Annotated in this window: 109 protein-coding genes, 2 tRNA genes and 1 riboswitch (1 of these 112 only partly in view); of the genes, 48 read left to right on the forward strand and 63 right to left on the reverse strand. The window is 60.3% G+C overall.

Annotated elements, in window-relative coordinates; genetic code table 11:
• Both RT21_RS10910 and RT21_RS10915 read right to left on the reverse strand, forming a co-directional pair.
• A protein-coding gene (locus RT21_RS10910; RefSeq protein ID WP_046162767.1) for an iron-sulfur-binding ferredoxin reductase crosses the window boundary here: on the reverse strand, positions 1 to 33 show its 5' portion. It extends 909 nt beyond the left edge of the window; 33 of the gene's 942 nt are visible here — the first part of the coding sequence; its start codon is at positions 31 to 33; the stop codon falls past the left edge of the window.
• Positions 26 to 1156 carry a GGDEF domain-containing protein gene (locus tag RT21_RS10915; protein WP_045429517.1) on the reverse strand — a complete coding sequence of 377 codons (1131 nt, stop codon included), beginning with the start codon at positions 1154 to 1156 and terminating at the stop codon, positions 26 to 28. Before RT21_RS10915 ends, RT21_RS10910 begins: the two co-directional genes overlap by 8 nt.
• Before the next feature lie 327 nt (positions 1157 to 1483).
• Between RT21_RS10915 and RT21_RS10925 the strand changes: the two genes are divergently transcribed.
• Entirely contained in the window at positions 1484 to 3007 is a 1524-nt protein-coding gene (locus RT21_RS10925; RefSeq protein WP_045429523.1) for a fumarate hydratase, read from the forward strand.
• Positions 3008 to 3086: 79 nt separating this feature from the next.
• Here RT21_RS10925 and RT21_RS10930 read toward each other — a convergent pair whose 3' ends face one another.
• The 4 genes from RT21_RS10930 to RT21_RS10945 form a co-directional block, all read right to left on the reverse strand.
• The gene (locus RT21_RS10930; RefSeq protein WP_045429526.1) at positions 3087 to 3311 is read right to left on the reverse strand and encodes a VF530 family protein; all 225 of its coding nucleotides are present in this window, start codon (positions 3309 to 3311) and stop codon (positions 3087 to 3089) included.
• Positions 3312 to 3393: 82 nt separating this feature from the next.
• Entirely contained in the window at positions 3394 to 3978 is a 585-nt protein-coding gene (locus RT21_RS10935; protein ID WP_177327086.1) for a DJ-1/PfpI family protein, read from the reverse strand.
• Between the two features lie 51 nt (positions 3979 to 4029).
• The gene (locus tag RT21_RS10940) at positions 4030 to 5190 is read right to left on the reverse strand and encodes a phospholipase D-like domain-containing protein (RefSeq protein WP_046162769.1); all 1161 of its coding nucleotides are present in this window, start codon (positions 5188 to 5190) and stop codon (positions 4030 to 4032) included.
• A 204-nt stretch (positions 5191 to 5394) separates the two neighbouring features.
• Positions 5395 to 6294 carry an acyl-CoA dehydrogenase gene (locus tag RT21_RS10945; protein WP_046162770.1) on the reverse strand — a complete coding sequence of 300 codons (900 nt, stop codon included), beginning with the start codon at positions 6292 to 6294 and terminating at the stop codon, positions 5395 to 5397.
• Between the two features lie 186 nt (positions 6295 to 6480).
• Here RT21_RS10945 and olsB point away from each other — a divergent pair, with 186 nt between their 5' ends.
• From olsB to RT21_RS10960, 3 genes are read left to right on the forward strand one after another with little or no spacing between them, the layout of a single operon-like run.
• Positions 6481 to 7227 carry an L-ornithine N(alpha)-acyltransferase gene (gene olsB / locus RT21_RS10950; protein ID WP_046162771.1) on the forward strand — a complete coding sequence of 249 codons (747 nt, stop codon included), beginning with the start codon at positions 6481 to 6483 and terminating at the stop codon, positions 7225 to 7227.
• The gene (locus RT21_RS10955; protein ID WP_046162772.1) at positions 7228 to 8004 is read left to right on the forward strand and encodes a lysophospholipid acyltransferase family protein; all 777 of its coding nucleotides are present in this window, start codon (positions 7228 to 7230) and stop codon (positions 8002 to 8004) included.
• A 39-nt stretch (positions 8005 to 8043) separates the two neighbouring features.
• Entirely contained in the window at positions 8044 to 8616 is a 573-nt protein-coding gene (locus RT21_RS10960; protein ID WP_046162773.1) for an acyl carrier protein phosphodiesterase, read from the forward strand.
• 34 nt (positions 8617 to 8650) lie between these two features.
• On the opposite strand, the gene RT21_RS10965 is transcribed toward RT21_RS10960, so the two are convergent.
• Positions 8651 to 9103 carry a flavodoxin gene (locus RT21_RS10965; RefSeq protein WP_046162774.1) on the reverse strand — a complete coding sequence of 151 codons (453 nt, stop codon included), beginning with the start codon at positions 9101 to 9103 and terminating at the stop codon, positions 8651 to 8653.
• A gap of 233 nt (positions 9104 to 9336) precedes the next feature.
• On the opposite strand from RT21_RS10965, the gene RT21_RS10970 reads away from it, so the two are divergent.
• The 3 genes from RT21_RS10970 (at position 9337) to folX (ending at position 11224) form a co-directional block, all read left to right on the forward strand.
• Positions 9337 to 9984, forward strand: a complete 648-nt coding sequence (locus tag RT21_RS10970; RefSeq protein WP_046162775.1) for a PilZ domain-containing protein — start codon at positions 9337 to 9339, stop codon at positions 9982 to 9984.
• Positions 9985 to 10122: 138 nt separating this feature from the next.
• Entirely contained in the window at positions 10123 to 10833 is a 711-nt protein-coding gene (gene folM / locus RT21_RS10975; RefSeq protein ID WP_046162776.1) for a dihydromonapterin reductase, read from the forward strand.
• 16 nt (positions 10834 to 10849) lie between these two features.
• Positions 10850 to 11224: a dihydroneopterin triphosphate 2'-epimerase gene (gene folX, locus RT21_RS10980; RefSeq protein ID WP_046162777.1), complete on the forward strand. Its 375-nt coding sequence runs from the start codon at positions 10850 to 10852 to the stop codon at positions 11222 to 11224.
• Positions 11225 to 11234: 10 nt separating this feature from the next.
• On the opposite strand, the gene RT21_RS10985 is transcribed toward folX, so the two are convergent.
• Positions 11235 to 11606 carry a sensory rhodopsin transducer gene (locus RT21_RS10985; protein WP_196766685.1) on the reverse strand — a complete coding sequence of 124 codons (372 nt, stop codon included), beginning with the start codon at positions 11604 to 11606 and terminating at the stop codon, positions 11235 to 11237.
• 148 nt (positions 11607 to 11754) lie between these two features.
• On the opposite strand from RT21_RS10985, the gene RT21_RS10990 reads away from it, so the two are divergent.
• From RT21_RS10990 to RT21_RS11005, 4 genes are all read left to right on the forward strand, one after another.
• A complete protein-coding gene (locus RT21_RS10990) occupies positions 11755 to 12048 on the forward strand; it encodes a DUF1244 domain-containing protein (protein WP_045432104.1) in 294 nt (97 codons plus the stop codon).
• Positions 12045 to 12404 carry a HopJ type III effector protein gene (locus RT21_RS10995; protein ID WP_045429560.1) on the forward strand — a complete coding sequence of 120 codons (360 nt, stop codon included), beginning with the start codon at positions 12045 to 12047 and terminating at the stop codon, positions 12402 to 12404. The genes RT21_RS10990 and RT21_RS10995 overlap by 4 nt, the downstream gene beginning before the upstream one ends.
• Before the next feature lie 211 nt (positions 12405 to 12615).
• Positions 12616 to 13374 (forward strand): sulfate transporter CysZ, encoded by a 759-nt coding sequence (gene cysZ / locus RT21_RS11000; RefSeq protein ID WP_046162779.1) that lies wholly within the window; start codon positions 12616 to 12618, stop codon positions 13372 to 13374.
• Between the two features lie 16 nt (positions 13375 to 13390).
• A complete protein-coding gene (locus RT21_RS11005) occupies positions 13391 to 13807 on the forward strand; it encodes a flavodoxin family protein (protein WP_256203887.1) in 417 nt (138 codons plus the stop codon).
• Positions 13808 to 13869: 62 nt separating this feature from the next.
• On the opposite strand, the gene RT21_RS11010 is transcribed toward RT21_RS11005, so the two are convergent.
• The 4 genes from RT21_RS11010 to RT21_RS11025 all read right to left on the reverse strand — a co-directional run bounded on the left by RT21_RS11010 (position 13870) and on the right by RT21_RS11025 (position 16841).
• Complete coding sequence (locus tag RT21_RS11010; RefSeq protein ID WP_046162781.1) at positions 13870 to 14979, reverse strand: NADH:flavin oxidoreductase; 1110 nt, start codon at positions 14977 to 14979, stop codon at positions 13870 to 13872.
• 60 nt (positions 14980 to 15039) lie between these two features.
• Positions 15040 to 15636 (reverse strand): TetR/AcrR family transcriptional regulator, encoded by a 597-nt coding sequence (locus RT21_RS11015; RefSeq protein ID WP_082082152.1) that lies wholly within the window; start codon positions 15634 to 15636, stop codon positions 15040 to 15042.
• 134 nt (positions 15637 to 15770) lie between these two features.
• Positions 15771 to 16253 (reverse strand): glutathione peroxidase, encoded by a 483-nt coding sequence (locus RT21_RS11020; RefSeq protein WP_046162783.1) that lies wholly within the window; start codon positions 16251 to 16253, stop codon positions 15771 to 15773.
• A gap of 102 nt (positions 16254 to 16355) precedes the next feature.
• A complete protein-coding gene (locus tag RT21_RS11025; protein WP_045429574.1) occupies positions 16356 to 16841 on the reverse strand; it encodes an FKBP-type peptidyl-prolyl cis-trans isomerase in 486 nt (161 codons plus the stop codon).
• Between the two features lie 240 nt (positions 16842 to 17081).
• Between RT21_RS11025 and RT21_RS11030 the strand changes: the two genes are divergently transcribed.
• The 3 genes from RT21_RS11030 to RT21_RS11040 all read left to right on the forward strand — a co-directional run bounded on the left by RT21_RS11030 (position 17082) and on the right by RT21_RS11040 (position 21512).
• Positions 17082 to 18269, forward strand: a complete 1188-nt coding sequence (locus RT21_RS11030) for an acetate kinase (RefSeq protein ID WP_046162784.1) — start codon at positions 17082 to 17084, stop codon at positions 18267 to 18269.
• 100 nt (positions 18270 to 18369) lie between these two features.
• Entirely contained in the window at positions 18370 to 20466 is a 2097-nt protein-coding gene (gene pta, locus RT21_RS11035) for a phosphate acetyltransferase (RefSeq protein ID WP_046162785.1), read from the forward strand.
• Positions 20467 to 20591: 125 nt separating this feature from the next.
• Complete coding sequence (locus RT21_RS11040) at positions 20592 to 21512, forward strand: acyltransferase (protein WP_046162786.1); 921 nt, start codon at positions 20592 to 20594, stop codon at positions 21510 to 21512.
• A 15-nt stretch (positions 21513 to 21527) separates the two neighbouring features.
• Here RT21_RS11040 and RT21_RS11045 read toward each other — a convergent pair whose 3' ends face one another.
• From RT21_RS11045 to RT21_RS11065, 5 genes are all read right to left on the reverse strand, one after another.
• Positions 21528 to 23669 (reverse strand): putative bifunctional diguanylate cyclase/phosphodiesterase, encoded by a 2142-nt coding sequence (locus RT21_RS11045; protein ID WP_046162787.1) that lies wholly within the window; start codon positions 23667 to 23669, stop codon positions 21528 to 21530.
• Positions 23670 to 23762: 93 nt separating this feature from the next.
• Positions 23763 to 27467: a CHASE domain-containing protein gene (locus RT21_RS11050; protein WP_046162788.1), complete on the reverse strand. Its 3705-nt coding sequence runs from the start codon at positions 27465 to 27467 to the stop codon at positions 23763 to 23765.
• A gap of 152 nt (positions 27468 to 27619) precedes the next feature.
• A complete protein-coding gene (locus RT21_RS11055) occupies positions 27620 to 28276 on the reverse strand; it encodes a YiaD family glycine zipper/OmpA-like lipoprotein (RefSeq protein WP_045429589.1) in 657 nt (218 codons plus the stop codon).
• A 187-nt stretch (positions 28277 to 28463) separates the two neighbouring features.
• Positions 28464 to 30146, reverse strand: a complete 1683-nt coding sequence (locus RT21_RS11060) for a fatty acid--CoA ligase (protein ID WP_046162789.1) — start codon at positions 30144 to 30146, stop codon at positions 28464 to 28466.
• 153 nt (positions 30147 to 30299) lie between these two features.
• A complete protein-coding gene (locus tag RT21_RS11065; protein WP_046162790.1) occupies positions 30300 to 30929 on the reverse strand; it encodes a LysE family transporter in 630 nt (209 codons plus the stop codon).
• Positions 30930 to 30990: 61 nt separating this feature from the next.
• Between RT21_RS11065 and RT21_RS11070 the strand changes: the two genes are divergently transcribed.
• From RT21_RS11070 to RT21_RS11085, 4 genes are all read left to right on the forward strand, one after another.
• Positions 30991 to 31953: a 2-hydroxyacid dehydrogenase gene (locus tag RT21_RS11070; RefSeq protein WP_046162791.1), complete on the forward strand. Its 963-nt coding sequence runs from the start codon at positions 30991 to 30993 to the stop codon at positions 31951 to 31953.
• A gap of 57 nt (positions 31954 to 32010) precedes the next feature.
• On the forward strand, positions 32011 to 33009 hold the full coding sequence (locus RT21_RS11075) for a class I SAM-dependent methyltransferase (RefSeq protein ID WP_046162792.1): 999 nt from the start codon (positions 32011 to 32013) through the stop codon (positions 33007 to 33009).
• 35 nt (positions 33010 to 33044) lie between these two features.
• A riboswitch (yybP-ykoY riboswitch) is annotated at positions 33045 to 33150 on the forward strand.
• A gap of 109 nt (positions 33151 to 33259) precedes the next feature.
• Positions 33260 to 33847, forward strand: a complete 588-nt coding sequence (locus RT21_RS11080) for a TMEM165/GDT1 family protein (RefSeq protein ID WP_046162793.1) — start codon at positions 33260 to 33262, stop codon at positions 33845 to 33847.
• Positions 33848 to 33931: 84 nt separating this feature from the next.
• The gene (locus tag RT21_RS11085; protein WP_045429605.1) at positions 33932 to 34375 is read left to right on the forward strand and encodes an ester cyclase; all 444 of its coding nucleotides are present in this window, start codon (positions 33932 to 33934) and stop codon (positions 34373 to 34375) included.
• Between the two features lie 20 nt (positions 34376 to 34395).
• On the opposite strand, the gene RT21_RS11090 is transcribed toward RT21_RS11085, so the two are convergent.
• From RT21_RS11090 to RT21_RS11105, 4 genes are all read right to left on the reverse strand, one after another.
• On the reverse strand, positions 34396 to 35205 hold the full coding sequence (locus tag RT21_RS11090) for a M48 family metallopeptidase (protein WP_046162794.1): 810 nt from the start codon (positions 35203 to 35205) through the stop codon (positions 34396 to 34398).
• Between the two features lie 171 nt (positions 35206 to 35376).
• Positions 35377 to 35997 carry an SOS response-associated peptidase gene (locus RT21_RS11095; RefSeq protein ID WP_046162795.1) on the reverse strand — a complete coding sequence of 207 codons (621 nt, stop codon included), beginning with the start codon at positions 35995 to 35997 and terminating at the stop codon, positions 35377 to 35379.
• A 62-nt stretch (positions 35998 to 36059) separates the two neighbouring features.
• The gene (locus tag RT21_RS11100) at positions 36060 to 36320 is read right to left on the reverse strand and encodes a putative signal transducing protein (protein ID WP_045429613.1); all 261 of its coding nucleotides are present in this window, start codon (positions 36318 to 36320) and stop codon (positions 36060 to 36062) included.
• Entirely contained in the window at positions 36321 to 36503 is a 183-nt protein-coding gene (locus tag RT21_RS11105) for a CPXCG motif-containing cysteine-rich protein (protein WP_045429615.1), read from the reverse strand. It lies immediately after the preceding gene.
• 198 nt (positions 36504 to 36701) lie between these two features.
• Between RT21_RS11105 and RT21_RS11110 the strand changes: the two genes are divergently transcribed.
• Positions 36702 to 37868, forward strand: coding sequence for a 1-acyl-sn-glycerol-3-phosphate acyltransferase (locus RT21_RS11110; protein WP_046162796.1), 1167 nt, complete (start codon positions 36702 to 36704; stop codon positions 37866 to 37868).
• A 25-nt stretch (positions 37869 to 37893) separates the two neighbouring features.
• Here the strand turns inward: RT21_RS11110 and RT21_RS11115 are convergent, their stop codons facing one another.
• The gene (locus tag RT21_RS11115) at positions 37894 to 38172 is read right to left on the reverse strand and encodes a hypothetical protein (protein ID WP_231107968.1); all 279 of its coding nucleotides are present in this window, start codon (positions 38170 to 38172) and stop codon (positions 37894 to 37896) included.
• Positions 38173 to 38601: 429 nt separating this feature from the next.
• On the opposite strand from RT21_RS11115, the gene RT21_RS11120 reads away from it, so the two are divergent.
• Positions 38602 to 39978: a DUF1329 domain-containing protein gene (locus tag RT21_RS11120; RefSeq protein ID WP_046162797.1), complete on the forward strand. Its 1377-nt coding sequence runs from the start codon at positions 38602 to 38604 to the stop codon at positions 39976 to 39978.
• Between the two features lie 293 nt (positions 39979 to 40271).
• Here the strand turns inward: RT21_RS11120 and RT21_RS11125 are convergent, their stop codons facing one another.
• Positions 40272 to 40856 (reverse strand): YajG family lipoprotein, encoded by a 585-nt coding sequence (locus RT21_RS11125; protein ID WP_045429625.1) that lies wholly within the window; start codon positions 40854 to 40856, stop codon positions 40272 to 40274.
• A 162-nt stretch (positions 40857 to 41018) separates the two neighbouring features.
• Here RT21_RS11125 and RT21_RS11130 point away from each other — a divergent pair, with 162 nt between their 5' ends.
• The gene (locus tag RT21_RS11130; RefSeq protein WP_046162798.1) at positions 41019 to 41231 is read left to right on the forward strand and encodes a hypothetical protein; all 213 of its coding nucleotides are present in this window, start codon (positions 41019 to 41021) and stop codon (positions 41229 to 41231) included.
• A gap of 54 nt (positions 41232 to 41285) precedes the next feature.
• On the opposite strand, the gene mqo is transcribed toward RT21_RS11130, so the two are convergent.
• Entirely contained in the window at positions 41286 to 42791 is a 1506-nt protein-coding gene (mqo, locus tag RT21_RS11135) for a malate dehydrogenase (quinone) (RefSeq protein ID WP_256203889.1), read from the reverse strand.
• Positions 42792 to 43090: 299 nt separating this feature from the next.
• A complete protein-coding gene (locus tag RT21_RS11140) occupies positions 43091 to 43378 on the reverse strand; it encodes a PA4642 family protein (protein ID WP_045429630.1) in 288 nt (95 codons plus the stop codon).
• Positions 43379 to 43572: 194 nt separating this feature from the next.
• Here RT21_RS11140 and dauA point away from each other — a divergent pair, with 194 nt between their 5' ends.
• Positions 43573 to 45306 carry a C4-dicarboxylic acid transporter DauA gene (gene dauA / locus RT21_RS11145; protein WP_046162800.1) on the forward strand — a complete coding sequence of 578 codons (1734 nt, stop codon included), beginning with the start codon at positions 43573 to 43575 and terminating at the stop codon, positions 45304 to 45306.
• Positions 45307 to 45381: 75 nt separating this feature from the next.
• Here the strand turns inward: dauA and RT21_RS11150 are convergent, their stop codons facing one another.
• From RT21_RS11150 to RT21_RS11200, 11 genes are all read right to left on the reverse strand, one after another.
• Positions 45382 to 46293 carry an SDR family oxidoreductase gene (locus RT21_RS11150; protein WP_046162801.1) on the reverse strand — a complete coding sequence of 304 codons (912 nt, stop codon included), beginning with the start codon at positions 46291 to 46293 and terminating at the stop codon, positions 45382 to 45384.
• 134 nt (positions 46294 to 46427) lie between these two features.
• Positions 46428 to 47378, reverse strand: coding sequence for an alpha/beta fold hydrolase (locus tag RT21_RS11155; protein ID WP_046162802.1), 951 nt, complete (start codon positions 47376 to 47378; stop codon positions 46428 to 46430).
• Between the two features lie 106 nt (positions 47379 to 47484).
• Positions 47485 to 48540: a protein-glutamate methylesterase/protein-glutamine glutaminase gene (locus RT21_RS11160; RefSeq protein ID WP_046162803.1), complete on the reverse strand. Its 1056-nt coding sequence runs from the start codon at positions 48538 to 48540 to the stop codon at positions 47485 to 47487.
• Positions 48537 to 49016, reverse strand: a complete 480-nt coding sequence (locus tag RT21_RS11165) for a chemotaxis protein CheD (RefSeq protein WP_046162804.1) — start codon at positions 49014 to 49016, stop codon at positions 48537 to 48539. Before RT21_RS11165 ends, RT21_RS11160 begins: the two co-directional genes overlap by 4 nt.
• A complete protein-coding gene (locus RT21_RS11170) occupies positions 49013 to 49819 on the reverse strand; it encodes a CheR family methyltransferase (protein ID WP_046162805.1) in 807 nt (268 codons plus the stop codon). Before RT21_RS11170 ends, RT21_RS11165 begins: the two co-directional genes overlap by 4 nt.
• Positions 49820 to 49821: 2 nt before the next feature.
• Positions 49822 to 50337 (reverse strand): chemotaxis protein CheW, encoded by a 516-nt coding sequence (locus RT21_RS11175; protein ID WP_046162806.1) that lies wholly within the window; start codon positions 50335 to 50337, stop codon positions 49822 to 49824.
• Between the two features lie 10 nt (positions 50338 to 50347).
• A complete protein-coding gene (locus RT21_RS11180; protein WP_046162807.1) occupies positions 50348 to 51997 on the reverse strand; it encodes a methyl-accepting chemotaxis protein in 1650 nt (549 codons plus the stop codon).
• A 12-nt stretch (positions 51998 to 52009) separates the two neighbouring features.
• Positions 52010 to 54238 (reverse strand): chemotaxis protein CheA, encoded by a 2229-nt coding sequence (locus RT21_RS11185; protein ID WP_046162808.1) that lies wholly within the window; start codon positions 54236 to 54238, stop codon positions 52010 to 52012.
• A 12-nt stretch (positions 54239 to 54250) separates the two neighbouring features.
• Entirely contained in the window at positions 54251 to 54574 is a 324-nt protein-coding gene (locus RT21_RS11190; RefSeq protein WP_046162809.1) for an STAS domain-containing protein, read from the reverse strand.
• A 1-nt stretch (position 54575) separates the two neighbouring features.
• On the reverse strand, positions 54576 to 54941 hold the full coding sequence (locus tag RT21_RS11195) for a response regulator (RefSeq protein ID WP_021205875.1): 366 nt from the start codon (positions 54939 to 54941) through the stop codon (positions 54576 to 54578).
• 21 nt (positions 54942 to 54962) lie between these two features.
• Complete coding sequence (locus RT21_RS11200) at positions 54963 to 56060, reverse strand: methyl-accepting chemotaxis protein (RefSeq protein WP_156155716.1); 1098 nt, start codon at positions 56058 to 56060, stop codon at positions 54963 to 54965.
• Between the two features lie 286 nt (positions 56061 to 56346).
• On the opposite strand from RT21_RS11200, the gene RT21_RS11205 reads away from it, so the two are divergent.
• From RT21_RS11205 to RT21_RS11230, 6 genes are all read left to right on the forward strand, one after another.
• Positions 56347 to 57708, forward strand: coding sequence for a PAS domain-containing sensor histidine kinase (locus tag RT21_RS11205; protein ID WP_177327083.1), 1362 nt, complete (start codon positions 56347 to 56349; stop codon positions 57706 to 57708).
• Entirely contained in the window at positions 57705 to 58355 is a 651-nt protein-coding gene (locus RT21_RS11210) for a response regulator (protein ID WP_045429649.1), read from the forward strand. Before RT21_RS11205 ends, RT21_RS11210 begins: the two co-directional genes overlap by 4 nt.
• A 1288-nt stretch (positions 58356 to 59643) precedes the next feature.
• A complete protein-coding gene (locus tag RT21_RS11215; RefSeq protein ID WP_046162861.1) occupies positions 59644 to 60138 on the forward strand; it encodes a DUF2726 domain-containing protein in 495 nt (164 codons plus the stop codon).
• Positions 60139 to 60272: 134 nt separating this feature from the next.
• Positions 60273 to 61295, forward strand: a complete 1023-nt coding sequence (locus RT21_RS11220) for a DUF5924 family protein (RefSeq protein WP_046162810.1) — start codon at positions 60273 to 60275, stop codon at positions 61293 to 61295.
• Between the two features lie 63 nt (positions 61296 to 61358).
• Positions 61359 to 61886: an MgtC/SapB family protein gene (locus RT21_RS11225; protein WP_045429653.1), complete on the forward strand. Its 528-nt coding sequence runs from the start codon at positions 61359 to 61361 to the stop codon at positions 61884 to 61886.
• A gap of 32 nt (positions 61887 to 61918) precedes the next feature.
• The gene (locus tag RT21_RS11230; protein WP_046162811.1) at positions 61919 to 63238 is read left to right on the forward strand and encodes a PQQ-dependent sugar dehydrogenase; all 1320 of its coding nucleotides are present in this window, start codon (positions 61919 to 61921) and stop codon (positions 63236 to 63238) included.
• A 47-nt stretch (positions 63239 to 63285) separates the two neighbouring features.
• Here the strand turns inward: RT21_RS11230 and sfsA are convergent, their stop codons facing one another.
• Positions 63286 to 63993: a DNA/RNA nuclease SfsA gene (gene sfsA / locus RT21_RS11235; RefSeq protein ID WP_046162812.1), complete on the reverse strand. Its 708-nt coding sequence runs from the start codon at positions 63991 to 63993 to the stop codon at positions 63286 to 63288.
• Positions 63993 to 65165, reverse strand: a complete 1173-nt coding sequence (locus RT21_RS11240) for a pyridoxal phosphate-dependent aminotransferase (RefSeq protein WP_046162813.1) — start codon at positions 65163 to 65165, stop codon at positions 63993 to 63995. The genes sfsA and RT21_RS11240 overlap by 1 nt, the downstream gene beginning before the upstream one ends.
• A gap of 192 nt (positions 65166 to 65357) precedes the next feature.
• On the opposite strand from RT21_RS11240, the gene dksA reads away from it, so the two are divergent.
• The 17 genes from dksA to RT21_RS11325 all read left to right on the forward strand — a co-directional run bounded on the left by dksA (position 65358) and on the right by RT21_RS11325 (position 85545).
• Positions 65358 to 65801: an RNA polymerase-binding protein DksA gene (gene dksA, locus RT21_RS11245; RefSeq protein ID WP_019342101.1), complete on the forward strand. Its 444-nt coding sequence runs from the start codon at positions 65358 to 65360 to the stop codon at positions 65799 to 65801.
• 92 nt (positions 65802 to 65893) lie between these two features.
• Positions 65894 to 66784, forward strand: a complete 891-nt coding sequence (gene gluQRS, locus RT21_RS11250) for a tRNA glutamyl-Q(34) synthetase GluQRS (RefSeq protein WP_046162814.1) — start codon at positions 65894 to 65896, stop codon at positions 66782 to 66784.
• A 120-nt stretch (positions 66785 to 66904) separates the two neighbouring features.
• A complete protein-coding gene (locus tag RT21_RS23580) occupies positions 66905 to 67081 on the forward strand; it encodes a hypothetical protein (protein WP_003095129.1) in 177 nt (58 codons plus the stop codon).
• Positions 67065 to 70019, forward strand: coding sequence for a sensor histidine kinase (locus tag RT21_RS11260; RefSeq protein WP_046162815.1), 2955 nt, complete (start codon positions 67065 to 67067; stop codon positions 70017 to 70019). The genes RT21_RS23580 and RT21_RS11260 overlap by 17 nt, the downstream gene beginning before the upstream one ends.
• A gap of 201 nt (positions 70020 to 70220) precedes the next feature.
• Positions 70221 to 71642 carry a sigma-54-dependent transcriptional regulator gene (locus RT21_RS11265; protein ID WP_046162816.1) on the forward strand — a complete coding sequence of 474 codons (1422 nt, stop codon included), beginning with the start codon at positions 70221 to 70223 and terminating at the stop codon, positions 71640 to 71642.
• Between the two features lie 657 nt (positions 71643 to 72299).
• Positions 72300 to 73697 (forward strand): polynucleotide adenylyltransferase PcnB, encoded by a 1398-nt coding sequence (locus RT21_RS11270; protein WP_046162817.1) that lies wholly within the window; start codon positions 72300 to 72302, stop codon positions 73695 to 73697.
• 1 nt (position 73698) lies between these two features.
• Positions 73699 to 74193, forward strand: a complete 495-nt coding sequence (folK, locus tag RT21_RS11275; protein ID WP_046162818.1) for a 2-amino-4-hydroxy-6-hydroxymethyldihydropteridine diphosphokinase — start codon at positions 73699 to 73701, stop codon at positions 74191 to 74193.
• A 161-nt stretch (positions 74194 to 74354) separates the two neighbouring features.
• Positions 74355 to 75155 (forward strand): 3-methyl-2-oxobutanoate hydroxymethyltransferase, encoded by an 801-nt coding sequence (panB, locus tag RT21_RS11280; protein WP_046162819.1) that lies wholly within the window; start codon positions 74355 to 74357, stop codon positions 75153 to 75155.
• The gene (panC, locus tag RT21_RS11285) at positions 75152 to 76015 is read left to right on the forward strand and encodes a pantoate--beta-alanine ligase (RefSeq protein ID WP_046162820.1); all 864 of its coding nucleotides are present in this window, start codon (positions 75152 to 75154) and stop codon (positions 76013 to 76015) included. The genes panB and panC overlap by 4 nt, the downstream gene beginning before the upstream one ends.
• Before the next feature lie 102 nt (positions 76016 to 76117).
• Complete coding sequence (gene panD / locus RT21_RS11290; RefSeq protein ID WP_019342093.1) at positions 76118 to 76498, forward strand: aspartate 1-decarboxylase; 381 nt, start codon at positions 76118 to 76120, stop codon at positions 76496 to 76498.
• 333 nt (positions 76499 to 76831) lie between these two features.
• A complete protein-coding gene (gene pgi, locus RT21_RS11295; protein WP_046162821.1) occupies positions 76832 to 78496 on the forward strand; it encodes a glucose-6-phosphate isomerase in 1665 nt (554 codons plus the stop codon).
• 158 nt (positions 78497 to 78654) lie between these two features.
• Positions 78655 to 79530, forward strand: a complete 876-nt coding sequence (locus RT21_RS11300) for an oxygenase MpaB family protein (protein ID WP_046162822.1) — start codon at positions 78655 to 78657, stop codon at positions 79528 to 79530.
• 93 nt (positions 79531 to 79623) lie between these two features.
• Positions 79624 to 80802 (forward strand): acetyl-CoA C-acetyltransferase, encoded by a 1179-nt coding sequence (locus RT21_RS11305; protein WP_046162823.1) that lies wholly within the window; start codon positions 79624 to 79626, stop codon positions 80800 to 80802.
• Positions 80803 to 80877: 75 nt separating this feature from the next.
• Positions 80878 to 81894, forward strand: a complete 1017-nt coding sequence (locus RT21_RS11310) for a class I SAM-dependent rRNA methyltransferase (RefSeq protein WP_046162824.1) — start codon at positions 80878 to 80880, stop codon at positions 81892 to 81894.
• An 84-nt stretch (positions 81895 to 81978) separates the two neighbouring features.
• Positions 81979 to 84924, forward strand: a complete 2946-nt coding sequence (locus RT21_RS11315; protein WP_046162825.1) for a DUF748 domain-containing protein — start codon at positions 81979 to 81981, stop codon at positions 84922 to 84924.
• Between the two features lie 23 nt (positions 84925 to 84947).
• Entirely contained in the window at positions 84948 to 85229 is a 282-nt protein-coding gene (locus tag RT21_RS11320) for a DUF2845 domain-containing protein (protein WP_101152978.1), read from the forward strand.
• 13 nt (positions 85230 to 85242) lie between these two features.
• Positions 85243 to 85545 carry a DUF2845 domain-containing protein gene (locus RT21_RS11325; protein ID WP_046162827.1) on the forward strand — a complete coding sequence of 101 codons (303 nt, stop codon included), beginning with the start codon at positions 85243 to 85245 and terminating at the stop codon, positions 85543 to 85545.
• 54 nt (positions 85546 to 85599) lie between these two features.
• Here the strand turns inward: RT21_RS11325 and RT21_RS11330 are convergent, their stop codons facing one another.
• From RT21_RS11330 to rlmE, 16 genes are all read right to left on the reverse strand, one after another.
• A complete protein-coding gene (locus RT21_RS11330) occupies positions 85600 to 85995 on the reverse strand; it encodes a BON domain-containing protein (protein WP_045429681.1) in 396 nt (131 codons plus the stop codon).
• 274 nt (positions 85996 to 86269) lie between these two features.
• The gene (gene pnp, locus RT21_RS11335; protein WP_046162828.1) at positions 86270 to 88375 is read right to left on the reverse strand and encodes a polyribonucleotide nucleotidyltransferase; all 2106 of its coding nucleotides are present in this window, start codon (positions 88373 to 88375) and stop codon (positions 86270 to 86272) included.
• Between the two features lie 205 nt (positions 88376 to 88580).
• Complete coding sequence (gene rpsO, locus RT21_RS11340; RefSeq protein ID WP_045429687.1) at positions 88581 to 88850, reverse strand: 30S ribosomal protein S15; 270 nt, start codon at positions 88848 to 88850, stop codon at positions 88581 to 88583.
• A 118-nt stretch (positions 88851 to 88968) separates the two neighbouring features.
• Positions 88969 to 89886 (reverse strand): tRNA pseudouridine(55) synthase TruB, encoded by a 918-nt coding sequence (truB, locus tag RT21_RS11345; protein ID WP_045429690.1) that lies wholly within the window; start codon positions 89884 to 89886, stop codon positions 88969 to 88971.
• A gap of 3 nt (positions 89887 to 89889) precedes the next feature.
• Positions 89890 to 90279, reverse strand: a complete 390-nt coding sequence (gene rbfA / locus RT21_RS11350) for a 30S ribosome-binding factor RbfA (protein WP_019342081.1) — start codon at positions 90277 to 90279, stop codon at positions 89890 to 89892.
• 118 nt (positions 90280 to 90397) lie between these two features.
• Entirely contained in the window at positions 90398 to 92893 is a 2496-nt protein-coding gene (gene infB, locus RT21_RS11355; protein WP_046162829.1) for a translation initiation factor IF-2, read from the reverse strand.
• Between the two features lie 28 nt (positions 92894 to 92921).
• The gene (nusA, locus tag RT21_RS11360) at positions 92922 to 94403 is read right to left on the reverse strand and encodes a transcription termination factor NusA (protein ID WP_046162830.1); all 1482 of its coding nucleotides are present in this window, start codon (positions 94401 to 94403) and stop codon (positions 92922 to 92924) included.
• Between the two features lie 48 nt (positions 94404 to 94451).
• On the reverse strand, positions 94452 to 94910 hold the full coding sequence (rimP, locus tag RT21_RS11365) for a ribosome maturation factor RimP (RefSeq protein ID WP_045429696.1): 459 nt from the start codon (positions 94908 to 94910) through the stop codon (positions 94452 to 94454).
• A 128-nt stretch (positions 94911 to 95038) separates the two neighbouring features.
• Positions 95039 to 95115: transfer RNA gene (locus RT21_RS11370), tRNA-Met, on the reverse strand.
• Positions 95116 to 95206: 91 nt separating this feature from the next.
• Positions 95207 to 95292, reverse strand: a tRNA-Leu gene (locus RT21_RS11375).
• A gap of 13 nt (positions 95293 to 95305) precedes the next feature.
• The gene (gene secG / locus RT21_RS11380) at positions 95306 to 95683 is read right to left on the reverse strand and encodes a preprotein translocase subunit SecG (protein ID WP_046162831.1); all 378 of its coding nucleotides are present in this window, start codon (positions 95681 to 95683) and stop codon (positions 95306 to 95308) included.
• 4 nt (positions 95684 to 95687) lie between these two features.
• On the reverse strand, positions 95688 to 96443 hold the full coding sequence (gene tpiA, locus RT21_RS11385) for a triose-phosphate isomerase (protein ID WP_046162832.1): 756 nt from the start codon (positions 96441 to 96443) through the stop codon (positions 95688 to 95690).
• 66 nt (positions 96444 to 96509) lie between these two features.
• Positions 96510 to 97847: a phosphoglucosamine mutase gene (gene glmM / locus RT21_RS11390; protein WP_046162833.1), complete on the reverse strand. Its 1338-nt coding sequence runs from the start codon at positions 97845 to 97847 to the stop codon at positions 96510 to 96512.
• Positions 97848 to 97857: 10 nt separating this feature from the next.
• Positions 97858 to 98709, reverse strand: a complete 852-nt coding sequence (folP, locus tag RT21_RS11395; RefSeq protein ID WP_046162834.1) for a dihydropteroate synthase — start codon at positions 98707 to 98709, stop codon at positions 97858 to 97860.
• Between the two features lie 16 nt (positions 98710 to 98725).
• Positions 98726 to 100636 carry an ATP-dependent zinc metalloprotease FtsH gene (gene ftsH / locus RT21_RS11400; RefSeq protein WP_045429712.1) on the reverse strand — a complete coding sequence of 637 codons (1911 nt, stop codon included), beginning with the start codon at positions 100634 to 100636 and terminating at the stop codon, positions 98726 to 98728.
• A 191-nt stretch (positions 100637 to 100827) separates the two neighbouring features.
• Entirely contained in the window at positions 100828 to 101478 is a 651-nt protein-coding gene (rlmE, locus tag RT21_RS11405) for a 23S rRNA (uridine(2552)-2'-O)-methyltransferase RlmE (protein ID WP_045429715.1), read from the reverse strand.
• An 81-nt stretch (positions 101479 to 101559) separates the two neighbouring features.
• On the opposite strand from rlmE, the gene RT21_RS11410 reads away from it, so the two are divergent.
• Positions 101560 to 101871 (forward strand): YhbY family RNA-binding protein, encoded by a 312-nt coding sequence (locus tag RT21_RS11410; RefSeq protein WP_045429718.1) that lies wholly within the window; start codon positions 101560 to 101562, stop codon positions 101869 to 101871.
• Between the two features lie 21 nt (positions 101872 to 101892).
• Here the strand turns inward: RT21_RS11410 and RT21_RS11415 are convergent, their stop codons facing one another.
• The 8 genes from RT21_RS11415 to grpE all read right to left on the reverse strand — a co-directional run bounded on the left by RT21_RS11415 (position 101893) and on the right by grpE (position 112121).
• Positions 101893 to 102294 (reverse strand): hypothetical protein, encoded by a 402-nt coding sequence (locus RT21_RS11415; RefSeq protein WP_045429721.1) that lies wholly within the window; start codon positions 102292 to 102294, stop codon positions 101893 to 101895.
• 10 nt (positions 102295 to 102304) lie between these two features.
• On the reverse strand, positions 102305 to 102781 hold the full coding sequence (gene greA / locus RT21_RS11420) for a transcription elongation factor GreA (RefSeq protein ID WP_046162835.1): 477 nt from the start codon (positions 102779 to 102781) through the stop codon (positions 102305 to 102307).
• Positions 102778 to 105999 carry a carbamoyl-phosphate synthase large subunit gene (carB, locus tag RT21_RS11425; protein WP_045429726.1) on the reverse strand — a complete coding sequence of 1074 codons (3222 nt, stop codon included), beginning with the start codon at positions 105997 to 105999 and terminating at the stop codon, positions 102778 to 102780. Before carB ends, greA begins: the two co-directional genes overlap by 4 nt.
• Before the next feature lie 30 nt (positions 106000 to 106029).
• Positions 106030 to 107166 (reverse strand): glutamine-hydrolyzing carbamoyl-phosphate synthase small subunit, encoded by a 1137-nt coding sequence (carA, locus tag RT21_RS11430; RefSeq protein ID WP_046162836.1) that lies wholly within the window; start codon positions 107164 to 107166, stop codon positions 106030 to 106032.
• Between the two features lie 192 nt (positions 107167 to 107358).
• Positions 107359 to 108165, reverse strand: a complete 807-nt coding sequence (gene dapB, locus RT21_RS11435; RefSeq protein ID WP_046162837.1) for a 4-hydroxy-tetrahydrodipicolinate reductase — start codon at positions 108163 to 108165, stop codon at positions 107359 to 107361.
• Positions 108166 to 108242: 77 nt separating this feature from the next.
• Entirely contained in the window at positions 108243 to 109370 is a 1128-nt protein-coding gene (dnaJ, locus tag RT21_RS11440) for a molecular chaperone DnaJ (RefSeq protein WP_045429735.1), read from the reverse strand.
• Positions 109371 to 109541: 171 nt separating this feature from the next.
• Positions 109542 to 111455 (reverse strand): molecular chaperone DnaK, encoded by a 1914-nt coding sequence (gene dnaK, locus RT21_RS11445; RefSeq protein ID WP_046162838.1) that lies wholly within the window; start codon positions 111453 to 111455, stop codon positions 109542 to 109544.
• A 96-nt stretch (positions 111456 to 111551) separates the two neighbouring features.
• On the reverse strand, positions 111552 to 112121 hold the full coding sequence (gene grpE / locus RT21_RS11450; RefSeq protein WP_046162839.1) for a nucleotide exchange factor GrpE: 570 nt from the start codon (positions 112119 to 112121) through the stop codon (positions 111552 to 111554).
• Positions 112122 to 112356: 235 nt separating this feature from the next.
• Between grpE and recN the strand changes: the two genes are divergently transcribed.
• Positions 112357 to 114033 carry a DNA repair protein RecN gene (recN, locus tag RT21_RS11455; RefSeq protein WP_046162840.1) on the forward strand — a complete coding sequence of 559 codons (1677 nt, stop codon included), beginning with the start codon at positions 112357 to 112359 and terminating at the stop codon, positions 114031 to 114033.
• 290 nt (positions 114034 to 114323) lie between these two features.
• Here recN and fur read toward each other — a convergent pair whose 3' ends face one another.
• On the reverse strand, positions 114324 to 114731 hold the full coding sequence (gene fur / locus RT21_RS11460; RefSeq protein WP_045429745.1) for a ferric iron uptake transcriptional regulator: 408 nt from the start codon (positions 114729 to 114731) through the stop codon (positions 114324 to 114326).
• A 93-nt stretch (positions 114732 to 114824) separates the two neighbouring features.
• On the opposite strand from fur, the gene RT21_RS11465 reads away from it, so the two are divergent.
• A complete protein-coding gene (locus tag RT21_RS11465) occupies positions 114825 to 115331 on the forward strand; it encodes an outer membrane protein assembly factor BamE (protein WP_046162841.1) in 507 nt (168 codons plus the stop codon).
• Positions 115332 to 115343: the final 12 nt, after the last annotated feature.

Genomic DNA, 115343 nt, shown 5'->3' on the forward strand with positions numbered 1-115343 from the left:
CCAGGTCCGCCCACCGTGGGTGATCTCAGGCATTCACCGTCGCCCAGCTGGTCTCGCACCGATTCCGACCGTTGCCCTTGGCCCGGTAAAGCGCGTCGTCGGCACGCTGCAGGGATTCGTCCAGATCATCGCCTTCATGAAGCAGAGTCAAACCAACGGAAAGGCTCAAATGACCGGCCTGCATATTTCCTTCCGGCGGCTGGGCATTGGCGAAGGCCTCGCGCAAGCGTTCGCAACAGGCGCGGAATTGCTCGGCATCGGTGTTCGGCAACAACAGAACGAACTCTTCGCCCCCGTAGCGGGCGAGTATGTCGTCGTCTCGCAGGCAGGAGCGCGCCACGGACGCAAAGGTTTGCAAAACACGATCGCCCACCGCGTGCCCGTGCAGATCGTTGATCCGTTTGAAGTAGTCGAGGTCGATCAGGGCCAGGCCAGACTGATGCCCCGCCCGCAGCCGGCTCAGCTCGGCTTCCGCCTTACGCAGGAAATGCCGACGGTTGTAGAGACCCGTCAGCTCATCGGTCGAGGCCAGGTCTTCCAGCTGTCGCATCATGCCGCGCAGCGTTTCTTGATGCGCCTGCAGCGCAAAGCGGCGCTGACGCATGCGTTGACGCAACCTGTAGACATAGCCGACGAACAAGCACATCCAGACCAGAGTCACCAGCAATACGCCGGTTTGCAGAAGTGCCGTCTGCGGGTCGTTCAGGTAGCCCATTTGCGCGTCGAAGAACACCATTCCGACGAAGCTGAACAGTGCCAACAGGGCGTAACGGAGGAAGTTTTTCGGTGGCAGAAACACCGCGAACATCAGCACCAGTACGTACAGCACCAGCAGCGATCCACGGTTGTCGCCGAGATTGAACAGAAAGAAGGTCAGCCAGACCAGGGCAACCAGCACCTGTGGCTCGGTCAGGCTGGGGTCGCGAAAGCGCAGGTTATGGCCTCGATAGAAGACCCAGAAAAAGGTCAACTGGCTGGCCGCAATCATCACTGACCCCGCGATTGCTGTCTCGACCGGCGCCTGATAGAAGCCGGCAGCCACAGTGATCCAGGTAAGCAGCAGCGCCAGACCGTAGGTGGCGGCCGCCATGCCGAAGCGCTTGGTCACCAATAACTGCAGCGCTTGCTGTTCGCTCTCGTCACGACTAGCGCGCATGGAATCCTTCCCATAGTGGCAATTCGTCACACTTTACGCCGGCCCTTGTAAAAAACCTATACGCAGTTGTGTCGGGCAAGCGAACTATCATCTTAAACAGGGCCGTCTTTAGTGCGCTCGCGCCAATGCGGAGCCGATGCCTCAGCCCTTCGCGCAACGCCAAGTCGCAGGCAGCTTCATACCAGTTACCCCTGTGCATCCCTTCACCTTTGGTCCGTCTGTGTTCGCTGCTCTACGGCAGGTTATACTGCCGCGCATTTTTTACCTGAGCGTGTCGGTCGTTGTTTCGATACGCGCTGTTTCCGCCCCGCCAAGAGGACGCGCTGCATGACCGTGATCAAGCAAGACGACCTGATACAAAGCGTTGCTGACGCTTTGCAGTTCATCTCCTACTACCACCCCGTCGACTTTATCCAGGCGATGCACGAGGCCTACCTGCGTGAAGAGTCACCGGCAGCCCGTGACTCCATGGCGCAGATCCTGATCAATTCGCGGATGTGCGCCACCGGACACCGCCCGATCTGCCAGGACACCGGCATCGTTACCGTATTCGTGCGCGTGGGTATGGACGTACGCTGGGACGACGCCAGCATGAGCCTGGACGACATGATCAATGAAGGCGTCCGCCGTGCTTACAACCTGCCGGAGAACGTTCTGCGGGCTTCGATCCTCGCCGACCCCGCAGGTTCCCGTAAGAACACGAAAGACAACACGCCGGCGGTCATCCACTACTCCATCGTTCCCGGCGACAAGGTCGAAGTAGACGTAGCGGCCAAGGGTGGCGGTTCGGAAAACAAGTCGAAGATGGCCATGCTCAACCCGTCCGACTCGATCGTCGACTGGGTGCTGAAGACCGTGCCGACCATGGGTGCCGGCTGGTGCCCGCCGGGCATGCTTGGCATTGGCATCGGCGGCACCGCGGAGAAAGCCGCAGTGATGGCCAAAGAAGTGCTGATGGAATCCATCGACATCCACGAACTGAAGGCCCGCGGCCCGCAGAACCGCATCGAAGAGCTGCGTCTGGAGCTGTTCGAGAAGGTCAACCAACTGGGTATCGGTGCGCAGGGCCTCGGCGGCCTGACTACCGTGCTCGACGTCAAGATCATGGATTACCCGACGCACGCGGCCTCACTACCGGTGTGCATGATCCCCAACTGCGCTGCCACACGCCACGCCCACTTCGTGCTCGACGGCTCCGGCCCGGCCGAACTGACCCCGCCACCGCTCGACGCCTATCCGGAAATCGTCTGGGAAGCCGGCCCGAGCGCGCGTCGCGTCAACCTCGACACCATCACACCGGAAGAAGTGCAGAGCTGGAAGCCAGGCGAAACCGTTCTGCTCAACGGCAAGATGCTCACCGGTCGCGACGCCGCGCACAAGCGCATGGTCGACATGCTGAACAAAGGCGAAGAGTTGCCGGTGGACCTCAAGGGCCGCTTCATCTATTACGTAGGTCCGGTCGATCCGGTCGGTGACGAAGTGGTTGGCCCAGCCGGCCCGACCACCGCAACGCGCATGGACAAGTTCACCCGTCAGATTCTGGAAAGCACCGGCCTGCTGGGCATGATCGGCAAGTCCGAGCGCGGCCCAATCGCCATCGAAGCGATCAAGGACAACAAGGCCGTCTACCTGATGGCCGTCGGCGGTGCGGCTTATCTGGTGGCGCAGGCGATCAAGAAGTCCAAGGTGCTGGCGTTCGCCGAACTGGGCATGGAAGCGATCTACGAGTTCGAAGTGAAAGACATGCCGGTCACCGTCGCGGTCGATACCAACGGCGAATCAGTGCACATCACCGGGCCGGCGATCTGGCAGAAGAAGATCGCGGAAAACCTGGCTGTAGAGGTGCAATAACCGATTACGCCAATAAAAAAGCCCGGCTCATTGCCGGGCTTTTTGCTTACAGGACGCCAGTTGCAGCGCAGATCATCAACTAATCACGCCGGCTCCGGCGCAGCTGAACGAACAACCCCTCCACCTTCGCCCGCGCCCATGGCGTCTTGCGCAGAAACGTCAAACTCGACTTGATACTGGGGTCGCTCTTGAAGCAGCGGATATCGACCCGCTCCGCCAGCCCTTCCCAGCCATAGTGAGCTTGCAGCTCGACGAGTATCGACTCCAGCGTCACGCCATGGAGCGGGTCTTGGGGTTGGGACATTGCGGCCTCGGAGCTTGAGCAGGCAGCGCCTGCGGGTGAATAAAAAGGCCCGCCGGAGCGGGCCTTCGAACGGAGCGGCATATTACAGGCTGATGCGGGTCCCGAGCAGCTCGAGGAATGCTGCCAGCCAAGCGGGGTGCGCCGGCCACGCCGGAGCGGTCACGAGATTGCCCTCGGTATGCGCCTCGTCGACACCGATATCAACGAATTCACCACCGGCCAGCCGAACCTCCGGCGCGCAGGCGGGATAAGCGCTACATGCACGCCCTCGCAGCACATCAGCGGCAGCCAGCAACTGAGCGCCGTGGCATACCGCGGCAATCGGCTTTTTCGCCTCACCAAATGCTTTCACCAGTTTTATCACCTGCTCGTTGAGCCGCAGGTACTCAGGCGAGCGGCCTCCCGGCACCACCAATGCGTCATAGTCCTCGGCGCGCACCTCGGCGAAATCGAAGTTCAGCGCAAAATTATGGCCGGGCTTTTCGCTATAGGTCTGGTCGCCTTCAAAATCGTGGATTGCTGTGCGCACGGTGTCGCCAGCCTTCTTGTCCGGGCAGACCGCATGCACGGTATGACCGACCATCTGCAGGGCCTGAAACGGCACCATGGTTTCGTAATCTTCGACGTAGTCACCGACCAGCATCAGAATTTTCTTCGCAGCCATCAGAACGCTCTCCCTTTTCAGTTGGACACTTTATAAACGGCTCGGCCTGTGCCGTCAGCCGCTTCGGTTGAAGATATTGATCACGAGCCGGTCGAGCAGGCCCCACAGTCGTTGGTACATCCGCAGGTAAAGGGGGCGTGCGTGCCACTGATCCAGGTCGATCTCGAGGCTCTGATTGAAGTCGTGCTCGAAGCTCTTGGCAACGTCGGCGCTTAGCTGCGAGTCGACTGCTTCCAGGTTCGCCTCAAGATTCCAGCGCAGATTCCAATGATCGAAATTGCACGAGCCGACACTCACCCAGTCATCGACCAACACGAGTTTCAGGTGCAGAAAGTGTGGCTGATATTCATGAATCCGCACGCCTGCGCGAAGCAATCTTGGATAGAAACGCTGCCCGGCATAGCGCACGGACGGATGGTCGGTGTTGCGGCTGGTCAGTAGCAGTCGAACCTCGACGCCGCGGCGAGCCGCGCGCATCAGCTCCCGCCGGACCTTGCCCGTCGGCAGAAAATACGGAGTGGCCAGCCAGATACGCCGCTCGGCCCTTCGCAGATTGCGCAATAGGCTGTGGAGAATGTCTCGATGCTGACGCGCAGCGGAATAGGCCACTCGCCCTGCTCCATCAAGCGCATCGGGCGCGGCGGGTATCTTCGGCAGCTGCCGAGGCAACGGCAGCTGCCAGATCCGGCGCTTGAGGCACAGGGTCCATTGCACATCGAACAGGCGCTGCCAGTCCTCCATCACCGGCCCGCTGATTTCCACCATCGCCTCGTGCCAATGCTCGTCCGGCTTGTCCGGGTTCCAGAACTCGTCAGTCGCACCGGCGCCGCCAACAAAACAGCACAGGTCATCAATCAGGATCAGCTTGCGGTGATCGCGATGAAGGTTGCGGAATTTGAGCTTTAGCTTGAGCGGGTTGTATTGGCGCAGGTCGACCCCTGCGTCGAGCAGCCGCTGACGCGTCTTCTGCCCGAGTTTCAAGCAACCGAAGCCATCGAACAGGCAGCGCACGCGTACACCACGACCGGCTGCGGCAATCAGCGTGTCGACGAGCCGATCCGTACAGAGCCCGTCCTCGACCAGATAAAGCTCGATATCCACACGCTGCTGCGCAGTATCGATACGCTGCAATATCTGTGGAAAAAATTGTGGTCCGTCGAGCAGCAACCGAAAACGATTACCTTCGCGCCATGGAAATACCTCGCCGGCGAGCATCACGCTTGCACGCCTCGGGCCGACCACGCGGGGAAGCAACTACCGATACAGCTGGAAGACATTGAAATCCTTGTCCGGTGAACGCTCAGGCACGGAATGTGCCTCGTCAGGATCAGCGGCTCCTGTCGTAAGCCGTGATGGCACGCCTGTTATAGGTTCGCGCCGCCGTGCAGAGTTCCCGCCTCGGTGGCTTTATCGCAGCGTTCAGTCCCGGTCACGCTGAGGCGTCAGTGCGAAAGCCGCTGCCTTGTCCAGCCGCTTGGCCTGTGCCTGGCGCGCCAACTGCAATATGCCGCGATCGCGCTGCCATAGCTTGGCCCAATGGCCCGGACCTTCATCGAGGGCCGTATCCAGGGCAGGTAAGGTTGCGGCCCATTGTGCATCGAGCGCAGCCAGCAACAGCTGTGTCGAAAGGTCAGCGGGCGGCAGACGCGATACTTCGGCTGCAGCCGCCAGCAGACCGATCAATCTGAGCTGCAGCGCCTGCGGCCATGCGCACTCCAAGGCGATTCCATACAACCAGCTGACCATGGCGACGAGCACGTACAGGTCTTCCAGCGTGCGAAACGGCTTGACGTAGTCGTCCCAGCCGTCACCCGCCAACCGCTGACATGGCACCCGCTCGAGGCGCAAGCGCCCATGCACGATATCCGGTACCAGCGGCAGCGGCGGCATGTCCTCGATAGTCACGCCCCGATCACCGCAACCCACCACGCACAGGCTGAGCCTTGCCGGCTCGCCTGGCGCCTCGTCTCGTGCCGGAACCAACAACCAGGCCGCCGCCGATCCAGCAATGACGAAGTCCTTGCTGCCGGTAAGCGTCAATCTATCCAGCCGAGTCTGCATATCCGCCGGACGCAGCTTGCGCTGCTCGGTCGCGCATAGCGCACCGATACCCGCTGGCGCCGACGGCCAGAGCCGCCGCAACGCGGCCTGATAGCCGACCAGAAACGCCAGACCAGGCGTGGCGGCTTGACGGCCGCCGCGCACCGCCAACTCGAACGGGTCACCGCCTCCATCGGCCTGTACCTCGCAAAACCAATCGTCCAGCGCCGCAGGCTGTGGCAAGCGTTCAATCGGACCAAGCACGGTGTGCCAAGACATCGGTTCTCTCCAGCAGATTCGCTTGGTTCTGGGGGCTTGAATGCCGTCATCCAAGCATCACGGATCCGTAACAACCGTGACACCGCCCCTGCCTAGCCTCTGGCATCACGGACTGACGGAACGCCAACCATAACAACCATGCGCTCCGGATGCATTGCCACTGCCAGGCTGACCAGGAGATCGAGCATGACCACCATTGCCTTCCCCCGCGTGACGCGACAACTGCAGGCGGTACGCCTGCTCGGCGACGATGCATTACGTGAGGCTCAGGCGCTGCGTTATCAGGTATTCAACGGCGAGTATGGCGCTCAGATGCAGGGCAGCGAGGCCGGTTTGGACAGCGATGAGTTTGACGCTTACTGCAGCCATATCGGTGTACGCGACTCAGGCAGCGGGGAGCTTGTCGCAACCACGCGCCTGCTCGATAACCAGACGGCGCGTGGATTGGGACGGTTCTACAGCGAAAACGAATTCAACCTACAAGGCCTGGCGAAACTTGAAGGGCCGATCCTGGAGATTGGCCGGACCTGCGTTCATCCGGCCTACCGCAACGGCGCGACCATCGCCGTGCTCTGGGCGGAACTGGCTGAAGTGCTCAACCAAGGTGGCTATCGATATCTCATGGGCTGCGCCAGCATTCCAATGCGCGACGGCGGCGTCCAGGCTCAGGCCATCATGCAGCGACTGCGCGAACGTCATCTTTCGACGGAGCTGCTACACGCATGCCCTAAAAACCCGCTACCAGCGCTCGCGTTGCCCGACAACGTCATCGCTGAGACTCCTGCGCTGCTCAAGGCCTACATGCGACTGGGCGCAAAGATCTGCGGTGAGCCTTGCTGGGATCCAGATTTTCAGGTCGCAGACCTCTTCATTCTCCTCAAGCGCGACGAGCTGTGCCCGCGTTACGCCCGGCACTTCAAGGCAGCGGTCTGAATGCGCAGGATCAGGCTGTATTTTCGTCTCATGAGATTGGCCATGGTGATTCTCTACGGCCTGCTACTAGCCTGCAGTCTGAAACTGCGCACGGTGCTGGGCTTTAATCCCGCTCAAGCTGCGCGTCAGCAGCTGTGCCGTTCGTTTCTGGGGCGGCTCGCAGCGGCATTGCCATTTCAGGTTCGTGTGACAGGCGATTTGCCAGATAAGCCGATGTTGTGGGTCGCCAACCACCTATCGTGGACCGACATCCCCCTGCTGGGCCTGCTGCAACCGATGACCTTCCTCGCCAAAGCCGAGATCCGTAATTGGCCGGTGATTGGCTGGCTAACAACCGAGGCTGGAACCCGCTTCATCCAGCGCGGCGGTAGCGACAGTACGTTGCTCAGCCAGCAGATGAGCGGGGAACTGGGGCAAGGAAGCAGCGTGCTGATTTTCCCCGAGGGCACCACAACCGATGGCACTTCGCTGCGCACATTCCACTCAAGACTGCTGGCCTGTGCGATCGATACGGGTGTGCCGGTACAGCCCGTTGCGATTCGATATCTGCGCAACGGCGCTATCGATCCGATAGCCCCCTTTATCGGCGACGATGATCTGCTTTCACATCTGTTTCGGCTACTGGCGGAAGATACAGCCGTGGTGGAAATCCAGCTGCTGGCCCCGCTATCCAGCCATGACACGCAACGTAACCCACTCGCCCGTCGTTGCCACAATGCGATCGCCGAAGCGCTGTACGGTCCTTCGCAGCTGATGCCGATCGCCAACGCAGCCTGATGCAAGCTGAGCGCAAGCAAGCGCTGCTAGACTCGCCTCATGAACTATCTTGCGCACCTTCATCTCGGCGGCGAGCGGCCCGGGCAGCTGCTCGGCAGTCTCTATGGCGACTTCGTCAAAGGGCCCTTACAGGACCGGTGGCCAGCCGATATCGAAGCGGGCATTCGCCTGCACCGACAGATCGATGTATTTACCGATAGCCACCCGATTGTCCTTCAAGCCAAGCAGCGCTTTCCCCGCGAGCGACGACGCTACGCAGGCATCTTGGTCGATCTTTTTTTCGATCATTGCCTGGCGGCGCATTGGCCCCACTACGCCGACGAGCCCCTTCAGCATTTCACCGCGCGGGTGTATCAGGTGTTGCTTGAGGAAGCCGAGCTCCCCGGCACGCTGGCGCTAATCGCGCCGCGCATGGCCGCTCAGGACTGGCTCGGCAGTTATCGGGAGTTTTCCGTGATGGAGCAGGTTGTGGCCGGCATGAGCCGGCGTTTGTCACGCCCCGAAGGGCTGCTCGGCGGTGTCGAGGAAATGGAACGGCTATATGAGCCGCTGCTGCAGGACTTCCAAGCGTTCTATCCGCACCTGCAAGCCTTCGCTCGCCGGGCAGACTGACCGCCGCCAGGCCACCGCCGGCCTTGCCTACCTATCAGCCACGCAGAGCTGCGGCAAAGCTTTCCAGCCAGGACTCGGCATCGGTCTCCGGCGTTACCGTTTCGCTGGCATCAAGGCGCAGCATTTCCTGTACTTCGCGTACGCCCAGCTCGGCGTACAACTCCCGAACCAACTCCCCGCCGCCGCAGAAGGTATCGCCATAGCTGGCGTCGCCCAGTGCGATCACCCCGCCTGGCAAGCCCTGCCAGGCCGGAAATTGATCACGAATCGCCGTGTAGAGCGGGACGAAACTGTCCGGTAGCTCGCCCATCCCAGTGGTGGCAGTCACCACCAGCAAGGCTTGCGGTCCGAAGTCCAGGACCTGCGCCAGCTGCGCGCGCGGATCATGCCAGGCGTCGAACCCCGCCGCCTTGAGTACCGTCGCAGCATGGCGGGCAACGTCTTCAGCTGTGCCATAGACGGTACCGGAGAGGATGGCCACTTTCATGATGAGCTCCGTTTTAGATTAAAGCCGAGCATTATGCCGCATCCGACACACTCATCCCGACCGAGCGGTTCTACACTTCAAAACGGTGCCGCCGCTAGGCGCAAGGGAATTACATCGGGCATGTGTTGTCGCAGTGCCGACGTGGTAAAGGATCTCGTAGAGATCTGTGCTGCACTCTGGAGCGATTAGGCATGGGCAGACGGGTCTGCCCTGACCTTGAGAGGGAAATCGGGATGCCTAGCAAAACTGATCTGACCAGTGCCGAACTGGCCTACATCAACGAACTTGTCAGTGGCTCGTCTGCAGAGCCGGGCGAAACGCGGGCGGGCTTTCGCGTAGACGGCGGAGAAAAGGCCAACGGCTTGCTCTTGCAACTGGCTGCGAAGGCCAACCTGACCCTCGAAGCGGAGCTCGAGGACTATTGCATGTCGTTCCCGCTGCAGCTGAAGCAGGATGAATTCCAGGCGGTGCAATTGCAGCTCGCGCCTCCGACCATCTATGAACGCGGACCGGTACTTCGCGCCTGGCGATTGCACTTGGACAAACCGCTGCCACTACTTTCCGACGATGGCAACGAAACCGCGCTGAGCGTGCATGAGTTGTCACCCAACGGCCTGCTGGTGGACGCCGGAGCCAAGCATCAGGCGCCCAAACATCTGCACATGCGCCTGGCATTGCCGGGCGAAGACTCGTTTCAGATCGACGCTCATCGGATCCGCCATGCCGAAGGTGGAATGACTGCCTACGAAGTCGAATATCCGCAGGACAAAGATGCCGAACGCATCCGCTCCTATCTGTACGAGCAGCATCAGCGTCTGCATCCCGAGCTGCAGCCAGAGCTTTCCACGCAGGCCACCTCCGACGCGCCCGAGACTCCTTAGCAGCACCGTAGATGCCCGCCCTTTCCACGCACGAAACGCCCGCAGAGTAGGGTCGTTGCGCACCCTGGTGTAAGCTGGCAAGGCACTGCTGCCTTGCACAGGCGGCGCGACTTTCCCCGCCCCACTCGGTATTCCAGCATGACCCAGCCGACGGCCCCGATACTGATTACCGGTGCCAGCCAGCGCATCGGCCTGCATTGCGCCGAACGCTTGCTTGATGAAGGCCAGCCGGTAATCGTGAGCTACCGCACCCCTCGCGCAAGTCTGGCTCGGCTTCGTGAGCGCGGCGCGGTGACTTTGCATGCCGATTTTTCCGCTGCAGCGGGCATCCACGCCTTTATCGCTGTACTCAAGGAGCACACCAGCGCCCTACGCGCGATCGTTCACAACGCATCGGACTGGCACCCAGAGACGCCGGGTGAAGAGGCTGAAACATTCCAGCGCATGTTCGAGGTGCACATGCTTGCGCCTTATCTGATCAACCTTCACTGCACTGAACTGCTGCAGCATGGCGGTCCGGCAGACATCATCCACATCGGTGATGACGTCACTCGCGTCGGCAGCAAAAAGCACATCGCTTATGCAGCCAGCAAAGCCGGTTTGGACAACCTCACGCTGTCGTTTGCAGCCAGACTGGCGCCGGCGATCAAGGTCAATGGCATCGCGCCTGCCTTGATACAGTTCAACGAAGGCGATGACGAGGTCTACCAGCGCAAGGCGCTTGCCAAATCCGCCCTTGGCATCGAGCCTGGCGCCGAGGTGATCTACCAGAGCCTGCGCTACCTGCTGGATAATCCCTATGTCACCGGCACCACGCTGAGCGTTAACGGTGGCCGCCACCTGATCTGATACGCGAAGGAACCCCATGCCCCGATTGGAACCTGCCATGGCGCGCATCCGCGTCAAAGACCTGCGCCTACGTACCTTCATCGGTATCAAGGAAGAGGAAATCCTCAACAAGCAGGATGTCCTGATCAATCTGACGATGCTTTATCCTGCGGCCGAGGCCGTGCGTGACAACGACATCGGCCATGCACTGAACTACCGAACCATCACCAAGGCGATCATCCAACACGTCGAGGACAACCGTTTCGCCCTGCTCGAACGGCTCACCCAGGAAATCCTTGACCTGGTAATGGCGCATCCGCAAGTTAGTTACGCCGAAGTCGAAGTGGACAAGCCACACGCTCTGCGCTTTGCCGAGTCAGTATCGATTACCCTCGCCGCGCATCGGGACTAATTTTCGCGCGTCAATCGCTGCCATAGGCCAGGGTCGTCATCAGCGCACGGTCACCACTGCGTGCGTCCAGCCGAGTGTGCTGAATGACCACCGGTACGTTGGAAATGAATACGCTGGCATAGTCAGTCTCACGCGGCACTGCCTGGGGCGTCTGCAGGTCATCGAAACGGAGATGCAAGGTTCGCCGCGCGGGGACCCGTATCGCGTACGGCCCGACCGGCTCACGGTCAGCGAAGTACAGCGTCAGCTCAATCACCGCCTCCAACGGGCCAGCGTTCAAAATGCACGCCGTCTCATGGCTGCGCAGCGCTGGCTCATCGGGTTTCGGCCCCAACGCCGGTAGGTACCCTTCGGCAATCACCCAGTGTTTTTTCCCAATCACATCCAGTCTCCTCGACAGCTGGATGACCGGCCGGCCATCCTGTTTAGCGGAGGCGGTCCAAGCCGCTAAAGTTCCCCGCCGCTATCTGGCCCACGGCCTGCGTCGAGGTTATGATCCCGCCGAAGTCTGCAACGCCGAGACCCTTGAAATGAATGAACAAGAACGCACCGAACTCGAAGCCGCCGCTTTCCGCCGCCTGGTCCAGCACCTGCGCAGCCGCCCGGACGCACAAAACATCGACCTGATGAACCTGGCTGGCTTCTGTCGTAACTGCCTGTCGAAATGGTACAAGGCCGCCGCAGATGACCTTGATATCGAAGTCAGCCTCGACGAGGCTCGCGAAGAGGTCTATGGCATGCCATACGCAGATTGGAAGAAACGCTATCAGAAGGACGCAACGCCAGAGCAACAGGCTGCGTTCGACAAGGCCCAGAAACCATGAGTAGCCTTAGGGACTTTCGCGCCAGTCTGCGCAACCGAAACCACCCATTCAGCGAGACGCTGGCATTCATCGCCAGCGCCTATGACTACCAGCCAACCCGCTTTTTCAATGGCAACGTTGAAAACGCTGCCGGGCAGAACGAGGGCTCGTGCAAGACGTTGGGGCTGGCCGTACTGGAAGGCTTCACCACAGAAGAAGCCTTGCTTGCGTTCGGGGAGCACTATCAGTCAGTGCTGGAGAACCCCAGTGGATCCGACCACTTGAACATCCGCGCCCTGATGGATACCGGACTCCCGGGGGTGCGCTTTGATCAGCAGCCGCTGAGGCGCAAACCGGTGAATTTCGAAGAGAAATAAAAAAGGGCCGGCCAGGCACTTGGGGAAGGCTTGAAGCGGACGGCCCTGAAAACCAAAAGGAGATTTCGGGGCTAGCCTAAAAGCCAAGCGCAACGCTGGCTATTGCATAAAGCCGATCGGCCTAATAGTCCAGACCTATCGATTGTGATGCCGCTTTTCCCACCCCAATAAAGCCGGTAAGGTCCGGACCGTCCTTTCCGGAGTATCGTCAATGCCCGTCGCTGCCCTATCCGGCCCCCAATACCTACGTGAAGGTCTGAAGCTTATTCTTAGTCCCGGCCTCAGACTGTTCGTCATTCTGCCGCTGACGGTCAATCTGTTGCTGTTCTGCGGCCTGATCTATCTGGCGGTGCGCCAGTTCGGCGGTTGGGTAGACGCCTTCATGCCTAACCTCCCCGAGTGGTTAATGTTCCTCGAATACATCATCTGGCCGCTGTTTGTAGTGCTGGTGGTGCTGATCGTGTTCTTCACCTTCACCATGCTCGCCAACATCGTTGCCGCCCCCTTCAATGGCTTTCTCGCCGAAAAGGTGGAAACCGTGGCACGCGGAGTCGATAGCGCCCCGCCGTTCAGCTGGAGCGAGCTGCTGGCCATGTTGCCGCGAACCATCGGACGTGAGGCACGCAAACTGGCGTACTTCGCACCCCGTGCGCTGGTGTTACTGATCCTGTCATTCATTCCGGTGGTCAATCTGGTCGCAGCGCCACTCTGGCTTCTGTTTGGCGTCTGGATGATGGCGGTGCAGTACATCGATTATCCAGCGGACAACAACAAGCTGAGCTGGGACGAAATGATGGTCTGGCTGCGCCAGCGCCGCTGGAAAAGCCTGAGTCTCGGCGCGGTGACCTACGCAGCATTGCTGATTCCTTTCGTCAATCTCCTGATCATGCCGGCAGCCGTGGCAGCCGCAACGCTGTTCTGGGTGCGCGAGGGCGGCAAATCGACAATGCCTACCGTGATCGATCCGTGAACTGCGAGACGTTGAGGTGTCTGAAAAGTTGCTTGCAGCGGACATCCTGATTCTCGGCACGCCGATCTGGCTTGGCCATCCATCCAGCGTTTGTCAGCGCGTGCTGGAGCGCCTGGACGCGTTCATTGGTGAAGTGGACGACGAGCAGCGGATGGTCTCGTACGGGCGCGTTGCTTGCGTCGCTGTGGTGGGTAACGAGGATGGCGCCCATCATGTGGTTGCCAGTCTCTATCAGGGGCTGAATGACGTAGGCTTCACCATCCCTGCCAACGGCTGCACCTATTGGGTCGGACCGGCGATGGGGTCGACGGATTACAAGGATGTGGAAGATCCGGGCGAGAAGATCAGCAAGACCAACGCGATGTTGGCGCGCAACGCCGTGCACCTGGCCAAGCTACTAAAGCAGGCCGGTTATCCTGGTGCCTCGCAATAACGATGCGCAAAAAGAAGCCATCCCAAGGATGGCTTCTCTGCAGCTAGAGATTGCGTCGCGCGTCAGGCCAGCGTTTTCAGCGCTTCACGACTAAAGGGCAGAATGTCCTGCATACGCCCTTCTTTCACCTTCAACGCCCAGTCCGGATCGCAAATCAGTGCGCGTCCTACCGCCACCAAATCGAACTCCTGCTTGTTCAGGCGCTCGAGTAACCCCTCGATGTTGGCTGGCTGCGCCACCTTGTCAGTCTTGACCATGAACTGCAGGAACTCTCCATCGAGCCCCACGCTGCCGACGGTAATGGTGGGCTTGCCAGTCAGCTGACGGGTCCAGCCAGCGAGGTTTAGGTCGGAACCTTCGAACTCCGGCTCCCAGAATCGGCGAGTCGAGCAATGGAAGATGTCCACACCCGCCGCAGAAAGCGGCTCGAGGAATTCGCCAAGCGCTTCCGGCGTGGTGACCAGGCGCGCTGAGTAGTCCTGCTGCTTCCACTGAGAAAAGCGGAAAATGATCGGAAAGTCCGGTCCTACCGCCGCGCGTACTGCCTCGATCAGCTCGATGGCGAAGCGGGAGCGATTGACCAGGCTCCCACCGTACTCGTCGGTGCGCTGGTTGCTGCCCTCCCAGAAGAACTGGTCAACCAAGTAGCCGTGCGCGCCGTGGATCTCGACACCATCCATGCCTATGGCCTGGGCATCCTTGGCAGCCTGGGCGAACGCTGCGATCACGTCCTGAATATCCTGTTTGGTCATGCCGTGCACCACGACTTGGCCATCTTTCACCTTCTCCATCGGACCGTAACCCGGCACTTCCGGCTCCGGCTCGATTCCCTTGTGACGAACATTGCCCACGTGCCACAACTGCGGAACGATCTTGCCACCGGCCGCGTGCACGGCCTCGACCACCGCTTTCCAGCCGGCCAGCGGGGCTTCGCCGTAGAAGCGCGGCACTTGCGGATAGCCATTGGAGGCCTTGTGGCCGACCGTGGTGCCCTCGGTGATGATCAACCCCACACCCGACGCGGCACGACGGCGGTAGTACTCGACGACGTCCGCGGTTGGCACACCGTTAGGAGAGAAGGAACGGGTCATCGGCGCCATCACGACACGCGTCGGCAGTTGCAAGCTACCGAGTTGGAAGGGTTGGAACAGGGCATTCACGGCTGCAGTCATTGCTGTCTCCTCTGGCTTGAAGCAAAAGCGACCGGTCGTCTCGCCGATCGCCACAAAAAATCAGCGGGGCGTCAGCAGACGCTCCAGCTGGGTCAGAAATATCTTCAACGGCGTGACACTGCGGCCAACCTTCATGCGCAACAAGGCGCCCTCCCAGGCATTGCCGATGAATTCAGCCAGCGCTAGGCAATCGGTATCGGCATCAAGCTCGCTGGCCGCGCAAGCCTGTTCGAGGCAGTCGGCGAGCACCCTGACCGAACGCAGCAAAATCGCCTCGACTTGCTGACCGATGGGCTGTGACAGTTCAGCCATCTCGAAGCTCAGGCTGCCGATGAAACAATGATATTCCGGGCATTCCTGCCGAGCGAAGTGCGCAATGAGGTCTGCGTAATAACCCAGAATGCGCGCCCGAGGGCTCAGCGGAGACTCGAGTAGCGCCGCCTGATAGCGCTCCAGCCGAGGCAGGTAGAGATGCTCCAGCGCCTGCAAGGCAAAGTCTTCTTTGCTGGCGAAGTAGTGATAGAAGGAGCCTTTGGGAATCCCGGCAGCCTGGACGATTTCCAGCACGCCGGTGCCGTGGTAGCCACGACGGGTCATCACCTGCGCCCCCTTGGCCAGGATCAGGTCACGCTTGTCGTTGCGGGCTTGATTGCTCATGGCGCCGAGGATATGACCGGTCGTCTAGACCGACCACCATCATCCACGACACTTATTGCAGAGCCATGCTGTCGCGATATCGACTTCGAGAAGCCGTCAGCAGCAACACACGGCTTTAATTGGAAATGGCCCGCTCAGGCGAGCGCGCTTTCGATGGCCTGGATCAGCGCAGGATCATCCGGAGCAGTGCGTGGCGAGAAGCGCGCCAGCACACGTCCGTCCTTGCCTACCAGAAACTTCTCGAAGTTCCAGCTGATGTCACCTGGGAAGTCAGCGCCCTCTCCTGCCAACAGGCGGTACAACGGGTGACGCTGCGAGCCGTTGACCTCGAGCTTGCTGCTGATCGGAAAGGTGATGCCGTAATTCTCGTCGCAAAACTGCAGGATTTCCGCATCGCTGCCTGGCTCCTGAGCAGCGAACTGATTGCAGGGGATGCCCAGTACGCCGAAACCACGATCCTGGTAACGCTCATGCAGCGCTTGCAAGCCTGCGTATTGAGGCGTGAGACCGCACTCGGAAGCCACATTGACTACCAGTGTGACCTGGGATTTCAACGGCGCTAGGGGAAGTTCCTGGCCCGCAAGGCCGGGCAGAAGCAACTCGTGAAACGCGCTCATGTGTTTCTACTCCAGAGTAAAAAAGCGCTCCGGCAGAACCGAAGCGCTTCCATGGCCCGTTCGATCCGGGCTTCTCGCTGACCAGCCGCTTGCGGGCGCCAATCAGTGTTGGTGACCACCTTCGCCATGCACATGACCATGAGCGATTTCTTCTTCGCTGGCTTCACGCACATCAACAATCTTGACTTCGAAGTTGAGGCGCTGTCCGGCCAGCGGATGATTACCGTCAACGATCACATCGTCGCCTTCAACATCACGAATGGTGACGATCTGCATCCCGCCGTCCGGGCCGGAGGCGTGAAACTGCATGCCGACTTCAAGCTCATCGACGCCTTCGAACATCGCACGATTGAGGGTGGCGACCAGCTCCGGGCTGTACTCACCGTAGGCATCCTGCGGTTCGATGGCGACCTTCACTTCGTCACCGCCTTGCTTGCCTTCCAGCGCCTTTTCAAGACCGGAAATGATGTTGCCCGAACCGTGCAAATAGACCAGCGGCGCGCCGCCGGCCGAGCTGTCGATCACTTCACCGGCATCATTGGTGAGTGTGTAGTCGATTGACACAGCCTTGTTAGCGGCAATCTGCATGAGGCAAAACCTTTGTTGGGGAATGTGTGTGAAAGTCTAACCGCGAGCTGCATTGATTGCGAACCGACGCACGATTTAGGGGACCATCGGCAGCAGATCCACCCCCCGCGACTTCATGCCCTAGGTGGTAACGAATACAACCTTTGGAGAGCATCGCGGCTCTCAAGGTTATGCAAGAATCCACGCCAGTAAATGTAGGCGACCTATTTCAACAATTAATTTCGCATCCAAGGAGCACCGATGTCAGCTCGTAACATCCTGGTGATTAACTGCGGCAGCTCGTCGATCAAATTCGCACTGGTCAACGAAGCCCAAGCCACTTTCCCCCTGCAGGGCCTGGCCGAACGTCTCGGCTCCCCCGAAGCCGTGGTGCACTGGCAGCTGGGGGACACCAAGCAGAGCCTGAACATTCCGGGTGCCGATCACCGTGCCGCGCTCGAAAAATTGCTGCCGGTGGCCCAGGAGGCCGCAGGCGGCAAACTGGACGGCATCGGCCATCGTGTGGTCCATGGTGGCGAGCATTTCACCGGTTCCAGCCTGATCGACGAGCCAGTGCTGAAGGCGATTCGCGATAGCGCGCAGTTGGCGCCACTGCACAACCCAGCCAACCTGGTCGGGATCGATGCAGCCATGGCGCTGTTCCCCGGCCTGCCGCAGGTCAGCGTGTTCGATACCGCCTTCCACCAGACCATGCCGGAACGTGCGTTCCGCTACGCCGTGCCGGAATTCCTTTACAAGGAACACAGCGTCCGCCGCTACGGCTTCCACGGCACCAGCCACAACTACGTCAGCAAGCGTGCCGCTGAGATGACCGGGCTCCCGGTCGATGACAGCAGCTGGCTGACGGCTCACCTGGGCAATGGCTGCTCGACGTGCGCCATCGTCAACGGCGAGAGCCGCGACACCAGCATGGGGCTGACCCCGCTGGAAGGCCTAGTAATGGGCACTCGCAGCGGTGATGTCGATCCCAACCTGCACAGCTACCTGAACCGCACCCTGGGCTGGAGCCTGGAGCAGATCGATCGCATGCTCAATCACGACAGCGGCCTGAAAGGTCTTTCCGGGCTGTCCAATGACCTGCGCACCCTGCAGGAGGCCCGTGTCGCCGGGCATGCCGGTGCCACCCTGGCATTCGAAGTGTTCTGCTACCGCTTGGCCAAGTCACTGGCAAGCATGGCCTGCGCCCTGCCGAAACTTGATGGACTGATCTTCACTGGCGGCATCGGCGAGAACTCGATGGCCGTGCGTACCCGCACCCTCGAGCACTTGAAGCTGTTCAACTTTACGTTGGACGAAGAAGCCAACGCACGCTGCACGCGCGGTGTTGGTGGAGAGATCCAGGCAGCAGGCAGCCCCCGTGTGCTGGTGGTACCGACCAACGAAGAACGTCAGATCGCGCTGGACACGCTGGCGCTGCTCGACGCCTGATAGCGCGCCGACAGCCAGACGCACCGCACGAACCCGACGACCGTAAACGGCGTCGGGTTTCGTCTACTTGGCATCGCCCTTCGCCCGATAGGAGATCATCATGCATACCTTATTCCTCGCCCCCTGCGGTTTTGGCGGCGGCCTCAACTCCATCAGCCTTGGCCTGATCAGCGCGCTCGAACGTGCCGGGCTGAAGGTCGGCTTTTTCAAGCCCATCGCCCAGCCCTTTCCACATGACCAGGGTCGTGAGCGCTCCTGTGTCCTGGTTGAGCGCACCCTGAATATCGTGTCGCCCGAGCCACTGCCGCTGGAGCAGGTCGAGCGCCAGTTGGCCGATGGTGAACTCGACCTGTTACTCGAGGACGTGGTCAGCCGCTATCAGGACGTTGCTGCGGGCAAGGACGTGGTCATTGTGGAAGGCATGGTGCCGACGCGTGAGTTCAACCACACGTCGCGGATTAACACGCATCTGGCGAAAAGCCTGGACGCGGATGTCATCCTGATCGCCGCGCAAGGAAGTGACACGCTCAAGCGCTTGGCCGAGCGCATCGAGATCCAGGCCCAGCTGTTCGGTGGCGCCAAGGATCCGAAAGTGCTGGGCGTCATTCTCAACAAGGTCAAGAGTGAGGACGGCACGCCGGCCTTCATCGAGGGCCTCAAGGCGCAGCTGCCGGTACTGGGCTCCGCGGACTTCCAGCTGCTCGGCGCGATCCCCTTCGCCGACAAACTCAACGCTTTGCGGACCCGTGACATCGCCGAGTTGCTCGACGCCAAGGTCCTTCACGCCGGTGAAGCGGAGCAGCGTCGCGTCGAAAAGATCGTCCTGTGCGCCCGAGCCGTCCCCAACACAGTGCAACTGCTGCAGCCGGGCGTACTGGTGGTCACGCCTGGTGACCGCGACGACATCATCCTGGCGGCGAGCCTGGCCTCGCTCAATGGTGTCCGGCTCGCTGGTCTGCTGCTGTGCAGTGACTTCGCGCCCGACCCGCGGATTCTCGAGCTCTGCAAAGCGGCACTGGATGGCGGCCTGCCGGTGATGACCGTGCAGACGGGCTCCTACGATACGGCCACCAACCTGTTCGGGCTGAACAAGGAAACCCCAGCGGACGACATCGAGCGTGCCAGCCAGGTTACTGACTTCATCGCGCAGCACCTGCAGCCCGAACTGCTGCATACCCGCCTCAGCGTACCCCGCAGCGAGTTGCGCCTGTCGCCTCCGGCGTTCCGCTATCAGCTGGTCAAGCGCGCACAGCAAGCTAACAAGCGCATCGTTCTGCCGGAAGGCAACGAGCCGCGCACCATCCGCGCCGCGGCCATTTGTCAGGAGCGCGGCATCGCGCGCTGTGTACTGCTGGCCAAGCCGGAAGAAGTCCAGGCAGTTGCACGCGAGCAAGGTATCCAGCTGCCGGCAAGCCTGGAGATTCTCGATCCGGAGCTGCTCATCAACCAGTACGTCGAGCCGATGTGCGAAATGCGCAAGGCCAAGGGGCTGACTCCGGACGATGCGCGTGAGCAGCTCAAGGACACGGTGGTCCTTGGCACCATGATGCTGGCGCTCGACGAAGTGGACGGTCTGGTTTCCGGCGCCATACACACCACCGCTAACACCATTCGCCCGGCGCTGCAGCTGATCAAGACAGCCCCAGGCTACAGCCTGGTCTCGTCGGTGTTCTTCATGCTGCTGCCGGATCAAGTACTGGTCTACGGTGACTGCGCTGTAAATCCGAATCCGAGTGCCACCGAGCTGGCGGAGATTGCCCTGCAGAGCGCCGAATCGGCCGTCGCGCTAGGCGTCAACCCACGCGTGGCGATGATCAGCTATTCCACTGGCACGTCCGGCAGTGGCGCCGAGGTGGAAAAGGTTGCTGAAGCCACACGCATCGCCCAGGAGCGCGCACCCACCCTGCCAATTGACGGTCCGCTGCAGTACGACGCCGCATCGGTCGCCAGTGTCGGCAAGCAAAAGGCGCCTAACAGCCTGGTGGCAGGTCAAGCCACGGTGTTCATCTTCCCTGACCTGAACACGGGCAACACCACCTATAAGGCGGTTCAGCGCAGCGCCAACGTGATCAGCGTCGGCCCGATGCTGCAAGGCCTGCGCAAGCCGGTCAATGACCTGTCCCGCGGTGCACTGGTGGACGACATCGTGTTCACCATCGCGTTGACCGCTCTGCAGGCTGACAACCAGAAGGCCTGATCTGCGTCCCGCGCCCGGCCAGCCTGGCCGGGCGCTTCGCAATGCTAGGCGCTACTTTTTGCCTTGCAGTTCAGCCCGCAATCGGTACTCTTGCCGCCTTTATTGACGGATATAAGATCCAATCGATGCTGAGCGTCCTTCCTGCCCCACTACGGGGTGTCCTGGCTGGCTTGACCCTGGCGTTGAACACGCTGTTCTGGTGCTGGCCGTTGTTTGCCCTGTCATTGCTCAAGCTTGCGCTACCGGTTCCGCGTATTCAGCGCGCATTGCGCTTTGGCATGCACTGGATCGCTGAATCCTGGATGGCCGTGAACAGCTTCTGGATGGATCAGGTGCGGCGAACCGAGTGGGACGTGCAGGGACTCGAAAAGGTCGATCTGCAACACTCCTATCTGGTCACCAGCAACCACCAGAGCTGGGCTGACATCCTGATGTTGCAGTACCAGTTCAACCGACGGATGCCGATCCTGAAGTTCTTTCTCAAGCAGGAGCTGATCTGGGTGCCAGTCATCGGCCTGTGCTGGTGGGCGCTGGAGTTTCCCTTCATGAAGCGCTTCAGCAAGGAATACCTGACCAAGTATCCGGAGAAGCGCGGCGAGGATCTGGCCACCACCCGCAAGGCCTGTGAGCGCTACCGGACCAACCCGGTGTCGGTGTTCAATTTTCTCGAAGGCACTCGTTTCACCGAGGACAAGCACACTGAACAGGCATCGCCCTACCGCTACCTGCTCAAACCCCGGGCCGGCGGCATTGCGTTCGTGATCGATGCGATGGGCGAGCAACTGACGGCACTGATCAACGTCACCATTCACTACCCGGACGGCAATTCTAGCTTCTGGGACCTGCTCTGCGGCCGAATCGGCCGGGTCGTGATGCGCATCGACTCGCAGCCGATCCCTGCCGAGTTCCTACACCGTAGCTACGACCAGGACGAAGCTTACCGGTTGAGCTTTCAGGAGTGGGTCAATGAGCTCTGGAGCGACAAAGATGCCGATCTCGAAAAGCTACATCACCAATACCCGCCTCGTCATGGCGCTTCAGGTTAGCCAAACAGGCCGGCACTAGCCGGCCGGTCGATGTTCAAGATTTAGCCAGTCGATTGTTCGCGGAAATTCCAGAGCGTCCTCAACGGCCAGCCCTGGCGCAACCAGAAACCCTTGCATCACGTGGCAGTCATGATCGATCAGCCACTCGCGCTGGGCCAGCGTTTCAACGCCCTCGGCAATCACCTCCAGTCCCAGGTTTCGCCCCAGATCGATAATGGTGCTGACCACTGCAGCATCGCGGGGCGAATCGAGCATGTTGGCGACGAACAATCGATCAATCTTCAGCGTGTCCAGATCGAAATGGCGCAGGTAAGCCAGCGATGAGTAACCGGTGCCGAAGTCATCTACCGCCACCCTGACCCCCAGCTCACGCAGCTGACGAAGCTTGTCGCAGCTCTGTTCCAGGTCCTCCATCAGTGCGCCCTCGGTGACCTCTAGCTCCAACTGTCGGGGATCAAGCTGATACTCATCGAGCAGCCGGCGCAACTCGTCGATCAATCCGGCTCGCCGGAACTGCACCGGGCTGACGTTGAAGCTCAGCACCAGCTTGTCGCCGAATCGCTCACGCCAGTCGCGGCACTGGGCCAGGCCTTCACGCAGCGCCCATTCGCCGACCCGGTCAATTAGCCGGGTTTCTTCCAGCAAGGGGATGAATACACTCGGCTCCACCGAACCGCGCCCGGCGTAATTCCAGCGCAGCAAGGCCTCGAACCCACGCAGCTCACCGGTCTCGAGCACGACCTGCGGCTGATAGGCCAAAGCGAAACCATTGCGCTCGATGGTGCTACGCAAGTTTTCTTCCATCATCAGGCGCGCGTGGGCCCGCCCGTTCATCTCACCGGAGAAGAAGCGATATTGCTGCCGGCCGTTGCGTTTGGCCTCGTACATGGCCATGTCCGCCGAGCGAAGCAACTCTTCGACGCTCTGGCCGCAATCCGGAAAATTCGCAATGCCAATACTGGCACCGAGCGTGACATCCGTGCCGTCGATGGTATGTCGAACCGAAATTAACTCTATGAGCTTTTCCGCCACCCTGGCGGCATCTTCTGGATGATCCAGAGAGTCCAGCAACGCAGTGAACTCGTCACCTCCCATTCGGGCGATGATGTCGTACGGACGCATGCAGGCTTCCAATACGCGCGCTACGCGACAGAGAATCTCGTCGCCGGCATCGTGCCCCAGCGAATCGTTGATGCGCTTGAAACCATCAAGGTCGATATAGAGGATGGCCATGCGCTTGCCGTTGCGATCGACCCGCGCCAAAGCCGAATCCAGCGCCTGATGAAAACCGCGACGATTGAGCAGGCCCGTGAGCGAGTCGGTTACAGCTTGGGTTTCCAGCTGCACGTGCAAGCTGCGCACCACCGACATGTCCAGGGCGATCACGACCATTGAACGCTGCTGACGAGGCAGCGGTGATGAAGACAGTGCTACTGGCAGCGTGTCTCCGTTGGCAGTGAACAGCTGCGCCTCATGAAGACGATAGGTATTGCCGCTACGCCAATGTTGGTAGAAATCGGTATCACGCCAGGCCTGTGGCATCTGCGGCGAGGCCAGATGCTTGATCAGCGCGGTACCTTGTAGATCATCGACACGGGTGTGCAGCATTTTGGCGATCGCCGGGTTGGCGAAGTTGATGAATCCATCCTCCCCCACTACCAGAATGCCTTCGGCAGCGTTATTGAGTACGGAAGCGTTAAACGCCCTTGCACTGTCGAGCTGCTGGCCGAGCAGCTGCAAGTCACGCCGATTGTGCTCATGGCTGAGCAACGTATTGATCTTGTGCTTGAGCACCTGCGGATCGAACGGCTTGAGAATGAAATCCACCGCACCCGTCGCGTAACCACGCAATACTGACTCACGCGTATGCGCAATGGCCGATACGAAGATGATCGGCGTGTAGCGTGCGTGCGGACTGCCGCGCATCAGGCGCGCCACTTCGAATCCGTCCATGCCTGGCATCTGGACGTCCAGCAACACCAGTTCTACGTCCAGATCGAGCAACGCCTGCAACGCGGCTTCACCAGAATTAACCGTATGGACCTGCCAGTCGCCATCGCCGAGCAGGGCCTCCATGGCCACCAGGTTCGCCTCGCGATCATCGACGACCAGCAATGTGCGGGTCCGAGGCTTTGATTGGGGTTGCGACCACGCCATCAGCCGAGCCCCCGACACAGCATGATTTGGCTTCCGCTACCGACGTCGACAGGGACGCCAGTTCGGCTTGAACGATGCGTCACACATTTCTCCTTACGGACTTGCATGAGGGCCATCACTACGTTCCAGACGCCGCAGCAGCTTGGCCAGCCTGGTGCCGTCGACCGGCTTGAACAGGATATCGTCGGCACCGGCCGGGAGTTTCTGTTCCGAAACAGCCGTGTCAGTGCCAACCGCCATTGCCACAATCGGCACCTGACAACCATAGTCGTTTCTGAGCTGACGGATCAGTTCGGGACCGCCATTATCCGGCATGGACAGGTCCACCAGCGCAAGATCAAAGGCATCTTGATCGAAGCGCTCCAGCGCCTCGGAACTGGTTGTGACTGGCACCACCTGCAGCCCCTGCTCATCAAGCATGGCGCTGATGGCGTAAATCGCCCGCACGTCCGAATCGACCAATAGTACCCGCTGCCCCAAAAGGGGATGCTCCAGTTCTTCTCTTGCCCACGCTGCAGCAACTACCCCGTCGGGCTTCAGTGCATCTTCCATATGCTCCATTCCTTCTGTTTTGGACAACGCAACTGATGAATAACGCTTAAGCCGCTGCAGATTCTTTTCCGATAACGCCTCGCGACTGGTCAGGATCACCCTGACGTCTTTCAGGGGCCGCAGGCGGTCCAGTGCGTCCAGCAAGTCGAGCCCGTCTTCGCCGGGGAGGTCGAAGTCGACGAACAGCACCGCGTAGCTGTGCTCAGCATAGGCCAGCCGGGCCTCTTCACTGCGCTGGCATTCGCTGACGCGGTAGCCGAGCCGCTCGAAATGCTCCCGCAGCTGACGGCGCCGATCCGGCTCGGTTTCCACCAGCAGCAGCCGCGTCGAATTGCCTTCCTGCTGCGACAGATCGACAAACAGGCGTTCCAGTTCCGACTGAGCCACGGGTTTGATCAGGTAGCGTGAGCCGTCATCCGACCAGCCCTGCGGCTGTGGCACGCAGGAAATGATGTACACCGGCGTGTCCTGGTGCCTGGGGTCGGCTCGCAGCACCCGGTGGACCTGCCAACCGCTGATGTCAGGCAGCAGGACATCCAGAATCACCGCTGCAAAATCGTCCTGAGCTAGCGCATCGAGCCCTTCTTGTCCGGTCCCGCAGATAACGCTGGAGAAACCGTGGGACTGGGCCACCTCGGCCACTACCGAGGCGAAATCGGCGTCATCTTCGACAATCAGCAGACCGCCACCCTGGCCACGCCGCTGCAGCGGCCGCAGCGTGCGGATTTCTGGAGTTGCGGCAACTTTCAAGGGCAGTTCGACCGTAAAACTCGAGCCCTGGCCCGGCGCGCTTTTAAGCCGGATTCCACCACCGAGCACTTCTGCAAGCTGACGCGCTATGGCCAGCCCCAGCCCGGTGCCGCCGTATTGCCGACTGATGGAGCCGTCGATCTGCTGGAACGCCTGGAAGATTCGTTCGTGCTGATCCTCGGCAATACCGATGCCGGTGTCGGTTACGCAGATCTGCAGCATTTCTGTATCGACAGCGCTTTCAGCCTGCTGGCTGGACACGTGTATATCAACGGAGCCGTGCTCGGTGAACTTCAGAGCATTGGTAATCAGGTTTCGCAAAATCTGCTGCAGCCGGGCCCGGTCACTCACCAGCGAAGCAGGAACTCCCTCGTCGATCCGGGCCTTAAGGGTCAGCCCGTTCTGGGCGGCCATAGGCTCGAGGTTCGCAACCAGCTCCGCCAGCAACTCGCCGAGGTCCAGCGGCTCCGACTTAATCTGCATATGCCCAGCCTCGATCTTGGCCAGATCGAGTACATCGTTGATCAGCTGCAACAGATCGTGACCGGCCCGATGAATGATGTCGGCATGACGGACCTGCTTCTCGGTCAGGTTGCTCGCAGCGTTCTGCCTCAGCTGGTCACTGAGGATAAGAATGCTGTTCAGCGGGGTGCGCAGCTCGTGCGACATGTTGGCGAGGAATTCGGACTTGTAGCGATTGGCAACCATCAACTCGTTAGCCTGATCGCGCAGTCGCCGCTCTGCAGCTTTGCGATGAGCGATGTCGGTCACCACAGCTTGCACCAGATGCTCATCCCCGCTACGCAGTGGCGATAAGCCAACTTCAACAGGCACGAGATGACCATCCCGGTGGCGTCCGAAAAGCTCGCGATTTTCACCCAGCCGACGCGACTCAGGGGATTGACCGAAACGATGCCGTACTTCTAGGTAGGTCTTGCGCATCGACTCCGGAATCAACATCTCGACTGGCTGGTCTAGCAGCTCCTGCCGGTTGTAACCAAACAGCAGCTCAGTCTGGCGGTTGACCATCACGATTCGGCCGTCATGATCGAACAGCACAAAGGCGTTTGGCGAGGCTTCGACCACATTACGGAAACGCTCTTCGTCCCGCTTGCGTTGCTGCAGGTCGACCAGATTGAGCAGATGGTGAACGGACTTGTCGCGTTTGAAACTGGTCAGACTGAGCGAAACCGGGACCGGCGAGCCATCTTCGCGCAACGCTTGGCTTTCCCGCTGATCGGCTTCAAGTTGTGGCCCGCTCACGGTCTCGTCAAGGGCGCCCGGAACGTAGCGACTGAGGCGCTCGCCAGCGAGCAGGCCAGCACTGCTACCAAGCAGCGTAGCGGCACTCTGGTTGGCCAGTTCGATCCGCCCTTTATCACTGCAAAGCACAGTTGCCACTGGCAGCTGCTCAATCAGCTGGCGAAACCAGGCCTCGCGCTCCTGAAGTTGCGCGCCAAGCGTCTGGCTGTTGCGCAAAGCCCGTTCACGCAAATACAGGTAGCCGCCGATCAACAGCGAAAACAGCACCGCTGCAGTTAGCGCAGCAGCCAGATTGAAGGCCCGGCCCACCCGGTTGAGGATGGCTTCGTATTCCGGTGTGCTGGCAACTTCCAGCTGCCAGCTACGGCCATACATGTAGATGTTGCGGGTGCGATGGAAGCTGGCGTCGCTACTCACCGGCGCTCGCCCGACCAGCAAGGGCTCGTCTGGGGCGGCGGCGTCAAACAGCTGCAATTGGAACAGCTTGCTGCGCGAACCCAGCACCCCCTCCATTAAGTCAGTTAGCCGGAAGGCACCGTGAAGGGTTCCGGCAAAGGCTTCCTGGCGTTCTTCTAACGTGGTGATGGGGGCGCCGGCCCGGTAAAGAGGGAGATACAACAGAATGCCTACTTGCGCGTTCTGCTCGGTTTCCTGCTTGAGCCGCAACGGGCCGGTGAGCATCGGAGTGCCGATGTTGCGCGCCGCCATCACGGCTTGCTTGCGCGTTTCCTCACTTAGCATGTCAAAACCCAGCACCCGACGGTTACGCCAATCAAGCGGATGGATGTAATCCACGATCAGGTATTCGCTGCGCTCACCCCGGGGATAGATGCGGAAATCACGCCCTCCCTCGCGAATCTTCGCGAGCAGAACGCTGAGGTTCTCTGCGCGCGCATAGCGGGCCAGAGCAATGGCTTGGATGCCGGGGTAGAAATCCTGGAGCTGAAGCTGGTCGGAAGCCCGATTCCAGTCCTGCAGACTGACCGCATCACTCCCGACGAAAAGCCCCGCCAGGCCTCGTAAAACCATCTCATACGCGCGCATACGCTCACGCAGAGTGCTTTCAACGTCATTGACCGCCAGATTGAATCGCTGGGCCTGCTCGGCGCGCACTCGCATTTCCTGAACATGCCATTGCCAGCCAACCCATCCTCCGAGCCCTACCATCAGGGCCAGCGTCACTACCAATGGCAGCCAAGGCTTACGAGAATGGAGAGCGGAACGATCATCCATTCGACCTCCTCAGTGCCACTACATGGCTCGCTGTCACAAGCTTCAGAGTCGTAGATCGTTCAGAGGTTCAATAGAAGCGACAATCAGCCGTAAAGCTGACGCCACCCAAATGACGCAAGCGAGCCCTGGCAGTCTCGCTTGCGCTTAGCCGCTTACAGCGGGCGCAGATTGATCTCTACACGGCGGTTCTGTGCGCGCCCAGCAGCGGTATCGTTGCTGGCGATCGGTTGGCTCGAGCCGGCACCATAAGATGAGATACGTGAACCGGGCACGCCGTTGCCTTCCAGATAATTGGCAACGCTACGCGCGCGGCGATTTGAAAGGTCCTGATTCAGTTGCTGCGAGCCGGTACTGTCGGTATGGCCGATGATGTCGACACCGTTCTTATTGAACTCTTTGAACACTTGAACCAGTGAATTAAGCGTTGGGTAGAAGCTACTGGAAATGTCAGCTGAATTGCTTGCAAAGGTAATGTTGCCGGGCATGATCAGCGTCAGGTTATCGCCTTGGCGCTGCACTTGTACGCCTGTGCCCTGCAACGTCTGGCGCAACTTGGCTTCCTGGGTATCGACGTAGTAACCATAGCCTCCGCCAGCGGCCCCACCGACGGTGGCGCCGATCAACGCGCCTTTGGCACGGTCCTTTTTGCTAGAGGTTGCTGCGCCGATTACCGCACCACTGACCGCACCGATGCCGCCATAAATGCCGGCCTTGCCAGCTTCGCGCTCGCCGGTATAAGGATTGTTGGTACAGCCAACCAGCAGCGCAAGGGTGGCGGCAAGTGCGGTCAGGTTACTGATCGATTTCATGTTTACTTCCTTCATCTACGGGACGCCAACCTGCCGAACGCACAGGCTGGAAATTCGTCGCTAGAGTAACACCCGTCCGCCCGCAGAACCGGAACGTCCCGACGAAGCCGTGAGCTCAAACACAGGAAGCCAAGCTCGACCGTGGTTCGCCCCGAGGCGACTACTAGTCGAGCCAGAACAGCCAAACCTACACCGAAGAGATGGCGCTACTACCGTCTTCCAGCCAACGTGCGATGTCCAAACGGATACGCTTCTTATCAAGCTTACCGACGCTGGTCTTGGGAAGATCCTCGACGACGGCGATCTGCTGCGGAATCGCCCATTTGTTGAGCTGCCCCTGCTCAACCGCTGGCTCAAGGAACGCTTGCAATGCGCGCGCGTCTAGCTGCTTGCCTTCACAGAGCACCAGCAAGGCGAAGGGTCGTTCGCCCCAGCGCTCATCTGGCACGCCTACCACCGCCACGTCGCGCACGGCATCGTGCCGACTGATCAGACCTTCCAGCGCCAAGGATGAAATCCACTCACCGCCCGTCTTGATGACGTCCTTGATGCGGTCACGAATGTCGATGTTGCCCATTTCGTCGAGGGTGGCCACGTCACCGGTATGCAGCCAACCGCCCGCCCACAGCTCTTCGCTCTTCTCCGGATTGCCCACATAGCCCTGCGTCAGCCAGGGGGCCCGAAGCACCAGTTCACCTTGAGACACGCCATCGGCCGGAAGAAAACTGCCGTCAGCCGCTTGGATTGCTGCATCGACCAGCACCACCGGGATCCCGGCCTTGAGGCGGTAGGTGGTCTGTTCGTCTTCACTGGCGTTGCGCAATTCGTCGTTGATATGGGCACCGGAAATCAATGGACAGGTTTCCGACATCCCATAGGCCGCTACCAATTGCATGCCACATGCCCGAGCCGACTCGTAAAGGCCGCGGGTGAGCGCACTGCCGCCGATGGTGATCTTCCAGCCGCCGAAGTCGGTGCCCTGCGCCGCCTTGGCTTTGAGCAGCATCTGCACGATGGTCGGTACGCAATGAGAAAAGGTGACCTTCTCTCGACGCCAGAGCTCGATCAGCAGCTCCGGATCGTAGCGCCCCGGATAAACCTGCTTGAGACCCAACATCGTAGCCACATAGGGCAAACCCCAGGCGTGCACGTGGAACATCGGCGTAATCGGCATATACACGTCGCCCGCTGCCATCAGCTGAGGGTTCTCGCGACAGCCAACCGTCACCGCACCGGCCAGCGTGTGCAGGACCAGCTGACGGTGCGTGAAATAGACGCCCTTGGGGTCACCGGTGGTACCGGTGGTGTAGAACGTGGTCGCCACCGAGTTTTCGTCAAAGTCCGGGAAGTCGTACTTGGCCTCGGCGGCCGCCAGCAAGCTCTCGTACTCACCGATGCAGTTCGGCAAATCGCAGTGCTTGTCGTCGGCATCGGTGATCAGCAATGTCTTGTCGACCGTTGTCAGCTGCCCGGCGATTGCGTGGTACAGCGGCGCGAACTCGCTATTGACGAGAACGAAGCGGTCCTCAGCATGATTCATGGTGTAAAGAATCTGCTCGGGCGATAGCCGCACGTTGATGGTATGCACCACCGCCCCGATCATCGGAATCGCAAACATGCATTCGAGGTAGCGATGGCTGTCCCAATCCATCACCGCCACCGTGTCGCCCGCCTTTACCCCCGCGTTGGTCAGCACGTTGGCAAGCCGAGCAATGCGCTCGCCCAGGGTGCGATAGTCGAAACGCAGTTGATCGCGATAGACGATCTCGCGGGTGCGCTCGTAGCGCTGCCCCGACAACAGCAGGCTCTTGATCAACAGGGGGTACTGGTAGGCGTTGGCGGCGGGTTTGATCACTCGTGTCTGCAACATAGGGCTTCCTGTTATAGATGTTATGAGACGCTCGCTAGCTGTTGGCGCAGGCCGCTAGCGCGACCTGGCCGTACCGTTGTCCTCTTCGGAAATCTGGCTGCACAGTTGTTCAACCTGCGGAGAAAAACTTCACGCAAGGACAGGCTCGGCCGATCAGGCGATCTCGCTTGCCGCCAGCCGAACGCCAAGACCAATCAATACAGCGCCCGTGACGCGGTCAAACCAGTGCCCCATGCGAGCAAAACCGGCCCGCACGCGCTCTCGGCTGAACAACCAGGCCACCAGGCAGAACCACAACCCAGTGGCGCATGCCAGATATAACCCATAGGCCGCCTGAACGGCGAGCGGGGTATGGGGGTCGATAACCACGGTGAATAGGGACAGAAAGAACAATGTCGCCTTGGGATTCAAGCCGTTGGTAACGAACCCAACGGTAAAAGCGCGACGTCGAGGAAGCGCAACACTGGAGGTGGATGATGCAAGATTGCCGACCGCGACGGGCTTGGCCCGCAGTGCTTGAAAACCGAGATAGAACAGGTAGCCGGCCGCTAACCACTTGAACAGGTTGAACAGCATGATCGACTGCGAGACGATCAGCCCAATCCCGAGCAATGAATAACCCACGTGCAGCAAGATGCCGCTGCCTACACCGATGGCCGTCCAACTGCCGCTGCGCTGACCGCGAGCCACGCTTTCACGCACGACGACCGCGAAGTCCGGACCAGGACTGGCGACAGCGAGCAAGTGAACCAGCGCCACGGTGAGAAATTCGATCCAGTACATCTAGCGACTCCGTTATTCCCAGGGCGGAACATTCGCCCACTGATTCATACGAGTAAAGTCCATGAGCAAGTACCGCGCTGTATTCCTCGATTTATCCCCCCTCGATCAGGGCGATCTGGACCTGGCCCCCTTGCAGTCCGCCTTTGCTGAGCTGACCTGCCATACGCAGACCAGCGAAACGCAAATCGTCGACCGACTGCTGGGCGCTGAAGTCGCCATCGTCAACAAGGTTGCCTTGAGCGATGCCACGCTCGCCGCCTGCCCGGACCTGAAATTGATTCTGGTAGCGGCTACCGGTGTCAACAACATTGATCTGGCTGCTGCCAAGCAGCGAGGGATCGCCGTCTGCAACTGCCAAGCGTACGGCACGGCCACCGTGGCGCAGCACACCTTGATGCTACTGCTCGCGCTGGCCACACGACTACCCGATTATCAAGCCGCCGTCGCCCGTGGCCGCTGGCAGGAAAGCGGGCAGTTCTGCCTGCTGGATTTTCCCATTATCGAGTTGGCCGGCAAGACCCTCGGCGTGCTCGGTCACGGTGAACTGGGAGGTGCCGTGGGCAAGCTCGCCGAAGCGCTGGGCATGCGTGTGCTGGTCGGCAACCTGCCCGGGCGCCCGCCTCGCCCGGACCGGCTGGAGCTGGACGAGCTGCTACCGCAGATTGACGCCCTGACCCTGCACTGCCCGCTCACCGAGCAGACACGCAACCTCATCGGCGCTCGCGAACTGCAGCTCATGAAACCTACGGCATTTATCATCAATACTGCCCGTGGCGGTCTGATCGACGAGCAAGCGCTGGCAGACACCCTGCGTAGCGGCCACCTGGGCGGTGCCGCCACGGATGTGCTGATCAGCGAACCACCCAGCAACGATAACCCGCTGCTGGCAGCAGACGTGCCACGCCTGATCGTGACGCCCCACAGTGCTTGGGGAAGTCGCGAAGCCAGACAGCGCATCGTGGGCCAGCTGCGTGAGAATGCCGAAGCCTTCTTCGCTGGTACCCCGAAGCGTCAGGTGGGCTGACGCTTCTGCAGCCGGGGACAAGGCTGGTAAGCTCGCCAGCTTTTGTCCGGAGGCATCATGGATCCTCGAAGCGAAGTACTGCTGCGCCAGGCTGAACTGTTCAGTGGTGACCTGCTGCTCGCCGGGCTACCGGCTGACGATCTGCTTGGACAGTTACCGGGCGCCATCGGCTGGAGCTGGCACGCCGGAGTACAGCACAGCCTGCAGACTCGTTTCGCCGGTCGTTGCACATTTGGTGTCGAACCGCCCACGGCCCCATTCGATAGTGCCGTGCTGTTTCTGCCCAAGTCACGAGAACTGACCGACTACCTGCTGAATGCACTGGCTGCCAGACTGCCGGGCCGTTTGCTGTATCTACTGGGTGAGAAACGTGCTGGCGTGGAGCGCGCCGCGAAGCAACTGTCCCCATTCGGCGAAGCGCGGAAGCTCGATAGTGCGCGGCACTGCCAGCTCTGGCAGGTCAAGGTCACAAACAGCCCGCCGGCCCCAGAACTGCCGACCCTGGCTCAACGCTTCGAGCTCTCGCTTGCGGACGGACCGCTGCAGATCATCAGCTTGCCAGGCGTGTTCAGTCACGGTCGTCTCGATCGCGGAACCGCCCTGTTGCTGGATCAACTCGATGGACTGCCCGCTGGTAAGCTGCTGGATTTCGGCTGCGGCGCGGGCATCGTTGGCGCCTCACTGAAAAAACGTTATCCAGAGAGCGAAGTGGTGATGCTGGATGTCGATGCGTTCGCTGTCGAAAGCAGTCGCATGACCCTCGCCGCCAATGGGCTACAGGCTCAGGTAATAGCTGGCGACGGTATCGACGCCGCTCCAGAAGACTGCGCGGCGATCGTCAGCAACCCGCCGTTTCACCAGGGTGTACACACCCACTACGAGGCCAGCGAAGCATTGCTGCAACGTGCCGCCAGCCACATTCGGCCCGGTGGTGAGCTAAGGCTGGTGGCCAATGCATTTCTGAAGTATTCCCCGCTGATCGAAGCTCATCTGGGTCGCTGCGAAACGATGATCACTGCTGACGGCTTCCGCATTTACCGCGCGCAGCGTGCCTGACCGACTTGCACAACGCGCCATGCGCGGGCAAACTCGCGCCCGTCCTGGGGGAGTAGTCTCCGGCGAGCACCCAGCCCGCCCGGCATGCGTCAACATACTTGGTCCACAGACCATGGCGCACGCGACCCGCGCAGGCTGCTTCGGCAGCAGCGCTCGGTTTGACAAGACCCATGACACGTACACCTGACCCGGGGCGGGCAGGCGGTGCGTGTCATGGTGATTAGTCGACCCGCCCCCGCAAGGAAGTCCGTTGGAATCGTTCTATATCCCCACCCTGATCGTCGCCCTCGCCGAGATCGGTGACAAAACGCAGTTGCTCGCGCTATTGCTGGCTGCCCGCTACCGGCGACCGCTACCCATCATCTGGGGCATCGTGGTGGCTACGCTGGTCAATCATGCGGCTGCCGGCGCCATCGGCAACTGGGTTTCATCGTTGGTCTCACCCGCCGTACTCAGCTGGATTCTCGCCGCTTCCTTCGCCGCCGTCGCATTGTGGACGCTGGTCCCCGACAAGCTCGAGGAAGAAGAAGCTTCTCGCGGGCGACGCTTCGGCCCCTTCGTGGCGACGCTGATCGCGTTCTTCCTCGCAGAAATGGGCGATAAGACGCAGGTCGCGACCGTCATGCTTGCCGCCCAGTACCCCGACTTCATCCTTGTGATTATCGGCACCACTCTGGGCATGCTGATCGCCAATGTGCCGGTGGTACTGGCCGGCAATTTCGCTGCCGATCGCATGCCGCTCACGCTGATCCGCCGAATCGCCGCCGTCGGCTTTGCCGGCTTGGCACTGTACGCCGTGTATCAGGCGCTGAGCTTGAGCGGCAGGCTTCCAGTCTGATACGCAGCGCAAATTGCCCCACTACGGGTGCTGTTAGAGTGCGCATTCACCGCATTCTGGCGGCACTCGAGGGGAGTAGGCGGCATGTCACCGGAGGAACGAAAACGGCGGGTTCGGCAGCATATCGACCTGAGCTGGAGCAAAGGTCGGTTGGCATTAGCTGAACAGCTTCAGAGCCGCTACTTCAGCTACAGAAGTTCGTTCATCTCGCAGCCGGTCAACAGTGCCGGTTTCGGTCTGATCGTGCGAGAGATCCGCCAAGCCATTCCGGACCTGGAGGTCGCGGTAGAAGAGTGCCTCAGCGAAGGTAACCGCGTCGTGACCTCCAGCACCCTGTTCGGAACGCTGGAGAAATCCGTGTTTGGCCTCGCACCGAGCGGCAAGATCCTCACGGTCGCCGCGATGTCGATATGGACACTCAATCCGAGCGGCGACATCGAGGAAATCAATACCCTGTTCGACTTGGAAAGCGCCCGAACCCAGCTGGGCCTGGCAAGCCCCATCCCTATTACGCTGCCGTCAACCTGAGAGGGTCGACGGCATTTGCATCAGCGTCGCGGTTGATAGAGCGGCATCACCTTCGGAATGGTTTCCTGCAGCGCCTGCGTACGGCTGCCCGATGACGGGTGGGTGCTGAGGAACTCCGGCGGAGCGGAGCCGCCGGCCGCCGCCATCTTCTGCCAGAGGCTGACCGCGGCATTAGGGTTGTAACCCGCCCGCGCAGCCAGTTCCAGACCTATCAGGTCAGCCTCGTTTTCGTTGCTGCGGCTGTTGGGCAGCGTCATCAGATACTGCACCCCCATATTGGCCAGCTGCAGGCTGCCGTCGCCGATCCCGACGGCTGAGCCAATCTGGGTTGCCATCTGCACACCGTAGGCCTTGGACATGGCTTCGCGGCCGTGCTCACGCAACGCATGGGCTATCTCGTGCCCCATGACCGCCGCAATCTCGTCGTCGGTCAGGTTAAGTTTTTCGATCAGACCGGTATAAAAAATGATCTTCCCGCCTGGGCCGGCGTTGGCATTCAGTTCCGGACTGTCGATCACATTTACGTCCCAATCCCATTCGGCTGCGTCGGGCCGGAAGGCCTTTACCTCGGCGATCAGCTTGCTGGCGATTCGATTGACCCGCTGAGCCACCGGCGAGTTATTTTTGAGCACACCCTTGCTCTTCGCTTCCGACACAGTCTGCTGATAAGACTGTGCATACATTTGATTGACCTGTTCGGTCGACAGCATGCTGAACATGTATTGCTTGCGATCGACGCCAACAGCACCGCTGCTGGTGGTGTTGACGGCCTGACAACCGGCAAGCGCGGCGGCCGCCAGAAAAAGGCTGAGTGAATGCAGCTTGAACATGTCGCGTCTCCCGTGAATTCTGCGCCGTATGCTAGAGCGTGGCAGCGTACCGGGCAACCGACTGGAAGCTTATAGACACTGCTTTAGGCGTCAGTTAGCGGTAATCGGGCACGTCGGGTCGGCACCGGCCTGACAGCGTGAGAGTCCCCTTTCGATGGCAGCGGCCAATGCCTAGTTCACTGGAGTCAGGCACTCAGGCGCGTCCAGTTTGGGATCATTGACGAACGTCGCCAAGGGCCGTTCGCGCAGCGCCGGTTGAGGTCCGGTCAGCAACACCTGCAGCACTTCGAGCGGGGTCTGCGGGTCGAGCCAGGCGGTCATGCCGGCCTGATCCAGCATCAGCGGACGCCGCTGATTCGCTGCTGGACGCGTCACCACCGCCGCACTGAGGTAGCTGTGACCTTCAACTGGATAAGCCTCCCAGACCGCGGCGAAATACATCAGCGAGTCTTCCGTTGTCATCCAGTAGGGTCGCTTACGTGCCGTGCCCCTCCACTCGTAGAAACCGTTCGCTGGCAGTACGCCTCGACGCAGGCGAAAGGCGTCTCGAAACATCGGCTGCTCGGCCAGCGTTTCCGCCCGGGCCTGTGCCGGCGTGCGGGTAAAATCGCTCAGCCACGCCGGGGTCAGCCCCCAGCGCACGCGACTCAGCTGCAGCGCATCTTCGACCTGCCGCAGCAGCAGTACCGAGGCGCCAGGCGCCAGGCTCCAATGCGGTTGCTGATCAGACGGAAAACCGGGCAGCGCGGCAAAGGCGGGACTCCAGCGAAACAGGGCATAGCGGCCACACATGAACAAAGGACTCGATGGGAAAAAGGGTCAAGGCAGCTACCGCGACGTCACTCGGTCGGCATTCAGCAGATGAGCTCACCCGGATAGCTTTCCGGCTCGTCGCCGGGCAGCGGTTCGGCGCCATTGTACGCAGCGATCAACTGCATCGCGCGATCAGCCTCACCATCGGCGACCATCAGCCCGAGCAAACCGGCCACAGGCAACTCGCCGACCGCGCCGATCAGATGTCGTCCATTCAGATGCACGTCGATACCTTCGGCGAGCAGCATGCCGCGTAGCATCTCCGCCTCGAGCAGATCACGCGGCTCGTATATCCGCCGCATCTAGTCATCCTCCCGCCGCACATCGAGCTGCCAATCGCTGCCGTCGGTACGCAGATCGAATACGATCGGCCGGCAACAGACCGAGCAGTCTTCGATGTACTGCTGATCGCCACCGCTCAGATCGAGTAGCGCCTCTACCCCTTCGCCGCAATAAGGGCATTGGTAGTCCTGTGATTCCAGCATCAGCGTCTCCTGCGTGACTTGCCGCTATAATCGCCGTCCGGATTCTGTAGAGATGCCCCCAAGGGCGCATTTATGCGCGGGCCCGACCGGTGCAGCATGGCTTTATCCAAGCCTGCAGTGATCCTGACTAAGCATCCACAGACCTAACTTTGACCCTTGAGTAACTGGGTTTATTCAGTTGTTACCCTTACAGAGAACATGATGGACGAATTCGAAGCCATCCGACCCTACGCCGATGCCGAGGTCCCTGCTGTTATGGCGCGGCTGTTCGCCGACCGGGAATTCCTCGATATTCTGGCGCACTTCCGCTTCCCGCGGCTGGCCGGCCCAATGGGCTGGATGCTCAAACCCCTCATAGCGCAACGACTGCGACGTGAATTCGCCACTATCCACTCGATCGACACGCTGCAGGCGCGAATCGAGATGTACCTCGACCGCACCATCGAGCGCGCCACGGATGGCATTACCTATTCCGGGCTGGAAAAACTACGGCCAGGCTGCGCCTATCTATTCATCGCCAACCACCGCGATATCGTGATGGATCCGGCTTTCGTCAACTATGCGGTATTTCAAGCCAAGATGCGCACGCCGCGCATCGCCATTGGCGACAACCTGCTGCAGCGGCCCTTCGTCAGCGATCTGATGCGGCTCAACAAGAGCTTCATCGTGCGCCGCTCGGTCACTGGTAGACGTGAAAAGCTTGCGGCCTACCAGCTGCTATCCGCCTACATCAACCACTCGATCCGCAACGACGGTGAATCAATATGGATTGCCCAGGCCGAAGGGCGGGCCAAGGACGGTGACGATCGTACCGATTCGGCGATTCTGAAAATGCTGCACATGAGCCGCAAGGACGAGCCCTTCTCCGACACATTGGCGACCCTGCGTCCGACGCCTGTGTCGATCAGCTATGAGTACGACCCCTGCGATCAGGCCAAGGCACGCGAGCTCTACATTCGGGCCAGCACCGGCAGCTACACCAAGGCGCCTGGCGAGGATGACACCAGCATCGCCCTCGGCATCACCGGCTACAAAGGTCGGGTGCATGTCAGCTTCGGTACACCCATCAGCGAGGTACCCGAGGATGCAAAGCAGCTGGCGGCCGATATCGACCGACAAATCCTGACGGCCTACCGTCTGTTTCCGGTAAATTTCCTGGCGCATCGGATGTGGGAGCATCGCGACCCGGCGCTGGCGATACCCGAGCTCAGCGAGCTGTTCAGCCGGGCGGAAATCGAACGCGCCGAGGCCGAATGGGGCAAGCGCCTCGCGGCATGCCCAAGCGTGCAGCAGCCCTACCTCATCCAGCAATACGCCATGCCGGTGCGTAACCAGTATCGATTGAAAGCTGGCTTGAGTCTCTAATACTCAGCACAAGCCCGACTGGCCGTCAGGTCAGCCGGGTTAGCGAAGAAAGCAGGCAGGCCAGTCCCAGACTGCTGAATCCAAAGCCATAGAAAAACCGGTCAAGACGCCGGGTAGCTGCCAAGCCACCCTGCTCAGCAGCAGAGAGACGAGAACCCGCAAGGGAGGTCTCGGCCCTCGACAGCTGCCGACGCCAGCGCGTCGCCAGCAACAGCCAGGCACCGCTGAGCGCGATTAGCAAGGCCAGTGAGTTGACCAGAGGCGCGACCCTCGCCAGCGCCGAATAATCAAAATCAAGCAACAACCGCATTCTCCGTTGGGCCGAAAACATAAAGGCCTGGGCGGCCGAACTGAGGGCTGCGGAGTCTACCGAAACGGCATTGTCGGCTCAGCCGATTTCCGACAGAACGGAACACAACTAAGCGATGGCAATTTGCCGGGTATTTGCGCCATTTATGCAGATAGGTCCCGTCTCGATTGTTGACTTATAGTCCCTTCCAGCTTCACCCTCATCTCGCCTCGAACAACCGAAATAGAGCGTGCGCCTGGCGTGAGCAACCAGACGGGACTGCCGCGGAGTCGGGCAAACGGCAACTTGTGATCACTGCGTCTCTGACGTGATGTACCGGGCCTTCGGCCCGCCACCTCCTCTGTGGAAGTCGCCACCTGCAAGCGCCGCGCTTACGGCTTCGCTTGCAGTGAATCAGTTACCGAGAATCAACAGGACCAAACAATGAATAAGAACAGGTTTAAGACGGGGGCCCTCACACTCTCTTTGCTGGCAAGCGCTGTGCTGGCAAGCGGAGCCATAGCTGCGGTATCCGAATCCGAAGCGGCCAAGCTGGGTAGCAGCCTGACGCCGATGGGTGCCGAGAAAGCCGGCAACGCGGCCGGCACCATTCCTGCCTGGACCGGCGGTTTGGCAGCCGATGCAGCGGCAGTCGGAGAAGATGGCTTCGTCAGCGATCCCTACCCGAACGACACGCCGAAGTTCACCATCACCGCGCAGAACTTCGAGCAGTACAAGGACAACCTGAGCCCTGGCCAGATCGCCATGCTCAAGCGCTACCCCGATACCTATCGCCTGCCGGTCTTCGAAACCCACCGCAGCGCTACCGTACCTCAGCGGATCTATGACGCAGCCCAGAAGAACGCGACCCAGACCAAGCTGGTCCGAGGCGGCAACGGGCTGGAAAATTTCGACACCGCAGTGGCCTTTCCGATTCCTCAAGACGGCCTTGAAGTGATCTGGAACCACATCACTCGCTACCGCGGGGGCTCTGCCCGCCGCACCGTGGCGCAGGCCACTCCTCAGGTGAACGGTAGCTACAGCCTGGTCAAGTTCGTCGACGAAGTCGTCTACACCGACACCCTGACCGACTACAACGCCGAGAAACATGGCAACGTGCTGTTCTACTTCAAGCAACAGGTGACCGAGCCTTCACGCCTGGCCGGCAACGTGCTGCTGGTGCACGAAACCCTGGACCAGGTCAAAGAGCCGCGCATGGCGTGGATCTACAACGCCGGTCAGCGCCGCGTGCGCCGCGCCCCACAGGTTGCTTACGACGGCCCGGGCACCGCCTCTGACGGTCTGCGCACCTCCGACAACCTGGATATGTTCAACGGCGCACCGGACCGCTACGACTGGAAGCTGGTGGGCAAGAAGGAGATGTACATCCCCTACAACGCCTACCGTCTGGACTCACCGCAGCTCAAGTACGACGACATCATCAAGGCCGGTCACATCAATCAGGATCTGACCCGCTATGAGCTGCACCGCGTGTGGGAAGTCGAGGCGACGCTGAAGCCCGGCGAGCGTCACATCTATGCCAAGCGTACCTTCTTCATCGACGAAGACACCTGGCAGGCCGCAGTGATCGACCATTACGACGGCCGCGATACGCTTTGGCGCGTTGCCGAGGCGCATGCCGAATACATCTACAACGACCAGGTCCCGTTGTACGCCATGGAGACGTTGTATGACCTAGTCTCCGGTCGCTACCTGGTGATGGGCATGAAGAACGAAGAAAAGAACCCCTACGTATACAACTACAAGGCCAACTCCAACCAGTACACCCCAGCCGCGCTGCGTAACTCCGGCGTGCGCTAAGCCACACCGGTGAGACAAACGCCCCGACATGTTCGGGGCGTTTGTTTTTCAGCCTTCGACAGGCGGGCAGTCGCTCGGATTGGTTTACAGGAGGCGATGCTCGCGATTTGCTCAGGCAACAACTCGCATCGGAAATCTCGCCGAGCGGGCGTCGCTCTCTTGCTTCGTTTACTACGCATTGGGCCAACAAGCATAAAGCGCACCGCTCTCCGGCAGAGCGTCAGCGAAACAAAAACCCCGCCAAAGGGCGGGGTTCTATTCTGTCGCAAATGACCGTCTGGGCTAGTTGCGGCTCACTGCGCCAACACCTGACCAATATTCTGGTCGCGGAAGGTGCGGGTCAGCGCATCGCTCAACACCTCGGTTACCAGCTTGGTGTTGGTCTGCTCATTCGGTGCCATACCGAAGCGCTGGTTCAAAGAAGCACCGTAACGGCCGGTATAGCGGCGACCGCCGTTCTGCACCTCGACGCGGAAGGTCGCACCAATGGTTGCCTCGGTAACGTACAGGCCTTCCTTCGGCGACTGGTACTTCAGTTCAGCTAGGGTCAGGGTCAGTTGCGGCGCGTTGTAAGCGTTGGCCGACGGAGTGAACCCCAGCAACCGGACCGCCGCTTCGGCCTGGGCCTGCAGCTTGGGAATGACTTTTTCTTTCGGCACGATCACCGCACTGGTCTCTGGATACAGGCCGCCACGGGTGCCCAAGGTTGCAGAGGGGCGACCGTCGACCACACGCACGGCTACCGGTTGCCCTTGGCCGACGGGATTGATGGTATCGGTGAGTTTGGGATTGGGGTCGAGCTGTTGAGGACTGTGGGCACAACCGGCGAGCACCAGTGCTGACGCGGCGGCGAGGCTGAACAACAGGCGTTTCAGCATACTGCTTACTCCAGGTTAGGGATGGATGGCGCGCAGTATAACCAGCACCGCAACCGCCTGACAGTGATGCCCTAAAGACCGCCTGCAGGCCGGCCACGTTCCATTCATGCAACCGTAACCTCAGGATGCGATAACGGCGAGCAGCCCTACGAGCGCCTGGCCATGTCTTTATTCAGAACCCTGTTCCGACAACACCTGCCGCGTCACTACGCCCTGCTGGACGACCAGGATCGCTGCCGCATGCTGCTGACGGCCAAAAAGCGTCCTATTGGTGAACGCTGGGTCGAGATAGCGGAAATTCGTCTCGGCTGGATCGGCAAGCCCCTGCCTCAAGCAGGGCTACAGCAGCGTTCCGGCCCTATCCCGCACGCATAAAAAAGCCGCGCAACCCTAACGGCAGCGCGGCTTGCTTACAGCGTGTCTGGATAGCTAGTCGGCCAGCCCCAGACGCTTGTCGACTCTCGAGACGACCTCGCGATAGACCGCTGCATCGGCTTCGAGAACCTTCTCACGCGCCGGGAATATTTCGGCGAGCTTACCGCTCCAGGCCTCGCTCTTTGCCTGCTCGGGGAAGCAACGCTCGATCAGGTCAAGCATGATCGAAACGGTAACCGAGGCACCCGGAGACGCGCCCAGCAGTGCGGCGATCGAACCATCCTTGGCCGCCACCAATTCGGTGCCGAACTGCAGGATGCCGCCCTTCTTCGGGTCCTTCTTGATGATCTGTACGCGCTGCCCGGCCACTTCCAGGCGCCAGTCTTCTGCCTTAGCTTCAGGGTAGAAGCCGCGCAGAGTTTCAAGACGGTCGCCCATCGACTGCCGGACTTCCTTGATCAGGTAGCGCGTCAGGTCCATGTTGTCCCGCGCCACGGCCAGCATCGGCTTGAGGTTGGCCGGACGAATCGACATTGGCAGATCAAGCGGCGAGCCGTGTTTGAGGAACTTGGTAGTGAAGCCGGCGTACGGCCCGAACAGCAAAGACTTCTTGCCATCCACGACACGGGTATCCAGATGCGGAACCGACATGGGCGGTGCGCCTACTGCGGCCAGGCTATAGACCTTGGCCTGATGCTGCTTGACGATCTCCGGATTGTCGCACCGCAGCCACTGGCCGCTGACCGGGAAGCCGCCGTAACCCTTACCTTCTTCGATATCGGACATCTGCAGCAGCGGCAGCGCTGCGCCGCCAGCACCGAGGAAGACGAAGCCGGCTTTGATCTCACGACCGCCACCGTCACGGGTGTTCTTGACCTCAACGCGCCAGCCCTTGCCGTCGCGAGCCAGGCCGGTGACCTTCTGGAAGTAGGACATCTTTACGCCGGGCTTGGCGGCCAGATACTGCAGCATCTGCCGGGTCAGCTCGCCGAAGTTGACGTCCGTGCCGTTCATCGCGCGGGTCGCGGCGATCGGCTCGTCCAGCGGACGGCCCGGCATCATCAGTGGCATCCACTCTTCCATGGTCGCGCGATCTTCGCTGTAGACCATGTCTTCAAAGGCGTGATGGGTTTTCAGCGCATCGAAACGGCGCTTGAGGTAATCGATGTTCTTGGTGCCCCGCACGAAGCTCAGATGCGGCACCGCATTGAGGAAGTCGCGCGGGCTACCGAAGCCTTCACGGCCCGTCAGGTAAGCCCAGAACTGCTTCGACACTTCGAATTGGGTATTGATGGTGACGGCTTTCTTGATGTCGATCGAGCCGTCTTTGCTGTCCGGCGTGTAGTTCAACTCACAGAGACCGGCGTGGCCGGTGCCGGCATTGTTCCAGGGATTCGAACTTTCGACGGCCCCGGATTCCTGCAGTTCGACAATCTCCAGCCTGATGTTGGGATCGAGTTCCTTGAGCAGTACTGCCAGAGTCGCACTCATGATGCCGGCTCCCACCAGCACCAAATCCACGGCTTCGCTATCGTGTTGCGTCATTAACGCGTTCTCCAGAATCACAGCATTAAACTGTCACGACCGCAGTACGCGATCATGTAGAACCACCAGCCTGGCGGCTAGAAACGGAGGAGGTTTCTATACCGCTGCTCGGGCTTGTGCCCGAAGGCAGGAGAACTCGAAAGCCCCTACCCGCTGTCGGGAGAGCGGCTTTTGGCCTCCTCCCTCTCGCGCCTCTGCTTCCCGGAGCGGGGCGACTAGCCTGGGCTCTACGGGACGCGTGCAGCGAGAAAATCTATTGCGGCTGCCGATTGCTCAGCCAAGTCATGCTTGAAGCTTGACGGTTACAGACGAGCTCAGCCGCGCGCGGCCTCGATCAGCTCGATGTAGGGCTCGGCCTGGCGCTGATCCGCGATCAAGGCTACGAAGTCTTGCCCCTTGGCATCCTTCGCATTCAGGTCATACCCGGCTTGGACAAAGAATCCGAGAAAACGCTCGAAATCATCGACCCGCAAACCGCGATACGCCTTGGTCAGCTTGTGCAACGAAGGCGGCGTGTCGTCAGCCGGTTCCGGCTCGAGAAACAATTTGATCGACTCGTCGCTGACTTCCTCGCCGATCACCTTTTTCTTGTCTTTACGCATGGTTTCTCCGGTTCGACGGGGCCTTTCGGGGGCGGCAGTTTACTCTGCACGACCGGCGCACTCAACGCGCCAAAGGCCGATAAGACCAAGGTCGTACACGAAAATCTGCGATTTAACCGCGATGTTGCGTTCTTGCAGGCCCGGCGGTATGGCCAGTGCTTATACTGGCGCTTTGCGCACATGGAGTGTCTGGGATGAAGCTTCCGCCGTTGTTCGCTGCCTGGCGTCAAACCCTGTGTTCGGGCTACGGAGTGCCGGCATTGCGCGGCGACATCACGGCCGGCTTGACGGTGGGCATTATCGCCATCCCCTTGGCCATGGCGTTGGCGATAGCGGTAGGTGTTGCGCCGCAGCACGGCCTGTATACGGTGCTGGTTGCTGCACCCTTGATTGCCTTGACCGGAGGCTCGCGGTTCAACGTGTCCGGTCCTACCGCAGCCTTCGTCGTCATCCTCCTGCCGATTACCCAGCAATTCGGCCTCGGCGGGTTGCTGCTCTGCACCATGCTCGCCGGGCTGATCCTGATCGCGCTCGGGCTGTTGCGTGCCGGTAGGTTGATCGCATTTGTGCCCTACCCCGTCACGCTTGGTTTCACTGCTGGCATCGGCATCGTCATCGCGACCCTGCAGCTCAAGGACATATTTGGGCTGACGCTGACCGAGCAGCCGCAACATTATGCGGAGCAGCTCAGCTTGCTGGTGCGTGCCCTGCCCAGCGCGCAGTTGGGTGACGCACTTGTCGGCCTGCTTTGCCTGGGCGTCTTGATCGTCTGGCCGCGTCTGGTACCCAAAGTGCCAGGCCATCTGGTTGCCCTCGTCGTTGGTGCAATTGTCGCAATGGCGCTGGAATCGGCTGGCCTTACCGTCGCCACGCTTGGTGAGCGCTTCAGCTATGTGGTCGAGGATGTGGTGCATCCCGGCATTCCACCGTTCCTCCCGGATTTCGCCTGGCCATGGCTGTTGCCCGGCCCTGACGGTCAACCGCTGGTGCTGAGCTTCGAGCTGTTTCACCAACTGTTGGCGCCGGCGTTCGCCATTGCCATGCTCGGCGCCATCGAATCCCTGCTCTGTGCGGTGGTCGCCGATGGCATGGCCGGCGGCACCCACGACCCGAACGCCGAGCTGCTGGGGCAAGGCATCGGCAACCTGGTCGCCCCGCTGTTCGGCGGCATCACGGCGACCGCCGCCATTGCGCGCACCGCCACCAACGTGCGCGCCGGCGCATTCTCACCATTGGCGGCGATCATTCACGCAGGCGTGGTGCTGGTGGCAATCCTCTGGCTGGCACCGCTGTTCAGCTATCTGCCGATGGCCGCCCTGGCGGCGCTGCTGCTAATGGTGGCCTGGAACATGAGCGAAGCGCCGCACGTCTTCAAGACACTGCGAATAGCACCACGCAGCGATGTGTTGGTACTACTGACCTGCCTGAGCCTGACCGTCCTGTTCGACATGGTGCTGGCGGTGGGCGTGGGGCTGTTGCTCGCGGCCGGGCTGTTCATCAAACGCATGAGCGAGCTGACCGACACCACCCGCCTGAATCTTGGGCAAAGCCCCGTCCTCCGAGACCTGCCCGAACACGTCGCTGCCTATGCGATTCGTGGCCCGCTGTTCTTTGGCGCCGCCGAAAAGGCCTTGAGCGTGCTACGGCGCTTCAATCCAGACGTGAAAATCGTCATCGTCGACATCAGCGGCGTGCCGATGATGGACATGACCGCCCTGGCTGCGCTGGAAAACGTTCTACTGGACTACCGCAAGCAAGGCATTGCACTGATTCTGTCCGGCAGCAATGTCCGGTTACGGCTCAAGCTGCGCCGCGCAGGCATTCATCCGCTTGAAGGGCAGCTGTATTACGTGCGCAATCTGATCCAGGCTCGGGCAAAAGCCTTGCGCCTGTTACCGGCGCCGGCAGCAGCCGGACCAGCTGCCTGATACGAGAAAAGCTCATTGAGCTGCAGAAGCGTGCCAGGCGCTTCTGCAGCTCAAGCGACCGCAGCGGCCAGCAGCTTAACCGGCGTACTTCTGCAGGTTCGCCATCATTTCCTTCAACGCTTCCATGTTGTCGGCCGGATGCGCCGCGTTGTCGAAATTGCAGATCTGCTGCCAATGGGCGGCAACGTCCTCGGCATCAAAGCCGGCCTTCGGATCGAAACCGGCACCCAGGCTCCGCTCCCAGCGCACCTTGCCCATCCAGCCACCGCCGACCTCGAACAGACCGGAGGTTTCCTGGCATTGCTCGCTGGCGAGAAAGACCACCAGCGGGCTGACCAGCTCGGGCTTGAGCTGCTCGAAAACCTGCGGCGGGATCAGCCCCTCGGTCATGCGCGTGCCGCCGGTCGGCGCGATGGCGTTGACCAGAATGTTGTTCTTGCGCCCTTCCAGGGCCAGTGTGCGCGTCAAGCCGTACAAACCCAGCTTGGCCATGCCGTAGTTGGACTGACCGAAGTTGCCGTAGATACCGGAGGTCGAGGCGGTGAAGATCACTCGACCGTAACCTTGCTCGCGCATGTGTGGCCAGGCGGCACGGGTCACCTTGTAAGCGCCTTCGACGTGCACCCGATAGACCAGATCCCAGTCGGCGTCTTCCATCTTGTGAAAGGTCTTGTCGCGGAGGATGCCGGCATTGTTCACCACCACATCGATGCGGCCGAAGCTGTCCAGCGCGTGCTGGACGATTTTGTCGCCCTCGGTCACCGAGTCATGATTGGCCACCGCAGTGCCGCCGGCCTGGCGGATTTCCTCGACGACGCGATCGGCTGCCGAGGCGTTGGCGCCCTCGCCCTGGGCACTGCCGCCGAGGTCGTTGACCACAACCTTAGCGCCATGGCGGGCGAACAGCAGCGCATGCGCGCGGCCGAGTCCACCACCGGCACCGGTCACGATGACCACCTTGTCTTCGAAGCGAATGGCTTCACTCATGGAAATTCCTCCAGCGGATTATTGTTGGATGCGTCGCAAAGTATGTGGCGAGTGTCGGCGAGGCCACAGCCGTCCACAATCAAACGGCCGCGAATGAATGCCCGAACATAAGGCTGCGGGATGATGTAGCAGCGTCAGGGCTGCGGCAGGAACGCCCGGATGGCCGCGGCGACTCGCGACGGGGCCTCCTCCTGCGGCACGTGACCGAGGTCGTCGAACATGACCAACTCGCTGCCTGCGATGTCGTCCTTGAAGCGACGCGCATTGAGCGGCGGAATCAACCCGTCGCGCCCGCCCCAGATGATCAGCGTCGGCGTCTGGATCGATGCGATCCGCTTAGAATTGTCGACTGCCGGCACCTGCTTGAACCGTTCGCGCAGCGCCTCACGATTGCCTTCACGCAGGGTCAGCTCGTAGTAGCGATCAACCAGCTCCGGCGTCACTTTGCCTGGATCGCCATAGACGCTGCGCGTGCTGGACTCAACCAACCGCCGCGGGAGTATGTTGGCCATCAGCGGCGCCAAACCCGGAATGCCCGCAAGCTTGAAACCGATCGGCACTGAGGTCGACTGGCGCGGGTAACCTGCCGCATCGATCAGTACCAGTCGCTCAACACGCCTAGGCTGGTCCAGCGCCATTTCCCAGGCGAGCTGGCCACCAAAGCTGTTGCCGACGAGCACTGCTCGCTCCACGTTCAGCCTGTCCAGGAATGTCGAGAGGAAGTCGACGTAATGGCGCATGCGGTAGTCGCCGTCGGGAAAGGGGCCGGTCAAACCGAAGCCCGGCAGGTCGAGGCTGATCACCCGCCGCTGCTGCTTCAGTTCGTCGACCACCGCTTCCCAGGTATGCAGGCTCGCCGAGGTGCCGTGCAGCAGCACCAGCGGAACGGGATCATCACGTTGCCCCTCGTCACGAACATGCACCTGCATACCGGACACCTCGACGAATCCGGACGGTTCCGGCGCCCAGCGTTCGGTCAGGCTTTCGACCGGTCGTGGCGGCGCCCAGCTGAGCGCCACCAGCACCGCAATGATCAGGAAGAGCAGTACGACTACAGCAGTCACCAGTTGCAGAACGATCTTCACCTTGTTGTCCTTGTGTGCAGAAGCGTCCGTGATCTTAGGCGGAGTCCCTCCACGCAGCAAAGCAGGTCTCTAATCACACCGACGTACCCGCCAAGCGCAACCGCCGTCATGCAAGCGGTGCGCGTGCATAGTCGGTGATCAGGCGAGACAAGTTTTCCAGCGACTCGGTGCACTGCGCCGCACCCAGCTGCAAGGCCTCCTTGGGCATTCCGAAAACGACACAGCTGGCTTCGTCCTGGGCTACCGTGCGGGCGCCGGCTTCGCGCATGGCCAGCAGTCCACGGGCGCCGTCGTCGCCCATGCCGGTCATGATCACACCCAGCGCGTTATGCCCGGCATGGCGGGCGACAGAGCGAAACAGCACGTCCACTGACGGCTTGTGCCGGTTGACTGGAGGCCCGTCGAGCACCTCGACGAAATACTGCGCGCCGCTGCGTTTCAGCTGCATGTGCTTGCCGCCGGGTGCCACTAGCGCCAGCCCGGAGCGCACGCGATCCAGATGGCGGGCCTCACGCACCTCGATCTGGCAGAGGCTGTCGAGACGCTGAGCGAAGGCGGCGGTGAATTTTTCCGGCATGTGCTGGACGATAACGATGCCCGGCGAATCGACGCGCAGCTGTTTGAGCACCAGTTCCAGTGCCTGGGTGCCGCCAGTGGACGTACCCAGGGCAACGACCCTGTCGGTGGTGGTCAGCGCGTTGCTGGTCGGCTCCGCCGGGCGCGCCGGTCCCGTTACCGTCGCGGTGCGTGCAGCCACAGCCCGTGGACGGGTCGCGGCGGCCTGCTGGATCTGTTTAATCAGATCGCTGGAGAGCTGCAGCAGACTGTCTTTAAGACCGAGTCGCGCCTTGGTGAAAACGCCAACGGCGCCCGCTGCAAACGCTTCGAGCGTGATGGCCGCGCCCGCCTCAGTCAGGGTCGAACAGATGATGGTCGGTGTCGGCCGCTCGGCCATCAGCTTGCGCAGAAAGGTGATGCCGTCCATGCGCGGCATTTCGACGTCGAGCACCAGCACATCGGGCCAGTTGCGCTGCATCTTCTCAAGCGCGAACAGTGGGTCGGCCGCCTGTCCAATCACCTCGATATTCGGATGGCTTTCCAGACAGGCCGACAAGACCTGCCGCACCAGTGCTGAGTCATCGACGATAAACACCTTGATCATGCGGTGCCCTCCAGCAGGTTGGCCGTGGTGAACGACTGACAGCTCAGGCGTCCGTCTCGGCCATCGACTGTCAATCGTCGATAACCCAAGCCACCGAGCTGCTCATCGTCAGCGCGCCAACCGAGCAAGGCGAACTGCTCACGGGCGAACGCGATGTTCATCAACCCGATCTGCAGGCTGTTGCGCCGGCCTGGCTGCAAGCAGGTGCCGCCACCATAGAGCCCTTTGCGGTATTCCTCCGGCGCGGTGCGGTGGCTAACCATGTCGCGCTGCAGCCGCGCGAACACCGCTTCGCCGGTGCGCGTGTCATCCTGGTCGGAGGCGCTGCGGGGCACGACGAAATGGCTTACGGCAAGCAGGCGACACCGCGGATGCCACAGGGTAACGGCGACACACGAGCCAAGCAGCGTGGCCACCGGCTCCTGAAGCGGACCGAACAAGTACTCGCCAGGCATGAGAAAACGAGGCGCGGTCATAGGCGCTCGAATACCGAAGAAGCGACGCTGCGCAGCGGCAGTCCGAACCCATGCAGGCTTTCCGCATGGCCGATAAACAGCAAACCGCCGACGCGCAGGCGTTCGATCAGGCGGGCAACGATGGCTCGCTTGTCCTCGGCGCTGAAATAAATGAGCACGTTGCGCAGGAAGATCACATCGAAGCGGCCGATGTCTTCAGGCAACGGCCGCATCAGGTTCAGTTCGCGAAAGCGCACCCGCTCCCGCAAGTCCTGACCGAAGCGAAAGGCGCCCTCGTGCTCACCGATACCGCGCAGGCAGTGGCGCTTGAGCCAGCCAGGCGGAAAGTTGCTCGACTCGTCCAGCGGATAGATCGCAGCCTCGGCCTTTTCCAGCACCGTGCGGCTGAGGTCGCTGCCAAGGATCGACCACTCCGCCGGCCCATGCTCGGCCAGCACCATGCCCAGGGTGTAGGGTTCTTCGCCCGACGAACAGGCGGCGCTCCAGATGCGCAACGGCTCGCGCCGGCCGTCCAGCCAGCGGGCCAGGAACTGGAAATGCTGCGGCTCACGAAAGAAGTAGGTTTCATTGGTGGTCAGCAGGTCGATCACCAAGCGTTGCTCGGCCTGCTTCGTCGGATCCTTGAGCAGCAACAGGTAGTCGCGGTAGCTGCTCAGGTTCAGGGCCCGCAACCTGCGCATCAGGCGGCCGGCGACCAGCGGCCGCTTGCTGTCGCTCAGATGAATACCCGACGCCTGGACCATCAGCTGCTGCAGGAACCGGAACTCCTGCTCGCCCAGCACCGGCAGGCTCGACGTCGGCATGCTCAGCTCGCCTGCGCCATCGCCTGGCTGATCTGCAGGATGTCGTCCAGCGACAACACCTTGCGCACGTCCAGAATGATGGTGAAACCCCGCTCGTCGCGCGCCATGCCGGCAATGAATTCTGTCCGAATCCCAGCGCCGAACCCTGGCGCGGGCTCGACGTCGGCAGCCTGGATATCCAGCACGGCGTCGACCGCATCGACCACCAGGCCGATGCGCTGCAGCGCATCGTTCAGGTCCAGCTCGATGATCACAATGCAGGTCCGCTTGCTCGGCACCGTGCGTTCCATACCGAAGCGTGCGGCCAGGTCCAGCACCGGCACCACATTGCCGCGCAGGTTAATTACGCCGTGGATGCACGCCGGCATCATCGGCACGCCGGTGATCTGCCCGTACTCGATGATTTCGCGTACCAGCTCGATCGGCAACGCGTAGCGCGCCTGGCGCACCCGGAACGACAGGTGCTGGATATCAGCCGGCGCGGTGTTGGCGGCACCGCTTACCTGTGGAAAATTCATCTGCGCCCCCTTATGTGAAGCTGACGAACTGACTGTCATCAGCCATGGCGGTCGGCTTGCGGATGCTGCGCACCGAGCGGTTGCCGCTGGGCTTGACGCTGGGTGCCTGTGGCTGGCGACCGAGGCCCTGAGCGACCCCATCGCGCGCATCAAGACGGAAGAAGCCGATCAGCTCCAGCAGTTGCGAGGCCTGGGCGTTCATCTCCTCGGAGGTGGCAGCCAGCTCTTCGGACGCCGAGGCGTTTTGCTGGGTGATCTGGTTCATCTGCCCCATGGCGATATTGATCTGGCCCGCGCCGGTACTCTGCTCCTGGGATGCCGCGGTGATTTCCTGCACCAGGTCCGAAGTCCTCTGGATGTTCGGAACGATATCGTCGAGCAGGCGACCGGCCTGCTCGGCCAGCTGCACGCTGCTACCGGCCACGCCGCCGATTTCCTGGGCAGCCACCTGGCTGCGCTCGGCCAGCTTGCGAACTTCAGCCGCCACCACAGCGAACCCCTTGCCATGATCGCCCGCTCGCGCCGCCTCGATAGCCGCGTTGAGCGCCAGCAGGTTCGTCTGGTAAGCGATGTCATCGATGATGCCGATCTTGTCCGCGATCTGCTTCATCGCAACGACCATATCGCGCACTGCCCGGCCACCGGCTACGGCGTCATTGGCGGCCTTGCCGGCAATGCTGTCGGTGATCTTGGCGCTTTCGGTGTTCTGCGCGATGGATGCGGACATCTGCTCCACCGACGCGGTGGTCTGCTCGACGCCCGCCGCCTGCTCGCTAGCCGCCTGACTGAGCGATTGCGAGGTGGCACTGACTTCCTCCGAGGCCGAGGACAGGGAATCGGCAGCGCTGCGCACATCGCCCATCACGCTACGCAGCCGCTCGGCCATGTTCTTCATGGCGTTGAGCAACTGGCCCGTCTCGTCCTTGCTGTTCACCTCCACCTGCACACTGAGGTCGCCAGCCGCGAGCGCATCGGCAACCGACACGGCGTGGTTGAGCGGCCGGGTAATGCTGCGTGTGACCAGAATGCCGATGCCGAAGCCGAGCACGGCGGCAATGATCACCAATGCGATCATCTGGGTCCGCGAATCGAGGTAGATGCCGGTGATTTGTTCATTGGCTTCCTTAGCATTGGCGACCTTACGCTCCACCAGGGCGGTCAGCAGATCGTCGGCCTTGTTTCCGGTCTCACGCAGTTGCGGCAGCATCACGGTCAGCTCGTCGGCCGGGCGCACCTCGCTGGAGGCTTCGCGCAGCTTTAGGGCCTGCTCGACGGTCTGCACGTAAGCGGCAACCGGCTCGCTGAGCGACTCGAACTGGGCGAGGCCTTCGGGCGTCACGAAGCTGGTGCGGGTGAGCTCGATGTACTCATACATCTTGCTGATCGCCTCGCGGGTCCGTTTGATGGAAGAGTCACGCTCCTCCAGGCTGGTGGCCAGCAGGCTCGAACGCAGACTACGTCCCACATAGATCAGCTGCACATTGGCCGACTGGATATTGTTCAGCGAGATCAACTCGCGGTCATACATCTGGTCGGACAGCTCGTTGACGTGCTCGAGGTTACGTATACCCAGCATGCCCACGGTAATGGTCAGTGCCACCACTATCAGGAAACCCGCAATCAAGCGCGTCCCTATCTTGAAGTTACCGAATACGTTCATGGTTGTTTCTCCTTACTGGCCTGCGAGGTCCTGGCGGGATTGGCTGATGCGCTGGGCAGCAGGATTCGCGTCGACGTGGTTTTGCAGGTAACGGAACAGGCTGGGGATATCCAGGATCAGGGCTACTTGCCCGGTACCCAGGATGGTGGAGCCACCAATGCCTTGCAGGTGCTGGAACAGCTGCCCGAGCGGCTTGATGACGGTTTGCAGTTCACCGTGAAGGTGATCGACGATCAGCCCGGCTTGTTGCCGGCCCTGGCTGACGACAATGATGTTGCGGCGTTTGGCGTGACTTTCCGCCAGGTTGAAATGGGCTGCCAGCGACAGACAGGGCAGCGGCTTGCCGCGCAGACTCAGGTAGCCGTAGGCGCCTGAACTGAGTTGCTCGGCGTCCATCTCCAGACACTCGGTGACCATGTCCAGCGGGATGACGAAATAGTCGTCGCCAAGGCTGACGAGGAAACCATCGATGATCGCCAGCGTGAGCGGCAGGCGGATGCGGAAGGTGCAGCCCAGACCTTCACGGGAATCGATCTCTATGGTGCCGCGCAAGGCGTCGATAGCGCTGCGCACCACATCCAGCCCCACGCCGCGTCCCGACAGGTCGGACACGCTCTCGGCGGTGGAGAACCCGGCGGCGAATATGAGCGCCTGGATGTCCTGTTCGGGCAGGTTTGATGCTGCATCGATCAGGCCGCGCGCGATTGCTTTCTCACGGATGCGCGCGGTGTTGAGGCCGCGCCCGTCGTCGCCGACCTCGATCACGATCATGCCCGATTCGTGATAAGCGTTCAGTCGCAGGTGGCCTTCGACCGGTTTACCAGCGGCGACACGGCCTTCTGCTGACTCGATACCGTGGTCGATGGCGTTGCGCACCAGGTGCGTCAGGGGGTCGGCCAGCTTGTCGATGACCGCTTTGTCGAGCTCGGTGTCCGCGCCACGGATATCCAGACGAATATCCTTGCCCAGTTGCTGGCTGACATCGCGCACCACGCGCTGGAAGCGGTTGAAGGTGTCGCCGATCTCGATCATGCGCAGCTTCAGCGCTGCCTCGCGGATCAGCTCAACATGCTGATTGACCGTTTGAGTACTTTCTATACAGCCGGCGTCGCCGTGGGAGCGCGCACGCAGCTGGGCACCGGCGGCGCTGATGACCAGCTCACCGACCAAGTTGATCAGTTCGTCCAGCTTGTTTGCAGCCACACGGATCTGGCTGTTTTCCTGGCTGCGCTTTTCACGGGCAACCTGTTGCTTTGCCAGCGCGGCGTTGACCACCTGGGGCGCTACCAGCCCCTCGTTTACCAGCACGGTACCCAGCGGCGACTTGACCCCGGTGCTTTCGGCCGCCTGCAGGGCCAAGCCTTCTTCGAGCTCGCGTTCGGTCAACAGGCCGCTGGCAACCAGAATCCGGCCAATCTGCTCATCGGTTTCCGGCAGCTCATGAATGAGCTGTAAATAATCCTCAAGGGCGCTGGTCGGAGGCAGGATGCGCAGGGTGCAGAAGTCCTCGATGAATTCGAAAACTTCCTCGATCTCGCCCTTGCTGGCCGGCGTGCACAGCGCGATTTCGAGGCCGAGGTAACAGGTCTCCGGCTGCAGTTCGGCCAGCGAGGGCAACGATTCACTGATTGTCTGTAGATGCAGGATGTCGCCCAGACGGCTCAGAAAGCGGACGAACGAACTGGGTTCGAAGCCGTTTCGCAGCAGATCGGCGTGAAACCGCAACGAGATGTGCCAGGCGCCATCGGCGTCGCAACTGGCGCAGCGTTGCAGCTGCCCACGACTGTTGCAGCCGTCCTCGGGCAGCATCACAACCGGGATCTGCAGCGCCTGGGGCGCAGCGTCGATGCAGCTGGCGAGCTCGGCAAGCAGCGGCTGGTGGCGGCTGTCGTCGACCAGCAGCTCGCCCTTGTCGGTATCGATCAGATCGATCATGGCGCTGATTTCATCCAGGCAGCGCAGCATCAGCGAGATCAGTTCTGGCGACAGGCTCTGCGCACCGTCACGCACCGCCATGAGCAGGTTTTCCAGATGATGGGTAAAGCCCACCAGCGGCGCGAGCGAAAACAGCCCAGCCGAGCCCTTGAGCGTGTGCATTGCGCGGAACAGCCCGTTGATCGCCTGTTCGTCGGTGGGGCACTCGTCAAGCAGCAGCAGGTACTCTTCGGCCTGCTTGGCCAGATCGCGGGCCTCCTCGACAAAGCTCAGCAACAGCTGGCTCCATTGTTCGCCATCAAGCATCACGGTTTCCTTTCAGCGATGAGCCAGTAGGACGTCGGGGTACAGCGTTTCAAGGCGCAACAGCTCGAGCACCTCGGTCACCGTGGCGGCCGGTCCCTGCACCTTCAAACTGCCGCCGGCGGCCTCGAAATGACGCTGGGTCGCGAGCAGCAGCTGCGCCCCGGCGGTGTCGAGTTCTTCGAGCGCTTCGAGGTCGAGCAGGCAAGGGTTTGCCTCAGGCTTTGCCAGCATGCTCAGCAAGGTCGCATGCGCCTCGCCGACTTCGTAGATGGTCAGGCTGCCGGACAGGCGAAGCCGGGCCGGCACCACGCTGCGGTCGTAGGTGAGTTCGAGCATGTCAGCCGACCAGCTTGTCGACAGCTGTCAGCAGTTGCTGCGGCTGGAACGGCTTGACGATCCAGGCCTTGGCACCGGCGGCCTGGCCCTCGGCTTTCTTGCCCTGCTCGCTTTCGGTGGTGAGCATGACGATGGGCGTGAAGCGGTAGGCCGCATTGGCCTTGACCGCCTTCACCAGGCCGATGCCATCGAGGTTTGGCATGTTCACGTCACTGATGATCAGGTTGATCTTCTGCCCGTTGAGCTTTGTCAGCGCGTCCTTGCCATCGACGGCCTCGATGACCTGATGACCCGCGCCGGTGAGGGTCATCTTCACCAGCTGGCGCATGGAGAGCGAGTCGTCGACGATGAGAATGGTCTTGGCCATGTGGTGATGCTCCTTGTTGAATCAGAAAAAGGTCACGTCGTCGGCAGCGCTCTTGCTACGGGTCTTGCCGTGGCGCTCCTCGTCGGTGGTGAAGTGCTGGTGCAGCTCGCGCAGCCAGCGCTGCGGGTCGTTCACGCTGTTGTCGCCGGCACGCACTGCCTGGTCGAGACGCTGCATGTCGTGCTGCAGGTGGTCGAGCATCTGGTCAGTACGGTCCTGAAACTGCAGGCTGACGACGATCTCCTCGATGGTCGCCTGGGTGACGCGGGTTTCCTGCTGCAGCTGCAACGAGGTGACCGAGAGTTCATTGAGGCTCTGCCCCAGCCCTTGCATGACGTCACCCGCCACGCTGTCGAGGTAGCTCAGGTTGTCGCGCTCGCTGGTGGTCAGTTCGTCTGCCGCGGTGACAGTGGCGCGGATCGCCTGGTTGATTTCGCTGACCTTGTTGCCCATCCGCTGGCCGGTCTCGGCCGACAGCGTCGACAGCTTGCGCACCTCGTCGGCGACCACCGAGAAACCACGGCCATAGTCCCCGGCCCGGGCCGCCTCAATGGCGGCGTTGAGCGCGAGCAGGTTGGTCTGGCTGGCGATGTCCTGCACGTGCTTGGCCATCGACTGCAGCTCAGCCGCGTAGCCGTTGAGGTCGGAAATGGTGCCCAGCAGTTCGGCCTTGCGGCCGCTGGCGGCGTGGAACGCCGAGGTCACTTCATTGAGGCGGTTCTGCGCCTGGCGCAGGCTGCTGGCCATGCCATCGCCGCCGATCACATTGTCCGAATTGCTCAGGGTCTGGCTGAGGCGAGCCGACAATCCAGCGAAGTGCTCGAACAGCAGGCGCACGCTGTTTTGCTGGATGTCGCGCACCTGCCCCAGGTTCTTGCCCCAGGTCGGCAAAACGGCGTTGAGCAGCGGCTCGACGGCCGGTACGGCAACCGGCGGCGCGGTGACTGGTTCGGGGGTGGCCGGCCCACGCGAGGCGCGAGGCTTCAGGAACACCGCAGCGGCGACGCAAATGGCGCTGCCCGTACCGACGATCCAGAACGAGCCCAGGGCAAGACCGGCAAGCCCGGTGGCGATTCCAATCCAGAGTACGGGGTAGGCAAACACGGTACGGCCTCGCATGACAGAGTCGAATGGTCGGCACGATAGGGTGCCGGCAGCGACCGCGATATCAGGCTAAACCCTAGGCGGCTCTAGGGTGTCCTAAGGTGTCAAAGCGCTAAAGTTTTCCCCGCCGCTGCCGGGGCTGCATGGGCCACCTCGCGTCATCCATCGGGCTGCAAGGTTGCGAGGGCCGGTGCGCGGACTAGGCTAGATAGAGCGCTCGCGCAGAAACAGCTACCCCTGGCGGTGCCGCACGCAGCGGCACCCACCGACCGCAGGTAACGGTTCTTAGATGACGGAGCGTGTGTCAAACATTACAGATCGCCTGGGTTCGCCCCACTCACTGTTGCGCTGGATGCCCTGGGCAATCGCCGCGCTGCATGCGGGGCTCATGCTGCTGGGCGGGCTCTGGATCGGGACACGGCCATCGATGCCCATCGGCTGGAGTCTGCTGGCGGTGCTGCTGTCGTCAGCGCTGGTGTGGCTGGCCATCCAGGTCATGCTCCGCTCGATGCGGGCGCAACAGTCAGCCGCCAGCGAAGGCGTAATCGCCCGCGCCACGCACGTCGCCCCATCGCCGCCAGCCGAACCGACCGGCACCTATCCGCCGCGCATTTACGAACGGGTGGTCGCCAGCCTACCCGACGGCGTGGTGATCATTCGCAGCGGACAGGTCCGCTTTTGCAATGCGGCGGCGGGCAGCCTGTTCGATCCGTCAGGCGAGGCGCCATCGGTCACAGGTGAATGGCAGCCCTACGTTGCCCCAGACCTGCGAGCACGCGAAGCCGAGCGGCTGGACCGCCTGCAGTGTGGCGTGATCGGCCCGCTGTGCTTTCGACACGTCACCCTGCTGCGCGCCGACGGCGCCCCGTTCCAGGCCGAAGTAAGCGAGCTGCTACTGGAAAACGACGGATACCACGACGTGCTCTTGTTGCTGCGTGACATCAGCGAGTCGGAGCGGATGCAGCGCGAGCTGGAGCAGGCCAACCAGCGCCTCCAACATCTGTCGCAGCGGCTGATGGAGGTCCAGGAGAACCAGCGCCGCCAGCTCGCACGTGACCTGCACGACGACATCGGCCAGCAACTCACAGCCCTCAAGCTGCACCTGCAACGGCTGTGCGGGTCGCTGGCGCATGAACCGGTGTTGGCTAGGCTCGCCGCCCAGCTCAGTGATGCTGCCGACGAAGCGCTGGACAAGGTGCGCAGCCTGTCGCTGGCGCTGCATCCGCTGCAACTCGAGACGCTCGGTCTGCAGGCCGCCGTCCACTGGCACCTGTCGCGTTTCCTCGAAGCTGCGCATACCCGCTGGTCGCTTAAGCTTGATGGCGAAACGGTCGGCCTATCTCCTGACATCGCGCTGGTTGCGTTCCGCATCATCCAGGAAGCGGTAAACAACGTCGCCCGCCATGCCCATGCCAGCCGCGTGGAGGTCCATATCCGCCGTACGGTCAACCTTCTTCAGGTCGAAGTCATTGATGACGGCGTAGGCTTCGACTTTCGAGCGGCTCGTGCACGCGCTCTAAGTCTGGGCCTGACCAGCATGGAAGAGCGCGTCGCTGCACTGAGCGGAGAACTGAACATAGCAAGCCTCAGCGGGGTCGGCACACGGGTAACCGTGAGCTTGCCGATAGCAGCCCCATCCCCGCACCACGGAGTAGATGCATGAAACGGGTAGCACTGATTGACGATCATGGACTGGTCAGAGCAGGCCTGCGGGCGCTGGTGCAAGACCAGCCGGGATACGAGGTGGTAGCCGAGGGAGCCGACGGCAGCGAGGTTCACACCATCCTCACCGAACTCAAGCCTGACATCCTGTTACTGGATATCAGCATGAAACACATGAGCGGCCTGGATGCCCTGCGTCAGTGGCGCACCGAATTCCCCAATGTGCAGTTCCTGATTCTGTCGATGCACACCACGCCGGACTATGTCCTGCAGGCGCTGCGCCTGGGTGCCAGCGGTTACCTACTCAAAGACGCCGCCGCGCAGGAGCTGGAGCTGGCATTGAGGGCGCTGTCGCGCAACGAGTCGTACCTCAGCCCCGGTATCGCGCAGACAGTCATCCAGTCGGCAGTGATCGAAGGCGGCCAGCGCGAGCAGCCTGGCGCTCCGTCGCTGACGCCACGCCAGGTTGAAATCCTGCGGCTGATCGTGCGCGGCGTTTCGACGCGTGATATCGCCAGCGGCCTGGGCTTGAGCGTGAAGACGGTAGATGCGCACCGGGCGCAGATCATGGATCGTCTCAAACTGCGTGATGTGCCTTCGCTGGTGCTGTATGCGCTGCGCAAAGGCCTTGTCAGTACCGATGACTGAAGATTTGTCGGCCGCTTCACTCGCCATGACTTCCAATCAGAGCGTCAGCCCCGGGCCACAGCTGTTCATTTTACGACCAGCCAGCTACACCCCAGTCGTAGCGCGCCCTGGCGCTTCGTTTCCCCATGTTATCCACAGAGAGCCCCACAGTAATACTGGACAATAAACGGCTGTGCTCCCAGCTCTCACCACGCAGTCGCTGTCAAGCAAAATATTCCGCGTAACAACCACTTAACGCTTCTCAGGCATTAGCTGATCAGTTCTTGATCAGCGCCCGCAACGCCAGTAGTTCCGGCTGTTTGCGAAGGTCACTAATAGGTTATGCACAGAAGCTTGCACAGACTAAGGGGATAAGTTTGGCACGAGGCCTATCGAAGCGATCAACAAAAGCTAAAGGGCATACCGTCGGGAAGCGACTAGGCTTGTTTTCAATAACGAGGAGCCGCCCATGCCCAGTCTTGAGATGATCCAGAGCTTGTTTGCTAACTACGCCTTAGGGATCAATGGTGTCTGCATTGGCGAGCGCTGCTGACGTTTTGGCCGCAGGGAATCCTGGCGTTCGCCGGGCACGTTTCGCGGCGCCAGTATCACTGGCTGTATTTCCAATGGACGGCATCACGCACCAGCCGCAGCGGACGGAGTTTCGGAATCGCGCAACAGGGCCTGAATGAGCGCGCAGTGTCCCGGCGTATTCCAGCAACGCGAATCACAGCAGCCGCTGGTCCCCTTGCTGAACGACCTGCAGCCCAGCTCCGCGACGCGCTGGGCAATGCACCCTCACCTACAGCGTTGGCCGATTGTCCGCCGTACCGCTGTACGAAAAACGACCGATCAGCTACAGCCCAGATACGGCGGCGTTTCGGCAGGGTTCACCTTCCTTTATCCACAGCACTCTCCACAGCAATCGGGGATAACCCCAAACCTCACGTTATGCATATGGACAAACACCCGCGAACGGCCTGTTTTTAGATTGCAAAAACCGCTTAGCTGTGTGTTTTCACCTGTAGCGGCGGCCTGATCAAAAGTTGATCAGGCGACGGAAAGCGGCGCAGCTTCTGGCGCTGCGCTGTTGACCCCAAGGTTATCCACAGAACACTTAACAGATATATGGGATAACTATCCGCGAGCGTTCCAAGGAGGCGTTCGCATCGCTGAACGGTGTTCGCGGTAACGAACTTCACTGGGGTCGCCTCCTCCAATAGTTACATTCGCCGTACCGGAGTTCTTCCATGCCGTCATGGCTCGTTTCTGCAAGCTCGCAGCCGTCAGTCCCGGAGGCCGCTCGATGATGAGTTTCCTGGCTCTGGTGCTAGCGGCATTCGTCTGCTTTGCGCTGGTCTTTTTTATCAAGCAGCGTCAGTACAACCACCCGGCGCTGCGCATGCCCTACCGGCTGCAAGAGCCGTTTTTTCAGCCGAGCGAGCAGGAATTGCTGGCCCTGTTGCAGCAGGCCGTGGGTGAGCGCTTCCTGATTCTATGCAAGGTGCGTGTTGCCGATGTGGTTGAAGTCACAGCGGTTCCGCGGCGTGCGCCCTGGTATCAGGCGGTCAACCGCATCTCCGCGGCACGGTTCGATTTCCTATTGTGCGACCCGCAGACGTTGACGCCCTGTTGCGCCATCGAAATGGAGGAGCCTGACGAGGCCAACGCGTTCGTCGATGAGCTCTGCCAGACCATCGATCTACCACTGATCCGCCTGACACCGGAGACCGCCCGCGCCTATGATCGCTTGTGTGCGGCCATTGATCAGGCAATCCCTCCGATCTCCCACGGCTCGGCATAATCAGCCGCTGCGATGCCTGAACGGCAGCCCGGGAACTCAAGCACAATAGCCTGCCTACAGAACAACGATGAGCCCCTCGCTCGTTCGGCGTCTGCCTCGTATCAATCGGAGACACCCCTCACTGTGAAGTCGACATGCCGTTGAAGACACTCTTCTTGAGCCTGTTCGAGCTGGCCTCGCGGCTGATTCGCCGCTACCCCGGCACGGTTGCACTCTTTGGCTTCTGTTCGGGCCTGGCCAGTTTTGTGCTGGTCGAGCGCCACGCCGGGTTGGCCAAGGTCATCGCAGCCTTGATGCTGTTCAGCTGGCTCTGGCTGATGTTGGAGAAAAGCCTACGCGCCGGTCTGGAACGCCGCTTCGGCTGGAAGGTGCCGCCGCCTTTGCTGCGCTATGTGACGCAAATGGTCCACCAGGAAAGCCTGTTCTTCATCATCCCGTTCTTTTTCATCACCACGACCTGGAACAGTGGCCAGGCCGCGTTCACCGTGATGCTGGGCTTGGCAGCGCTGGTCTCGCTGGTCGATCCGCTGTATTACAAGTGGCTCGCGCCGCGGCGCTGGGTCTATCTAGCATTTCATGCGCTGACATTGTTTGCCGTTCTACTCACTGCGCTACCGATCATCTTTCACCTGTCGACACCGCAAAGTTACCTCTGGGCATTGGGCATCGCCGTGGTACTCGCACTGCCGAGCCTCAGCGGCTTGTTTGCTTCGTGGAACTGGAGAAGCGTGTTGGGGGTGCTGGCGCTCGCTGCCGTGGTCGGGCTGGCCGGCTGGGTGGGACGCACCTGGGTGCCGCCGGCAACGCTCTGGCTGACGGATGTCGCAGTCACCACGACCCTCGATGATGCCTCGCGCAAACCTGGCAATCGTCTGCGTGAAATCTCCAGCCAACAGCTGCATAGCAATGGCCTTTACGCGTTTACCGCAATCAACGCGCCGCGCGGCCTGAAAGAACGCATCTACCATGAATGGATGCACAACGGTAAGCGGGTCGACCGCATCCCGCTGGACATCAGCGGTGGCCGGGAGGCCGGCTATCGTGCCTGGACCCACAAGCGCAACTTTCCAAAGCAGGCCGAAGGTAAATGGCGCGTGCGGGTGATGACCGAGGCAGGGCAAATGATCGGCATGCTGCGCTTCGAGGTCGTGGAATGAACCGCTGAAGCCAGGCGGTACTCGAACGGCAAAGCACGTCCGCTAAGCCCAAGGGAGGAATGCATGGAATGGTGGGACATCTTGAGCCGCACCGTCGCGTCGGAATTTTCCGACATCCCCGACTTCGAGCATGCGATTCGCGTCTCCGTACGGCTGGTCCTGGCTGCGTTTTTGGGTGGCGTGCTCGGCTACGAACGTGAATACAAGGGCAAGGCCGCCGGCCTGCGCACCCATATGCTGGTATCGCTGGGTGCCGCCCTTTTCGTTTTGGTGCCACTGGAAGCAGGGATGCCGATCGAAGACTTGTCTAGGGTCATGCAAGGCATCATCACCGGTATTGGCTTTCTGGGCGCCGGCACTATTCTCAAGGGCAGTTCAGTGGAGGACGTCAAAGGTCTTACCACGGCGGCAGGAATCTGGCTGACCGCGGCAATCGGCGTCGCCACGGGGCTGGGTCATGAGTCCACCGCAGTGATGACGACGGCCTTCGCATTGGTCATCTTTCTGCTGATGCCTCGCCTGGAACAACATGCAGCGCATAGATCGGCCAGTACCCACAAGAGGGGGCGTGATCAGGACAATGCCCCATGAGTCCAGCTGCGATCATCACACAGGAGTAGACCATGCCTAGCCGTTACGCTTACCTGACAACCGGGGCGCTTATGCTTGGCCTGGCCGGCTGCGGCGACACTGCAACACTGCCAGTCGAAGCTGGCTACGGCCCGGCCCCGGCGCTGCCCGAGCCGAACAAGTCGCTGATCCCGACCGTCAACATCGCCGAGGCCACCGGGTGGCCCGCGGATCGCTCGCCGCAAGCGGCTCCCGGCCTGCAAGTCCAGGCGTTCGCTGGCAACCTCGATCATCCGCGCTGGCTCTATGTGCTGCCCAATGGTGACGTGCTCGTGGCCGAAAGCAATGCGCCCGCGAAGCCGGAGGACGGCCAAGGCCTACGTGGCTGGATCATGAAGAAGGTCATGGCGCGGGCGGGCTCCGGCGGTACGAGCGCCAACCGCATCACGCTGCTGCGTGACAGTGATGGTGATGGCACGCTGGAGGACCGCTCGGTATTCCTCGAAGGTTTGAACTCGCCGTTCGGCATGGCACTCATTGGCGATCAGCTTTACGTCGCCAACACCGATGCACTGGTGCGCTTCCCCTACAAGCAAGGTGCGACCAGGATCGACGCGGCGGGTGAGAAAGTGGTCGACCTTCCAGCCGGGCCGATCAACCACCATTGGACCAAGAACGTCATCGCCAGCCACGACGGATCACGGCTGTACGTTACCAGCGGCTCCAACAGCAACGTGGGTGAAAACGGCATGGAGGCCGAGGAAAACCGCGCGGCCATTCTTGAGATTGACCCGCACGATAAGACGATGCGGTTGTTCGCCTCTGGCCTGCGCAACCCCAATGGTCTGGCCTGGCAACCAGACAGCGGCGAGCTGTGGACCACCGTCAACGAGCGCGACGAAATCGGCAGCGATCTGGTGCCCGATTACATGACATCGGTACAAGACGGCGGTTTCTACGGCTGGCCCTACAGCTATTACGGTCAGCACGTCGACGAGCGGGTCAAGCCGCCGCGCCCGGATCTGGTGGCCAAAGCCCTCATGCCCGACTACGCACTTGGCGCACACACAGCCTCTCTCGGACTGGCCTTCTATGAAGGCTCGCAGCTGCCCGAGCGATACCGTCACGGCGCGTTCATCGGCCAGCATGGTTCATGGAACCGCAAGCCTCGCAGTGGCTATAAAGTGGTTTTCGTACCCTTCAAGGATGGCGAGCCGGACGGCACAGCCGAAGACGTGCTGACCGGCTTTCTCAACGAGGATGAGCAGGCCATGGGTCGCCCGGTGGGCGTCGCAGTGGACAAGGCCGGCGCGCTATTGGTCGCCGATGACGTCGGTAACGTGATCTGGCGGGTGACACCCAGCGGCCGGTGAAGGGAGAGGATCGCGACCGGGGCCCAAGCCGGTCGCTACAGGTCTGCTTACTGAATGACCGGCAAGGGACGCACCAGCCGGATCTCTCTCGGCGACAGTTCGACGCCATAGGCCAGCACTTCGACGCCCGCCTCCACTGCATCCCGCAGCGCGGCGGCGTAGTGCGGGTCGATCTCGCCGGCAGGGCGCACGGCATCGATTCCAGTGAGGTTGACGCAATACAGTTGTACCGCCCGTACGCCCTGACGGGCCAGCACCGCCAGTTCGCGCAAATGGCGAGCGCCACGGGTCGTCACCGCATCGGGAAAGGCCGCGATAGCCGTATCAGCGAAGCCCAGGGTCACGCTTTTGACTTCAACGAATGCCGGCCCGGCGGGATAGTCCAGGCGGAAATCCACGCGGCTGCTCTCAATGCCGTACGCTACTTCACGCTTGAGCGCGGTGAAGCCGTTCAATTCCCCGATCACTCCGGCCAGCAGCGCCTCTTCGACCAGTCGATTGGCCCGTGCCGTGTTGACGCAGGCCAGCCGCCCTTGCGGGGTTTCAACCAGTTCCCAGGTGCCAGGCAGCTTGCGTTTGGGATCGCTGTTGCGCTGAAACCAGACGCGCGCGCCCTCGCCCATGCAATTGAGCATCGAGCCGGTATTCGGACAGTGGATGCACAGGTGCTCGCCGGTGTCGGTAACGACATCGGCGAGGAAGCGCTTGTAGCGCCGAACCAGCCGACCCTGTTCCAGAGGCGTTGTGAACTGCATCAGCCTTTCCAGCTCCGCAGGCCACGGGCAATGCGCTCGACCGCCTGCTCCAGCCGGGGCAAATTCTGCGTATAGGCGAAACGCACATGGTGACCGGCCTGGTGCCGCCCGAAATCCAACCCCGGCGTGATGGCGACAAACTCGGTTTCCAGCATGTGCTGGCAGAACGTGTAAGCGTCACCGCCGATGGCGCTGATATCGGCGTAGAGATAGAAAGCCCCTTCCGGCTCCACCGCAATGCCGAAGCCCAACTCGCGCAATGCGGGCAGCAGAAAATCACGGCGCTTGGCAAATTCGCCGCGACGCGCTTCGAGGATTTCCAGGGTGGCCGGCTCGAAGCAGGCCAGGGCGGCATGCTGGGCCATGGTCGGCGCACTGATGTAGAGGTTCTGCGCCAGCTTTTCCAGCTCGCTGACAGCCTGAGGTGGCGCGACCAGCCAGCCGAGGCGCCAGCCGGTCATACCGAAGTACTTGGAGAAGCTGTTGAGCACGAACGCCGAGTCGTCGACTTCCAACACACTGGCCGCATCGGTGCCATAGGTGAGGCCATGGTAGATCTCGTCCACCACCAGATGCCCGCCGCGGCTTTTCAACGCAGCGGACAGGCCCGCCAGATCGTCCCGTGTCAGCAAGGTACCGGTGGGATTGGCCGGCGAAGCCACCAGAGCACCCACGCTGTCCTTGTCCCAGTAACGCTCGACCAGATCGGCCGTCAGCTGATAACGCACATCCGGGCCGACCGGCACCAGCTGCGCGGCACCTTCGATCAGCCGCAGGAAGTGCCGGTTGCAGGGATAACCCGGGTCGGCCAACAACCAATGCTTGCCTGGGTCGACCAGCAAACTGCTGGCCAATAGCAGCGCACCAGACCCGCCGGGAGTAATCAGCACGCGTTCGGGGTCAATAGACAGTTGATAGCGCTGCTTGTAGAAACCGGCAATCGCCTCGCGCAGCTGCGGCAGCCCACGGGCGGCGGTGTAGCGGGTATGACCAGCCGCGAGGGCAGCCTGACCGGCCGCGACGATGGGCTCGGCGGTGGTGAAGTCTGGCTCTCCGATCTCCAGGTGAATGACATCATGTCCAGACGCCTGCAATTGGTTGGCCCGGGCCAGCAATGCCATGACGTGAAAGGGTTCGATTGCACGGCTACGCGCGCTATATGACGAGGTCATCTGACCTTCCTGACGAGTACAAAACGTGAATTCTACCGAAGGTCCCTCTGACACCGCAGCCACCGTGATATTCGGGAGTAGCGCACCCCGATACGATCTGGTAAGTTCGCCCGCTTGCAGCCGCAGGGCCGGCACGGGCCGGCAGAGGGATTCACTATCCTGCGCAATGGACATAGCGAGAGGCGTTCATCCATGCCCATTACTAAAACGACACCCAGCAACCAATTGATCCGCGCCTTCGTTCCCTATAAGGAGTCCAAGGGCGAGGAATACATGAGCGATAACATGCGCGCTCACTTCACCGGCATCCTCAATAAGTGGAAGCTGGAGCTGATGGAGGAAGTCGACCGTACCGTGCATCACATGCAGGACGAAGCGGCCAACTTCCCCGATCCGGCCGATCGCGCCAGCCAGGAAGAAGAATTCAGCCTGGAACTACGCGCCCGTGATCGCGAGCGCAAGTTGATCAAGAAGATCGACGAGACGCTGCAGCTGATCGAAGACAACGAGTATGGCTGGTGTGATTCGTGCGGCGTCGAGATCGGCATTCGCCGTCTGGAAGCCCGTCCGACCGCTACGCTGTGCATTGACTGCAAGACGCTGGCGGAGATCAAGGAAAAGCAGATCGGTTCCTGATCCCGAACGGGGCGCTACGGCGCCCCGCTTCATTTTCGGCCTCCCGCGCCTTTGCTTCACCCCGCCTCGACGCCCTTTACCCGAGCCGGCCCATGTCCACACCCTCTTCCTATATAGGTCGCTTCGCGCCGACCCCCAGCGGCTATCTGCACTTCGGCTCGTTGATCGCTGCCCTCGCCTCCTATCTCGATGCCCGTGCCGTTGGCGGCCGTTGGCTGTTGCGCATGGAAGACCTCGATCCGCCGCGAGAAATGCCGGGGGCGCAGACCTCGATTCTGCAGGCATTGGAAGCCTACGGCTTTCAGTGGGACGGGCAGATGGTCCGCCAAAGCGAACGGCTTGACGTCTATAACGAAGTGATCGATCGCCTCAGGCAGGACGGCCATGCCTATGCCTGCACCTGCTCGCGCAAGCAATTGCAGGCGTTTGCGGGACTCTACCCAGGGTTCTGCCGTGAAGCCGCCCGCGACACCCCTGACGCCGCCATCCGCCTGCGCGTGCCGGACCGGACCTACAGTTTCAGCGATCGCGTCCAGGGCCAGTACAGCCAGAACTTGGCCCGCGAAGTGGGCGACTTCGTTATCCGCCGCAGAGACGGGCTGATTGCTTATCAGCTGGCGGTGGTGCTCGATGATGCCTGGCAGGGCGTGACCGACGTCGTCCGCGGTGCCGATCTGCTCGACTCGACCCCGCGGCAACTCTTTCTGCAGGACCTGCTTGGCCTGCCACACCCGCGCTACCTGCACGTCCCTCTGATCATTCAGCCCGATGGCCATAAATTGGGGAAACGTTACCGCTCACCGCCGCTGCAACCGGCTGAAGCCACACCACTGTTACTGCGTGCGCTGCGCGCGCTCGCCCAACCCACGCCGGGCGAGCTGAGCGACGCCCTGCCCGACGAGGTGCTGACTTGGGCGACAGCCCACTGGAATGCTGAGCGCATCCCGCGCTGTCGAACCCTGGCCGAGTCGCAGCTTCGCTGAGGCGACATCCGTGCCTCTTAATATGGGCAAAACCGACGCGCGACGCTCTTTTCCGCCAGCCTGTGGCTTGCCACTTGCCGCTTCCTTTACCATCCGCCTACTTTCGACACGAGTTCCAGCATGTACATCTACCGACTGGTGCTGCTCCTGGTGGTGGGGATCTATCTGTTTTCCCCTGCAATCATGGACTGGTGGATCGACCCCAACGGCGCGTGGTACCGGCCTTATCTGTTGTGGCTGATCCTCATCGTGGTGACCTTCATACTTCAGAGTCAACGCGATGCAGACGAGCTTTAGCCTCAGCCACCTGATTCTGATCAGTGTCGCCTATCTGCTGGTGCTGTTCGGGGTGGCCTGGATCAGCGAGCGAGGACTGATCCCGCGCTGGGTCATTCGGCACCCGCTCACCTACACCCTGTCCCTCGGCGTCTACGCCAGTGCCTGGGCGTTCTATGGCACGGTGGGTCTGGCCTATCAGTATGGGTACGGGTTCCTCGCCACCTACCTGGGCGTGTGCGGTGCGTTTCTGCTGGCGCCGGTCCTGCTCTATCCGATACTGCGTATCACCCGAACCTACCAGCTGGCCTCACTGGCGGATCTGTTCGCCTTCCGTTTTCGCAGCACCTGGAGCGGCGCGCTGACCACGGTGGTCATGCTGATTGGCATGCTGCCGCTACTCGCCTTGCAGATTCAGGCAGTCGCCGATGCCATCGGGATTCTCACCCTCGAGCCCCTGCAGGAACGGGTCGCGCTGGGTTATTGCGTGATGATCATGCTGTTCACCATTCTCTTCGGCGCCCGGCATATCGCCACACGGGAGAAGCACGAAGGGCTGGTCTTCGCCATCGCGTTCGAATCGGTGGTCAAGTTGCTGACCTTCGGCGCCATCGGTTTGTACGCGCTGTTTGTCGTGTTCGGTGGGCCGCATCAGCTGGAAATCTGGCTACTGCAGAACCAGTCGGCGTTGCAGGCGTTGCATACGCCGCTGCAGGAAGGGCCGTGGCGCACCCTGCTGCTGGTGTTCTTCGCCTCGGCGATTGTCATGCCGCACATGTATCACATGACCTTTACCGAAAACCTCAACCCGCGCGCGCTGGTCAGCGCCAGCTGGGGCCTGCCGCTGTATCTGCTGCTGATGAGCCTGGCCGTGCCGCTGATACTCTGGGCCGGGCTCAAACTTGGCGTCAGCACCAACCCCGAATATTTCACCCTCGGCCTCGGTATTACGGCGCAGAGCGAGGCATTGACGCTGTTGGCCTTTGTCGGCGGACTTTCAGCATCGAGCGGTCTGATCATTGTCAGCACACTGGCCCTGTCGGGTATGGCGCTCAACCATCTCGTGTTACCGCTCTACCAACCCCCTACCGAAGGCAACATCTATCGCTGGCTGAAATGGACCCGGCGCAGCCTGATTCTCGCCATCATCATGGCCGGCTACGGCTTCTATCTGATGCTGGGCGCCGAGCAGGACCTGTCAAACCTGGGCATTGTTGCCTTTGTGGCGACCCTGCAGTTCCTGCCCGGCGTGCTTTCAGTGCTCTATTGGCCGACCGCCAACCGTCGTGGCTACATCGTTGGGCTGCTCGCCGGTATTACCGTCTGGGTTGTGACCATGCTGCTGCCGCTAGTCGGCAACCTCGATGGCTTCTACATCCCCCTGTTCAACGTGGTTTACGTACTCGACGACACCAGCTGGCACCTGGCGGCGATCGCCTCGCTGGCGGTCAACGTGCTGGCGTTTTCGCTGTTATCGCTGTTCACCGAGACCAGCGCCGAGGAGCAAGCCGCAGCAGAAGCCTGCGCGGTGGAAAACGTGCGCCGACCTCAACGTCGTGAGCTGGCAGCCGCCTCGCCGCAGGAGTTCGCCACTCAGCTAGCCAAGCCGCTGGGCGCCAAGACTGCGCAGCGGGAGGTGGAACAGGCGCTGCGGGATCTGCAACTGCCCTTCGACGAGCATCGCCCCTATGCCTTGCGCCGGCTACGCGATCGTATTGAGGCAAACCTGTCTGGCCTGATGGGGCCGAGCGTCGCCCAGGACATCGTTGAGAATTTTCTCTCGTACAAGAACGGTGCAGACAGCTATGTGACCGAAGACATCCATTTCATCGAGAGTCGCCTGGAGGACTATCACTCACGCCTTACCGGCCTTGCTGCCGAACTCGATGCCCTGCGCCGTTACCACCGGCAGACCCTGCAGGAGCTGCCGATGGGCGTCTGCTCGCTGGCCAAGGACCAGGAAATCCTGATGTGGAACAAAGCCCTGGAAGAGCTCACCGAAATTCCCGCACTGCAGGTGGTGGGCTCTCGCCTGTCGACCATCGCCGAGCCCTGGCAGAGCCTGCTAAGCGATTTCACGCAGCAGCGCGAGGAGCATCTGCATAAACAACGCTTGCAGCTGGACGGCCATAGCCGCTGCCTGAACCTGCACAAAGCCGCGATCGCCGAGCCGTTGGCGCCCGGCAGTAGCGGTCTGGTACTGCTGATCGAAGACCTCACCGAAACCCAACAGCTGGAGGACCGCCTCGTTCACTCCGAACGTTTGGCCAGCATTGGTCGGTTGGCGGCGGGGGTCGCTCACGAAATTGGCAACCCGATCACAGGCATCGCCTGCCTGGCGCAGAACCTGCGCGAGGAGCGCGAGGCAGACCCCGAGATCATCGAGATCAGCAACCAGATCGTCGAGCAGACCAAGCGCGTCTCACGCATCGTCCAGTCGCTGATGAGCTTCGCCCATGCCGGCGGCAGACAACAGGACCGGTACCCCGTAAGCCTGGCAGAGGTGGCGCAAGATGCGATTGCCCTGCTCTCACTCAACCGGCGAGGAACCGAGGTGAGATTCTTCAACCTCTGCGACCCCGATCATCTGGCAGAAGGCGACCCGCAGCGCCTCGCTCAGGTGCTGATCAACCTGCTGTCCAACGCACGCGACGCATCCGAGCCCGGCGGCGCGATCCGAGTACGCAGCGAAGTGTCCGAACAGACTGTCTATCTCATCGTTGAAGACGAAGGTAGCGGCATTCCGCAGGCGATTCAGGATCGGCTTTTCGAGCCGTTCTTCACCACCAAGGATCCAGGTGAAGGGACAGGGCTGGGCCTCGCACTGGTCTATTCGATCGTGGAAGAGCATTATGGGCAGATCAATATTGACAGCCCGGCCGACCCGGAAACCCAACGCGGCACGCGTTTCCGCATCACTTTGCCGCGTCATGTCGAGGCCACAGATTCCGGTGAATGACGAGGCACCGGCCGTTTTCTGCCAAGTCTCGACCATGGGCGGCCCAGCGTATAGGTGGCCCCGCCGCGTCCTGGATGAAGATGACACTGGCACCCCGCACCAAGCCGCAGCGCGGCAACTAGCACAGGTTCGGGAACGAGCCCTCTTTTGGCGCCGTTCCCACCACCGTGTAGCCGCCTTCAGACCGTCGAGAGAGTACTGATGTCCCATATTCTGATCGTCGAAGACGAAACCATTATCCGCTCCGCCCTGCGCCGACTGCTCGAGCGCAACCAGTACGAGGTGAGTGAAGCCGGCTCGGTGCAGGAGGCACAAGAGCGGTTCAGCATTCCCTCCTTTGATCTCATCGTCAGCGATCTGCGTCTGCCTGGCACGCCCGGCACCGAACTGATCAAGCTGGCCGAAGGCACCCCCGTGCTTATCATGACCAGCTACGCCAGCCTACGGTCGGCAGTGGACTCGATGAAAATGGGGGCAGTGGACTACATCGCCAAGCCCTTTGACCACGACGAGATGCTGCAGACCGTGGCGCGCATTCTTCATGATCGGCAGCAGGCCGCCTCGGCGCCGGCTGAGGCGTCGCGCAGCGCCACGCCCGTTGCCGGCAAGACAGACGACTCGATCAATGGTGAGATTGGCATCATCGGACGCTGCGGCCCGATGCAGGATTTGTTCGGCAAGATCCGCAAGGTCGCCCCAACCGACTCCAATGTGCTGATCCAAGGCGAATCGGGTACAGGTAAAGAGCTTGTTGCCCGCGCGCTGCATAACCTTTCCCGTCGCGCCAAGGCGCCGATGATTTCAGTCAACTGCGCCGCCATTCCGGAAAGCCTGATCGAATCCGAACTCTTCGGTCACGAGAAAGGGGCCTTTACCGGCGCCAGTGCCGGTCGCGCCGGCCTGGTCGAGGCCGCAGATGGTGGCACCCTGTTCCTCGACGAAATCGGTGAGCTGCCTCTGGAAGCACAGGCGCGGTTGTTACGCGTATTGCAGGAAGGCGAGATCCGGCGGGTAGGCTCTACCCAGTCGCAAAAAGTCGATGTGCGCCTGGTCGCCGCGACCCACCGTGACCTGAAGACGCTGGCCAAGAATGGGCAATTTCGTGAGGATCTCTACTACCGGTTGCATGTCATCGCCTTGAAACTGCCCCCCCTACGCGAGCGCGGCGCCGACGTGCTGGAAATCGCTAAGGCCTTCCTGGCGCGCCAGAGCGCGCGCATGGCCACCGAGGGGTTGCACTTCTCCCGAGAGGCCGAGCAGGCCGTACGGCAATACACCTGGCCGGGGAACGTGCGCGAACTGGAGAATGCCATCGAGCGGGCGGCGATTCTCAGTGAGAGCGAGGAAATCAGTGCTGAGCTGCTGGGTATCGACATCGAGCTCGACCCCCTCGACGAGGATTTTGATGAGCCCGGTGCCCTTCTAGGTTCCGCTGTCTCGACCAGCAACGAGCCGACCGAGGATCTATCGCTGGAAGACTACTTTCAGCATTTCGTACTTGAGCACCAGGACCACATGACCGAGACCGAGCTGGCACGCAAGCTGGGCATCAGCCGCAAGTGCCTTTGGGAGCGTCGTCAGCGGCTCGGGATCCCACGACGCAAATCGGCCACGGCTGGGTAGTGAGCTGTTACCCCCACTACCAAGACGTAACAAAATGCGGGTTCATCGGTAACGAACGCTACAGACTCTTCGGGCCAGATCAACAACCAAAAAGACCAACCCATTGATTCTAAAGGCTTTTCAAAAACTGGCACGGCGAATGCTTTATATCTGGCACAACAACAATAACAAGCAGACCCACAATAAGAACAAGACGTACCGGCTCTAGCAAAATAAAGACAATAAGGCAGAGGCGTAGCTAACTGATTCTTTTGGAGAGGAAATGCCAAATGGGGTTTTGCCCCGCGACCAGGCTGAGAACAACAAAAACTGCATAAGCAGCGCCTGAACTGGTTGGATCGAATGATCGATGGTAAATCAGCGACCAAAGAAATCCGTTTGCTCTTTGCTCCCAACGTAGGAGCGATTCCTGGATGCGATAGCTGAAGGGAACGGGTGACCCAAACAAAAACAACACGCCCGAAATACTAATAACAACAAAGCACGCGACATCATTTAAAGGGGGAGCTTCGGCTCCCCCTAGTGCTTTCTGGCCTCGGCCGAGTTTTGACACCTCTCCGCGCTTCGTTCACCATCCCTGCTCCCGGTGCTAGAATCCACGCCTGTTTCGTGGCTATTCACGCCGCCACCTTGTCATTTCGCCACACAGTGCCTCTCATGCTGAAAAAGCTGTTCCAGTCTTTTCGTCTTCCCCTGCGCCGACTACCGCATCCTCGTCGCACCCCCGAAATACTGTCCAGCCGGCAGCATTCGCTGCACCGCAACGATCTCAGCCGGCACGCCGTCAGTGTCGTCGAGCGGCTCCAGCATGCCGGCTACGAGGCGTATGTCGTGGGTGGATGCGTCCGCGACCTGCTGCTCGATCTGGAGCCAAAGGACTACGACGTGGCTACCAGTGCCACGCCCGAGCAGGTGCGCGCCGAGTTTCGTAATGCACGCGTCATCGGTCGTCGCTTCAAGCTGGTTCACGTGCACTTCGGCCGCGAGATCATCGAGGTCGCAACCTTCCGCGCCAATCATCCCGAAGAAGACGATGATGAACCCAACCACCTGGCTTCGCGCAACGAGAGCGGGCGGATTCTGCGTGACAACATCTATGGCACGCTAGAAGACGATGCGCAGCGCCGCGATTTCACCATTAACGCTCTGTATTACGATCCTTCCAGCGAGCGGATCCTCGACCACACCCACGGGGTTCACGACATTCGCAACAGGCTGATCCGCCTGATTGGCGACCCAGAGCAGCGGTACCAGGAAGATCCGGTACGCATGCTGAGAGCGGTCCGCTTCGCCGCCAAGCTCGACTTCGAGATCGAAAAGCATAGCGCCGAGCCGATTGCCGACCTGGCCGACCTGTTGAACGACGTGCCGTCTGCGCGACTGTTCGACGAGATCATCAAGCTGTTCCTTAGCGGTAAAGCCGAACGCACCTTCGATTTGCTGCTTGAGTACGACCTGTTCGCACCGCTATTCCCGGCCAGCGCCGATGCGCTGGAAGACAACCCTGAGTATGCCGGTACGCTGATCCGCAACGCCTTGGCCAATACCGACCTGCGCATCGCCCAAGGCAAGCCCGTCACCCCGGCATTCCTGTTTGCGGCCCTGCTCTGGCCGGCCTTGCCGGCGCGCGTCGCCGAGGTCCAAGCGCGCGGCCTGCCGCCAATACCGGCGATGCAGGAAGCCGCGCATGACCTCATATGGGAACAGTGCCAGCGCACGGCCATTCCCAAGCGTTTCACCATGCCCATGCGCGAGATCTGGGACATGCAGGAACGCTTGCCACGCCGACAAGGACGTCGTGCAGACCAGCTACTGGAGAATCCACGCTTCCGCGCTGGCTACGATTTCCTGCTGTTGCGAGAGAGCGCCGGCGAGGAAACCGATGGTCTTGGCGAATGGTGGACCGACTACCAGGAAGCCAGCGACAGTGAGCGCCGTAACATGATCCGCGGCCTCAGCAGCAAAGACGAGGGTAACGGTGCGCCGCGCAAACGTCGCCGAAGCAACCGTCGCAAGCGGGGCCCGAACGAAAGCGCACCCGCATCAGCGGACTGATATGGAACGTGTGTACATCGGCCTCGGCAGCAATCTGGCCGAGCCGCGTCGGCAGCTGCGCGGCGCCCTGGACGCTTTGACATGCATTCCCGACTCGCAGCTGGCAGTCGTCTCCTCGCTTTATCTCAGCGACCCGCTCGGCCCTGCTGACCAGCCCCGATACAACAATGCCGTGGCGGCGCTGGATACCTCGCTGTCACCGCTTGCTCTGCTTGATGCGCTGCAAGCGATCGAGCGCGCTCAAGGGCGTGAGCGCAAAGCCGAGCGCTGGGGCCCTCGCACACTGGATCTCGATATTCTGCTGTTCGGTAATCGGCTGATCAGCGAGCCCCGCCTGACGGTTCCGCATTACCACATGCATGCGCGGGCTTTTGTGCTCTACCCGCTGGCCGAGATTGCCCCCGCCGAACTCAAGCTCGCCGATGGCCGCATGCTTGCTGAGTTGCTCGCTGCCTGCCCATTTGAAGGCCTCGAGCGGCTCGGCGACCCGCTGTAACCACTGGGTAACAGATGTAACCTGCGGGTAACACTCGCGATTGACTTAGCTCGCCGCCATCAGGACTATAAGCGCCCTCTGCCGGCACGCATCGAAACGGGGCAACCCTGACGCTCCGCCTGCAACCGTGATCCCCGAGAGGCTTTAGGAGGACGGCTTTCATGCCAGACGTAACCCTGACCACCCTGCAAGGCCTCAAGCAGAAAGGCGAGAAGATCGTCATGCTGACCTGCTATGACGCAACCTTCGCCAAGACAGCCTGCGAAGCTGGTGTCGAGATGCTGCTGATCGGCGACTCCCTGGGCATGGTCCTGCAAGGTCACGACAGCACGCTGCCGGTTTCGGTTGACGAGATGGCGTACCACACGGCCTGTGTCAAACGCGGCAACCGCGGCGCCATGATCGTCGCTGATCTGCCGTTCATGGCCAACGCGACCGTCGAGCAGACGCTGAACAACTCATCAACCTTGATGAAGGCCGGCGCCCACATGGTCAAGGTTGAAGGCGCGGCCTGGCTGGCCGAGTCCATTCGCCTGCTGGCCGAGCGCGGGATCCCGGTTTGCGCGCACATGGGCCTCACCCCGCAGGCGGTCAACATCTTTGGGGGGTACAAGGTGCAGGGGCGCGAAGAAGCGCAGGCACAACAGATGATTGCCGACGCCAAAGCGCTTGAGGATGCTGGCGCGGCCATGCTGCTGCTCGAATGTGTCCCAAGCGAGCTGGCTGCGAGGATCACACGGGCGGTTACGGTGCCGGTGATCGGTATCGGTGCGGGCAGCGACACGGACGGCCAGGTACTGGTTCTGCACGACATGCTCGGTCTGTCGCTGACCGGCCGCGCGCCAAAGTTCGTCAAGAACTTCATGCGTGAGCATGGCGATATACCGACGGCCATTGCCGCGTACGTCCAGGCGGTCAAGTCCGTTGAGTTTCCTGCAGCCGAACATGGGTTCTCCGCATGAACGTGGTGAAAACCGTTGCTGATCTGCGTGCCGCGGTGGCCCGCGCGCGGGGCGAAGGCAAGCGCATCGGCTTCGTGCCGACCATGGGCAACCTGCATGCCGGCCATATCGCACTGATTAAGAAGGCCGGCCAGCGTGCCGACTTCGTGGTTGCCAGCATCTTCGTCAATCCGCTGCAGTTCGGCCCCAACGAAGACCTCGCCAGCTATCCACGTACGCTCGCGGCCGACCAGGACAAGCTGTTCGAGGCCGGCTGCCACTTGCTGTTCGCGCCCAGCGTCGAGGAAATGTACCCGCACGGCCAGGCACTTCAGACCATCGTTCGGGTACCGGGCGTGTCCGAGGGACTCTGTGGCGGCAGCCGCCCAGGGCACTTCGACGGCGTTTCGACCGTGGTGAGCAAGCTGTTTAACATGGTGCTGCCGGACCTTGCGGTCTTCGGCCAGAAGGATTTCCAGCAACTGGCGGTTATCCGCACCATGGTCCGCGACCTGAACATGCCCGTGCAGATCATTGGCGAACCCATCGTGCGGGCTGACGACGGCCTCGCACTGTCTTCGCGCAACGGTTACCTCAGCGCCGACGAGCGCGCAACCGCGCCCGTACTTCACCGTACGCTGCAACAGCTGGCGGACGCCCTGCGCAACGGAGAACGGGACTACCCCGCCCTGCTCGCATCCGGCCATCAGGCACTGCAAGCTGCCGGCTTGCGGCCCGACTACTTGGAGATCCGCAACGCCGCGGACCTGCAACCGGTCAAGCCAGACAGCCACGAAGTTGTGATCCTCGCCGCAGCGTTCCTGGGCAAGACTCGGTTGCTGGATAACCTGCTGGTCGACATCGCTCCGCCAGTGGACTGATAACGGCCGATCATCGGCATAACCCAGCTCGGCCCTCGGTCTTGAACCGACCTGAGGGTTCGGGCACACTCTGCGCCGCTTGCGCCTCCGGAGGACCCCGCCATGCACGCCATCATGCTCAAGGCTAAACTGCACCGCGCCCAGGTGACCCATTCGGTGCTGGATTACGAAGGCTCCTGCGCCATCGACGGTGACTGGCTGGACCTCGCCGGCATCCGCGAATACGAGCAGATCCAGATCTACAACGTCGACAACGGCGAGCGCTTCACGACCTATGCCATCCGTGGCGAAGAAGGCTCGAAGATCATTTCCGTCAACGGCGCCGCCGCACACAAGGCTGGCGTTGGTCATCGGGTGATTATCTGTGCCTACGCCCACTACAGCGAAGCCGAACTGGCCAGCTTCAAACCACACGTTCTATATATGGGCGCTGATGGGGATCTCAGTCACACCAGCAACGCGATTCCAGTTCAGGTCGCCTGATTCACCATCGGCTGTTCGAAAGCCTGCATCGCCAAGCGTGATGCGGGCTTTTTTGTGTGCAAAGGGTTTCCCCTGGCGGCGGAAATCTGCAATGGTCGCCTTGTTCTGGCCGCTATCCGCACCCTGTGCGCAACGCTTCGGAACGCCGCGCGTTTTTGCCAGTCAGACCAGTCTCGACGGTGCAGGATGCGCCGCCGCCGTTGCGGTCCAGCCGCAGCGGAACGCGCCTGTCACATTCAGGACGAATGCCAGCGTGCCAGCATGATCGAATGACTGTCCGAACGAATCGCAGAGCCGCAGACAGTCCGCCAAAGCAAAGGAAGCCGCACAACCATGAGTTACTACCAGCACCCTCTCGATGCCACCGGCCTGCCATCCTGGAAGGCTTTGGAAGAACACCGCCTGACCATGCAAAACTTCAGCATGCGCGAGGCATTCAAGGCCGATCCGACGCGCTTCGATGACCTGTCGGTATCCTGTTGCGGCCTGTTTCTCGATTATTCGAAGAACCTGATCACCCCCGAGACCCGCACTCTGCTGGTGAACCTGGCCCGCGAGGCTGGCGTCGAGCAAGCGGCTCGCGCCATGTTCGAAGGCGAGCGAATCAACGGCTCAGAGAATCGTCCGGTCCTGCACACCGCGTTGCGACGCCCCATGGGCGAATCCGTGATGGTCGACGGGCAGAACATCATGCGTGACGTGCATGCCGCCCTGGCGCAGATGACTGACATCGTCACCCGTATTCATAACAACCTTTGGCGCGGCTTCAGCGACAAGACCATCACCGACGTGGTCAACATCGGCATCGGCGGATCCTTCCTCGGTCCACAGCTGGTCTCCGAAGCGCTCCTGCCCTTTACTCAGCACGGCGTGCGCACTCATTACCTGGCGAACATCGACGGTAGCGAGTTCCGCGAGGTGACCGCCAAACTGAACGTCGAGACGACGCTATTCATCATTTCCAGCAAGACCTTCGGCACCCTCGAAACGCTGAAGAACGCCCAAGCTGCACGCACTTGGTACCTAGGCAAAGGCGGCACCGAAGAAAAGCTCTACCGGCATTTCATCGCTGTCACAAGCAACAAGAAAGCCGCCGTTGAGTTCGGTATCCGCGAGAAGAATATCTTCCCGATGTGGGACTGGGTTGGCGGCCGCTACTCGCTATGGTCGGCCATCGGTCTGCCGATCGCACTGGCCATCGGCATGTCCAACTTCAAGGACTTGCTCTCCGGCGCGTACAGCATGGACCAGCACTTCCTCAACGAGCCGTTCGAAAGCAACATGCCGATTCTGCTGGCGATGTTGGGCATCTGGTATCACAACTTCTGGGATGCGCAGAGCTACGCCTTCCTGCCCTATGACCACTATCTGCGCAACTTCGTCAAACACCTGCAGCAGATGGACATGGAATCCAACGGCAAGAGCGTGCGTCAGGACGGCACCCCAGTGTCCTGCACCACCGGACCGGTGATTTGGGGCGGCGTCGGCGCCAACGGCCAGCACGCTTACCACCAGCTGCTGCACCAAGGCACGCCGCTGATTCCGGCAGATTTCATCGTGCCAGTGGTCAGTCACAATCCGGTTGCCGATCACCATGAGTGGCTGTACGCCAACTGCCTGTCACAGAGCCAGGCGCTAATGCGCGGCAAGACGCGCGAAGAGGCCGAAGCGGAGCTGCGAGCAAAAGGCATGAGCGAAGCCGAAGTCGAGCGCCTGGCGCCGCACAAGGTCATTCCGGGTAATCGGCCAAGCAATACCGTGGTCATGGAAACCATCAGCCCCGGCCGCCTTGGTGCGCTGATCGCGCTCTATGAACACAAGGTGTTCGTCCAGGGCGTGATCTGGGGAATCAACTCCTTCGACCAGTGGGGCGTGGAGCTCGGCAAGGACCTGGGCAAAGCCGTCTACGGCCAGATGACCAGCTTCGATGCGCAACCCGCCGAAGACGCCTCGACCCAGGGGTTGATCGACTTCTTCCGCGGCCGCCATCGCGGCTGATCGATGTGCAACACCGGACAGCGCCTGACCGCTGTCCGGTGCTCCTTCCTCCGCTGCTTCGCAGATACGCCTTCGGCACCACGCTGATCGACTGGGCCTGGGTAACGCCTGGACATCGAGTAAGATTCGACTTCCCAGTCCAGCCAGATGTCGCCCTTTTGGAAATGATCCGCCGTCATATCGAATCGCAGGTGCTCAGCCTCACCGGGCTGGCCATCGGCGGTGTCGACTACGAAAACCCACCAGGCGACCCCGGTCTGTTCGGCCCGGATTCGGTCTGCTGGCGCGTGCACGGCGACTTTACCTCGATGCTAATCGGCGGCATTTCTGCACTGCTGCTCCAAGCCCTGCATCCGCTTGCGCTCGCCGGCGTCTGGGATCACTCGAATTTCCGCGACGATCTGCTCGGCCGACTGCGTCGCACCGGCCAGTTCATCTCGGCGACCACCTTTGGTAGCCAGGCCGATGCGCAGCGGTTGATTGAACGGGTCCGAGCCATTCACCTGAAGGTTACCGGCCACGCACCCGACGGCCGCCCGTACGCCGCGTACGACCCGGACCTGCTGACCTGGGTGCATGTCGCCGAAGTCAGCAGCTTTCTCAAGGCGCACCTGCGTTACCTCAACCCGGCGTTGCCAGGTCAGGAACAGGACCGCTACTACGCCGAGGTCGCACGTATCGCCGAAGCGCTCGGCGCACGCAAGGTGCCGCGCTCGCGGCAGCAGATAGAGGACTATTTCGCGGCTATCCGGCCAGAACTGCGCTGTGATGAGCGCTCTCGGGAGATCGTACGCATCCTGTTCGAAGCGCCCGCTCCGAGTCGCCTCGCCAAGCCGTTCGGTGCCCTGATGATGCGCGCCGGCATCGACCTGTTGCCGGACTGGGCCAGCGATATGCTCGATTTCAGCCAGTCCGACCGCGAACGGCAACTGATTCGGATAGCAGTAAGGCGAACCGCCCCGGTGCTGCGCTGGGCCGTACGCAGCGGCTCGGTGCACCGGGCACGGCGCCGCATGGGCCTGCCCATACGCTAGCGTGACCGGCAGGTTCCGCACCTGGAGCCGCCTTCAGGCCTGTGCCAACATGAGCGCCCCGCGGGAGCCCGCACCTTCTTGAGGTTCAAGATCATGCAAGACGTCGTCATCGTCGCCGCCACTCGCACTGCTGTCGGCAGCTTTCAGGGCGCGCTGGCCAACATCCCTGCCGTCGACCTGGGCGCCGCGGTGATTCGCCAACTTCTTAAGCAGACCGGAATCGACGCCGCCGAGGTCGATGAAGTCATCCTCGGCCAGGTTCTGACTGCTGGCGCGGGGCAAAACCCGGCGAGACAGGCGGCCATGAACGCAGGGTTGCCCCATGCGGTACCGGCGATGACCCTGAACAAGGTTTGCGGCTCCGGCCTCAAAGCGCTGCACCTGGCGGCGCAAGCGATCCGCTGTGGCGACGCCGAAGTGGTGATTGCCGGCGGCATGGAAAACATGAGCCTGGCGCCGTACGTCATGCCCGCCGCACGCACGGGCTTGCGCATGGGTCACGGCAAGCTGATCGACAGCATGATTCAGGACGGCCTTTGGGACGCGTTCAACGACTACCACATGGGCATCACCGCCGAAAATCTGGTGGAAAAGTACGGCGTCACGCGCGAAGCGCAGGATGCATTCGCTGCCTCCTCACAGCAAAAGGCAATTGCCGCCATCGAAGCCGGGCGTCTGCGCGACGAAATTACCCCGGTCGAGATTCCGCAGCGCAAGGGCGAGCCGCTGGTTTTCGATACAGACGAGCAGCCACGGGCGGGCACCACGACAGAGAGCCTGGCCAAACTCAAACCAGCCTTCAAGAAGGACGGCAGCGTAACGGCCGGTAACGCCTCCAGCCTCAACGACGGTGCCGCAGCCGTGTTGCTGATGAGCGCCGAGAAGGCCAAGACGCTTGGCCTAACAGTGCTGGCTCGCATCGCCAGCTATGCCAACGCTGGCGTCGATCCTGCGATCATGGGCATCGGCCCGGTATCGGCCACGCGCCGCTGCCTGGAAAAGGCCGGCTGGACGCTCGATGAGCTGGACCTGATCGAAGCCAACGAAGCCTTTGCGGCACAAGCGCTATCGGTCGGCCAAGAGCTGGGTTGGGATCAACAGAAGGTCAACGTCAACGGCGGCGCTATCGCCATCGGCCACCCGATTGGCGCGTCGGGCTGCCGCATCCTAGTGACCCTGTTGCATGAGATGATCCGCCGCGACGTCCATAAAGGACTGGCGACGCTCTGCATCGGTGGCGGTCAGGGCGTCGCGCTGGCAATCGAACGCTGACCGACAGGCAGCCCGCCGGCCCATTATCGGCAATTTCCGATAAACTGCGCGGCCCTCTTTCCCGAGTCGCCGCGCATGCCCTCTCTCGAACAGGCGCTGCGCGCCGCCTACCTCAATCGCGAAGCACTGCTCTCCGAACTGCACCGTCAGGCCACCGACTGCTATCGGTTGTTCCATGGCAGTCAGGAGGGCTCACCAGGGCTCACCGTCGACCGTTACGGCCCGCTGCTACTGGTACAGAGCTTCCATCAGCCGCTTGAACGTGACGCCCTGCTGACGCTGCATGAGCAGATATGCACCGAGCTCGACCTGCCCGTGGCACTCGTCTACAACGATCGCTCCCAAGGCAACTCGCGTATCGACCGCAGCGATCCGGTATATCGCGCAGCACCCTCAGCACTGGAAGACGTGATCGGTCACGAGTGGGGCCTGAACTACCGCGTCCGTGCACGCCATAGCGGCCAGGACCCGCTGCTGTTTCTGGACTTGCGCAATGTGCGCGGCTGGGTTAAGGCCAACAGTGCCGGCAAGTCTGTGCTTAACCTCTTCGCCTACACCTGCGGGGTCGGCCTTTGCGCTGCCGCTGGTGGTGCTCGTGAGGTTTGCAATCTGGATTTCGCCGAAAGCAACCTCGCGGTGGGCCGCGAGAACGGCGCGCTGAATCCTGAGCTGACCCCGATGCAGTTCATTCAGTCGGATTACTTTCCCGCGATCCGTCAGCTCGCCGACATGCCGATCCCGCAGCGACGCGGCCGTCCACTGCCAGACTACCCGCGCCTGTCACCGAAGCAGTTCGATATGGTGTTGCTCGATCCTCCCGCCTGGTCGAAGAGCGCGTTCGGAACCGTCGACCTGCTGCGCGACTACCAAAGCCTGCTCAAACCCGCCCTACTCGCGACCGCCGAGAACGGCGTCCTCATCTGCTGCAACAACCTGGCAAAGGTCGATCTCGACGACTGGCGCGATCAAGTCCTGCGCTGCGCAACCAAGGCTGGTCGGCCGGTTCAGGACTGCCAAGTACTGCCACCGGCCGCCGACTTCCCGTCAACTGACGGCAAGCCGCCGCTCAAGGTGCTGATGCTCCAGTTGTGAGGTAACGCGCGCCCGCGCGCGCAGGAGGAACCCGCGTGCCATGCCATACTCCAAGGCAGTTCATCGCCTGGAAAGTAGATCCGCATGCCCAACGGAATGAAGCGCGCGCTCATCGGCGTGATGACCGCCCTGATCGTCTATTGCCTGCTCGGTTTTCTGATCCTGCCCGGAGTGGCGGAGCGTGTCGTCAACCAACAGCTGGCAAAATACGCGACGGTACCGGCTCGCCTTGGGCGGATCGAGTTCAATCCGTTCACCTTGAACTTGAGACTCCACAACCTGCACTTGGGCGAGCCGGATGCCGAGCAACTGGCTTTCGAGCGGTTATTCGTTGACCTCGATTGGGACAGCCTGTGGAGCCGCTCCCTGCACTTTTCGGATATCGAGCTCATCGGGCCGAACGCCGAAGTCTTGTTTGACATTGACGGCAAGCTGAACCTGGCCGAGCTGTTCGAGCTGCCCAGCAATGAAGATACGCCCGCAGAGGATAAAGAGCCCCTTGCCCTGCGCATCGATCGCCTGCAACTGGCCGGCGGACGGGTGCATTTCGCTGATCAGCGAACCCAGGAGCCGATCGACTTCCTGCTCGACTCGCTGGATTTTGAGCTCCTTAACTTTGCGACCCGCTCGGACGACGCCGCTGATGCCGTCCTAGTTGCCAGAGGCCCGGACGGATCACGCATCAAATGGAAAGGTCAGCTCAACCTCTCCCCCGTCACGTCCACCGGCCAGCTTGAAATAGATGGGCTGGCACTGAAGACCTTCTGGCCCTATGTCCGCGACATGGCACCGCTCGCCCTTAACGAAGGGCAGCTGAGCCTAAAGACCGAGTACCAGCTCGACCTCAGCAAGGGCACTTCACTTCAATTGAGCGACGCGAGCGCTACGCTGGCATCGCTGAGTATCGATAGCCTCCAAGGCCAGCCATTACTCCGTTTGGAACAGGCAGAGATCGCCCAAGCTTCGTTGGACTTGCCGAAACGACAACTCACCCTTGGCCAGCTGCGCAGCCAGGCACTGGAGAGCTGGCTGATTCGTGAGCCTGACGGCCAACTCAATTGGCAGCGCTTGCTTGCCAGCAAGCCAGAACCGCAACCGCAGCCAACCGACACGGAGGAGCAACTGGCGCAGGATGAGCCTAAGCCAACGCAGGAAGGTGATGCATCTGATCAGCCTTGGCGGATAGTTCTACGTGACGCTGAACTGCGTAACTATCAGCTGCACCTGGCGGATAAGGTTCCTGAGCCAAACGTCGATTTGGAACTCGGGCCCCTCGATCTGGACGTGCGTAACTTCGACAGCCGCGGCACAGCTCCGATGGAGCTCAAGCTGACCACCGAGGTCGGTAAACAAGGTTCGCTACTTGCCGAAGGCCAGCTGACATTGACGCCAATGCAGGGGAGCTTCGACGTCACGCTGACAGGCATCGACTTGCGCTTGGCGCAGCCCTATTTGTCGCCGTTCGTTCACCTGGAGTTACGCAGCGGACTGCTGGCGAGCCAGCTTGCGGTCGAGCTGACGGGCGTCGAGCCGCTAGCATTTCATATAGGCGGTTCCGCCGAGATTACCCAGCTTCATACGCTCGACACCATCCAGGACCGTGACTTGATGAAATGGCAGTCGTTGCAGGTCAGCGGTCTGGACTATAGCTATCCGAACGCGCTGCAGATCGAAAAGATCGACCTGACCCAGCCCTATGCCCGCTTCATTATCAACCCGGACCTGACGACCAACATCAATGACCTGCTGGTAGACAAGCCCTCAGCTTCGCCCGACCAAGAGGCTCCACCCTCCGAAGCACCCGCCTCCCCAGACGAGCCAGACGTGCCCTTCGCGTTGCGGATTGGCGGTATTCAGATAGCTGACGGCTCAGCCAACTTCTCCGACCTCAGTCTGCGCCCGCCCTTCATCACTGCTATCCAAGATCTCGGCGGTAGCATCGGCACCCTCGATAATCGTCAGCACAACGCTGCCAGCGTTGATATAGAGGGCAAAGTTGATCGTTACGCACCCGTGAGCATCGAGGGCAGCCTGACGCCTTTCGAGCCGCTCCAGAGCCTCGACATCACCACCCGCTTCAGGCAGGTCGAGCTGACCACGCTCTCGCCCTATTCCGCCAAGTTCGCGGGCTATCGCATTCGCAAGGGACGGCTTAACCTGGATTTGCATTACCGTATCCAGCAAGGGCAGCTGAACGCTGAAAACGAAGTGGTGCTGGAAGAGCTGCAGCTAGGCGAAAAAGTTGACAGCGAGCAGGCCGTAGATCTGCCGGTGCGCCTTGCGGTGGCGCTATTGAAAGACAGTAGCGGCACCATTGCGCTGAAGATTCCCGTACAGGGAGATCTCAAGAATCCGCAGTTCGACGTGGTGCCCATCATCTGGCAGACGTTGCGCAATCTGGTAGTACGGGCAGCCAAGTCGCCCTTCAAATTCCTTGGAGGACTCGTCGGTCGTGAACAGGCGGATCTTAGCCAAATTCTATTCCTGCCCGGTAGCAGCGAACTGGACAGCAGAGCGCGCAGCAACCTCGACGCGCTGGCCAGCGCACTCAAGGAGCGCCCTGTACTCCGCCTGGAGGTCGAAGGCATGGGTGCTCCGGCAGTTGATGGCGCACTGCTCGCCGAACAGTGGCTGGAGCGTGAATATCAGCAGACCTGGTATAAAGTTTTGCAGCGACGTGGTGATACCGTTCCCGCCGATCCATCCATGCTCGAAATCGGTGAAGAAGAAAAGGCCGCCATGTTGGAAGGAATCTATCGCAGCCGCCTGCAGCAACAACCACCCGCCGAGTGGCAAAGTCTCGATGCTGAAGCCCGCACGCGGCAGCTTCGGCAAGCGATTCTAAGCAGCCGTGAAACCAGCACGGCACTCCTGCGGCGCCTGAGCCGTGCACGGGCCGCCAGCATCAAGGACTATCTGGTAGACAACGCAGGGCTGGCTGCGGACAGGGTGTACCTGCTCGATACCGGCATCACCCAGACTGTCCAGGACGGTGGAGTCCCAACGGTGCTGCATTTGGAGGCGGAATGAGAACAATCGGGCGTCATTGGAAGATGGTCTTCCTGTTCGCGGCCAGCTTGGCGAGTTCAATAGCCGGCGCAGACACCCTCCGCTGTGGAAGCAACCTGATCAACACAGGCGACCGCACCTTTGAGGTCGAGCGTAAATGTGGCCAACCTGTTCAGCGTGATCTGGTGGGCTACACACTGGGCCCAAACCAACGCCGGGAAATGATGCGCGAGGAATGGGTATACGGCCCCGACAATGGGGTATTCAATATCCTCACATTCGAGGGAAACCGACTGGTACGGATCGAAACCAGCCGAGCTAATTGATCAGGGAGTCACCATGCAAAAAAGTGCCGTACTGGCTGCGCTTACCATCACGTTCTGTGCACTGGCGCAGGCCTCCTCGACCTTTCGCTGTGGAAGCAACCTGGTAAGCCTGCGAGCCTCGACAGCCGAAGTACAAGCCAAGTGCGGTGAGCCCACCAGCCGTGCACTGACCGGGTATAGGGAGCTGGTCGACGAATACGGTTTTCGTCAGGAGGTGCAGATTGAAGAATGGACCTATGGCCCCACCAATGGCATGTACCATTTTCTGCGCTTCGAGGGTAACCGCCTCAGCAACATCGATAGCGAACGAGGCTGACCGGCGACAAAAAAAACCCGCTGCAAGCAGCGGGTTTCAGTGTTACCTGACCCGTTAGTCGACCGCTTTCAGACCGTCTGCAGAAACGTCTTTGACGCCTTCGATCGTCTTGGCCTTGTCGATGGCCATCTCACGCTGTGCTTCGGTGGCCACAGTACCGGACAGTGAAACCACGCCGTTGTTGGTTTCGACTTCAATCTCCATGCCTGGAGTCGAGTCGCCAGCAAGCAGAGCAGATTTAACTTTGGTGGTGATCCAGGTGTCAGACATCGCCTCGCCCGCTTCGTCTGCGGTGTGCTCAGCAGCGTCCATGGTGTCACTGGCGGCCAACATCATTGGTTGGGCCTCGTCAAATGCAGGCGTGGTGTCGGCGAACGCAGCCCCTGCCAGCGGCAAGCTCAAGGCAGTCGCAATGGTGGCAGCAGTAATAGAGGTCTGGATCTTGTTCATGAGTGGCACTCCTGTTTTCTCATAGTAACTGCGGTATGTCTCCGCAGATTCACCTAATAGGTCGCAAGCTACGTGCCAAGCTAAGGATTTATAAATATTCTTAATATTCAACGACATAAGGCATAGTAGTGCCGCTCTGCCACTAGCACTCTGCATGTTTCGATCAAGCGAAGCGTGCAGACTGCAATGCGCTCAACGCGCGCAACGTTTTGACCAGCATTTCGCCGCCGCAAAAAAAAGAGCCCCGAGGGGCTCTTCTTGTCACTGGGATGCTTTATGCGCCTGATGCTTCGGCAGCAGCCACATCCTTGATCGACAGTTTGATACGGCCGCGGTTGTCGACGTCCAACACCAGGACCTTCACTTCCTGGCCTTCCTTGAGCACGTCGGTCACCTTCTCGACGCGCTGATCGCTCAGCATCGAGATATGCACCAGACCATCCTTGCCTGGGAGGATGTTGACGAATGCGCCGAAGTCGACGATGCGCTCAACTTTGCCGACGTAGATCTTGCCGATCTCAGCCTCAGCGGTGATACCCAGAACCCGCTGCTTGGCGGCTTCTGCAGCTTCCTTGGTCTCACCGAAGATCTTGATCGAGCCGTCATCTTCGATATCGATCGAGGCTTTGGTCTCTTCGCAGATGCTGCGAATGGTCGCGCCACCCTTGCCGATAACGTCGCGGATCTTGTCTTGGTCGATCTTCATCGCAATCATGGTCGGCGCGTTGGCCGACAGCTCTGTACGCGACTGACCGATGACCTGGTTCATCTGGCCGAGAATGTTCAGACGCGCTTCAAGCGCCTGACCCAGCGCGATCTCCATGATCTCTTCGGTGATGCCCTGGATCTTGATATCCATCTGCAGCGCGGTCACGCCCTTGGAGGTACCGGCCACCTTGAAGTCCATGTCACCCAGGTGATCTTCGTCACCCAGAATGTCGGTCAGAACCGCGAACTTTTCGCCTTCCTTGACCAGACCCATGGCAATACCGGCTACCGGCGCTTTCATCGGCACGCCGGCATCCATCAGCGCGAGCGAAGCACCGCAGACCGAAGCCATAGAGCTGGAGCCGTTCGACTCGGTGATTTCCGACACCACGCGAATGGTGTAGGGAAATTCGTCAGCGCTCGGCAGCATTGCAGCAACCGAACGGCGAGCCAGACGGCCGTGACCGATTTCGCGGCGACCGGTAGCGCCCATGCGGCCACACTCGCCCACCGAGTAAGGCGGGAAGTTGTAGTGCAGCATGAAGGGATCTTTCTTCTCGCCTTCCAGGGTGTCGAGCAGCTGCGCATCACGGGCAGTGCCGAGGGTGGCAACGACCAGCGCCTGGGTTTCACCACGGGTGAACAGCGCCGAGCCGTGGGTCTTGTCGAGTACACCGACCTCAATGTTCAGACCACGAACAGTGCGGGTGTCGCGACCATCGATGCGCGGCTTACCGTTGACGATGTTCTCGCGAACGGTGCGGTACTCGATTTCGCCGAAGGCTTCTTTGACTTCGCCAGCTGTCGGCTGGCCTTCTTCACCGGAGAACTTGGCAACGACCTGATCTTTCAGCTCACCCAGACGCGCGTAGCGGTCCTGCTTGATGGTGATGGTGTATGCCTGCGAGATCGCCTCGCCGAATTCGCTGCGAATGGCATTGAGCAGCTGGGTATTTTCAGCCTTTGGCTGCCAATCCCAGGTCGGCTTGCCCGCTTCGGCTGCCAACTCGGTAACGGCCTGCACTACGGCCTGGAACTCGTCGTGAGCGAACAGTACCGCGCCCAGCATCTGGTCTTCGGTTAGTTCTTTGGCTTCCGACTCGACCATCAGTACGGCATCTTTGGTACCGGCAACGACCATGTCCAGGCTCGAGGCCTTGAGCTGCTCGTAAGTCGGGTTCAGCAGGTAGCCGGTTTCCGGGTGGAAGGCAACGCGAGCAGCACCGATCGGACCGTTGAACGGGATGCCGGAAATCGCCAGCGCAGCCGAAGTACCGATCATCGCAGCGATGTCCGGATCAGTCTTCTTGCTGGTCGAAACGACAGTACAAATCACCTGGACTTCGTTCTGGAAGCCTTCAGGAAACAGAGGACGGATCGGACGGTCGATCAGGCGCGAGGTCAGGGTTTCCTTTTCGGAAGGGCGCGCTTCACGCTTGAAGAAACCGCCTGGAATCTTGCCGGCTGCGTAGGTTTTTTCCTGATAGTGGACCGAGAGCGGGAAAAAGCCCTTGCTCGGATCAGCAGTTTTGGCGCCGGTGACGGCAACCAGCACGGTCACGTCGTCATCAACGGTGACCAGTACGGCGCCGCTGGCTTGACGGGCGATACGGCCAGTCTCGAGGGTTACGGTCGATTGACCGAATTGGAATTTCTTGATTACCGGGTTCACGGTGGTTCCTTCTCTATGTTGCCTTGGGGAAACTTGACTCACGCCTCGCGGGCCATGCCTCGCGCGAAGCGCTTTATCCGAATGCTTGGGCAGTGGCGGGTATCGAACCCAAACGCTGTCCAGAGGTGTACCTCTGAAAGGCAAAAGCTGGAAGCAGGGCGAGCCCTACTTCCAGCTTTGGCATTCAGCTTCGCACCAGCATCGCTTAGCGACGCAGACCCAGACGACCGATCAGGGTGCTGTAACGAGTGGTGTCCTTGCCCTTCAGGTAATCCAGCAGCTTGCGGCGCTGGTTAACCATACGAATCAGACCACGACGCGAGTGGTGATCTTTACCGTTGGCCTTGAAGTGACCTTGCAGCTTGTTGATGTTGGTGGTCAGCAGGGCAACCTGCACTTCCGGCGAACCGGTATCACCTTCAGCTTGCTGGTACTCGCTAACGATCTGAGCTTTTTCTTCAACGCTAAGTGCCATGATGGGCTCCTTCTATGAACAGGCCGGGACATGTCCCGTGTTTTAAAAGAGGTGTGACCGTGCCTGCCAACAGCCATCCTCGTAACGCTGCACACCTTAAAGGTAAGCTGCGTATCGGTCATTCCGACCGAATCAGTCGACGCGGCGCAATACGCCCGTCTTCGCTCACCTCACCGATACCGATGAAGCGACCATTATGATCCTGCACTCGCAGCATGCCGAACTTCGGCGCTTCCGGGGCGCGTACCGGCTGCCCATGCAACCAATAAAACGCGCTGTGCTCTGAAAGTTGCAGTAGAGGCCAATGTTCAAGCCCGCTATCCACCGGTTTCAGAAAGGCATCAACCGCCTCAGCGCCCCCTTCTGCGTGCACTCGTTCCAGCTCTTCAAGACTGACCGTCTGGCTGAGATCGAACGGCCCTGCTTGAGTTCTACGCAGTTCGGCGACGTGCGCACCACAACCCAGCGCATGCCCGATATCCTCGACCAACGTCCGGATATAGGTGCCTTTGCTACAGGCAACCGCCAATCGCGCACGGTCATCTTCAAGCGACAGCAAATCCAAGCGCGCAATGGTAACAGAACGCGGCTCGCGCTCCACTACCTCTCCAGCTCGCGCCAGCTTGTACAGCGGTTGGCCATCGCGTTTAAGTGCCGAATACATCGGCGGCACTTGCTGCAGATCACCGCGAAACTGTGGCAAAAGCGCCTCTAGCTGCGCTTGGCTGACGGCGACAGGCTTACGCTCGATCACCTCACCTTCTGCATCGGCCGTGGTAGTGGTCACACCGAGTTGGGCAACGGTCTCGTAGCCCTTATCAGCATCCAGCAAATATTGAGAGAACTTAGTAGCTTCCCCGAAACACAGTGGCAGAACACCGGTCGCCAGCGGGTCCAGACTACCGGTATGCCCGGCCTTCTCGGCGTTGAGCAACCAGCGAACTTTCTGCAGCGCGGCGTTCGATGTGAAGCCGCGGGGTTTGTCGAGAAGAATGATGCCGCTGACCGCGCGGCGGATGCGTTTTACCTGGGCCAAACCTTACTCTCCAAGATCGTCGCTGTGCTTGCGGTCTTCCGCTACCGCTCGCTCGATGAGCGACGTCAATTCGACGCCACGACGCACGCTGGCGTCATAGTTGAAATGCAACTGCGGCACGGTCCGAAGCTTCATCGCCTTGCCCAGCTGCATTCGCAGGAAACCGCTGGCATCGTTGAGAATCCGGAGATTGCCCTTGACCGCATCTTCATCGTCATCCTTGCCCATGACCGTAATGAAAATCTTGGCATGGGACAGGTCACGACTGACCTCGACTGCCGTGATGGTTATCAGACCCAGACGGGGATCCTTAACTTCACGCTGGATGAGCTGCGCCAACTCGCGCTGCATCTGATCGCCAATACGCTGGGTACGGCTGAATTCTTTGGCCATAAAATCTGCCTTGAGCAGCAAGCTGCTAACCTAAAAAAAACGTCGTGCTGCAAAGGCAAACGGCAAGCTTCCCGGATCTCTCCTGAAAGCTTGCCGCCGATTTGCCTAACAGCTGCTGTTAGAGCGAACGCGCCACTTCGACTTTCTCGAACACTTCGATCTTGTCGCCAGCTTTGACGTCGTTGTAACTCTTCACCGCGATACCGCACTCCATTCCGGCACGCACTTCCGCAACGTCGTCCTTGAAGCGACGCAGGGATTCCAGCTCGCCTTCGAAGATGACCACATCGTCGCGCAGGACGCGGATCGGACGATTGCGGTGCACCATGCCTTCGATGACCATGCAACCAGCCACGGCACCAAACTTCGGTGAGCGGAACACGTCCCGAACCTCTGCAATACCGAGAATGTTCTCGCGAACATCGCTGCCCAGCATGCCGGTCAGGGCCTTTTTGACGTCTTCTATGATGTCGTAGATAACGTTGTAGTACCGCAGATCCAGACCTTCCTGTTCGACGATCTTGCGCGCACCAGCGTCGGCACGCACGTTGAAACCAAACAGAACAGCGTTGGATGCCAGCGCCAGGTTGGCGTCGCTCTCGGTGATACCACCGACACCGCCACCGATGACACGAACCTGCACCTCGTCGTTACCCAGGCCGCTAAGCGAACCTTGCAGCGCTTCCAACGATCCACGAACATCGGATTTGAGGACGATGTTAAGCGTCTTCTTCTCTTCCTGCCCCATGTTCTCGAAGATGTTTTCCAACTTGCCGGCATGCGCACGGGCCAGCTTCACTTCGCGGAACTTGCCCTGACGGAACAAGGCCACTTCACGCGCCTTCTTCTCGTCAGCGAGCACGCTGAGTTCGTCACCTGCGTCCGGTGTACCGTCGAGGCCAAGAATCTCGACCGGAATCGAAGGTCCTGCTTCCTTGATCGATTTGCCGTTCTCATCGAGCATGGCGCGGATACGGCCGTAGTTCGACCCGACAAGCACCATATCGCCCTGGCGTAGCGTACCGTCCTGAACCAGAACGGTAGCAACCGGGCCGCGGCCTTTATCCAAACGCGACTCGACCACAACACCACGACCTGGAGCCGACGGGGTAGCGGTGAGTTCGAGGATCTCGGCCTGCAGCAGCACCGCCTCGAGCAGGTCATCCACGCCAGTACCCATCTTCGCGGATACCGACACGAACGGCGTATCACCGCCCCATTCTTCCGACGTTACTTCGTGAACAGACAACTCGCTACGAATCCGATCGAGATCGGCGCCAGGCTTGTCGATCTTGTTCACCGCAACCACCAGCGGAACACCAGCAGCCTTAGCATGCTGGATCGCCTCGATGGTCTGCGGCATCACGCCGTCATCGGCTGCTACCACAAGGATCACGATATCGGTCGCTTGTGCACCACGAGCACGCATCGCGGTAAACGCGGCGTGGCCAGGGGTGTCGAGGAAGGTGACCATGCCGCGATCCGTTTCCACATGGTAGGCGCCGATGTGCTGCGTGATACCGCCCGCTTCGCCAGCAGCCACCTTGGCGCGACGAATGTAGTCGAGCAGCGACGTCTTACCGTGGTCGACGTGACCCATAACGGTCACAACCGGAGCACGTGTAATCGCCTCACCTTCGAACTTCAACAGCTCAGCCAGCTGCTCTTCAAGCGCGTTGTCGCTGACCAGCTTGACCTTGTGGCCGAGCTCTTCTGCGATCAGCTGTGCGGTTTCCTGATCAAGCACCTGGTTGATGGTCACCGGGGTACCCATCTTGAACATGAACTTGATGACTTCGGCGGCCTTGACCGACATCTGCTGCGCCAAATCGCCAACAGTGATGGTCTCACCAATGGCAACTTCACGAATGACCGGGCCGGTCGGGCTCTGGAAGCCATGCGCGTTGCGCTTCTTCAGCTTCGATTTGCCACGCCCACCGCGACGGAAGCCGTCAGCGTCGTCTTCGCCACTACGCGCAGTACGCGACAGCGGCGCCTTTGCTTTCAACGAAGGACGATGTTGAGCCTGCTTGCGATCACGACGTTCGTCGTCTTCACTACGGGCCTTGTCCGGACGACGTGGCTCATCCTTCTTGCGATCCTCAACAGGAGCAGTAGGCGTAACCGGTACGGACTCAGGCGCAACAGCTGCGACAGGCTCGGGAGAGACGGCGGCTGGCGTTTCAGTCTTGGAAGACTCAGCCTGACGGCGCGCTTCTTCCTCGGCCCGCTGCCGTGCTTCTTCTGCCGCCTTTTGACGAGCAGCTTCCTCGGCGGCGCGCTGCTCTTCGAGCTCGCGCTGCTTCTCAGCTTCGATCTCATCAGGGCTGCGCTTGACGAAGGTTTTCTTCTTGCGCACTTCAACGCTGATGGTCTTGCTGTTACTCACTTTCAACTTGGTCGTGGTTTTGCGCTGCAAGGTGATCTTGCTTGGCTCGGCCACTTTAGCCCCATGGCTGCTCTTAAGGTGCGCCAACAGGGCTTGCTTTTCGTTATCGGTCACTACTTGCTCGGCGCTGGTGTGCGACAGTCCTGCCTCACGCATCTGCTGTAGCAGTCGCTCGACCGGTGTGTCGACCACCTGGGCCAGTTCTTTCACCGTGACTTGCGTCATGCATCTCTCTCCTCAGGCCGCTAATTACTTACTCGAACCAATGGGCTCGGGCGGCCATGATCAGCTTGCCGGCACGCTCTTGATCTATGCCGTCTATGTCGAGCAGGTCGTCAATTGACTGCTCGGCCAGGTCTTCGCGGGTGATAACACCTCGCATTGCCAACTCGACCGCCAGTGTCTTGTCCATGCCTTCCAACGCGAGCAAATCCTCGGCTGGCTGGGCGTCTGCCAGTTTTTCTTCCGTTGCGATCGCTTTAGTCAGTAAACGATCTTTAGCGCGGGTTCTCAGCTCATTGACGATATCTTCGTCGAAGCCTTCAATGCCGAGCATTTCCTCCATTGGAACGTAGGCGATCTCTTCGAGCGAAGTGAAACCTTCCTCGACCAGTACTTGTGCCAGCTCTTCATCGACGTCCAGCTCTTCGATGAAGTTGCGCAGAATGTCGCCGGTTTCTTCTTGCTGCTTGCTCTGGATGTCTGCCTCGGTCATCACATTCAGCGTCCAGCCGGTCAATTGACTGGCGAGGCGAACGTTCTGACCACCACGACCGATGGCTTGAGCCAAGTTGTCTTCGCCAACCGCGATATCCATGGCGTGGGCATCTTCGTCGACGATGATGGCAGCCACTTCAGCCGGGGCCATTGCATTGATGACGAATTGTGCAGGGTTCTCGTCCCACAGCACGATGTCGACACGCTCACCGCCAATCTCCCCAGAGACGGCCTGTACGCGCGAACCGCGCATACCAATACAGGCACCCTGCGGATCGATCCGCTTGTCTTTCGAGCGCACTGCGATCTTGGCGCGAGAGCCCGGATCACGTGAGGCGGCCATCACCTCGATCAGGCCTTCCGCAATTTCTGGCACTTCAATGCGGAAAAGCTCGATGAGCATCTGCGGCGCCGTACGCGAAAGAATCAATTGCGGTCCGCGGTTCTCGGTGCGAATTTCTTTGAGCAGCGCACGCACTCGGGCACCAACGCGGAAGGTTTCGCGAGCGATGATATCTTCCCGAGCCAGCAGTGCTTCGGCATTGTTACCCAGATCAACGATCACGCTGTCACGGGTCACTTTCTTCACAGTGCCGGAAATGATCTCGCCGAGCCGATCGCGATAAGCCTCGACGACCTGGGCGCGCTCAGCCTCGCGGACTTTCTGCACGATGACTTGCTTGGCGGTCTGAGCAGCAATCCGACCAAACTCGATGGAGTCGATCTTTTCTTCGAGCACATCACCAACCTTGGCGTTGGCTTCTTGTGCCTGCTTCATGTCCGTGGTCAGCTGATGGGCCGGATCGTCGAAATCCTCTTCCTCTACCACTGTCCAGCGGCGGAAGGTTTCATAGCTACCGTTCTGCCGATTAATCTCGACCCGCAGGTCAACTTCATCTTCGAAGCGCTTCTTGGTAGCAGTGGCCAGAGCCAGCTCCAACGCTTCGAAGATCACACTGGCCGGTACGCCTTTTTCGTTGGATACCGACTCCACAACCAGCAGTACTTCTTTGCTCATCGTACGCCTCGCCTATCGCAATCCATTGGGGTCCGCGGGATCCGCGATTCACTCAAAACGGGGAATTATGTTGGCCTTGTCGATCATATCGATTGGCAGCAGATATTCGTGATCATCGACCAGCACCACCACATCCTGTGCCTCGATCCCGCGCAAAAGACCTTGGAAATTGCGCCGACCCTCGAAGGGCGAGCGCAGCTTTATTTTGACCTGTTCGCCGACGTGCGCCTCGTACTGCTCAAGTGTGAACAGCGGCCGATCCATACCAGGTGAAGACACTTCAAGCGTGTAATCGGAGCTGATCGGGTCTTCAACGTCGAGCACACCACTCAGTTGACGGCTAACCTTTTCGCAGTCATCGACAAGTATCCCGTTGGGATTATCGATATAGACGCGCAACAGAGAATGCCGGCCCTGTGATATGAATTCGATGCCCCAGCATTGATAGCCGAGGGCCTCTACCACTGGGGCCATCAAGGCCTGCAACTGTTCTAGCTTGCTCGACATCGAAGTCCCTCGTGCATGCCGTACAAATGAAAAATGGGCGAAACGCCCATCCATGATGATCGCCTGTGAATGCCGGCGACCTGGCTTGAAGCTAATAAAAAGCCCCTTAACAGGGGCTTTTCATCAACTGGTTGCGGGGGCTGGATTTGAACCAACGACCTTCGGGTTATGAGCCCGACGAGCTACCAGACTGCTCCACCCCGCGTCAAACTGGGCACGAATTATACGACCGCACCAAAACCAGGTCAACCTAAACACTAAAAACAAGAAAGCCCGCATCTGCGGGCCTGCTTGTTTGGTACCGAGGAGGGGACTCGAACCCCTACAGCCTATGGCCACTACCACCTCAAGGTAGCGTGTCTACCAATTCCACCACCTCGGCAAAAACCTTAGTCTTACTCCTGCAGCTGAGGCACTTCATCTGCAACAGGCGCGGACGGAGCACTTTCCAGAACAGGTACATCTTCCACTACCGGCTTGCTCGCCGGAACTTCCAGCACTGCCGGATCCGGCAGGCCTGCGCCCGAAACCTGGTCAGCCTGGCGCGTTGCAAAAAACGCCAAACCCAAGCTTGTAGCGAAAAAAACGCAGGCGAGTATAGCAGTAAAACGACTCAGAAAGGTAGAAGAACCTTGGCTTCCGAACACAGTTGCCGAAGCACCCGAACCAAAGGACGCACCTGCGTCAGCCCCCTTACCTTGCTGCAGCAACACCAACGCAACCACGCCAATGGCAACCAGCAGATGCACCACAATCACAACAGTTTGCAACATCTGATCAGTTCCCTGCGGCACGACAGATCGCACCGAAATCATTCGCTTTCAGAGAGGCGCCACCGATAAGCCCCCCATCGATATCCGGCATGCCAAAAAGCTCGGCAGCATTTTCCGCCTTTACACTGCCACCGTACAGGAGCCGCACGCCTTCGGCGATACGTTGATCCTCACGGGACAGCTGCTCTCGAATAGCCGAATGTACTTCCTGAGCCTGTTGCGGCGTCGCCGTCAGCCCGGTACCTATAGCCCAGACCGGCTCGTACGCCACAACCGCCCCCTCAAAAGCGGAAACCCCGGCATCAGCCAAAATGCGAGCCAGCTGACGCTCAACCACTTCAAGAGTCTGCCCAGCCTGACGCTGCTCCAGCGTCTCGCCCAGACACAGCACCGGAGTCATACCGCACGCCAATGCTGCTGCAAACTTTTTGCTTACCACCTCGTCACTTTCGCCCAAAATCAGGCGCCGCTCAGAGTGGCCAACCAACACCCAACTGGAACCCGCATCAGCCAGCTGAGAGGCGGACTCCTCGCCCGTCAATGCACCAAAGCCAGCATCCACCGCACAGTCCTGAGCACCTACGGCGATTGCCATGTCTTCCAGGCCACTCACAACCTGCATCAGGTGCAGAGTGGTCGGAAACACCACCACCTCGACCATTTCAGGAATGCCCTGCTGGCGAAGCGCCTCGATCAGCTCTGCGACGCTGGCGCGGGTACCGTTCATTTTCCAGTTACCAGCTACCAATGGGCGACGCATGCTTTACCTCGTCGGTCAAAGTGGGCGCAGATGGTACTCAACGAAAACACCTCTGGCAAGCGGCAATCACGCACAAACTTGCGTTACAGCGTTCGCTAGTTCCTCAGCGTAACAGCGAACCTGACTTTCATCATCGCCTTCGACCATCACCCGCACCAAAGGCTCGGTCCCGGACTTGCGCAACAGCACGCGCCCCCGCCCTGCCATCCGTTCTGTAACGCTGTCACAGACTGCCTGAACCTGAGGATGTGCAATCGGATCCATATCACCGCGGAACCGAACGTTTATCAACACTTGGGGGCATTTACTCCAAGCCAGACGCTCCTGTGCCAGGCTGCACCCGCGGCGTTTTAAAGCGAGCACAACCTGGAGCGCGGCGATAATGGCATCCCCCGTGGTGGCATGCTGCGCGCAGACAATGTGACCTGAGTTTTCGCCACCGAGCACCCAGTCGCGCTCAAGCATTTCCGCCATCACATAACGATCCCCGACTTTGGCGCGAATGAAGGGGATATCACGCGCCTTGAGCGCCAGCTCCAAACCAAGGTTGCTCATCAAAGTTCCGACAACACCACCTACCAGGCGGTCGCGGTCCTGCAGGTCAGTGGCGATGATGTAAAGCAGCTCATCACCATCTACTTGGGCCCCGGTATGATCGACCATCATCACGCGGTCGCCGTCACCATCGAAGGCGATACCAAGGTCTGCACCCTGCTCGATCACAGCCCTCTGCAACTGCGCTACATGAGTGGACCCCACATCAGCGTTGATATTCAACCCATCTGGCTGAGCAGCGATAACCACCACTTCGGCACCAAGTTCTCGGAAGACACTAGGCGCCACCTTGTAAGTAGCTCCGTGAGCGCAATCGAGCACGATTTTCATACCGCTGAAATCGGTACTGGTCGGCACGCTGCTTTTACAGAATTCGATATAGCGCCCCGCTGCATCGTTAATCCGCGAAGCTTTACCGAGCTGCACCGAATCAACCACCGTCATCGGCGTGTCGAGCAGCTCCTCGATCATCAGCTCAACTTCATCAGGCAGTTTCGTTCCGCGCCCGGAGAAGAACTTGATCCCATTATCGTGATGCGGATTATGCGAGGCACTGATTACGATGCCGGCATCGGCATGGAAGGTGCGCGTTAGATACGCAACTGCCGGGGTAGGCATGGGCCCCAAAAGCAATACATCGGCGCCTGCGGCAGACAGCCCAGCCTGCAGCGCAGATTCGAACATGTATCCGGATATCCGCGTGTCTTTGCCGATCAGAATGCGACATTTCCCGTGCTTACGAAATGCCATACCCGCCGCCCAACCAAGCCTCAGCATAAATTCCGGCGTGATCGGAAATTGGCCGACATGACCCCGAATGCCATCGGTGCCGAAGTACTTTCTACCCATGAATTAATCCCTATTCTGCCGCTTGCACTGCGGCAATCATTCGAACCACATCAACCGTTTCGGCCACGTCATGCACCCGGAGGATGCCAGCCCCCTTCACTACAGCCAGCGCTGCAAGCGCCAAACTTCCATATAGACGGTGCGCCACGTCGCGCTGCAAAACTTGGCCGACCATACTCTTGCGGGAAACGCCAACAAGCAATGGCCGCCCCAACACATGGAGTTGTTCCAGCCTGTTGAACAGATGCAGATTATGAGAGAGGGTCTTCGCGAAGCCGAACCCCGGATCGAGCACAATCCGGTCGTCAGGGATGCCTGCAGCCAAGCAAACCTCCATACGCCCACGCAAGAAGCTCACGACCTCGCTGGTGACATCGTCATAGCGAGGATCGTTCTGCATATCACCAGGCTCACCCCGCATATGCATCAGGCACACCGGCAGTCCGCTGTCTGCTGCCGCATCCAGGGCCCCATCACGAGACAACGAACGGACATCATTGATTAAACCCGCACCAAGTCGGGCCGTCTCGCGAATCACGGCAGGTGTCGAGGTGTCCACCGAAATAATCACGTCAAGCTCACGGGCAATCGCCTCTACCACAGGCGCAACACGCTCAAGCTCTTCGATTGGCGAAACAATGCTTGCACCCGGGCGAGTCGACTCCCCACCTACGTCGATCAACGTCGCACCCGCCACCACCATTGCGGCGGCGTGCCGCAGCGCAGCATCGACACTAGCATGCTGGCCGCCATCGGAGAACGAATCGGGCGTAACGTTCAGAATACCCATGACATGCGGGCGCGCTAAATCAAGAACCCGGCTGCCACAGGACAGCCGGGTCGAGAACGACTTTTCACTCATCTAACTCAGCCTTAGCTTAGTGCTCGCCAGCTGGGCCACCAATCGGCGTCTGTGGGCGGCCGCTTTCAGGCTGAACGGGCGTTCCGGTTGGGCCGGAGCCGTCCTGCCAGTCCCGCGGCTCGCGCGGAGTCCGGCCAGCCATGATGTCATCAATCTGATCAGCGTCGATGGTCTCGTACTTCATCAGCGTCTCAGCCATAACATCAAGCTTGTCACGGTTGTCGGCGAGAATCTGTTTCGCTGTGCCATAGCATTGATCGATGATGCTACGAACCTCGAGATCGATCAGCTTCGCAGTGTCACCTGACACATTTGTGTGCTGACTACCCGCACTGCGACCAAGGAAAACTTCACCCTCTTCCTCCGCGTACATCAGCGGGCCCAACTTTTCGGACAACCCCCACTTGGTAACCATGTTACGAGCCAGCTGGGTAGCGCGCATGATGTCATTGGACGCGCCGGTCGTAACACCTTCAAAGCCGAGCGTCATTTCCTCTGCGATCCGTCCCCCGAATAGCGAACAGATCTGACTGATCAAGGCGCGCTTGGAAAGGCTGTAGCGGTCTTCCTCAGGCAGGAACATCGTCACTCCCAATGCTCTGCCGCGGGGAATGATCGATACCTTATAGACCGGATCGTGTTCCGGAACGACGCGTCCAACGATGGCGTGACCCGCCTCGTGGTAGGCCGTATTGAGCCGCTCCTTCTCGGACATGACCATCGACTTGCGCTCAGCGCCCATCATGATCTTGTCCTTGGCCAGCTCGAACTCTTTCATTTCAACCACACGCTTACCAGCGCGCGCAGCAAACAACGATGCTTCGTTGACAAGATTGGCCAAGTCAGCGCCTGAAAATCCAGGAGTTCCACGCGCAATCAAAGCCGGCTCGACACTATCGCCAAGCGGAACCTTGCGCATATGTACTTTCAGGATCTGTTCGCGACCACGAATATCGGGCAGTCCAACAACCACCTGACGATCGAAACGGCCGGGGCGAAGCAGGGCAGGATCGAGGACATCCGGACGGTTAGTGGCAGCAATGACGATGATGCCGTCATTCATTTCGAAACCGTCCATTTCGACCAGCAACTGGTTCAGCGTCTGCTCCCGCTCGTCGTGACCGCCACCGAGACCTGCACCGCGATGGCGCCCGACGGCGTCAATCTCGTCGATGAAAATGATGCACGGTGCGTGCTTCTTGGCTTGCTCAAACATGTCGCGCACGCGGCTGGCACCCACACCAACGAACATCTCAACGAAATCGGAACCGGAGATCGTAAAGAATGGGACCTTGGCCTCACCTGCAACCGCTTTAGCCAACAGCGTCTTACCAGTACCCGGCGAACCGACCATCAGCACACCGCGTGGAATACGCCCCCCAAGCCTTTGAAACTTGCCCGGATCACGCAGGAACTCGACCAACTCGGTAACTTCTTCCTTGGCCTCGTCACAACCCGCAACATCAGCGAACGTCGTCTTGACCTGGTCTTCAGACAATAGCCGAGCCTTGCTCTTGCCAAAGCTCATCGGCCCACCCTTGCCGCCAGCGCCGCCTTGCATCTGACGCATGAAAAACATGAAGACAGCAATGATCACTAGAATCGGGAAGCTCGCCACCAATAGCTGCGTCCAGATGCTCTGCTGCTCGGGCTGTTTGCCTTCGATCACCACATCGTTGTTGATGAGGTCACCGATCAGACCATTGTCCTGAATCGCAGGCCGAATGGTTTTAAAGGTCTCGCCGTCACTGCGCTTTCCGGTAATGACGAAACCGTCAACGGTCACGCGCTCGACTTGGCCTTCTTTGACCTGCTCGATGAAATCGGAATAGTTGAGCGTCTGCGGCTCGGTAGGGCTGGAAAAGTTGTTCATCACCGTCACTAGGACAGCGGCAATGATCAACCACAAAATCAGGTTTTTTGCCATGTCGTTCAATTCACTACCCTCTAGAGCAGGCGTATTGTCGGGAGCCTGCATGACGGCCGATGGTTCGCTCTCGGCCTAACTTACTACACAACGTAGCTGAACACGCAGCTCGGTCTGTAACCCGATATGAAACATGCTAGCCCGTAATTTCACGGCTGGCATTTGCCAGAATAGTTTCAGTCCCCGTGCGGTTAAGACCGCAGCGCTTGCATCTCGTTGCCATCACCCCGATAACCGCGCGCCAGCAGATACTGTTCCCGGGAGCGATCCCTTGAGGACAAGGGTTTGCGCATCTGTACCTTGTCGAAATTCTGTCTGACATCCTTCAGGTAGGCATCGAAACCATCCCCCTGAAAAATCTTGATCAGAAAATCGCCACCTGGGCGCAACACTCGCATGGCCAGATCCAGCGCAAGCTCGCAAAGAAACATCGCTCGCGCCTGGTCAGCGACCTTCACCCCACTCATATTGGGGGCCATATCGGAAATCACAAGGTCCACTTGGGTTTCACCGATGGCCTGAAGGATCTCGGCGAACACCTGGTCTTCAGTAAAGTCACCGAGCACAAAGGTGACGTCCGCGATGCTGTCCATGGGCAGAATATCGGAAGCGATCAGCCGCCCGCGATCACCGATCACTCGACTGGTGACCTGCGACCAGCCTCCCGGCGCCGCACCGAGATCGACCACCGTCATGCCTGGCCGCAGAATACGATCCTTTTCCTGTATTTCGAGAAGCTTGTAGCTGGCCCGAGAACGATAGCCGTCGCGCTGCGCCATCTTCACATAGGGGTCATCAAAATGTTCTTTCAGCCAACGCGGGCTGGTCTTGGAGCGTGCCAAGCTGTTACCTCATCTGTGCGGCTCAGAGCGTGTCAGTTACACTAGCCGCCATTTTCAGGGTTCTGACGCAAGGGTCGAATTATGCCGCTCACTAACGAGCAGAAGAAACAGTACAAATCCATCGGCCATCATCTGAAGCCAGTGTTGATCGTATCGGAGAACGGCTTGACCGAAGGCGTACAGGCCGAACTGGAGCGCGCCTTGAACGATCATGAGCTGATCAAGGTGCAGCTGCGGATCACCGAGCGTGAGGATCGGCGTGCGGTAACCGATGAGCTATGCAAGATTGGAGGCTGCGAACTGGTCCAGTCCATCGGCAAGATGGCGCTGGTCTATCGCAAGAACCCCAACGTGAACAAGCTGCTATCCAACGTACATCGTTTTCAGGCCTAAGCCTGACGCAAGCATCGCCAGTCATGACCGCTCCCGTCCGGGAGCGGCCTGCAGCACCAGAATCAGCCCGCACATGCCAATAACCAGATAACTGAACACCAGCCAGTACGGAGACTGGACGACACCGGCACGCACCACGAAAAAACTCGCCGCCAGCAGCAATATGCTGAGCAAAAGCTGACCGCGCAAATCTTCCCACAGGCTTCGCAATCCGCCGAGCTGAATCAGCACGACGGCCTGAAGGACGACACAGAATGCAGCGAAGCCCACCAGCAATGGGCGAAGGCTATTCGCGATTTCGTCAATAAGCATCGGCGCAAGGCCAATCTTGCCGAGCGCCGGAAGCATGACAAACTGCAGCAGCCAAAGACCACCGACCCAGAAAGTCTGAGCCAGCTGCCAGCTTATGGTTCCGGCCCGCATCGATTGACGCTTAGAGATGGCGAACCTCGACAATCTCAAACTCGACCAACCCACCCGGAGTCTTCACCACAGCGACGTCACCCTCCACCTTGCCAATCAGAGCGCGTGCTATAGGCGAGCCTACCGAAATTTTGCCCAGCTTGATCTCCGCCTCGTCTTCACCCACGATCTGGTAGGTGACACGCTCGTCGGTCTCGACATTGGCAATCTCAACGGTCGTACCGAATATCACTTTGCCGGTGTGCGGGATGCTGCTGACATCGATGACTTGGGCATTCTGCAGACGCCCCTCGATATCACGAATCCGCGCTTCGACCATGCCCTGCTGTTCGCGCGCGGCATGATACTCGGCGTTTTCCTTGAGGTCCCCCAGTTCGCGCGCCACGCCGATGTCGTGACTGAGCTTGGGGCGAAGCACCTTGGTGAGATGGTGCAGCTCTTCTTCCAGGGCACGCGCACCCTGGACAGTCATTGGGTATTTGGTCATGCCTTGATTCCTGCATGAAGATCCTGCAAACGACGCACAGTCTTCTCGGGACCGAACTTCAGCGCCTCACAGATCGCCTGCCCACCAGCCAAGGTGGTGGTGCAGCAGATCTTGTGCTGCAGAGCGTTACGACGGATTGAATAGGAGTCGGCGATGGACTGACGCCCCTCGGTAGTATTGATGATCAGAGTGACCTCGTCATTCTTGATCATGTCGACAACGTGCGGGCGACCCTCGGTTACCTTATTGACGCGGCGCACCGGCAATCCGGCAGCCTCAATCAACTTGGCGGTGCCAGCAGTTGCGACCACTTCAAAACCCAATTCGACGAGATCACGAGCGACCTGTGCAACGTGCGGCTTGTCGTCGTCACGCACGCTGATGAAGGCGCATCCACTATTCGGCAGGATTTCACTCGCACCTAGCTGTGCCTTGGCAAAAGCTTCGGCGAAGCTGTCGCCGACACCCATCACCTCACCGGTGGATTTCATTTCGGGGCCGAGAATCGGATCGACACCCGGGAACTTGGCGAAGGGGAATACCGCTTCCTTGACACTGTAGAAGTTCGGAATGATCTCTTCGGTCAAGCCAGCTTCCGCCAGTGTTTTGCCGGCCATGACGCGTGCGGCAATCATTGCTAACGACACGCCGATGCACTTCGATACAAAGGGAACGGTGCGTGACGCACGCGGGTTCACTTCGATCACGAAGATGTCTTCACCCTGAACGGCCATTTGCACGTTCATCAAGCCGACCACACCGAGCTCGAGGGCCATCTTTTTGACCTGATCCCGGATCTCGTCCTGGATATGCGGCGGCAAAGAGTAAGGCGGCAAGGAACAGGCAGAGTCGCCCGAGTGTACGCCAGCCTGCTCGATGTGCTGCATGATCGCGCCAATAACCACGTGTTCGCCGTCGCACACCGCGTCGATATCAACTTCGATAGCGCAGTTAAGGAAGTGATCGAGCAGCACCGGACTGTCATTCGACACCTTCACCGCTTCGCGCATGTAGCGCTTGAGCTCTTCTTCCTGGTAGACAATTTCCATCGCCCTACCGCCGAGTACATAAGACGGACGCACCACCAGCGGATAACCGATCACTTTCGAGGCGGCGAGAGCCTCTTCTTCGCTACGGGCGGTAGCGTTTGGTGGCTGGCGCAGGTTCAGGCGCTCGACCATCTGCTGGAAGCGCTCGCGATCTTCGGCTCGGTCGATGGAGTCAGGACTGGTACCGATGATTGGCACACCCGCTTCTTCCAGAGCACGAGCCAGCTTCAGCGGAGTCTGACCGCCATACTGCACGATCACGCCCTTAGGCTGCTCAACACGGACGATTTCTAATACGTCTTCCAGGGTTACCGGCTCGAAGTACAGACGATCTGACGTGTCGTAGTCAGTGGAAACGGTCTCAGGATTGCAATTGACCATGATGGTTTCATAGCCATCGTCACGCAGCGCCAGCGCGGCATGTACGCAGCAGTAGTCGAACTCGATGCCCTGACCGATACGGTTCGGTCCGCCACCGAGAATCATGATCTTGTCGCGACTCGACGGATTGGCCTCGCACTCTTCCTCGTAGGTCGAGTACATGTAGGCTGTGTCGGTGGCGAATTCGGCGGCGCAGGTGTCAACGCGCTTGTAGACCGGCAGCACCTTGAGCTTGTGGCGATGGGCCCGCAGGTTCTTTTCGGTCACGCCGAGCAGCTTGGCCAGCCGCGCGTCGGAAAAGCCCTTGCGCTTGAGCTTGTACATCACATCGCGGTCGATGCTGGACAAGCCCATGGTCTTGATCCGCTCCTCCTCCTTGATCAGATCCTCGATCTGCACCAGGAACCACTCATCAATCCGTGTCAGATCGAAGACTTCGGCAACCGACTTTCCAGCGCGGAAAGCGTCGGCCAGATACCAGATGCGATCTGCGCCCGGCACGGTAAGCTCGCGCTTGAGCGTGCCCTCGCTTTCCGGATCAGCCAGATCGAGCTTCGGATCGAAGCCGGATACACCCACCTCGAGACCGCGAAGTGCCTTCTGTACCGATTCCTGGAAGGTACGACCGATGGCCATGACCTCACCGACAGATTTCATCTGGGTGGTCAGACGCGCATCGGCCTTGGGGAATTTCTCAAACGCAAAACGCGGAATCTTCGTCACAACGTAATCGATGGCGGGCTCGAAGGACGCCGGAGTGCGACCGCCGGTGATGTCGTTCTGCAGCTCATCGAGGGTGTAGCCCACAGCCAGCTTGGCCGCGATCTTGGCGATCGGGAAGCCGGTGGCCTTCGAAGCCAGCGCCGAGGAACGCGAAACACGCGGGTTCATCTCGATCACGACCATGCGGCCGGTGTTCGGACAGATGCCGAACTGCACGTTGGAACCGCCGGTTTCCACGCCGATCTCGCGCAGCACCGCCAGGGATGCGTTACGCAGGATCTGATATTCCTTGTCCGTCAGAGTTTGCGCCGGGGCGACGGTGATGGAGTCACCGGTGTGCACACCCATCGGATCGAAGTTTTCGATGGCGCAGACGATGATGCAGTTGTCCTTCTTGTCGCGGACTACCTCCATCTCGTATTCCTTCCAGCCGATCAGCGACTCGTCGATCAGCAGCTCGCTGGTCGGCGACAGGTCGAGACCGCGGGCACAGATTTCCTCGAACTCTTCACGGTTGTAGGCGATACCGCCGCCGGTGCCACCCATAGTGAACGAAGGGCGGATGATGCAGGGGAAGCCGACTTTCTCGAGGACGCCGTAGGCTTCGTCCATGTTGTGCGCGATGCCGGAAACCGGGCACGCCAGGCCAATGTTCTTCATCGCCTTGTCGAAGCGTGAGCGGTCTTCGGCCTTGTCGATAGTGTCGGCGTTGGCACCGATCATCTCGACGCCAAACTTCTCCAGGATGCCGTGCTTCTCCAGGTCCAGCGCGCAGTTCAGCGCAGTCTGGCCGCCCATGGTTGGCAGCAGCGCGTCGGGCCGCTCCTTCTCGATAATCTTGGCAACGGTGGCCCACTTGATCGGCTCGATGTAGGTCGCATCTGCCATGGCCGGGTCGGTCATGATGGTCGCCGGGTTGGAGTTGACCAGGATGACCCGGAACCCTTCTTCGCGCAGCGCCTTGCACGCCTGCGCGCCGGAATAATCGAACTCGCACGCCTGACCGATAACAATCGGGCCAGCGCCGAGGATCAGAATGCTTTTGATGTCTGTACGTTTTGGCATGGTCTCTCTCGAATTCTGTGCTCGGCGGGCTTAGCGGCGCTTGGCCATGGCGTCGATGAAGCGATCAAACAACGGCGCAACATCATGCGGACCCGGGCTAGCCTCAGGATGACCCTGGAAACTGAAGGCGACCTTGTCGGTGCGCTCGATGCCTTGCAGCGTGCCGTCGAACAGCGACTTGTGCGTCGCTCGCAAATTGCTCGGCAGGCTGGCTTCGTCCACGGCAAAGCCATGGTTCTGGCTGGTGATCATCACCACGCCGGTATCGAGGTCCTGTACCGGATGGTTGGCCCCGTGGTGACCGTTAGGCATTTTCACCGTCTTGGCGCCTGAGGCCAGGGCCAACAGCTGGTGACCAAGGCAAATCCCGAATACGGGTATGTCCGTCTCAAGCACTTCCTGAATGGCCTTGATCGCGTAATCACAGGGTTCAGGGTCACCTGGGCCGTTGGCGAGGAATACGCCGTCCGGATTCAGGGCGAGCGCATCGCTGGCCGGTGACTGGGCCGGCAATACAGTGACACGGCAGCCACGCGCGACAAGCATGCGCAGGATGTTGTACTTCACGCCATAGTCGAAGGCGACAACATGGTATGGCAGCTCGCTGGCAGGCACCTCGGCATGACCATCATTCTCCAAGCACCAAACGTTCGAGCGCCACTCGTAGCGCTCCTTGACGCTGACTTCCTTGGCCAGGTCCATGCCCTTGAGACCGGGGAAGCTGCGCGCCAGCTCCAGCGCCTTCTCTTCGGTTGCATCATCTCCCGCCAGGATGCAGCCATCCTGAGCGCCTTTCTCACGCAGAATACGGGTCAGTCGGCGGGTGTCGATGCCAGCAATGGCCACGGTACCGTTGGCCTTGAGGTAATCCGGCAGCGACTGCTTGTCGCGCCAGCTGCTCGCGATAAGAGGCAGGTCGCGGATCACCAGTCCGGCAGCCCAAACCTTCCAGGATTCAGCGTCTTCTGGGGTTGTGCCGGTATTCCCAACGTGCGGGTAGGTCAGGGTGACGATTTGCTTGGCATAGGAAGGATCGGTGAGGATTTCCTGATAGCCGGTCATGGCGGTATTGAACACCACCTCACCGATAGTCTGGCCGTCGGCGCCGATAGATTCGCCGCGAAAAATACTGCCATCGGCAAGGGCGAGAATGGCTGGCTTAGTCAAGAGACCTCCCTAAAGATCAAGGCTGAAGCAAGCGCAGATTGTAAAAAAGCGGGATGACGTGTGAAGGTCATCCCGCTTTTTATTTGATTCATTCTGCGCAACTTTTAGTGGACACACTAAAACGGGAAGCTTACAGAAACCGCCCTTTCAGGTCCAGCCGCAATCAGCCAAAACGCTCTGCGAAGCGCTTCATTAGCGCAACCCAAGCACATCCTGCATGTCATACAGCCCCGCAGGCTGCTGCTCCAGCCACATCGCGGCACGCACCGCGCCTTTGGCGAAAGTCATCCGGCTAGACGCCTTATGGGTGATCTCGACTCGCTCGCCCTCAGCAGCGAACAAAACCGTATGGTCCCCCACAACGTCGCCCGCACGCACGGTGGCAAAACCGATCGTCTCCCGCGCACGGACGCCCGTCTGCCCTTCGCGGCCATAAACTGCAACTTTCTGCAGATCGCGACCAAGCGCCTGCGCAACGACCTCCCCCATGCGCAACGCAGTACCCGACGGCGCGTCGACCTTGTGGCGGTGATGCGCCTCGATGATTTCGATATCGACCTCGTCGCCCAGCACACGCGCAGCCGTATCAAGCAGCTTCAGGCACAAGTTGACGCCGACGCTGAAATTCGCGGCAAACACGATGGGGATATCCTGTGCTGCAGCAGCCAGTTTTTCCTTCTCTGCAACCGAGAAACCAGTGGTACCGATCACCATTGCCTTGCCGGCGCGCCGGCACACTTCAAGGTTCTTCAGCGTGACCGAAGGATGAGTGAAGTCGATCAGCACATCGAACTCGTCGACGACCTTCGCCACCTCACCGATCAGCGGTACGCCGAGCCGCCCGATAGCAGCCAGCTCGCCTGCATCAGCGCCCACGAGGGTGCTATCTGGCCGGTCAATAGCTGCGGTCAAGCCCGCAGCACCGGCGGTTTGCTGAACAGCCTCGACCAGCGTCTTGCCCATACGCCCCGCGGCGCCCGTTACTGCAATACGTCGCATAAAAACAGCTCCAAGCTGCAAGCCTTAAGCTGCAAGGACGCCTTCAGGAAGGCTGCCGCCTGCAGCTCGCCGCTGGGTTAAAGATCGCCAAAAAATCGCTTCACGCCTTCGAACCAGCCGCTGGCTTTTGGCGAATGAGAGCTGTCGCTCTGCAATGTTTTGCGGAATTCGTCGAGTATTTCGCGCTGGCGCTTGCCCAGGTTAACCGGCGTCTCCACCGCCACCCGGCATAGCAGATCGCCGGCGGCACCGCCACGTACAGGGGCGACACCCTTACCACGCAAACGGAACTGCTTACCGGTCTGAGTGCCTTCCGGAATTTTCAACTTCACACGCCCGTCGAGGGTGGGCACTTCCAACTCACCGCCCAGCGCCGCATCAGCGAAACTGATCGGCACCTCGCAAAACAGGTGCTTGCCGTCACGCTGAAAGATTGGGTGCTCGCGGACGTTGACCACCACATAAAGATCTCCAGCCGGACCGCCTTGAGCGCCCGCTTCGCCCTCACCCGTCAAACGAATCCGGTCACCTGTATCGACGCCCGGCGGCACCTTGACTGAAAGTGTCTTCTGCTCTTCGACGCGGCCTTGTCCATGGCAGCTGCCGCAAGGATCGGAAATCATCTTGCCACTGCCATGACAGCGCGGGCAGGTTTGCTGCACCGAGAAGAACCCTTGTTGCATGCGCACCTGGCCGATGCCGCCACAGGTGGTACAGGTCACCGGGCTGGTGCCCTTCTTGGCGCCGGAACCGTCGCAGGTCTTGCACTCGACAAGCGTCGGCACTCGAATGGTAACCGTGGTGCCCCGCACAGCCTCTTCCAGATCCAGCTCGAGGGTGTAGCGTAGATCACTGCCGCGCTGAGCACCGCCACGCGAACTGCCTCGTCCGCCAGCGAAAAAATCGCTGAACACGTCGCCGAAGATATCGGAGAAGTTGGCGTTACCGTACGCCGCGCCCGCGCCAGCCCCCATCTGCGGATCGACACCGGCATGACCATATTGGTCATAGGCCTGACGCTTACTCGCATCGGACAGCACCTCGTAAGCCTCATTGGCTTCCTTGAATGCATCTTCGGCGGCTTTGTCTCCGGGATTACGATCCGGATGATGCTTCATTGCGAGGCGACGATAAGCCTTTTTTAACTCCGCCTCGCTGGCGCCGCGCTCGACACCCAGCACTTCGTAATAGTCACGTTTGGCCATAAGTTTCCTGAACCTTCAAATTCGTACCCTCCAGACACGCCGACGCGGGAGCAAGCCCCCGCGCGGCGATTAGACCCGTCGCGGCATCACCGCATCGGGCTGGAGCAAAAGGCAGCGGCCAGAATGCAGGCCCCTGCGCTCTCTCCACTCATGGAGGTCATAAGCCGCGGCTTACTTGTTGTCCTTGACCTCTTCGAACTCAGCATCGACCACGTCGTCACCGGACTGTCCGCTGTCGCCACCCTGTTCGCCTTCGCCGCCTTGAGGCTGCTCGGCATACATCTTCTGCGCCAGGGGTGTGGAGGCCTGAGAGACCGCCGCGATCTTGGCTTCGATCTCAGCCTTGTCGTCGCCCTTGATGGCAACTTCCAGCTCGCCGATGGCTTTTTCGATGTTGGACTTATCTTCTTCGGTGGCCTTGTCACCGGCTTCAGTCAGCATCTTGCGGGTCGCATGAACCAGCTGATCGCCCTGATTGCGGACGGTCACCAGCTCCTCGAACTTGCGGTCTTCCTCGGCATTGGCCTCGGCGTCACGCACCATCTGCTCGATTTCCTCCTCGGAAAGACCAGAGTTGGCCTTGATCACGATGGACTGATGCTTGCCTGTGGCCTTGTCTTTCGCTGACACGTGCAGGATGCCGTTGGCATCGATGTCAAATGTCACCTCGATCTGCGGAACACCACGCGGAGCTGGCGGAATGTCAGCCAGATCGAAGCGGCCCAGCGACTTGTTCTGCGACGCCTGCTTGCGCTCACCCTGCAGCACATGGATGGTCACTGCGCCCTGGTTGTCATCGGCCGTCGAGAACACCTGCGATTTCTTGGTCGGAATGGTGGTGTTCTTTTCGATCAGCGCAGTCATCACGCCGCCCATGGTTTCGATACCCAGGGTCAGCGGCGACACGTCGAGCAGCAGTACGTCTTTCACGTCACCCGCCAGCACGGCCCCTTGAATCGCGGCGCCCATGGCGACAGCTTCATCCGGGTTCACGTCCTTGCGCGCTTCCTTGCCGAAGAACTCGGCGACCTTCTGCTGCACCAGCGGCATACGGGTCTGGCCGCCGACCAGGATCACGTCGTCGATCTTGGCCACGTCGATACCGGCATCTTTCATTGCCATACGGCAAGGCTCGATAGTGCGTTGCACCAGATCCTCGACCAGCGCTTCCAGCTTGGCACGGGAGATCTTCACGTTCAGGTGCTTAGGACCGGTCGAATCCGCGGTGATGTAAGGCAGGTTGACGTCGGTCTGCTGGCTGGAGGACAGCTCGATCTTGGCCTTTTCTGCGGCTTCCTTCAGGCGCTGCATCGCCAGCGGGTCACCCTTGAGGTTCATACCGCTTTCTTTCTTGAACTCGTCGACGAGGTAGTCGATCAGGCGAATGTCGAAGTCCTCACCACCGAGGAAGGTGTCGCCGTTGGTGGCCAACACTTCGAACTGGTGCTCGCCATCGACTTCAGCGATCTCGATCACCGATACGTCGAAGGTACCGCCACCCAGGTCATAAACGATGACCGTGTGGTCGCCCCTGGCCTTGTCCATGCCGTACGCCAACGCAGCCGCTGTCGGCTCGTTGATGATGCGCTTGACGTCCAGACCAGCGATGCGGCCAGCGTCTTTGGTCGCCTGACGCTGACTGTCGTTGAAGTAGGCCGGCACGGTAATGACTGCTTCGGTAACCGGCTCGCCGAGATAGTCTTCGGCAGTCTTCTTCATCTTCTTCAGGATCTCGGCAGAGATCTGCGGCGGCGCCATCTTCTGACCGCTCACTTCAACCCAGGCGTCGTTATTGTCCGCCTTGACGATCTTGTAAGGGACCATCTGGATATCTTTCTGCACGACCTCTTCGTCGAAACGACGGCCAATCAGTCGCTTAACCGCATACAGCGTGTTGTGCGGGTTGGTCACGGCCTGACGCTTGGCCGACTGGCCAACCAGGATTTCACCGTCATTGGCATAAGCAATGATCGACGGGGTGGTGCGACCGCCTTCGGCGTTTTCAATCACCTTGGCCTTGCCGTTTTCCAGGATGGAGACGCAGGAGTTGGTCGTTCCCAGGTCGATACCGATAATTTTGCCCATGTGCTTCTCTCCGAACTTTGATTGATCCGCGCCTGTTTACCGGCTGCGGGTAACACAAAAACGCTTGGCTACGAGATGGGGGTCGCTAGCCGAAATTCAAGCCTTCTCATCAATCGAAGGCGGGGTTTCTGCCGGCGCCTTGCTGACGACTACCATCGCCGGTCGCAACAGGCGTCCGTTGAGCAGGTAACCCTTCTGGAATACCTTGAGCACACTGCCAGGCTCGGCGTGGGTGCTCTCTTCCATCGCCATGGCCTGGTGATGCTCAGGATTGAAGGGCTCTCCCTGCGGGTCCAGCTGTACCAACTGATGGCGTGCCAGGGTGTCGAGCAACAACTTGAACGTTAGCTCGACACCTTCACGCATCGGCTTGACCGCCTCGTCGTCCGGGTTCGACAACTCGAGGCCACGCTCCAGACTATCCGCGACAGCCAGAAGGTCTCCAGCAAATTTCTCTAACGCAAACTTATGCGCCTTCTCGACATCTTGCTCGGCGCGACGGCGAATGTTCTGCAGCTCGGCTGCCACACGCAGAGACTGATCCTGGGCTGCGGCCAACTGCTCTTCTAGAGAATGCACGCGGCCAGCTAAATCCTCGGCCACCTCTGCTTGCGCGGTCTCGTTCTCTTCGGGGGTCTGGTTATCCAGGTTTTGCTCGTCGGCCATGCGGTCCTCCTCATCGATACGTCAGCGGGCGTCGACCCGCGCTTGTGCCGCTATATGGGGGCGACAAAATCTGCTTCAAGGGCGCGCCCACATCTCGACCTCGTACACACGAAACGCGGAAAGATTTTCGGAGCGAACCCGACCGCTTTGTTTACGTACCGCTTATGCCGAGCAGCTTGATGAGTCACGCGAAAGCACTGTATAAATAGCCAGTCGCCAATGCAGGAGCCCTGCCATGCTGGTTCATCTTTCCGTTCACAATTACGCGATCGTCGAGCATCTCGATCTTGAGCTGAAACGCGGCATGAGCGTGATCAGCGGTGAAACCGGCGCAGGTAAGTCGATCATGCTGGACGCTCTGGGCCTCACTCTGGGCGACCGCGCTGATAGCAGCGTGGTGCGCATTGGCGCGGACAAGGCAGACATCCTTGCCAGCTTCGACCTGGATGACATTCCAGATGCGCGTGCCTGGCTGGCCGAGCGAGACCTGGACAACGATGGCCCTTGCATTCTGCGCCGCGTGATCACCGCCGAAGGGCGTTCACGCGGCTATATCAACGGAACGCCTTGCCCGCAGGGCGATTTGAAAGCGCTTGGTGAATTGCTGATCGATATCCACAGCCAGCACGAACACCAATCACTGCTCAAACTTGATACCCACCGGCGACTGCTCGACGAGTACAGCGGCAGCCAGGATCTTGCCCGCCAGGTGCAGCTGGCCGCGCAGCGCTGGAGGCAAACCCGGCAAAGCTTAGAACGCTTGAGCAGCAGCAGCGACGAACAGCGCGCCCGCCACCAGTTGCTCAGCTATCAACTCGAAGAGCTCGAGACGTTGGCTCTAGGTGACGACGAACTGGAACACTTGGAGCAGGAGCACAAGAACCTCGCCAACGCGGAGCACCTGCTTGGCGCTTGTCGCCAGGTGATCGAGCTGTGCAGCGAGAACGACGCTGGCAATGTGCTGTCGGCGCTGACCTCGAGCCTGCAGCGCCTGACTGGGTTCCAGAACCAGCCAGGCGCTCTCGGCGAGGCCGTCAACCTACTCTCCAGCGCACAGATCCAAGTCGAAGAAGCGGTGGGCGAACTCAACCGCTTTCTCGATCACTTCGATTCCGACCCACAGCGGCAGCAAACGCTGGAAGAACGTCTCGACAGCATTTACACCCTGGCGCGCAAACACCGCGTTCAGCCGCCGGAATTACCAGCCTTGCAGCAACGCCTCTTCGAAGAACTGGAAAGCCTCAACGCCGACGACACTGCTCTAGAGCAGCTCAGCGAGGAGCTCGCTGCCTATGAAAGGCACTATCGAGAAAAGGCCGAACAACTGAGCGCTTCGCGCCAGCACGCGGCCGATTCGTTGGCAGAGTCAGTCGAAGCGGAAATCCAGCGTTTGGGCATGCCGGGTGGCAAATTCAGCGTCGTGTTGAAGCCCGCCGCAGACGGAGACCTTATGCCGCACGGACTGGAACAGGTGGAGTTTCTCGTAAGCGCCAACCCAGGCCAGCCATTACGCCCGCTGGCAAAGGTTGCCTCAGGCGGTGAGCTGTCGCGTATCAGCCTGGCGATCCAGGTGATCACTGCACAAACCTCACGCATCCCGACTCTAGTGTTCGATGAAGTAGACGTCGGCATCGGTGGGCCAACCGCGGAAGTGGTTGGCCAATTGCTGCGCCGACTTGGCGAGCGAGGCCAAGTGCTGACCGTAACCCACCTGCCGCAAGTCGCTGCTCAAGGCCACCACCACTTGTTTGTCCATAAGGCACGCGGTGCCGAGGAAACCCACACAGCCGTTGCCGCCCTGGATGGCGGCGAGCGGGTCGAGGAAATCGCCCGCATGCTTGGCGGACTCGACCTGACCGAGCAAGCGCTGGCCCATGCCCGTCAGATGATCGACTCTGCCCAAGCGTGCTAATCAAACTTAAAAGCACTGCGACTCAGGATCGCCTCGCCTGCTGAGAAAGGCTAGTTAGCGGCCTTGGGGCCAGCCACCTTACGCTTACTTACTTGCGGCTCGCACTGACTGGCATACAAACAGAGCGCACGCACGCGGCCAACGCTTGGCCGTTGATAGGCTAGATAGCCGAAAAACCGAAGCGGCGGTTCTCGAACAATCATTTACTCAAAAACAAAGCCCGCCAATAGGCGGGCTTTGTCATGCGGCAAGAAGTGTTAGAAATCAATTTTGCTGCAGACTGCTGGCGATCATTCGGGTTTCTTGCGGACGTATAACACCAAGTTGTGATCGACCAGATCGTAGCCGTGACGCTTGACGATTTCCTTTTGCAGCTTCTCGATCTCCGGATCGAAGAACTCAATGACGTCGCCACTATCAACGCAGACCATATGATCATGGTGGCCGCCGTCTGCCAGCTCGAATACGGCATGGCCGCCATCGAAATTATGCCGAACCACGAGGCCAGCCGCCTCGAACTGGGTCAACACGCGGTAAACGGTCGCCAGACCGACATCCTCGCCGGCCTCCATCAACGCCTTGTAGACGTCCTCGGCACTCATATGGCGCCGATCGGTGGTATCCAGCATCTGCAGGATCTTGACCCGTGGCAGGGTTACTTTGAGGCCAGCTTTGCGTAGTTCGCTATTTTCAACCATGGTTGGCTTTCTCGCTGCTGCTGTTTCGCAGCCTCCTTCAATACGGGTATGATCCGGGCTTTGCCCAGCCAAGATAGTGGAAGTCACCTACCGATGCAAAACACCAAGCTCATGCTGTCCAGCCTCACGCTAGTGGGCCTGTTCGCACTCGCCGGTTGTTCATTCCCCGGGGTTTACAAGGTCGACATTCAACAGGGCAATGTCGTTACGCAAGACATGATAGACCAGTTGCGCCCAGGAATGACCCGATCGCAAGTGCGGTTTATCATGGGCAACCCTCTGATCACCGATACTTTCCACGCCGACCGCTGGGATTATCTGTACAGCATCCAGCCAGGCGGTAGACAACGCCAGCAGGAACGGGTGAGCCTTGTATTCAACGCAAACGACCAGCTCGCCGGTCTCGCGGGTGACTTCAAGCCCGGCGTGAGCCGTGACGAAGCCATTCTGGGGACCGATTTGCCAGCGAGCACTGAAGATCCCGTCAGCACTGAGCCTGAGGCAACCAAACCCGGCTCCTTGCTCGAACAGATTCAGGGCGACGTAGACGCGGCCGAGCCTGTTCCGGTGCCAACTCCAGGCCGTTTGGAAACAGACTAGACATCAAACGAA

It is taken from the genome of Pseudomonas sp. 10B238 (genome assembly GCF_000970615.1).
GTDB lineage: Bacteria > Pseudomonadota > Gammaproteobacteria > Pseudomonadales > Pseudomonadaceae > Stutzerimonas.

Bases quoted from the DNA above. Each gene is read 5' to 3' on its own strand.
- RT21_RS11415 (WP_045429721.1), bottom strand. From the start codon at position 102,294: ATGCGGGCCGGAACCATAAGCTGGCAGCTGGCTCAGACTTTCTGGGTC.
- pgi (WP_046162821.1), top strand. From the start codon at position 76,832: ATGAGTTACTACCAGCACCCTCTCGATGCCACCGGCCTGCCATCCTGG.
- ftsH (WP_045429712.1), bottom strand. From the start codon at position 100,636: ATGGCAAAAAACCTGATTTTGTGGTTGATCATTGCCGCTGTCCTAGTG.
- RT21_RS11030 (WP_046162784.1), top strand. From the start codon at position 17,082: ATGTCAGCTCGTAACATCCTGGTGATTAACTGCGGCAGCTCGTCGATC.
- RT21_RS11265 (WP_046162816.1), top strand. From the start codon at position 70,221: ATGTCCCATATTCTGATCGTCGAAGACGAAACCATTATCCGCTCCGCC.
- pta (WP_046162785.1), top strand. From the start codon at position 18,370: ATGCATACCTTATTCCTCGCCCCCTGCGGTTTTGGCGGCGGCCTCAAC.
- RT21_RS10945 (WP_046162770.1), bottom strand. From the start codon at position 6,294: ATGTCTTGGCACACCGTGCTTGGTCCGATTGAACGCTTGCCACAGCCT.
- RT21_RS11085 (WP_045429605.1), top strand. From the start codon at position 33,932: ATGTCACCGGAGGAACGAAAACGGCGGGTTCGGCAGCATATCGACCTG.
- grpE (WP_046162839.1), bottom strand. From the start codon at position 112,121: ATGGCCGACGAGCAAAACCTGGATAACCAGACCCCCGAAGAGAACGAG.
- RT21_RS11065 (WP_046162790.1), bottom strand. From the start codon at position 30,929: ATGTACTGGATCGAATTTCTCACCGTGGCGCTGGTTCACTTGCTCGCT.
- folM (WP_046162776.1), top strand. From the start codon at position 10,123: ATGACCCAGCCGACGGCCCCGATACTGATTACCGGTGCCAGCCAGCGC.
- RT21_RS11025 (WP_045429574.1), bottom strand. From the start codon at position 16,841: ATGCAGATTGCCGCTAACAAGGCTGTGTCAATCGACTACACACTCACC.
- RT21_RS10965 (WP_046162774.1), bottom strand. From the start codon at position 9,103: ATGAAAGTGGCCATCCTCTCCGGTACCGTCTATGGCACAGCTGAAGAC.
- RT21_RS11310 (WP_046162824.1), top strand. From the start codon at position 80,878: ATGCCCTCTCTCGAACAGGCGCTGCGCGCCGCCTACCTCAATCGCGAA.
- RT21_RS11120 (WP_046162797.1), top strand. From the start codon at position 38,602: ATGAATAAGAACAGGTTTAAGACGGGGGCCCTCACACTCTCTTTGCTG.
- folK (WP_046162818.1), top strand. From the start codon at position 73,699: ATGGAACGTGTGTACATCGGCCTCGGCAGCAATCTGGCCGAGCCGCGT.
- tpiA (WP_046162832.1), bottom strand. From the start codon at position 96,443: ATGCGTCGCCCATTGGTAGCTGGTAACTGGAAAATGAACGGTACCCGC.
- sfsA (WP_046162812.1), bottom strand. From the start codon at position 63,993: ATGCAGTTCACAACGCCTCTGGAACAGGGTCGGCTGGTTCGGCGCTAC.
- recN (WP_046162840.1), top strand. From the start codon at position 112,357: ATGCTGGTTCATCTTTCCGTTCACAATTACGCGATCGTCGAGCATCTC.
- carB (WP_045429726.1), bottom strand. From the start codon at position 105,999: ATGCCAAAACGTACAGACATCAAAAGCATTCTGATCCTCGGCGCTGGC.
- RT21_RS11195 (WP_021205875.1), bottom strand. From the start codon at position 54,941: ATGGCCAAGACCATTCTCATCGTCGACGACTCGCTCTCCATGCGCCAG.
- RT21_RS11140 (WP_045429630.1), bottom strand. From the start codon at position 43,378: ATGCGTAAAGACAAGAAAAAGGTGATCGGCGAGGAAGTCAGCGACGAG.
- RT21_RS10940 (WP_046162769.1), bottom strand. From the start codon at position 5,190: ATGCTCGCCGGCGAGGTATTTCCATGGCGCGAAGGTAATCGTTTTCGG.
- RT21_RS11330 (WP_045429681.1), bottom strand. From the start codon at position 85,995: ATGAACAAGATCCAGACCTCTATTACTGCTGCCACCATTGCGACTGCC.
- panB (WP_046162819.1), top strand. From the start codon at position 74,355: ATGCCAGACGTAACCCTGACCACCCTGCAAGGCCTCAAGCAGAAAGGC.
- RT21_RS11325 (WP_046162827.1), top strand. From the start codon at position 85,243: ATGCAAAAAAGTGCCGTACTGGCTGCGCTTACCATCACGTTCTGTGCA.
- secG (WP_046162831.1), bottom strand. From the start codon at position 95,683: ATGTTGCAAACTGTTGTGATTGTGGTGCATCTGCTGGTTGCCATTGGC.
- RT21_RS11160 (WP_046162803.1), bottom strand. From the start codon at position 48,540: ATGATCAAGGTGTTTATCGTCGATGACTCAGCACTGGTGCGGCAGGTC.
- dauA (WP_046162800.1), top strand. From the start codon at position 43,573: ATGAAGCTTCCGCCGTTGTTCGCTGCCTGGCGTCAAACCCTGTGTTCG.
- rpsO (WP_045429687.1), bottom strand. From the start codon at position 88,850: ATGGCACTTAGCGTTGAAGAAAAAGCTCAGATCGTTAGCGAGTACCAG.
- RT21_RS11210 (WP_045429649.1), top strand. From the start codon at position 57,705: ATGAAACGGGTAGCACTGATTGACGATCATGGACTGGTCAGAGCAGGC.
- RT21_RS11105 (WP_045429615.1), bottom strand. From the start codon at position 36,503: ATGCTGGAATCACAGGACTACCAATGCCCTTATTGCGGCGAAGGGGTA.
- RT21_RS11130 (WP_046162798.1), top strand. From the start codon at position 41,019: ATGTCTTTATTCAGAACCCTGTTCCGACAACACCTGCCGCGTCACTAC.
- RT21_RS11060 (WP_046162789.1), bottom strand. From the start codon at position 30,146: ATGTTGCAGACACGAGTGATCAAACCCGCCGCCAACGCCTACCAGTAC.
- RT21_RS11320 (WP_101152978.1), top strand. From the start codon at position 84,948: ATGGTCTTCCTGTTCGCGGCCAGCTTGGCGAGTTCAATAGCCGGCGCA.
- greA (WP_046162835.1), bottom strand. From the start codon at position 102,781: ATGACCAAATACCCAATGACTGTCCAGGGTGCGCGTGCCCTGGAAGAA.
- RT21_RS11215 (WP_046162861.1), top strand. From the start codon at position 59,644: ATGAGTTTCCTGGCTCTGGTGCTAGCGGCATTCGTCTGCTTTGCGCTG.
- olsB (WP_046162771.1), top strand. From the start codon at position 6,481: ATGACCACCATTGCCTTCCCCCGCGTGACGCGACAACTGCAGGCGGTA.
- RT21_RS11240 (WP_046162813.1), bottom strand. From the start codon at position 65,165: ATGACCTCGTCATATAGCGCGCGTAGCCGTGCAATCGAACCCTTTCAC.
- RT21_RS11165 (WP_046162804.1), bottom strand. From the start codon at position 49,016: ATGACCGCGCCTCGTTTTCTCATGCCTGGCGAGTACTTGTTCGGTCCG.
- nusA (WP_046162830.1), bottom strand. From the start codon at position 94,403: ATGAGCAAAGAAGTACTGCTGGTTGTGGAGTCGGTATCCAACGAAAAA.
- infB (WP_046162829.1), bottom strand. From the start codon at position 92,893: ATGACGCAAGTCACGGTGAAAGAACTGGCCCAGGTGGTCGACACACCG.
- folP (WP_046162834.1), bottom strand. From the start codon at position 98,709: ATGAGTGAAAAGTCGTTCTCGACCCGGCTGTCCTGTGGCAGCCGGGTT.
- RT21_RS11315 (WP_046162825.1), top strand. From the start codon at position 81,979: ATGCCCAACGGAATGAAGCGCGCGCTCATCGGCGTGATGACCGCCCTG.
- RT21_RS23580 (WP_003095129.1), top strand. From the start codon at position 66,905: ATGTACATCTACCGACTGGTGCTGCTCCTGGTGGTGGGGATCTATCTG.
- rbfA (WP_019342081.1), bottom strand. From the start codon at position 90,279: ATGGCCAAAGAATTCAGCCGTACCCAGCGTATTGGCGATCAGATGCAG.
- RT21_RS11230 (WP_046162811.1), top strand. From the start codon at position 61,919: ATGCCTAGCCGTTACGCTTACCTGACAACCGGGGCGCTTATGCTTGGC.
- RT21_RS10990 (WP_045432104.1), top strand. From the start codon at position 11,755: ATGAATGAACAAGAACGCACCGAACTCGAAGCCGCCGCTTTCCGCCGC.
- RT21_RS11150 (WP_046162801.1), bottom strand. From the start codon at position 46,293: ATGAGTGAAGCCATTCGCTTCGAAGACAAGGTGGTCATCGTGACCGGT.
- RT21_RS11305 (WP_046162823.1), top strand. From the start codon at position 79,624: ATGCAAGACGTCGTCATCGTCGCCGCCACTCGCACTGCTGTCGGCAGC.
- panD (WP_019342093.1), top strand. From the start codon at position 76,118: ATGCACGCCATCATGCTCAAGGCTAAACTGCACCGCGCCCAGGTGACC.
- dnaJ (WP_045429735.1), bottom strand. From the start codon at position 109,370: ATGGCCAAACGTGACTATTACGAAGTGCTGGGTGTCGAGCGCGGCGCC.
- RT21_RS11170 (WP_046162805.1), bottom strand. From the start codon at position 49,819: ATGCCGACGTCGAGCCTGCCGGTGCTGGGCGAGCAGGAGTTCCGGTTC.
- RT21_RS10930 (WP_045429526.1), bottom strand. From the start codon at position 3,311: ATGTCCCAACCCCAAGACCCGCTCCATGGCGTGACGCTGGAGTCGATA.
- RT21_RS11055 (WP_045429589.1), bottom strand. From the start codon at position 28,276: ATGAAATCGATCAGTAACCTGACCGCACTTGCCGCCACCCTTGCGCTG.
- RT21_RS11095 (WP_046162795.1), bottom strand. From the start codon at position 35,997: ATGTGTGGCCGCTATGCCCTGTTTCGCTGGAGTCCCGCCTTTGCCGCG.
- RT21_RS11200 (WP_156155716.1), bottom strand. From the start codon at position 56,060: ATGCGAGGCCGTACCGTGTTTGCCTACCCCGTACTCTGGATTGGAATC.
- RT21_RS10925 (WP_045429523.1), top strand. From the start codon at position 1,484: ATGACCGTGATCAAGCAAGACGACCTGATACAAAGCGTTGCTGACGCT.
- RT21_RS11185 (WP_046162808.1), bottom strand. From the start codon at position 54,238: ATGCTTGATGGCGAACAATGGAGCCAGCTGTTGCTGAGCTTTGTCGAG.
- dapB (WP_046162837.1), bottom strand. From the start codon at position 108,165: ATGCGACGTATTGCAGTAACGGGCGCCGCGGGGCGTATGGGCAAGACG.
- RT21_RS10955 (WP_046162772.1), top strand. From the start codon at position 7,228: ATGCGCAGGATCAGGCTGTATTTTCGTCTCATGAGATTGGCCATGGTG.
- glmM (WP_046162833.1), bottom strand. From the start codon at position 97,847: ATGGGTAGAAAGTACTTCGGCACCGATGGCATTCGGGGTCATGTCGGC.
- RT21_RS11050 (WP_046162788.1), bottom strand. From the start codon at position 27,467: ATGGATGATCGTTCCGCTCTCCATTCTCGTAAGCCTTGGCTGCCATTG.
- RT21_RS11465 (WP_046162841.1), top strand. From the start codon at position 114,825: ATGCAAAACACCAAGCTCATGCTGTCCAGCCTCACGCTAGTGGGCCTG.
- RT21_RS11225 (WP_045429653.1), top strand. From the start codon at position 61,359: ATGGAATGGTGGGACATCTTGAGCCGCACCGTCGCGTCGGAATTTTCC.
- rimP (WP_045429696.1), bottom strand. From the start codon at position 94,910: ATGTCGAGCAAGCTAGAACAGTTGCAGGCCTTGATGGCCCCAGTGGTA.
- RT21_RS11190 (WP_046162809.1), bottom strand. From the start codon at position 54,574: ATGCTCGAACTCACCTACGACCGCAGCGTGGTGCCGGCCCGGCTTCGC.
- panC (WP_046162820.1), top strand. From the start codon at position 75,152: ATGAACGTGGTGAAAACCGTTGCTGATCTGCGTGCCGCGGTGGCCCGC.
- RT21_RS11175 (WP_046162806.1), bottom strand. From the start codon at position 50,337: ATGAATTTTCCACAGGTAAGCGGTGCCGCCAACACCGCGCCGGCTGAT.
- RT21_RS10995 (WP_045429560.1), top strand. From the start codon at position 12,045: ATGAGTAGCCTTAGGGACTTTCGCGCCAGTCTGCGCAACCGAAACCAC.
- RT21_RS11070 (WP_046162791.1), top strand. From the start codon at position 30,991: ATGAGCAAGTACCGCGCTGTATTCCTCGATTTATCCCCCCTCGATCAG.
- folX (WP_046162777.1), top strand. From the start codon at position 10,850: ATGCCCCGATTGGAACCTGCCATGGCGCGCATCCGCGTCAAAGACCTG.
- RT21_RS10970 (WP_046162775.1), top strand. From the start codon at position 9,337: ATGCCTAGCAAAACTGATCTGACCAGTGCCGAACTGGCCTACATCAAC.
- RT21_RS11075 (WP_046162792.1), top strand. From the start codon at position 32,011: ATGGATCCTCGAAGCGAAGTACTGCTGCGCCAGGCTGAACTGTTCAGT.
- fur (WP_045429745.1), bottom strand. From the start codon at position 114,731: ATGGTTGAAAATAGCGAACTACGCAAAGCTGGCCTCAAAGTAACCCTG.
- RT21_RS11260 (WP_046162815.1), top strand. From the start codon at position 67,065: ATGCAGACGAGCTTTAGCCTCAGCCACCTGATTCTGATCAGTGTCGCC.
- RT21_RS11180 (WP_046162807.1), bottom strand. From the start codon at position 51,997: ATGAACGTATTCGGTAACTTCAAGATAGGGACGCGCTTGATTGCGGGT.
- RT21_RS11410 (WP_045429718.1), top strand. From the start codon at position 101,560: ATGCCGCTCACTAACGAGCAGAAGAAACAGTACAAATCCATCGGCCAT.
- RT21_RS11015 (WP_082082152.1), bottom strand. From the start codon at position 15,636: ATGAGCAATCAAGCCCGCAACGACAAGCGTGACCTGATCCTGGCCAAG.
- gluQRS (WP_046162814.1), top strand. From the start codon at position 65,894: ATGTCCACACCCTCTTCCTATATAGGTCGCTTCGCGCCGACCCCCAGC.
- RT21_RS11020 (WP_046162783.1), bottom strand. From the start codon at position 16,253: ATGAGCGCGTTTCACGAGTTGCTTCTGCCCGGCCTTGCGGGCCAGGAA.
- dnaK (WP_046162838.1), bottom strand. From the start codon at position 111,455: ATGGGCAAAATTATCGGTATCGACCTGGGAACGACCAACTCCTGCGTC.
- RT21_RS11125 (WP_045429625.1), bottom strand. From the start codon at position 40,856: ATGCTGAAACGCCTGTTGTTCAGCCTCGCCGCCGCGTCAGCACTGGTG.
- RT21_RS11220 (WP_046162810.1), top strand. From the start codon at position 60,273: ATGCCGTTGAAGACACTCTTCTTGAGCCTGTTCGAGCTGGCCTCGCGG.
- RT21_RS10915 (WP_045429517.1), bottom strand. From the start codon at position 1,156: ATGCGCGCTAGTCGTGACGAGAGCGAACAGCAAGCGCTGCAGTTATTG.
- RT21_RS11045 (WP_046162787.1), bottom strand. From the start codon at position 23,669: ATGGCGTGGTCGCAACCCCAATCAAAGCCTCGGACCCGCACATTGCTG.
- cysZ (WP_046162779.1), top strand. From the start codon at position 12,616: ATGCCCGTCGCTGCCCTATCCGGCCCCCAATACCTACGTGAAGGTCTG.
- RT21_RS11110 (WP_046162796.1), top strand. From the start codon at position 36,702: ATGATGGACGAATTCGAAGCCATCCGACCCTACGCCGATGCCGAGGTC.
- dksA (WP_019342101.1), top strand. From the start codon at position 65,358: ATGCCCATTACTAAAACGACACCCAGCAACCAATTGATCCGCGCCTTC.
- RT21_RS11010 (WP_046162781.1), bottom strand. From the start codon at position 14,979: ATGACTGCAGCCGTGAATGCCCTGTTCCAACCCTTCCAACTCGGTAGC.
- RT21_RS11090 (WP_046162794.1), bottom strand. From the start codon at position 35,205: ATGTTCAAGCTGCATTCACTCAGCCTTTTTCTGGCGGCCGCCGCGCTT.
- RT21_RS11270 (WP_046162817.1), top strand. From the start codon at position 72,300: ATGCTGAAAAAGCTGTTCCAGTCTTTTCGTCTTCCCCTGCGCCGACTA.
- RT21_RS11040 (WP_046162786.1), top strand. From the start codon at position 20,592: ATGCTGAGCGTCCTTCCTGCCCCACTACGGGGTGTCCTGGCTGGCTTG.
- RT21_RS11100 (WP_045429613.1), bottom strand. From the start codon at position 36,320: ATGCGGCGGATATACGAGCCGCGTGATCTGCTCGAGGCGGAGATGCTA.
- RT21_RS10960 (WP_046162773.1), top strand. From the start codon at position 8,044: ATGAACTATCTTGCGCACCTTCATCTCGGCGGCGAGCGGCCCGGGCAG.